Source organism: Alcaligenes pakistanensis (assembly GCF_014652815.1).
In the GTDB taxonomy this organism is placed as follows: Bacteria; Pseudomonadota; Gammaproteobacteria; order Burkholderiales; family Burkholderiaceae_B; genus Alcaligenes; species Alcaligenes pakistanensis.
This window is the reverse complement of sequence record NZ_BMZN01000002.1, coordinates 1-104479: the sequence shown is the minus strand read 5'-3', so window position 1 is coordinate 104479 and position 104479 is coordinate 1. Positions and strand designations below refer to the sequence as shown.

97 protein-coding genes are annotated in these 104479 nt (G+C 57.2%); 53 read left to right on the top strand and 44 right to left on the bottom strand.

All coding sequences use genetic code 11. The features are described 5' to 3' along the window. The first annotated feature begins 468 nt into the window (after positions 1-468). Complete coding sequence (locus IE156_RS05490) at positions 469-705, top strand: hypothetical protein (RefSeq protein ID WP_229841047.1); 237 nt, start codon at positions 469-471, stop codon at positions 703-705. A 348-nt stretch (positions 706-1053) separates the two neighbouring features. On the opposite strand, the gene IE156_RS05485 is transcribed toward IE156_RS05490, so the two are convergent. The 19 genes from IE156_RS05485 to IE156_RS05395 form a co-directional block, all read right to left on the bottom strand. Beyond that, the gene (locus tag IE156_RS05485) at positions 1054-3129 is read right to left on the bottom strand and encodes a UvrD-helicase domain-containing protein (protein WP_189391539.1); all 2076 of its coding nucleotides are present in this window, start codon (positions 3127-3129) and stop codon (positions 1054-1056) included. Positions 3130-3305: 176 nt separating this feature from the next. After that, a complete protein-coding gene (locus IE156_RS05480; protein WP_189391538.1) occupies positions 3306-5399 on the bottom strand; it encodes a primosomal protein N' in 2094 nt (697 codons plus the stop codon). Positions 5400-5683: 284 nt separating this feature from the next. Beyond that, positions 5684-6760, bottom strand: coding sequence for a uroporphyrinogen decarboxylase (gene hemE / locus IE156_RS05475; protein WP_189391537.1), 1077 nt, complete (start codon positions 6758-6760; stop codon positions 5684-5686). A gap of 31 nt (positions 6761-6791) precedes the next feature. Then, positions 6792-7592: a hypothetical protein gene (locus IE156_RS05470; RefSeq protein WP_189391536.1), complete on the bottom strand. Its 801-nt coding sequence runs from the start codon at positions 7590-7592 to the stop codon at positions 6792-6794. A gap of 113 nt (positions 7593-7705) precedes the next feature. Then, positions 7706-8656, bottom strand: coding sequence for a helix-turn-helix domain-containing protein (locus tag IE156_RS05465; protein WP_189391535.1), 951 nt, complete (start codon positions 8654-8656; stop codon positions 7706-7708). 120 nt (positions 8657-8776) lie between these two features. Next, positions 8777-9277, bottom strand: coding sequence for a c-type cytochrome (locus IE156_RS05460; RefSeq protein ID WP_189391534.1), 501 nt, complete (start codon positions 9275-9277; stop codon positions 8777-8779). Between the two features lie 136 nt (positions 9278-9413). After that, positions 9414-9962, bottom strand: a complete 549-nt coding sequence (locus IE156_RS05455; protein WP_021447059.1) for an aralkylamine dehydrogenase light chain — start codon at positions 9960-9962, stop codon at positions 9414-9416. Continuing rightward, positions 9946-10587, bottom strand: coding sequence for a methylamine dehydrogenase accessory protein MauD (gene mauD, locus IE156_RS05450; RefSeq protein ID WP_189391533.1), 642 nt, complete (start codon positions 10585-10587; stop codon positions 9946-9948). Before mauD ends, IE156_RS05455 begins: the two co-directional genes overlap by 17 nt. 9 nt (positions 10588-10596) lie before the next feature. Then, positions 10597-11139, bottom strand: a complete 543-nt coding sequence (locus IE156_RS05445) for a MauE/DoxX family redox-associated membrane protein (RefSeq protein WP_189391532.1) — start codon at positions 11137-11139, stop codon at positions 10597-10599. 1 nt (position 11140) lies between these two features. Beyond that, on the bottom strand, positions 11141-12313 hold the full coding sequence (locus IE156_RS05440; RefSeq protein WP_189391531.1) for an amine dehydrogenase large subunit: 1173 nt from the start codon (positions 12311-12313) through the stop codon (positions 11141-11143). Between the two features lie 31 nt (positions 12314-12344). Beyond that, positions 12345-13217: a transporter gene (locus IE156_RS05435; RefSeq protein WP_189391530.1), complete on the bottom strand. Its 873-nt coding sequence runs from the start codon at positions 13215-13217 to the stop codon at positions 12345-12347. A 331-nt stretch (positions 13218-13548) separates the two neighbouring features. Then, positions 13549-15039, bottom strand: a complete 1491-nt coding sequence (locus IE156_RS05430; RefSeq protein ID WP_189391529.1) for an aldehyde dehydrogenase family protein — start codon at positions 15037-15039, stop codon at positions 13549-13551. A 125-nt stretch (positions 15040-15164) separates the two neighbouring features. Further along, positions 15165-15722 carry a methylated-DNA--[protein]-cysteine S-methyltransferase gene (locus IE156_RS05425; RefSeq protein ID WP_189391528.1) on the bottom strand — a complete coding sequence of 186 codons (558 nt, stop codon included), beginning with the start codon at positions 15720-15722 and terminating at the stop codon, positions 15165-15167. A gap of 321 nt (positions 15723-16043) precedes the next feature. Beyond that, entirely contained in the window at positions 16044-16949 is a 906-nt protein-coding gene (locus tag IE156_RS05420) for a dihydrodipicolinate synthase family protein (protein WP_189391527.1), read from the bottom strand. A 14-nt stretch (positions 16950-16963) separates the two neighbouring features. Continuing rightward, complete coding sequence (locus tag IE156_RS05415) at positions 16964-17632, bottom strand: amino acid ABC transporter permease (protein ID WP_189391526.1); 669 nt, start codon at positions 17630-17632, stop codon at positions 16964-16966. 12 nt (positions 17633-17644) lie between these two features. Next, positions 17645-18316 (bottom strand): amino acid ABC transporter permease, encoded by a 672-nt coding sequence (locus IE156_RS05410; protein ID WP_189391525.1) that lies wholly within the window; start codon positions 18314-18316, stop codon positions 17645-17647. Positions 18317-18324: 8 nt separating this feature from the next. Then, the gene (locus IE156_RS05405; protein WP_308430468.1) at positions 18325-19056 is read right to left on the bottom strand and encodes an amino acid ABC transporter ATP-binding protein; all 732 of its coding nucleotides are present in this window, start codon (positions 19054-19056) and stop codon (positions 18325-18327) included. A gap of 88 nt (positions 19057-19144) precedes the next feature. Then, positions 19145-20104 (bottom strand): substrate-binding periplasmic protein, encoded by a 960-nt coding sequence (locus tag IE156_RS05400; protein ID WP_189391524.1) that lies wholly within the window; start codon positions 20102-20104, stop codon positions 19145-19147. A gap of 249 nt (positions 20105-20353) precedes the next feature. Next, entirely contained in the window at positions 20354-21262 is a 909-nt protein-coding gene (locus IE156_RS05395) for a LysR family transcriptional regulator (protein ID WP_189391523.1), read from the bottom strand. 150 nt (positions 21263-21412) lie between these two features. On the opposite strand from IE156_RS05395, the gene IE156_RS05390 reads away from it, so the two are divergent. From IE156_RS05390 to IE156_RS05350, 9 genes are all read left to right on the top strand, one after another. Next, positions 21413-22426: an ABC transporter substrate-binding protein gene (locus IE156_RS05390; protein ID WP_189391522.1), complete on the top strand. Its 1014-nt coding sequence runs from the start codon at positions 21413-21415 to the stop codon at positions 22424-22426. 66 nt (positions 22427-22492) lie between these two features. Then, positions 22493-23254: an ABC transporter ATP-binding protein gene (locus IE156_RS05385; protein ID WP_189391521.1), complete on the top strand. Its 762-nt coding sequence runs from the start codon at positions 22493-22495 to the stop codon at positions 23252-23254. Further along, positions 23254-24072, top strand: coding sequence for an ABC transporter permease (locus tag IE156_RS05380; RefSeq protein WP_189391520.1), 819 nt, complete (start codon positions 23254-23256; stop codon positions 24070-24072). Before IE156_RS05385 ends, IE156_RS05380 begins: the two co-directional genes overlap by 1 nt. A gap of 2 nt (positions 24073-24074) precedes the next feature. Continuing rightward, on the top strand, positions 24075-25583 hold the full coding sequence (locus IE156_RS05375) for an amidohydrolase family protein (RefSeq protein ID WP_189391519.1): 1509 nt from the start codon (positions 24075-24077) through the stop codon (positions 25581-25583). A gap of 122 nt (positions 25584-25705) precedes the next feature. Continuing rightward, positions 25706-27073: a hydantoin-5-propionate amidohydrolase gene (gene ertD / locus IE156_RS05370; RefSeq protein ID WP_189391518.1), complete on the top strand. Its 1368-nt coding sequence runs from the start codon at positions 25706-25708 to the stop codon at positions 27071-27073. Next, complete coding sequence (ertE, locus tag IE156_RS05365; RefSeq protein WP_189391517.1) at positions 27070-28332, top strand: N-carbamyl-l-glutamate amidohydrolase ErtE; 1263 nt, start codon at positions 27070-27072, stop codon at positions 28330-28332. Before ertD ends, ertE begins: the two co-directional genes overlap by 4 nt. 1 nt (position 28333) lies before the next feature. Next, positions 28334-28972: a flavin reductase family protein gene (locus IE156_RS05360; protein ID WP_189391516.1), complete on the top strand. Its 639-nt coding sequence runs from the start codon at positions 28334-28336 to the stop codon at positions 28970-28972. Positions 28973-28979: 7 nt separating this feature from the next. Next, positions 28980-29645: an aspartate/glutamate racemase family protein gene (locus IE156_RS05355; protein ID WP_189391515.1), complete on the top strand. Its 666-nt coding sequence runs from the start codon at positions 28980-28982 to the stop codon at positions 29643-29645. A 6-nt stretch (positions 29646-29651) separates the two neighbouring features. Further along, positions 29652-30422, top strand: a complete 771-nt coding sequence (locus IE156_RS05350) for a fumarylacetoacetate hydrolase family protein (protein ID WP_189391514.1) — start codon at positions 29652-29654, stop codon at positions 30420-30422. A 135-nt stretch (positions 30423-30557) separates the two neighbouring features. Here IE156_RS05350 and IE156_RS05345 read toward each other — a convergent pair whose 3' ends face one another. From IE156_RS05345 to IE156_RS05335, 3 genes are all read right to left on the bottom strand, one after another. Beyond that, on the bottom strand, positions 30558-30992 hold the full coding sequence (locus IE156_RS05345) for an acetyltransferase (protein ID WP_189391513.1): 435 nt from the start codon (positions 30990-30992) through the stop codon (positions 30558-30560). Positions 30993-31092: 100 nt separating this feature from the next. Beyond that, positions 31093-31692, bottom strand: a complete 600-nt coding sequence (locus tag IE156_RS05340; protein WP_189391512.1) for a GrpB family protein — start codon at positions 31690-31692, stop codon at positions 31093-31095. 142 nt (positions 31693-31834) lie between these two features. Then, positions 31835-32404 carry a TetR/AcrR family transcriptional regulator gene (locus IE156_RS05335; RefSeq protein ID WP_229841046.1) on the bottom strand — a complete coding sequence of 190 codons (570 nt, stop codon included), beginning with the start codon at positions 32402-32404 and terminating at the stop codon, positions 31835-31837. A gap of 77 nt (positions 32405-32481) precedes the next feature. On the opposite strand from IE156_RS05335, the gene IE156_RS05330 reads away from it, so the two are divergent. Further along, positions 32482-33591, top strand: a complete 1110-nt coding sequence (locus IE156_RS05330) for a DUF418 domain-containing protein (protein ID WP_189391510.1) — start codon at positions 32482-32484, stop codon at positions 33589-33591. On the opposite strand, the gene IE156_RS05325 is transcribed toward IE156_RS05330, so the two are convergent. Beyond that, positions 33560-34483 carry a LysR family transcriptional regulator gene (locus IE156_RS05325; protein WP_189391509.1) on the bottom strand — a complete coding sequence of 308 codons (924 nt, stop codon included), beginning with the start codon at positions 34481-34483 and terminating at the stop codon, positions 33560-33562. The genes IE156_RS05330 and IE156_RS05325 overlap by 32 nt on opposite strands. Before the next feature lie 108 nt (positions 34484-34591). On the opposite strand from IE156_RS05325, the gene IE156_RS05320 reads away from it, so the two are divergent. Further along, on the top strand, positions 34592-35434 hold the full coding sequence (locus tag IE156_RS05320) for a branched-chain amino acid aminotransferase (protein ID WP_189391508.1): 843 nt from the start codon (positions 34592-34594) through the stop codon (positions 35432-35434). An 83-nt stretch (positions 35435-35517) separates the two neighbouring features. On the opposite strand, the gene IE156_RS05315 is transcribed toward IE156_RS05320, so the two are convergent. Genes IE156_RS05315 through IE156_RS05300 form a run of 4 tightly spaced genes read right to left on the bottom strand, consistent with a single transcriptional unit; the run spans position 35518 to position 40015 of the window. Beyond that, the gene (locus tag IE156_RS05315) at positions 35518-36438 is read right to left on the bottom strand and encodes a DUF6999 family protein (protein WP_189391507.1); all 921 of its coding nucleotides are present in this window, start codon (positions 36436-36438) and stop codon (positions 35518-35520) included. A gap of 3 nt (positions 36439-36441) precedes the next feature. Beyond that, the gene (locus IE156_RS05310) at positions 36442-38352 is read right to left on the bottom strand and encodes a beta-ketoacyl-ACP synthase III (protein WP_189391506.1); all 1911 of its coding nucleotides are present in this window, start codon (positions 38350-38352) and stop codon (positions 36442-36444) included. Positions 38353-38366: 14 nt separating this feature from the next. Next, positions 38367-39281 (bottom strand): fatty acid desaturase, encoded by a 915-nt coding sequence (locus IE156_RS05305; protein WP_189391505.1) that lies wholly within the window; start codon positions 39279-39281, stop codon positions 38367-38369. After that, positions 39278-40015 (bottom strand): sterol desaturase family protein, encoded by a 738-nt coding sequence (locus IE156_RS05300; RefSeq protein ID WP_189391504.1) that lies wholly within the window; start codon positions 40013-40015, stop codon positions 39278-39280. Before IE156_RS05300 ends, IE156_RS05305 begins: the two co-directional genes overlap by 4 nt. Before the next feature lie 149 nt (positions 40016-40164). On the opposite strand from IE156_RS05300, the gene IE156_RS05295 reads away from it, so the two are divergent. The 3 genes from IE156_RS05295 (at position 40165) to IE156_RS05285 (ending at position 42581) form a co-directional block, all read left to right on the top strand. Further along, complete coding sequence (locus IE156_RS05295; protein ID WP_189391503.1) at positions 40165-40491, top strand: pirin-like C-terminal cupin domain-containing protein; 327 nt, start codon at positions 40165-40167, stop codon at positions 40489-40491. A 120-nt stretch (positions 40492-40611) separates the two neighbouring features. Beyond that, positions 40612-40953 carry a hypothetical protein gene (locus IE156_RS05290; RefSeq protein ID WP_189391502.1) on the top strand — a complete coding sequence of 114 codons (342 nt, stop codon included), beginning with the start codon at positions 40612-40614 and terminating at the stop codon, positions 40951-40953. A 68-nt stretch (positions 40954-41021) separates the two neighbouring features. After that, positions 41022-42581 carry a TerC family protein gene (locus IE156_RS05285; protein WP_189391501.1) on the top strand — a complete coding sequence of 520 codons (1560 nt, stop codon included), beginning with the start codon at positions 41022-41024 and terminating at the stop codon, positions 42579-42581. 195 nt (positions 42582-42776) lie between these two features. Here IE156_RS05285 and IE156_RS05280 read toward each other — a convergent pair whose 3' ends face one another. Beyond that, positions 42777-43751 carry a FecR family protein gene (locus tag IE156_RS05280; RefSeq protein ID WP_189391500.1) on the bottom strand — a complete coding sequence of 325 codons (975 nt, stop codon included), beginning with the start codon at positions 43749-43751 and terminating at the stop codon, positions 42777-42779. Positions 43752-43915: 164 nt separating this feature from the next. Further along, positions 43916-44818: a LysR family transcriptional regulator gene (locus IE156_RS05275; protein WP_189392222.1), complete on the bottom strand. Its 903-nt coding sequence runs from the start codon at positions 44816-44818 to the stop codon at positions 43916-43918. A gap of 89 nt (positions 44819-44907) precedes the next feature. On the opposite strand from IE156_RS05275, the gene IE156_RS05270 reads away from it, so the two are divergent. Further along, on the top strand, positions 44908-45492 hold the full coding sequence (locus IE156_RS05270) for a DMT family transporter (protein ID WP_189391499.1): 585 nt from the start codon (positions 44908-44910) through the stop codon (positions 45490-45492). Between the two features lie 7 nt (positions 45493-45499). Here the strand turns inward: IE156_RS05270 and IE156_RS05265 are convergent, their stop codons facing one another. The 3 genes from IE156_RS05265 to IE156_RS05255 all read right to left on the bottom strand — a co-directional run bounded on the left by IE156_RS05265 (position 45500) and on the right by IE156_RS05255 (position 51094). After that, a complete protein-coding gene (locus IE156_RS05265) occupies positions 45500-46687 on the bottom strand; it encodes a multidrug effflux MFS transporter (protein WP_189391498.1) in 1188 nt (395 codons plus the stop codon). Between the two features lie 182 nt (positions 46688-46869). Then, positions 46870-50073, bottom strand: a complete 3204-nt coding sequence (locus tag IE156_RS18355; protein ID WP_229841039.1) for a helicase-related protein — start codon at positions 50071-50073, stop codon at positions 46870-46872. A gap of 265 nt (positions 50074-50338) precedes the next feature. Then, positions 50339-51094, bottom strand: a complete 756-nt coding sequence (locus IE156_RS05255; RefSeq protein WP_189391497.1) for an alpha/beta hydrolase — start codon at positions 51092-51094, stop codon at positions 50339-50341. Between the two features lie 142 nt (positions 51095-51236). On the opposite strand from IE156_RS05255, the gene IE156_RS05250 reads away from it, so the two are divergent. The 25 genes from IE156_RS05250 (at position 51237) to IE156_RS05130 (ending at position 77969) form a co-directional block, all read left to right on the top strand. Further along, positions 51237-52289: a FecCD family ABC transporter permease gene (locus tag IE156_RS05250; protein WP_189391496.1), complete on the top strand. Its 1053-nt coding sequence runs from the start codon at positions 51237-51239 to the stop codon at positions 52287-52289. Between the two features lie 3 nt (positions 52290-52292). Continuing rightward, positions 52293-53078, top strand: coding sequence for an ABC transporter ATP-binding protein (locus tag IE156_RS05245; RefSeq protein ID WP_189391495.1), 786 nt, complete (start codon positions 52293-52295; stop codon positions 53076-53078). A gap of 13 nt (positions 53079-53091) precedes the next feature. Next, positions 53092-54225, top strand: a complete 1134-nt coding sequence (locus IE156_RS05240; RefSeq protein WP_189391494.1) for an ABC transporter substrate-binding protein — start codon at positions 53092-53094, stop codon at positions 54223-54225. Between the two features lie 6 nt (positions 54226-54231). Then, positions 54232-55011 carry an alpha/beta hydrolase gene (locus IE156_RS05235; RefSeq protein WP_189391493.1) on the top strand — a complete coding sequence of 260 codons (780 nt, stop codon included), beginning with the start codon at positions 54232-54234 and terminating at the stop codon, positions 55009-55011. A gap of 163 nt (positions 55012-55174) precedes the next feature. Then, positions 55175-56257, top strand: a complete 1083-nt coding sequence (locus IE156_RS05230; RefSeq protein ID WP_189391492.1) for an NAD/NADP-dependent octopine/nopaline dehydrogenase family protein — start codon at positions 55175-55177, stop codon at positions 56255-56257. Then, positions 56257-57273: a 3-hydroxybutyryl-CoA dehydrogenase gene (locus IE156_RS05225; RefSeq protein WP_189391491.1), complete on the top strand. Its 1017-nt coding sequence runs from the start codon at positions 56257-56259 to the stop codon at positions 57271-57273. The genes IE156_RS05230 and IE156_RS05225 overlap by 1 nt, the downstream gene beginning before the upstream one ends. Beyond that, positions 57270-58244: an ABC transporter substrate-binding protein gene (locus IE156_RS05220; RefSeq protein ID WP_189391490.1), complete on the top strand. Its 975-nt coding sequence runs from the start codon at positions 57270-57272 to the stop codon at positions 58242-58244. The genes IE156_RS05225 and IE156_RS05220 overlap by 4 nt, the downstream gene beginning before the upstream one ends. Then, the gene (locus IE156_RS05215) at positions 58241-59005 is read left to right on the top strand and encodes an ABC transporter ATP-binding protein (protein WP_189391489.1); all 765 of its coding nucleotides are present in this window, start codon (positions 58241-58243) and stop codon (positions 59003-59005) included. Before IE156_RS05220 ends, IE156_RS05215 begins: the two co-directional genes overlap by 4 nt. Next, positions 59002-59787: an ABC transporter permease gene (locus IE156_RS05210; RefSeq protein WP_189391488.1), complete on the top strand. Its 786-nt coding sequence runs from the start codon at positions 59002-59004 to the stop codon at positions 59785-59787. Before IE156_RS05215 ends, IE156_RS05210 begins: the two co-directional genes overlap by 4 nt. Positions 59788-59791: 4 nt before the next feature. Then, on the top strand, positions 59792-60604 hold the full coding sequence (locus IE156_RS05205) for an ABC transporter permease (RefSeq protein WP_229841038.1): 813 nt from the start codon (positions 59792-59794) through the stop codon (positions 60602-60604). Between the two features lie 128 nt (positions 60605-60732). Continuing rightward, positions 60733-61194 (top strand): MarR family winged helix-turn-helix transcriptional regulator, encoded by a 462-nt coding sequence (locus IE156_RS05200; protein WP_189391487.1) that lies wholly within the window; start codon positions 60733-60735, stop codon positions 61192-61194. A gap of 251 nt (positions 61195-61445) precedes the next feature. Then, positions 61446-62648 carry an ABC transporter substrate-binding protein gene (locus IE156_RS05195; protein WP_229841037.1) on the top strand — a complete coding sequence of 401 codons (1203 nt, stop codon included), beginning with the start codon at positions 61446-61448 and terminating at the stop codon, positions 62646-62648. Further along, positions 62645-63526, top strand: coding sequence for a branched-chain amino acid ABC transporter permease (locus tag IE156_RS05190; RefSeq protein WP_189391486.1), 882 nt, complete (start codon positions 62645-62647; stop codon positions 63524-63526). Before IE156_RS05195 ends, IE156_RS05190 begins: the two co-directional genes overlap by 4 nt. Continuing rightward, the gene (locus IE156_RS05185; RefSeq protein ID WP_189391485.1) at positions 63527-64465 is read left to right on the top strand and encodes a branched-chain amino acid ABC transporter permease; all 939 of its coding nucleotides are present in this window, start codon (positions 63527-63529) and stop codon (positions 64463-64465) included. It begins immediately after the preceding gene. Then, the gene (locus IE156_RS05180) at positions 64462-65220 is read left to right on the top strand and encodes an ABC transporter ATP-binding protein (RefSeq protein WP_189391484.1); all 759 of its coding nucleotides are present in this window, start codon (positions 64462-64464) and stop codon (positions 65218-65220) included. Before IE156_RS05185 ends, IE156_RS05180 begins: the two co-directional genes overlap by 4 nt. Beyond that, entirely contained in the window at positions 65217-65933 is a 717-nt protein-coding gene (locus IE156_RS05175; protein ID WP_189391483.1) for an ABC transporter ATP-binding protein, read from the top strand. The genes IE156_RS05180 and IE156_RS05175 overlap by 4 nt, the downstream gene beginning before the upstream one ends. A 1-nt stretch (position 65934) precedes the next feature. Then, on the top strand, positions 65935-66621 hold the full coding sequence (locus IE156_RS05170; RefSeq protein WP_189391482.1) for a 4'-phosphopantetheinyl transferase family protein: 687 nt from the start codon (positions 65935-65937) through the stop codon (positions 66619-66621). Positions 66622-66662: 41 nt separating this feature from the next. After that, complete coding sequence (locus tag IE156_RS05165) at positions 66663-68303, top strand: (2,3-dihydroxybenzoyl)adenylate synthase (RefSeq protein WP_189391481.1); 1641 nt, start codon at positions 66663-66665, stop codon at positions 68301-68303. Between the two features lie 2 nt (positions 68304-68305). Next, on the top strand, positions 68306-68551 hold the full coding sequence (locus IE156_RS05160; protein ID WP_189391480.1) for a phosphopantetheine-binding protein: 246 nt from the start codon (positions 68306-68308) through the stop codon (positions 68549-68551). A gap of 21 nt (positions 68552-68572) precedes the next feature. After that, positions 68573-72496 (top strand): non-ribosomal peptide synthetase, encoded by a 3924-nt coding sequence (locus tag IE156_RS05155; protein ID WP_189391479.1) that lies wholly within the window; start codon positions 68573-68575, stop codon positions 72494-72496. Positions 72497-72499: 3 nt separating this feature from the next. Next, positions 72500-73750 carry an enterobactin transporter EntS gene (gene entS / locus IE156_RS05150; protein WP_189391478.1) on the top strand — a complete coding sequence of 417 codons (1251 nt, stop codon included), beginning with the start codon at positions 72500-72502 and terminating at the stop codon, positions 73748-73750. Positions 73751-73847: 97 nt separating this feature from the next. Then, on the top strand, positions 73848-75245 hold the full coding sequence (locus IE156_RS05145; RefSeq protein WP_189391477.1) for a YncE family protein: 1398 nt from the start codon (positions 73848-73850) through the stop codon (positions 75243-75245). Positions 75246-75314: 69 nt separating this feature from the next. After that, a complete protein-coding gene (locus IE156_RS05140) occupies positions 75315-76520 on the top strand; it encodes an isochorismate synthase (RefSeq protein ID WP_189391476.1) in 1206 nt (401 codons plus the stop codon). 14 nt (positions 76521-76534) lie between these two features. Then, on the top strand, positions 76535-77173 hold the full coding sequence (locus tag IE156_RS05135; RefSeq protein ID WP_189391475.1) for an isochorismatase family protein: 639 nt from the start codon (positions 76535-76537) through the stop codon (positions 77171-77173). Between the two features lie 13 nt (positions 77174-77186). After that, a complete protein-coding gene (locus IE156_RS05130; RefSeq protein WP_189391474.1) occupies positions 77187-77969 on the top strand; it encodes a 2,3-dihydro-2,3-dihydroxybenzoate dehydrogenase in 783 nt (260 codons plus the stop codon). A 158-nt stretch (positions 77970-78127) separates the two neighbouring features. On the opposite strand, the gene IE156_RS05125 is transcribed toward IE156_RS05130, so the two are convergent. The 7 genes from IE156_RS05125 to apaG form a co-directional block, all read right to left on the bottom strand. Continuing rightward, positions 78128-79705 (bottom strand): alpha/beta hydrolase, encoded by a 1578-nt coding sequence (locus IE156_RS05125; protein WP_189391473.1) that lies wholly within the window; start codon positions 79703-79705, stop codon positions 78128-78130. 109 nt (positions 79706-79814) lie between these two features. Then, entirely contained in the window at positions 79815-81404 is a 1590-nt protein-coding gene (locus tag IE156_RS05120; RefSeq protein ID WP_189391472.1) for a methyl-accepting chemotaxis protein, read from the bottom strand. A 122-nt stretch (positions 81405-81526) separates the two neighbouring features. After that, positions 81527-83146, bottom strand: coding sequence for an EAL domain-containing protein (locus tag IE156_RS05115; RefSeq protein ID WP_189391471.1), 1620 nt, complete (start codon positions 83144-83146; stop codon positions 81527-81529). A gap of 312 nt (positions 83147-83458) precedes the next feature. After that, positions 83459-84187, bottom strand: coding sequence for a DsbC family protein (locus IE156_RS05110; protein ID WP_189391470.1), 729 nt, complete (start codon positions 84185-84187; stop codon positions 83459-83461). 39 nt (positions 84188-84226) lie between these two features. Continuing rightward, a complete protein-coding gene (locus tag IE156_RS05105) occupies positions 84227-85423 on the bottom strand; it encodes an FAD-dependent monooxygenase (protein ID WP_189391469.1) in 1197 nt (398 codons plus the stop codon). After that, positions 85420-86715: a murein transglycosylase A gene (mltA, locus tag IE156_RS05100; protein ID WP_189391468.1), complete on the bottom strand. Its 1296-nt coding sequence runs from the start codon at positions 86713-86715 to the stop codon at positions 85420-85422. The genes IE156_RS05105 and mltA overlap by 4 nt, the downstream gene beginning before the upstream one ends. Before the next feature lie 15 nt (positions 86716-86730). Then, entirely contained in the window at positions 86731-87105 is a 375-nt protein-coding gene (gene apaG / locus IE156_RS05095) for a Co2+/Mg2+ efflux facilitator ApaG/CorD (RefSeq protein WP_189391467.1), read from the bottom strand. A 117-nt stretch (positions 87106-87222) separates the two neighbouring features. Here apaG and rpe point away from each other — a divergent pair, with 117 nt between their 5' ends. After that, positions 87223-87918 (top strand): ribulose-phosphate 3-epimerase, encoded by a 696-nt coding sequence (gene rpe, locus IE156_RS05090; protein WP_189391466.1) that lies wholly within the window; start codon positions 87223-87225, stop codon positions 87916-87918. Positions 87919-87954: 36 nt separating this feature from the next. Here rpe and IE156_RS05085 read toward each other — a convergent pair whose 3' ends face one another. Continuing rightward, positions 87955-89757, bottom strand: coding sequence for a GGDEF domain-containing protein (locus IE156_RS05085; RefSeq protein WP_189391465.1), 1803 nt, complete (start codon positions 89755-89757; stop codon positions 87955-87957). 210 nt (positions 89758-89967) lie between these two features. Here IE156_RS05085 and IE156_RS05080 point away from each other — a divergent pair, with 210 nt between their 5' ends. From IE156_RS05080 to IE156_RS05040, 9 genes are all read left to right on the top strand, one after another. Further along, entirely contained in the window at positions 89968-90648 is a 681-nt protein-coding gene (locus IE156_RS05080; protein WP_189391464.1) for a phosphoglycolate phosphatase, read from the top strand. A 215-nt stretch (positions 90649-90863) separates the two neighbouring features. Then, entirely contained in the window at positions 90864-92384 is a 1521-nt protein-coding gene (gene trpE, locus IE156_RS05075; RefSeq protein ID WP_189391463.1) for an anthranilate synthase component I, read from the top strand. A 38-nt stretch (positions 92385-92422) separates the two neighbouring features. Next, positions 92423-92986: an anthranilate synthase component II gene (locus IE156_RS05070; RefSeq protein WP_189391462.1), complete on the top strand. Its 564-nt coding sequence runs from the start codon at positions 92423-92425 to the stop codon at positions 92984-92986. Positions 92987-92990: 4 nt separating this feature from the next. After that, the gene (trpD, locus tag IE156_RS05065) at positions 92991-94025 is read left to right on the top strand and encodes an anthranilate phosphoribosyltransferase (RefSeq protein WP_189391461.1); all 1035 of its coding nucleotides are present in this window, start codon (positions 92991-92993) and stop codon (positions 94023-94025) included. Then, on the top strand, positions 94022-94822 hold the full coding sequence (gene trpC, locus IE156_RS05060) for an indole-3-glycerol phosphate synthase TrpC (protein ID WP_189391460.1): 801 nt from the start codon (positions 94022-94024) through the stop codon (positions 94820-94822). The genes trpD and trpC overlap by 4 nt, the downstream gene beginning before the upstream one ends. Continuing rightward, positions 94819-95277, top strand: a complete 459-nt coding sequence (locus tag IE156_RS05055) for an HIT family protein (RefSeq protein WP_189391459.1) — start codon at positions 94819-94821, stop codon at positions 95275-95277. The genes trpC and IE156_RS05055 overlap by 4 nt, the downstream gene beginning before the upstream one ends. Before the next feature lie 448 nt (positions 95278-95725). Beyond that, a complete protein-coding gene (locus IE156_RS05050) occupies positions 95726-97552 on the top strand; it encodes a ribonucleoside triphosphate reductase (protein ID WP_229841034.1) in 1827 nt (608 codons plus the stop codon). Positions 97553-97719: 167 nt separating this feature from the next. Then, positions 97720-97902: an anaerobic ribonucleoside-triphosphate reductase gene (gene nrdD / locus IE156_RS05045; protein WP_189391458.1), complete on the top strand. Its 183-nt coding sequence runs from the start codon at positions 97720-97722 to the stop codon at positions 97900-97902. 5 nt (positions 97903-97907) lie between these two features. Beyond that, entirely contained in the window at positions 97908-98660 is a 753-nt protein-coding gene (locus IE156_RS05040; RefSeq protein ID WP_189391457.1) for an anaerobic ribonucleoside-triphosphate reductase activating protein, read from the top strand. Between the two features lie 6 nt (positions 98661-98666). On the opposite strand, the gene ubiT is transcribed toward IE156_RS05040, so the two are convergent. From ubiT to ubiU, 3 genes are read right to left on the bottom strand one after another with little or no spacing between them, the layout of a single operon-like run. Beyond that, the gene (ubiT, locus tag IE156_RS05035) at positions 98667-99161 is read right to left on the bottom strand and encodes a ubiquinone anaerobic biosynthesis accessory factor UbiT (RefSeq protein ID WP_229841033.1); all 495 of its coding nucleotides are present in this window, start codon (positions 99159-99161) and stop codon (positions 98667-98669) included. A gap of 24 nt (positions 99162-99185) precedes the next feature. Continuing rightward, complete coding sequence (gene ubiV, locus IE156_RS05030) at positions 99186-100088, bottom strand: ubiquinone anaerobic biosynthesis protein UbiV (protein ID WP_189391456.1); 903 nt, start codon at positions 100086-100088, stop codon at positions 99186-99188. 18 nt (positions 100089-100106) lie between these two features. Then, positions 100107-101147, bottom strand: a complete 1041-nt coding sequence (gene ubiU, locus IE156_RS05025) for a ubiquinone anaerobic biosynthesis protein UbiU (protein ID WP_189391455.1) — start codon at positions 101145-101147, stop codon at positions 100107-100109. Between the two features lie 171 nt (positions 101148-101318). On the opposite strand from ubiU, the gene IE156_RS05020 reads away from it, so the two are divergent. Both IE156_RS05020 and IE156_RS05015 read left to right on the top strand, forming a co-directional pair. After that, positions 101319-101573, top strand: a complete 255-nt coding sequence (locus IE156_RS05020) for a DUF2249 domain-containing protein (protein ID WP_229841032.1) — start codon at positions 101319-101321, stop codon at positions 101571-101573. A 4-nt stretch (positions 101574-101577) separates the two neighbouring features. Further along, positions 101578-102945, top strand: coding sequence for a hypothetical protein (locus tag IE156_RS05015; RefSeq protein ID WP_189391454.1), 1368 nt, complete (start codon positions 101578-101580; stop codon positions 102943-102945). On the opposite strand, the gene IE156_RS05010 is transcribed toward IE156_RS05015, so the two are convergent. Next, the gene (locus IE156_RS05010) at positions 102884-103654 is read right to left on the bottom strand and encodes a Crp/Fnr family transcriptional regulator (protein WP_229841031.1); all 771 of its coding nucleotides are present in this window, start codon (positions 103652-103654) and stop codon (positions 102884-102886) included. The two genes, IE156_RS05015 and IE156_RS05010, sit on opposite strands and share 62 nt — an antisense overlap. Between the last annotated feature and the right edge of the window lie 825 nt (positions 103655-104479).

Genomic DNA, 104479 nt, shown 5'->3' with positions numbered 1-104479 from the left:
CGTTTCTGTGTGGTCCTGAGGGGGCCGGAGCTGAGCACTTGCCGGTGCTATGCACCGGTTCCCTTGGCAGGTACTCTGAATCGCTCCCACCCCCTCAGGACCACACAGAAACGGCTGGCTTAGTACCGGCAAGGTGACTGCGCTCTAAAACTTTTGGCCCCCTTTTGGGGGTGTTTTTTCCTGCTTTTCTTGGTGGTTTGGAGACTACGGTGTGTTTGTACAGGCTGACCCAACCGCTCCATCTTTCATATTGCCGATGCCCGTCGACCTACGACCTGAAATTGTCTAAAACAGCTGGAACCCAGCGTTTATAAGCCTTTGATTCCTTTTTGCTTTCCCTGAAATCCTAGGGTTTTCCCTTAAAAGCTACAAATACCTCGATGACTAGGGTTTACCCTTGATTAAAGGCTAGGGAAAACCCTATAATGAGGATTCGTAACTTAGACCTTCACCTTAAAGGGAAAGCAAATGTCTACCATGACCACTTACTCGCACTACATTCACTGGAGCGATGCTGTTGAGCGTGGGGTAATGCAGAATGCCCTGGAAAATGGTGAATCCGTGTCTTTAACTGCACTGACCAAAGCAGCGGCCAAGCAAATTTCCAAAGCCGCCAACGTGGTGTTCAAGTACATGGTCGAATTGACCCATGCCTTGAACGAAGCCCGCATCCGTGATTCCCGCATGTCGGCCAGCTACTGGTAAGCCACGCATCACCGTTGTAACGCTCAAGCAAAACACCGCTTGTTGTTGAAAAGCCTGCTGATTTAGCAGGCTTTTGTTTTTTGTGCATTTGTTAACACGGTGCTTTGTGGCTGCTTATCGTATTAATGCACAGCTTATGACGTTGCCTCACTAGGCTTACGTTCCTGATTACTTATCCGTCCCCTATTGCCAAGAGCGGGATGTGTTTCTACGACGGACTCACATCTCTAGCTGTACAGGCATCAGCCGTCCGAGCATAGATAAAGGCCAGCAAAAGCTGGCCTGAAGCACTAAGGGGTTTTAAAGCAGGGGCAAAGTCCCAAATAAGCCTCGGTCTCTGGAAACGAGTTAGGACTTGTTCAACAAATTCTTGAGCATGTCCAAGCGCTGTTTGGGGCTTAAGGCCGCCTGCGCGGGATCTTCCTGGGCACCAGGATCTTCGATCTTCATTTCATCAATAAAGCGGGAACGTTCACGCACCAGGTTCTCGCGTGCGCGTCTGCGCTTTTTACACCAGCTCAATCGCAGGCTGCGTTGGGCTCGGGTAATGCCTACGTACATCAGGCGTCGTTCTTCTTGGATACGTTGCGCCAGAATATCAGCCTCTTTATCCGGGTCGATATCTTCGTCGTCACGCCCGATATGCGGCAGCAAACCTTCTTCCACCCCGACCAAGAACACATGCGGATACTCCAATCCTTTGGAGGCATGCAAGGTAGAGAGTTTGACGGCATCCGGGTCTTCGTCTTCACCGCGCTCCAGCATGGTGATCAATGCAACGCGTTGCACCAGATCGTTCAGACTAAGCTGATCGTCTGCCGCTTTGGATTTCAGCCAGCTAATCAATTCCAGCACGTTTTCCCAGCGACTCTGCGCGGGGCGTTCGTCGAACATATCGTACAGATAGCGTTCGTAGTCGATGGCGCGCAGCAACTCGTCCAGCAGCTCGCTGACGGCCGTGTCATGTCCTTCCTGTTCGCTTTCTACCCGGTCCGCTCTTTGCTGGATACGGCCTATGAACTGCCCAAAGACGCTAAGAGGCTCCAACTGTCGTTCGGCCAGACGATCGGTCAAAGCAATCTGGGAGACGGCAGCGTACAAAGACAGTTTTTGTTCGGCTGCAAACTGGCCCAGCACTTGCAAGGTGGCTTGCCCAATACCACGTCGTGGCGTGGTGGCGGCGCGGATGAAAGCGGGATCATCGTCTTCGTTGGCGACAATCCGCAGGTAAGACAGAATGTCGCGGATCTCGGCCTTGTCAAAGAAACTCTGGCCACCCGAGATGGTGTAGGGAATACGTAAGTTACGCAGTGCCTGCTCAAAAATCCGGGCCTGATGGTTGCCACGATACAGAACCGCAAAGTCGCGCCATTCAGCCTGACGCTCAAAGCGTTCTGCCGACAAACGCATGGCAACGGTATCAGCCTCGTTTTGTTCGTCGTCTGTTACATGCACCTGGATAGGCTCACCAAAACCTAGGTCCGACCAAAGTTTTTTGCCGAACACGACAGGATTATTGCCAATGACATTATTGGCAGCCTGCAAAATCCGTTGAACTGAGCGATAGTTTTGCTCCAGCTTTACGACTTTCAGATCTGGGTAATCGCTGGGTAGCTGCGCCAGGTTTTCTACCGTAGCGCCACGCCACGCGTAAATGGCCTGGTCATCATCGCCTACTACCGTAAACATATTGCGCTGACTGGTCAGGGAACGCACCAGCCGGTACTGACACAGATTGGTGTCCTGATATTCGTCCACCAGCAAATACTGCACCCGCCGCTGCCAACGCTCGCGAACTTCTTCGTTGTCTTCCATCAGCTGGGCAGGCAGACGAATCAAATCGTCAAAGTCCACCGACTGATAGGCGATCAAGGTGGCGGCGTAGTCGCGATAAATACGGGCGGCTTCGATCTGGCTGGGTGAATTGGCAGCACGTTCGGCATCGTCCGGCCCCATCAGGGCATTTTTCCACAGGGAAATTTCTTGCTGGACAGACTTCAGGCGGCCTTTATCGGTCGTGGCCAACAGCTCCTGAATAATCGCCAAGGCATCGTTAGAGTCCAGAATGGAAAAGCGCGGCTTCAAACCGACGTGCTGCGCTTCTTCACGCAACATGCGCAGGCCCAAGGAGTGAAAGGTGCTGACCGTCAGGCCACGCAGCAGCTTGGGGTCTACCAAGGCACGAATTCGCTCGTTCATTTCACGAGCCGCTTTATTGGTAAAAGTCAGCGCCACCACTTGTCGGCCCGTGTATCCGCATTCTCGCAGCAAGTAGGCAATTTTCTGCGTAATAACGCGTGTCTTGCCACTACCCGCCCCGGCCAGCACCAAACAGGGCCCGTCCATATACAACACAGCCTGACGCTGCATGGCGTTCAGGTCGGTGGGGACAGTATGGCCGGGAGTAGTGACGGAGGTGGACATGGTGGAGTCAGTGAGTACTAAACAGGAGAACGGCGTTCAACTCTTAACGTTTTTTATACGGGTACAAGGTGCAGCTGGACAATGATGAGGGTGGTGTCACGCAAACGGCATAGGGACGAGACAAACTAAAGTCAGAGCGACATTACCGCCCCCTAGCTACCTGACCTTTACAGGCCCTAAATTTCGAGAGGATCAACTTCGATCGTAATACGCACTTTATGCTGCTTGGCCAACTGCGCAACTCGCGGCCCCCAATATCGCACAAAAGCCTGTAAAGCTGGGCGATGCGCGCTTTCCAACAGCAACTGAGCTCGCTCGACTTTGGCGACACGCAGAACTCGTAAAGGCACAGGATCGTACAGGAAAACCTGATCCGCACCCGGAAATTCGTTGGGATAGTCCTCGGGCAAACGACGCGCCTCAGTCAACAAACGAATGGCATCAGCCAATTGCGGAGCTTCGGCTGACAAGAGCACTTGATAGGCAAAGGGTGGCAAGCCTACCGATTCGCGTTCGTTCAAGGCGCTTTGGGCAAAGCCTATGTAGTCGTGCTTGATCAGGCTTTGATAGACAGGCTGATCGGGATAGCCTGTCTGGATGATGACATCGGCCCCTTCTGTGTGACGGCCTGCACGGCCAGCCACCTGCATCAGCTGAGCAAACAAACGCTCAGGTGCGCGAAAGTCGTGAGCGAACAGGGTGGCGTCGGCATTCAGAACACCCACCACGCTTAGCCGCGTGAAGTCGTGGCCTTTGGCCACCATCTGGGTACCCACCATGATGTCCACTTCACCCGCATGCACTTGCTCGAAGAGTTGCTGCGCACTGCCTTTCAAGCGCGTGCTGTCTGCATCGATGCGCACCAGACGGGCATTGGGAAGGCGCTCACCAAGAAACTCTTCAATACGTTGCGTACCACGGCCCATGGGCTGCAAATCCTGGTCGCCACAATCTGGGCAGGCATGTGGGACAGGAGCTTGATATCCGCAGTGGTGACACTGCAAATTATGTTTGTAGCCATTTTGCCTATGCAGCACGGTATAGACCGTACAACGCGGGCATTGAGACAGCCAGCCACAAGAGGCGCAATGCAATACAGGAGCGTAACCGCGCCGGTTAATGAAGACTAAAGACTGCTCGCCACGCTCCAGGCAGGCTTCCAAGGCATCCAGCAGTTGAGGGGAAAAACCGGATTCCAAGCGCAAATGGCGGGTATCGACCAGACGCACACGCGGCATGGACACTTCCCGAGCACGTTTGGGCAGACTCAACAAGCTGTAGCGCCCTTGGCGTGCATGGTTCCAGCTTTCCAACGAAGGAGTTGCTGAACCCAGTACCACCGGCACTTTCAGATCGTAGCCACGCCAGACGGCCAGATCCCGAGCGGAATAACGTAGGCCGTCCTGCTGTTTGTAGGAGCTGTCGTGCTCCTCGTCCACGATGATCAGGCCCAGCTCTGGCATGGGCGTAAAAATGGACAGGCGCGTGCCCAACAAAATACGCGCCTGACCGCTGTTGACGCGCAGCCAGGAGCGTAACCGCTCTCCTTCGGACAGACCGCTATGCAGCACGGCCAGCACATCGCCTGGTAACACACGCGCCAGACGGGCCCGCAAGACTTGCTCGAATTGCGGCGTCAGGTTGATTTCGGGAACCATGAACAAAACCTGCCGACCAGCGGCCAGCACTTGCTCCAGTACCCGCATATAGACTTCGGTTTTACCGCTGCCAGTCACCCCATGCAGCAAGAGGCAACTGCCAGGTTTGGCCGCCACAATGCCTTCGACCGCCGCCTGCTGCTCAGCATTCAGAACAGGCAGAACATCGCTATCTACGGGATCGACCTTCTTTTCCTTGCGCTTAGCCATGCGCAATACCGGGCCACCTGCTGAACGCTTGCCCAAATAAGCAGAGGGTTTTCGCAGCGGCCCTGGCAGGGCCGGCATCATGACCTCACCCAACGGACGGTGATAGTAGGTAGACGCAAAGCGCGCCATGCGCAACCAATCGGCAGGAAACGGCGGCAAATCGTCCAGCACCTGCTCAATCGCCTTGACCTGCTCCGGCGGGTACGACGGTTGCTCCGGCAAAGCCACCACCACACCTATCATTTGACGCCGCCCAAACTGCACGATGACGCGCTGCCCCACCAAAACCGGTTCGTGGTGCTGGTAATCAAACACCCCATCCAAAGGGACGTCCAAAGCTACGTGCAACCAGAAAGGTCCGGTGCTTGCCGAAGCAGGAGTGGCGTCAGGAGTGGCGGTCATGGATGGTGTTTCAAAAGGAGCTGGCCGGGTTGAAAGCCTGATAAGTCAAGAGCTTAGAGATCTGTGGATAACTTTGGGGAAAATGTCAGGAACAAAAATAACAAAGAAGCAAGCCCAGATACAATTTAATTTCCAATATCGCTGAACCAAATATAAAACACAACAATATCAAGCAATTAAAACTGGGTATTGAAATTAAATCTTAAATAAAAAAGACTCAAATTCCAGACTATCTGTGTGCATAACTTTGCGCACAAGCTGCAGCAGCCTGCGCGCAAAAGTTATCAAACGCTGTGGTGACGAGGGCTGTAAGAGTGCACTTCATCAACCAGAATGCCCACGGCTTCCGGGTCGGTGAAACGCGAAATACCGTGACCGAAGTTGAATACGTGACCGCCCTGACCCACAGGGCCGAAGTCGTCAATAACACGACGGGCTTCACGACGAATGGCTTCTTCGCCACCGAACATGGTCATGGGGTCCAGATTGCCTTGCAGGGCCAATTTGTCACCGATACGAGCACGTGCACGGGACAGGTTCACTGTCCAGTCCACACCCATGGCATCTGCGCCGCAGCCTGCGATATCTTCCAGCCACATGCCGCCGCCCTTGGTAAAGACGATGACGGGTATACGTTGGCCATCGTGTTCACGGATCAGGCCATCGACCACTTTACGGGTGTAAGCCAGGGAGAATTCCTGGAACAAGGAATCGGACAACACACCGCCCCAGCTATCGAACAGCATCACAGCCTGTGCACCGGCACGGATCTGGGCGTTCAGGTATTCCTGGGTAGTCCGGGCATTGATTTCCAGCATGCGGTGCATCAGGTCTGGACGCTGATACATCATGCTTTTCACCAGACGGTAATCGTCCGAGCCTTGGCCTTCTACCATGTAGCAGGCAATGGTCCAGGGGCTGCCTGCAAAACCGATCAGCGGTACTTTGCCGTCCAGTTCCTTGCGAATCAGCGAGACCGCATCAAACACGTACTGCAGCTTGGACATATCAGGTGCTTCCAAAGCCATGACATCGGCTTCGTTACGCACGGGGCGAGCAAAACGCGGGCCTTCACCAGCCACGAAATCCAGACCCAGGCCCATAGCGTGCGGCACAGTCAGGATGTCGGAGAACAGAATGGCGGCATCCAGATCGAAACGACGCAAGGGCTGCAAAGTAACTTCGCACGCAAATTCAGGGTTCTGGGCCAGTTGCATGAAAGAGCCGGCCTGGGCACGGGTCGCATTGTATTCAGGCAAGTAACGCCCAGCTTGGCGCATCAGCCAGATGGGGGTGTAAGGCACAGGCTCACGCAACAGCGCGCGCAGAAAAACATCGTTTTTTAATTGAGGTAAAGACACGGCAATCCCTATTGAAAAATGCCTGTTAATTTTAACCATCGTGTTCGTCGTCTGGGTTTGACGCGGATCGAAAGCGTGCAGCATCGATATGGTGTTTGCGCATCAGTGCCCAGAAAGCACGCCGGTGCTTTTGCGCGGAGCGGGCCGCCATGGCGATATTGCCGCTATGGCGATCAAGGGCGGCATGGATATAGGCCTGCTCAAAGCGGGCCACAATCCGTCCCTTGGCAACTTTGAAGGATTCCTGGCTACATGCGTAGCGCGAGGCTACTGCAGCGGCATAGGCTTCCAGCGTCGTCCCTTCCTGTTGCAAGATAGTTTGCGACAGGCGCTGCTCCGTGGGGCCGGGGTGCAGGACCAGATCCTGGTTTTCCTGCACCCTATAGTGTATCCGACCCGACAGCCCCGGTTCATTCAATGCGTGGGAAGACGCTTGCAAACGTTGGCGATTGATGCGGGCGCGCAAATCGTCCAGGCATAAAGGCTCGCGGACGTAGTCTGCCAGACCCAATTCCAGCAAATCCGTCAGGGCCGCTGCCTTGATGGCGCGTACCAAACCAAAGATCGGTACGGGCAAGAGCCCCTGAGCCACCGACAGGGCCCGACGCACATTGACCAGGGAGGCGGCTTCGATAGGAATCAGGCAAGCGTCAAAGCGCAGCAAGAGCGCCGCCGAGCGGCGCAAAAAGAGATATTCCTGATCGGCTTGCGAGGCGGGGGGGAGTTGCAAGGCTTGCAGTTGCAGACGCTCGCAGGGCGGGATGATGGCCAGCAAATTCTGGGCCCAACTAGGCTGCGTGTGCAACAGGGCGCAATCGAGGTGTAGACGCATGAGACTGTCCTTGAGAAGCCGGGCAAGCCACACCGGCTGCCCCAATCGAGAGCTTCTAGAATAGAAATCCGACCTGTTTGCGATAAGTCGGAGTTGCGTCTACGTACCTGTACTTAATCGCCGCAAATGCGGCTGCGTCGCCATTCGCTGGGCGACATACCGAAGCGTCGCCGGAAGGCATGACTGAAGACTGCCGCGTCTGAAAAGCCCATTTGCCAGGCCAGTTCGCTGATCTGTCGGCCGGGTTTGCCATCCACCAATAATTGACAGGCACGCTCCAGTCGGGCGGCCATGATGTAGTCAGCGGGGGCCTGGCCGCAGAACTCAAATAGCTTGTAGAGATAGCGGCGCGAAATACGAAACTGCAGCGCCAAAGACTGCGCATTCAAACCGGTATCGCCCAGATGATCCTGCACATATTGCTGGATTTGGAGCAGTTGTCCGCGTCGCACTTCGTCCAAGGCTGATTCGGTCGTTACGGGACGGCCATCAGCCAGACTCAAGGCCATCATGCGGATCACGGTTTGAGACAGCTCATTCAAGGCGGAAGGCGATAAATGCCCTCGTTCCTGCAAACCCAAACGCAGCATGTCCATGGCAATTCGGGCCGGACCCGCGGTGGCCGAGAAGGATCGGGCTACCGCATCGCTTAACCAGGGCAGCCAAGGCAGCAGACGCTCTTCCTCGAACTGCAAAACCAGAAAATGAGATTGATCCTGCACGGACACTTCGTAAGGGCGGGTGGTGTCATAAATGCCCCACTCGCCGGCATTCAAAATGCCGGTCCGATTATCCTGTTCGATCTGGCTGCTGCCGCTGATCTGCAAGGTGACTTTATAAAGCGCCTGCTCCGACTGGCTGGCCAGTGCCTGTGTGCGTCGCACCCGCTGGGCGCTGGTACACAGCTCCATGACATCCACCGAGCCCATGCGATCCGTCGCTGCCCGGTTGGAAAAGCCTCGGAGCGACTCCGGTTGAACCTCCAACGGCACGAAATACGCGCACACCACTTCCTGCCAGGCAGCCAGGCTCTTAAAAGAGGCAGCAGGAGTGCGCAATAACATAGACATTGCCTGAGGAGCCCTTGCGGTCAACGCTATTGATCGGGGGGATGGGAGGGCAGAAACGCCCTCTTTCTTATAGCCCTAAAAAATTCAAGCGTCTACGGTCGTTAACCCGCTGTATCAGCGTTCCATGGAACCATACAGGTAGGGAGCAGGCTCCAAACCCAGCTTGTTCATCTGGACGGTTAGTTCAGTACGCGCTTTGAGCACGTCATCAAAACGGTGACGTCGGGACGCGCCGACCTCGGCAGAGGTAAAGGGCCGATATTCGGGTGTCACTTCCTCGGGGCTGAATTTAGCCACGATCCAGTTCAGCACGCGAGCCAGATCCGCATTATCCAATTGCGACTGCGAGGCACCGGGCACCCGGATCATATAGTCCCGCCCGGCTGGCAAGCGTGTAAACAAGCCAATGGACTGGTTGAAATCGGGAATACCGCGATGCGTCAGGCCCTGGCCGTCGTAGCGATGGCAGCCCGCACATTGCAGCATATAGTCTTTAAAAGCCTGAGAGCTTTGCAGGTAATCGCCCGTTCCGGCCATCTCTTCTTGGGCCTGGGCCCAAGGCGTAAACGCCAGGAGTACGGCGCCCAAACAGGCCAGGCGCAAAGATGTCCACACAGTGATGCCTCCTTAAGTAACCAGACGCCATCCAGGCCATCCGGCACCTTGTTCAACGCCAGGGTCTGTCCGCAGAGCGAAAGAACATGTCGAAACGACAGATCCTTACACCGCCCGGGCAGCCCCGGAGCCTTTTTTAGTTTTTGGCCAAGCCAACCAGCACAGACGTTGTGCAATGGAAGGTGCTGTTCTCATTTGCCATGCACCAGTTCACGTCGTTGTGCAGGAAGAACTCGTAGCCTGGACGTTCACGGGTTTGTGTATTGCACTGGCAGCGACCGCAAGCCGTCTTGCCGCAGCAGTCGTGGTAGCTGATCAGGTAGTCTTTGCCATCGTGCGGGTTGTGGCAGGTGCCAATCCACGAGATGGGCGATGGCGTCGAGCCCGGAGGGCAGGTGGTGGTTGTGCCGCCGCAGCAAGAACACAAGAACCCATCCACCGCGCAGTGACGCCAGTAGTCGCAGGAGTTCACTTCGTCTTCATTCGCCAGATCGGGATTCAGACTGATGTGATCTGCGCCACTGCTGCTGCCGCCTCCACCGGCGGCACGAGCCACAGGCAGTACCGGCAGCACAAAGGCCGAACCGACCATTAATTTGCCCACCGAGCGCAGTACGCTGCGACGCGAGGTCTTGTGGGCGACAGAACGGGAGAGACTCTCCCCAAATTTATCCAGCCAACGCATTGACGTTCTCCTTTCGTGATACCTGCACTTGCTTCATGCCCGAGTCACCGGCCAAATATTCCTGCGCCGACGCAACACCCAGGTCTTTAGCGGTAAACAGGCTTTCCAGCTGTTCACGCGAATTGACCAGACCCTTGCCGCGCACGATACCGTTCTCGTCGATCAACACCGCATAAGGCAGTTTGCTGATCTGAAAGCCCATGCCCAGCTGTGTGGACAACACGTAAGGGAAGCTGTCCAGCTGCGCCTTCTGGTAGAAAGCCAGATGCTCGGGCATCTCACCATCACTGGCCAGCACGATATCAACCCACTGACCCTCCGAACCCTGAATGGATCGCAGAATCGGCAAGAGCTTCTTACACACGGGGCAGGTAGGCGACATGAAAAAGATCAACTGGCTACGGGGGCCAGCCACACCTACGGAAACAGCACGACCACGCAGGTCTTGCAGCTCCATCACCGGGGCAGCGTCACCCACTTGCGGGCCTTTATCCATCGTCAAGGCCCCCATGGGGGCAACCCGTTCGTACAACACGCCAATCTGGCGCGACAGGGCAAGCACAACCAGCACCAGGGCCAGTACGATTACCCACAAAATGACATTGGAAATCATTAAAGCGGTCATTGAGGTCTCCTAAGAATTCTGCATTTTCTGGAATTTAAGATGGAATTCGATCAACTGGTTGGCCGCGTAGTACAGGCCCAGCAAGGCCAAGGTGGCGCCAAAGAAGGTCAAACCATCTATCCAGACCAGTTCACGGGCACTGTTGATGGCCCAGTCACCACTGGCCAGCGCCAGCACGGCCAACAAGGCATTGCGAGCAATCAGCCACCAGGACAAACCACCCGAGGACTCTCCCAGTCCGGAGCAGCCGCAATCGACATCGCGACGGCCACGCAGCAGGTTAATCACAATGCCACTGGTGGCGACCAGCAGCACGCACAGGGCCAAGACAGCCCCCAGCGAACGGCTGGCTGGCCACAGTAGCAAAGGCGCGCTAAGCGCCTCGGCCACCACAAACAGCACACTGAACGGTCGTAATAACACTTCCGGCAACAATCGATACCCGCCGACCGCTGCCTCGAACAGGCTGAAGTGACGCAATTTATCCAGCGCCCCCAGCCCCATCAGCACGGCCAGGCAAGCCAGGCTGGCATAAGTCAGGACCGGGTCCATATCAGAGCCCCCCAACCGGGTGGAACTGAACTTGCAAGGAAGCTTCTGCAGCGCCTTCAATAGTGCGCAGCAACTTGGGTTCAGGCTGGCTGATGTCGTAGACGTTCACATTGCCACCGTCCAATGTCAGCATCAGGTTGCGCTGCTGATCAATAGTCATGGACAAGGCATCACGTCCGGGAACGCGGGCAACGCGCTTTTTAGTCTTGGTATCCATGACCCAGATCTCTGCGGCGGGGAACTTGTGAGTGCCCTCTTTGCCATCGGGGTGCATGAATACGTACATGCGACCACTGGCACGATGCAAGCCCACCAGGTTGTAGCCACCAGGCACCCAGTTCTTGGCCTTGTCCTCATCGCTCAGCAAGGACCAGGGGCCGTCAACCTTGACTTCGTCTCCGCTGAAATCAGCACTGTAGACATTGCCGTAATAGGACACGAAGTGAGCCTTGTCCTTGTCCAGGGCAGGAGCAATAAAGATCGGGTCGTCTTTGACCGAGAACATCTGCTTGCTGCGCGACTGGCTGGCCACTTTGCCGTCCTCGCCCAGGTTGATGGTCAACAAGCCACCATCGCCGCAAATAGTCATGAAGCTGCGTGGGCGATTAGGCTGAGGAATCACGCTCCAGCAACCAGCGGCAGCGGTGACGTCTTCCACATAGTCGCCCTTGGCTACGTCCACGATACCGATGGAGGTCGCAGGCGAGGCGTTTTGCAGCACGATGAATTTGCCGTCAGTCGTCTGACGGAACATGCCATCGTAGTTCAGGCCCTGAACACGCTTGGGTGGCAGAGAAATTTCTTTGTCAAAGGTCAGCTTGTCGGCGTCCCAGACTTCCACCACGTCCGAACGCTTACCGCGGGTGACGCGCTCGTGGTAGGTGGTCATGGTGTAGATTTTCTTGCCGTCGTTGGACAACTGCACATGGCCGTTGAACGCGGTAGGCACCATGCCCAGGAATTTGCCGTTGGTGTAGTCATAGACATGCACGCGGCTTTCAGTCAGGTGGTTGAACACCGAGTCCATGACATAGATACGATTTTCCTGGGGGGCAGACACGCTGTGGCCACCGGTCAAAACCTCAAGCGGCTTGTCCTGGGCTTGCGCTCCACCGGCCAGTACCATCAGCCCCAACATAGCGGCGGCGGTCGTTAATTTAAATTTAGACTTCATTGGATGTCTCTCCTCATGGGCGTCCACGCTGTCAGAACGCATAGGCATAACGGAATTGCAGGCCGCGCATGCGCGGGCCATTCTCGACTTTCAAATCATGGATGTACTGCAATTGCACTTGGTGGGCGTCGGTGAGCTGATGGGTAATTTCAGCCGCCAGTTGGTGGTTGCGTGCCCGCGTCACCGTGGTTTGGCCATTGACCCGCTCGCGCCCGCCAGTTTCATAGCGGTAGCGCAGACCCACATAGGTCTTTTCAGTCAGGTTGGTTGAAACAAGAGCCATCAGGCGAATTGCCGTGTCTTTTTTCAGGGTCTGGCCGTAGTAGTTCTTGTTATTGCCAAAGAACTCGAATTCCGCCACGCCTTCCACAAAGGAGGATTCGCCAAAACCTTTCACAATCGCGAAGTCTTGAATGGTGCTCCAGCGGTTTTTACCCGAGGACACATCCGCGTGCGAGCCGTGGTAACGGCCTGTAGGAGCCGTAATGAAGGGCTCCCAGGCAAACCAGAAACGGTTTTCCGGATCGTTATGCAACCAGACCGCCGCCCCGGCAGTCACGTCACCAATACCCGTCATGCGATCGCGGTCTGCCCCAGGGACGTCCAGCGTGTTGCGAAAACCGGGCACAATCAGCTCGTACTGCACCGTTTTACCGGCCAGTTCACGAAAGTGCATCTGGCGGTAAATCATGCCTTGCACATTAAGTTTGGGACTCTCGCCAATTCGTGAACCCTGATCATAGAAACCGTGCGACTTCAGGCCCATCATGTAGACGGCCAGGATATTGGTACCTACCGGAGCCGGTATCCAATCCCGAGCACTGGGGTCGCCTGCATGGGCAATCCCGACACTAACACCGCTCAAGGCCAAGGCCAGAGCGGTCCGCTGCACTATTGCGTACATTATTTTTGTCTCCTCGAAGAAGGCGCGAACTGTATCGTTATTGTGTTCGCGCCTGTATACCGAACCTGTTCAAGGCCTTTTCATGGTTCCCGCAAGGCGTTACATTGCCGCAATCTAGACGCGTGCCGCCGCTCATGCTCATTGGCCTGGGCAAGGCATGCAACGACGAGTGCGGCAATGTAACGCCTTGCCCGAAGGGTTGCCCCGCAAACACAACGTCTGCTGTGTTGCAAATCCTCGCCGGACGAGCGGACCTGCTGCGGTTTGCGCCTTGCATCCATTGCGTTTGCGGGGCAACGGGAACCATGAAAAGGCCTTGATCAGGTTCTTACTAGGCTGCCGGGTAAGCCATGCAGACCGATTTGGTCTCCAGATAGGCCTCTACCGCGGCGCGCCCGTGTTCCCGACCCAGGCCGGACTGCTTGTAGCCACCAAAGGGCATGCTGGGGTCCAGCATGTTGTGCGTGTTGACCCACACCGTGCCCGCCTTAATACCGGCGGTCAGACGTTGTACGCGGGCCAGGTCCTGACTCCAGACGCTGGCACCCAGGCCAAAGTCTGTATCGTTGGCCAATGCCAGTGCCTGCGCCTCGGTATCAAACGGGGTCGCAACCACGACAGGTCCAAAGATTTCTTCACGCATGATGCGGGCATCGGGTGCCACATCGGCAAACACAGTGGGGCGTACAAAGTAGCCCTGCTCGGGGCGTGCGCCCTCGCCTGCCAACATGCGGCCGCCTTGCTGGCGACCCACATCAATGTAGTTCTGCACGCGCTGCTGGTGGCGTGCCGAGATCAGCGGAGCAATCTGGGTGGACTGCTCAAAACCCGAGCCCAGTGTCATGGAAGAAGCCAAGTCAGCCACGCCCTGCACCACACGCTCGTAAATACCTTTTTGTACAAACAGACGCGAACCGGCGGTACACACCTGTCCCTGGTTAAAGAAGATAGCGTTGGCCGCCCCTTGAATGGCCATGTCCACATCGCAATCGTCCATGATGACAACGGGGGACTTGCCACCCAGCTCCAGGGACATGCGCTTCATATCGTTGATGGCTTGATGACCAATCAGCTTGCCCACCTCTGTGGAACCGGTGAAGGAAATCTTATTGACGCCAGGGTGGGCCGTCAAAGCAGCGCCGGTACTCTCGCCACGGCCTGTAATCACGTTGATCACACCGGCCGGGAAACCAGCTTCCAGAGCCAGTTCAGCCAGGCGAATGGCGGTTAGCGGGGTTTCTTCAGCAGGCTTCAGAACCACGGTGCAACCGGCAGCCATGGCAGGCGCGATCTTCCAGACGGCCATCAGCAGCGGAAAGTTCCAAGGCACGATGGCGCCGACCACACCCACTGGCTCCTGGCGCGTGTACGCGTGGTAATTGATACCGGGAGGAAAGGCGATGGAGGGCGAGAGCAGTTCACCGCTGATCTTGGTGGCCCAACCGGCCATATAACGCAGCCATTGGGCGCTGGCAGCCACTTCCAAGCCGTAGGAGAAGAACAGCAGTTTGCCGTTGTTCAGGGTTTCCAGACGGGCCAGTTCGTCTGCATTGGCTTCAACCAGATCAGCCAAACGCAGCAAGAGACGTTCGCGCTGAGCGGGCAGCATTTTGCCCCATTCGCCCTGCTCCAGAGCCTGACGGGCAGCACGCACAGCAAGGTCTACGCCTTGAGCGCCAGCCTCAGGCTGATGCGCAATCACTTGTCCGGTCGCCGGGTCATAGACGGGAATAGTGGGTCCCTGAGATTGACTGACGGGCTTGCCGTCAATAATCATGTGTTCGCGAATCGCGTTGCGCTCGACTTGTACATCCTGGCCCATAGTCTGTCTCCACACGGAATAGTTGATTCTTAACGAATCCAGTATAGGGACGAGGACCAGCCCAGACTTGTGATTCTGTGCACGAGGGCTTGTTGATTTGGGTACGGAGTGAAGCGTGGACTGCGCTAGAACAAATCCAGTTGGGCGGGCATGCTGAGCTGAAAATCGCCCACACCGGTCAAATGCACACGGCGTTCAAAGTCCAGCAAGCTGGCTTTGCGATGCAGACCGGAGCTAAAGCCGGTCAACATGCCATTGGCACCCTGCACGCGATGGCAAGGCACGATGATGCTGATGGGATTCAGGCCGCAAGCCTGGCCTACGGCGCGAACGGCTTTAGGACGGCCCAGGTGTTCGGCCATTTGGCCGTAAGTCCAGGTCTGGCCATAAGGGATGGTCTGCAAAGCCTGCCAGACCTGTTGCTGAAACTGTGTGCCTTGCAAGCTGAAAGGCAGGTCAAACTGTTGCAGCTTGCCGGCAAAATACGCGTCCAACTGAGTCTGCACGGGTTCGGCCAAAGCAGGTTCGTCGATCAATCCGGCCAGTTGCTCGGGAGTCAGGCCATGCACGGTCTCCTCTTCAAAGTCCAGACGCAGCAAGGCTCCTTGAGCATCGACCAGCACGCGCATCACCCCTAAAGGCGTATCAAAGCAGGCAGTACGCAGCCCGACATAGGCAAACATGGCAATCCCTATCCGAGAGCAGAATGTTCGATCATACTGCGCGGACAAGGGCATTTCAAAAGTGTGCACAAGCCCTGAAAGGATATGGAATCGGGATTGAACAGGTGGGGATTACAAGCGAGCAGTAGGAGACCGTTTCTCTATATTAAGTGGGGCACCGGCCCGGAGCTGCGCCAAGCAAAGAGCCAGGCAGCGGCGAACACAGACGCAACAAGAAAGCACGGCAAAACAATAAAAAAACCGGATAAGTTATTGGAACGCCCAAGTGACTTATCCGGCTACAACAGCAAGTACAGCAAATACTACAAGTACAGCAAGGTTCTATACGGCTTGTACGCCTTGTATCGACAGGTCCAGACCAACACGGCGCACGACAGCCTCAAACTCGTCACGACTGATGTGATCCAGAGCCGTGGCCGGGTCGCGGGTGGCGTCGCAAGCAATGATGCCACGGCGCATATAAGAGTATTTACGCAACGCCAGCGCCACCAGCGGTTGAAACTCGTAGCGAATCAGCGAGCAATAACGGTCAAACACCCGGGCGGCTTCTTCTTGTTCACCCTGGCGATGCAGCGCATAAACTTTCAACAGAATTTCCGGGAAGGAAAAACCGGTGACCACGCCATCGGCACCCCGCTGCAACTCTTCCAGAAAATGCATGCCCCCCAAACCACTCAAGATAGGCAGGGCATCGCCTGTCAAACCACGCACAGCAGTAATTTTCTGACCCACTGGTGGATCTTCAGAGTTCAGAATAGACACGCCCGCCTCGCCTTTCAGGCGCACGGCCAAGGCGGGGCTGATACGAGCAGCAAACAGTTCCGGAAAGTCGTGAATGACGACAGGAAGGCGGATAGCCTGCACGATCTGGCGGTAGTAGGACACCTGCATCTCGTCGTCTGCTCCTGCCAAGGGAGCGACAAAAATCGCATCGGCGCCCAGGTCCTCGGCACTGCGGGCCTGCTCAACTGCGGCGGCTGTACCCAAAGCACGCACGCCCACCCAGACGGGCACCGCACCACGCACCGCCGCCACCACGGTTTCAATGACACGGCGACGCTCAAAGGTACTGAGCTTATGCAACTCGCCCATCACCCCCAAAATTGCCAGCCCGTGAATACCGGCTTCCAGCTGGAAATTCACCAGGCTGACCAGGCTTTGCAAATCCAGCTCGCCACCCGGCTTGAAGGGGGTGGGGCAAATGGAAAAGACACCTTTATTTTTCATAGTTACGCTTAGGCTCAACGAGGAATAACAAATGGCTTTTGCATACGCGAAATAACGCGCACCAAGGGCCAGAGAAGAATGAAGTAAATCAGCGCCGCCGCCACCAGCGGGGTCTGACTGTAGGTCTGCCCCTGCACAATCTGGGCTGAACGCAGCAGCTCGGGCAAGGCGACCGCCGAGGCAATCGAGGTCTGCTTGATGGCCTCCAACGTGTTGCTGGCCAGATCAGGGATCACATTGCGCACACCTTGGGGCACCACCACATAGGCCATAGCCTGACGGGCGTTCAAACCCGTGGAGCGTGCCGCTTCGTTCTGGCCGGGCGAGACCGACTCCAGTCCGGCACGAAAAATCTCCGCAAAGTAGCCGCTGCTGTTCAAGACCAGCGCCAGCACGGTGGCAGAAAACTCATTCAGGGGTACACCCAGGAAGGGCAGACCGTAATAAATGAAGATCAGCAGCACCAAAGGCGGGAAGGCCCGAAAGAAGTCCACATACAAGAGGATCAGCCGGTTCAACCAGCGATGCTGCTGGTAGTGCAGGCAGGCAATCACCAAGCCCAGCAAGGCAGCCAGAGGCACAATGATCACAGCCAGCTTCACCGTCAGCCACAAGCCTTGCATCAGCAAGGGCCAACTGGCCGCAATGATTTCCGGGTTTAGAAAAGTATCGATCAGTTCCATAGCGCATCTCTCCTACGACTTGATCGCGTAGCGCCGTTCGAGCACCCGTGTCAGGTAAACGAAGGGGAAGAAAATCAGGCAGAACAAAATGGCCCCCGCGGTAAAGGCGGTGGGGTTGGCAATATTGGACTGGATATTGCTGGACACATTCAGCAGCTCCGGCACGGCAATCACCGAGCCCAGCGTAGTGCCTTTGGTAATCCCGATCGCGCGGTTGGTCAGCGGTGGAATCGCCAGCCGCACGGCCTGGGGCAGGATGATGGCAAACAGCGTCTGACTAAATCCCATACCGGTCGAGCGCCCGGCTTCCCACTGCCCCGTCGGTACTGAAGCGATACCGGACCAGAAAATCTCTTCGGCAAAGGCAGACAGCACCAGACTCAATGCCAGAACGGTCGCGGGGACGGGATCAATCACAATGCCTACCGAGGGCAAGGCGAAAAAGACCAGCACAATAATGACCAGCTGCGGAATGGCACGGAATACGTCCACATACAGCGTCATCAGAAGATTGACGGGTCGCCAGCCATAGCAGCGCAACACAGCCAGCGCCAGACCCAACAGGGTACCCAGCACCACGGTCATGACGGCCATTTGCAGCGTCACCCAAAAGCCCTGCATGATCTCGGGAAAATGGGGACTGATCAGCGTCCAGTTAAAGAAGTAATAAAGAATCTTCTCCATGGCGGGCCTCAGTGCATGCGGCTCAGAAAATCCTGAATACGCTTGTGACGCGGCTTGCTCAGAATTTCCTCGGGACTGCCCTGATCCAGAATCACGCCCTGGTCCATGAACACGATACGGTCACCCACTTCGCGGGCAAACTGCATTTCGTGCGTGACAATCACCATGGTCATGCCCGCATCGCGGGTACGTTTCATCACGTTCAAGACCTCGCCGACCAGCTCCGGATCCAGGCCCGAGGTAGGCTCGTCAAACAGCATGACTTTGGGTTCCAACGCCAGGGCGCGGGCAATACCCACCCGCTGCTGCTGGCCGCCGGACAACTGGCTGGGGTAGTGCTCCATGCGTTCGGCCAGACCCACTTGGTCCAGGTGCTGGCGGGCCTGTTCTTCGGCCTGTGCCTTGGACACTTTTTTGACCTTGCGCAGCGCCAGCATCACATTACCCAGCGCGGTCATGTGCGGGTACAAGTGGATGCCTTGAAACACCATGCCTATGTTTTGCCGCACCTGATTCAGGTCGGTGCGCGGACAGGTCACATCATTGCCTGCCACCACAATCGTGCCGCTGGTGGGTGTCTCCAAACGGTTGATGCAGCGCAGGCAGGTACTTTTCCCAGAGCCCGAGCCGCCAATCATCACCACGACTTCGCCGGTGTTGACGCTCAGGTCTATGCCTTTAAGAATTTCGGCCTGCCCAAACGATTTGCGCAAGCCCTGGATGCGGACAATTTCACTCATGGTCGCTCCTTAACCGCCTGCCAGTCGGGCAGGCGGGGACCGGCCCCCTACAGGGCCATATAGCTAGAGAAACGGCGCGATAGCGCGTTTACGGACGGGAGCAGTCGGGAGTGTGCTCGGTGGGCTCGTAGCCAGGGAAGTCAGGTACGCCATAGCCAGGGAAAATCACGGTCATGGCCGTACCGGCATTGGGTTCTGTACCGAACCACTTCACATGCAGCTTGGACAAGGCGCCGTCTTGCTTCATGCATTCCAGCACTTCATCAACGCGATTACGCAAAGCGGTGTCGTCCTTGCGAAAGGCAAAGGCGTAGTTGGCCTCGGTCGTCATGTCGTAGACCGGCGCCAAAGCAGGGGTTTGGGTAGCGATATAGCGTGCCAGCGGAGTCTCGGACATATTGGCAAAGGCACGGCCAATGGCCACAGCCTGCACAGCATCCGTGTTTTTGTTGAAACGCTGGATCTTGTAGCCGTATTTTTCCTGATTATCCTGTAGCCAGCGATCCGAGAAGCTGCCGTTATTGACGGCAATGGTCTTGCCCTTCAGGTCTTCCAGCGAATTGACAGTGGCGCCCTTTTTAGCCAGAAAGCTCAGGCCACCGGCCATATAGGGCTCGGCAAACAGCATTTGCTGGGCACGCTCCTGCGTGGTGTTGGTGGGCGCGGCCACCATGTCGTAGCGGCTGGAAAACAGGCCGGCAAAAATAGCGGAAAACGGGGTATCGATCACTTCCGCGCCGTCATAACCCATGCGCTGGGCGACTTCCTGGCTTAGCTCGTTGGAAAAACCGTCCATCTTGCCGTCAGTACCACGCATGAAAAAGGGCACCAGGCCCACATCCGCGGCTACTTTGAACATCTTTCCCTGATTGGGGTTAGCTGCGTGGGCGGACAGGCTCAAGGTCAAGCCCGTTACCACTGCTGCCAACAGCAGGCCTGCTTTATGTCCCAGACGGGCATGTCCCAAACGGGCATGTCCCAAACGAGACGGGGTGTGTTTGCGAGAAATAGCCGCGGCCAACGCGGCGATTGTGTTTACGCCTTTCATAAGGTCTCCTTGCCATCATTTTCTGTTTGTAGTTCTTTAATTCTAGGGGTGGCAAAACCTTGATGTCATATGCTTTTTTATTAACTCTTCATAACACAGGGTTAATCGAATGCCCATATCCCTTATGCGCGGCTGAATCCACGAACACCGCTTGTTTCCTGCCGGCCTCTCCTAAGGGTAAGTCCCCCCTTGGAGAGGCTGCCTAGCGAAGGCGCAGCGTGGAGGATAGTGTATTGATTGGTGAATAACTCAGGCCCAACCGGCGCGCATCCCTCGGGACGCGGTTGAGATCACCACTTCCATAAAGTCGTGGGCCAATTGCGAGACGGGCACCACATTGGAGTGCAGCATGTGCAAGGGCATGGTGGTGCGTGGATTGATGGGGCGTACCACAACATCAGGCCAGACCCGGCCTGCGACGGCCAGTTCATCTACGATAGCAATGCCTGCTCCAGCCTGCACCATGGCACAGGCAATGTGCGTCAAACGCACTTCTACAGCCAGTTGCGGCACACCCGGACGGTTACCAAATAACTGCTGCACCATCTGCCCGTAGGGTGTGTCATTGCCATAGCCAATCAGGTCCAAGCCTTCCAGATCCGTTGCGTCCAGCTCCTGCTTGTCGGCCAGGGGATGACTGGCGGGCAATACAGCCACCAGATGGTTTTCGTAGATGGACTGGGCGTGCAGGCTGGGGTGCGTTAAGGGCACAATCGCCACGCCCACCTCGGCCTGCTGCGTGACTAAAGCCTGAACCAGATCGCTGGAAATCAAGGTGCGCACATACACCTTTACATCCGGGAATGCCTTACGAAAACGGGTGACCGCCATGGGGATCAAGGTCTGCCCCAAGCTGGGGCTGACGGCAATGTGCAAGCTGCCGTGACGCTTTTCGATCAGGTCGGTCGCCACCTCGTTAACCCGCTGCACGCTGTTATGGACTTGCTCCACCTCCTGATAGAGCCGCCGCGCCTCGGGCGTGGGGTACAGCCGGCCCTTGATGCGCTCAAACAGCACCAGGCCTATGCGTGATTCGGTATAGGACAAGAGGCGGCTGATGGCCGGTTGTGACACATTCAGCAGTTGCGCGGCCTTGCTGATCGAACCGGTCAGCATAATGGCGCGAAAGACCTCGATTTGACGAAGATTGAGCAGCATCCCTTAACGTAGCCTTATGTTTCGAGCACAAATAAGCATAAGACATTTTGACTTGCCTATGTTTCAATTTTTTCAAGCTGCCACCCCGGCGCAACTTGCTTGCAACGGGCCCAAAGAGCAGCTTCATAACTACGACACGGAGACAAAATCATGCAAACCCTGCTTGCACGCACCCTGGCGGTGTTGGGCTTGGGACTGGCCGCCGCTGCGCCCACCGCCCACGCTGCCGACAAAGTTCAACTGATGCTGGATTTCATTCCCACCGGCGACTATGCCCCTTACTACTCGGGCATCGCCAACGGGATTTACGAGAAAAACGGCATAGAACTGAAAATCACCCGTGGCACAGGCTCGGGCGATACGGTTCTGAAAGTAGCCGGTGGCGCGGCTGATATTGGCCTAGCCGATATTTCCGCCATCCTGACCTCGCGCCAGAACACCCAAACCCCCATCAAAGCGATTGCTTCCACCTTCTCGCACTCGGCCCATTCCCTGTTTGTGCTGAAAGACTCGGGCATTACCGACTTCTCCGGTCTGGAAGGCAAGAAAATTGCCGTCTCGCCGGGTAATAGCCACAAGCTTTACTTCCCCATGGTGGCCCGTAAAGCCAACACCGATCCCGACAAAATCCAGTGGGTAACAGTGGATGGTTCTTCCATGGCGCCGCTGCTGATTAATGGCAAAGTGGATGCCGCCCCTTTCCTGGCCACCAACTACTACTACCAGAACAAACAGGCCAAACGCTTTGGCAAAGAAATCGTGGTGCTGCCCTTTAGCGACCAGGGTTTCAACATTTACGCCCTGTCCGTATTTGCCACCGAAAAGACGCTGACAGAGCGCTCCGAGATGGTGCAGAACTTCCTGAATGCCACCATCGAAGCCTGGGATGCCGCCCGCAAGGACCCGGACACGGCCTGCCAGGCACACGTCAAAGCCAATCCCGAAATCGATCTGGATGACTGCATGGGCAATCTGAACGCCGTGCTGGACTACATCTACACCGACTTCAGCGCCGAGCACGGAGTGGGCAGCCTGGAAGAAGGCCGCATGAAAACCACCTACGAGGCCGTTGCACAAGCCCAAAGCCTGGACCCAGCCTGGGACTATCACCAAGCCTACGACACCCAGTTCATCGTTAAAGCCAACGGCACCGCTAAACCCTGAGCTGAGTTGATTTTCGCGCGCGCGCAGGCTGGCCCAGGCGGGTCGGCGCGTGCCTAGGAGCGCATTGTGATACGCATTCAAGACGTCAACCTGATCTACGGTCGTAATACCGAACGAGAGACTCAGGCGCTGAAACAAATCAATCTGGATATCCAAGACAACGAAATCATCGCCATCGTCGGCGCCTCGGGCTGTGGGAAATCCACCCTGCTGCGCCTGATTGCTGGCTTGCTGATGCCCACCACCGGCAGCGTCAGCATTGATGATGAAATCGTCGCCCACCCCCGTCAGGACACGGGCATTGTGTTCCAAGCCCCTACCCTGGTGCCGTGGGCCAATATTCTGGACAACACCCTGCTGCCATCCAGCATTATGGGCCGCCTGGACGATCAGGCCCGCAGCCGCGCCACACGCCTGCTGACCACCGCCGGTCTGGGCAGTTTTCTGCATCACCATCCCAAGCAATTGTCGGGCGGTATGCAGCAACGCGTAGCCATTTGCCGCGCCCTGGTTCACAACCCCAAAGTGGTGCTGATGGACGAGCCCTTCGGTGCACTGGACGCGCTGACCCGCGAAACCATGACACTGGAACTGCTGCGCCTGTGGTACGAAGACCCCAAAACCATCGTCTTTGTGACGCACTCCATTTCGGAGGCCGTCATGTTGGGCCACCGCATTGTGGTGATGTCGCCGCGCCCCGGCCAGATTACCGAGATTCTGGATGTGAACCTGCCCCGAGAACGCGACTTTTCCCTGGTGGGCACACCTGAATTCACACGCTGTGCCGCCGCCGTCCGTGAACTTATTTTCCAACACGAGGTGGCTTGATGAGCGAGCACACTCAAACCCTGGCCGTTGCGCCCGTGCGCAAGCGACGCCTGCGTCTGCGCGATTTCAATGAGATTACCGTCCCGGCTCTCACCCTGATTGCCGTGGTCATTCTCTGGGAACTGGCCAGCCGCCTGTTTGATATACCCGAATACCTGGTGCCCGCCCCTTCGCGCATCTGGGCCGATTCCATGCAAATGAAAGAGGCCATGTTGATGCATACGCTGGTGTCCACGCGCACCATCATGCTGGGCTTTTTGCTGTCCATTGTGATCAGCTTCCCGCTGGCCGTGCTGATTACCTATTCGCGCTTTTTCGAACAGGCCATTTACCCGCTGCTGATTCTGACCCAGTCCATCCCCAAGGTGGCCCTGGCTCCGATTCTGGTCATTATTTTTGGCCCCACCGAACTGCCGCGTGTTGTCGTCACCTTTCTGGTCGCCTTTTTCCCGCTGGTGATCTCCATGACGGCTGGCCTTCTGGCCGCCCCACCTGAGTTGATTGAACTGGTCCGTGCCTGCCGTGCCACCCGCTTGCAAGAGTTCTTCCGTATTCGCCTGCCCTTTGCCGTGCCCTTTATTTTCTCCGGCCTGAAAGTGGCCATCACCTTGTCGGTGGTGGGCGCTGTGGTGGGTGAGTTTGTGGCGGCCGACCAAGGTCTGGGCTACTTGATCACAACGTCTACGGCTTTCTTCAAAACGCCGGTTGCCTTTGGTGCCATGGCTATCTTGTCGGTGCTGGGTATTGTGTTCTTCCAGGTGATTTCAGCCGCTGAACGCATCCTGTTCCCTTGGGCAATTAAAGACAATCGGAGCTGATCATGACATCACCTTATACCGTCATCCGTGGGGGCCTGGTACTGGCCCACGCTCATGCCAAGGCCGAGCCTTTAGACATTCTGATCAAGGATGGCGAGATCGTAGCCATGGGCCCACCCGGCCTGCCCGCGCCCGTTGAAGCCACGGTGGTGCAAGCGGATGACCAATTGCTGCATCCCGGTTTAATCAATGCGCACACCCATGGCCACGGCACTTATGCCAAGGCCATGGGGGATCGCTGGTCGCTAGAGCTTTTGCTGACGGCTGGCCCCTGGATTAATGGCGACCGCCATCTGGAAGACAAGTACCTGAGCACCCAGCTAAACGCGGCAGAAATGCTGCTGAAAGGCTGTACCGCCAGCTACGACCTGTACTCCGAAGTTCCCATCCCTACTGCAGAGGGCATGAACGCCGTGGCGCAAGCCTATGTGGATGCGGGTATGCGAGCCACGGTGGCGCCCATGATGGCAGACCTCTCCTTTTACCAATCCGTTCCTGGCCTGATCGAAGCCTTACCAGAAGAATTGCAGAAGTTTGTGGCCCAACTGGCACCGCAGTCTTTCAGAGCCACCCTTTCCGGCCTGACTGACTTTCTGGATAAGCAGCGCAACCCCGACCGCATTCGTTTAGCCTTGGCCCCGACCATCCCCATGTTGTGCTCGGACGAGTTCCTGCAAACCTGCGGAGAAATCAGTGCAGAACGCAATATCGGCCTGCACAGCCACGTAGGCGAATCCTATGTGCAAGCCCTGACCGGCATGAAACGTTATGGCAGCACCATTGTTCAGCATCTGGATAAGCTGGGCCTGATCTCACCCCGCTTCACACTGGCGCACGCCATCTGGCTGGACGAGCGCGATCTGGATATTTTGGCTGAGCGCGGTGCCATGGTGGCCCACAACCCCGGCAGCAATATGCGTTTGGGTAATGGCATTGCCGATGTGAACTCCATGCTGGAACGCGGTATTACCGTGGGCCTGGGCACGGACGGCTCCAACAGTGGCGATAACCAGAATATGTACGAAGCCATGCGTCTGGCCTCCTTCTCGTCCAAGGTGCGTGGCCCCGATACCGAGCGTTGGGTAACAACAGAACAGGCCTTGTACGCCGCCACTGAAGGCAGCGCCCACTGTCTGGGCATGGGCGAGCAACTAGGCCGTCTGGAACCGGGCCGCAAGGCCGATATCGTGTTCCTGGATCTGGCCCATATCAACTGGATTCCCCATAACAACACGGTCAATCAGCTGGTGCATCTGGAAGACGGCCTGGCGCTGCGCCATGTGATGGTCGACGGCCAGTTTGCCGTGCGCGACCGACAGTTAACCCAAGTGAATATGCCGCGCCTGCGCCAGCAGGTAGAGCAGGCCCAGGAACGCATTGCGCGCAATACCCATGACAAGCGTCACATCACGGAAAAGCTGGCCAAAGCCGTAGGTTCTTTCTGTCTTTGCCTGGGCCATGACCGCTACCACGTGCAACGCTGGGCACACCCCAGCCAAGACTTAACATGACGTTATGTTTTACAGATAAATAGGCATACGACATTTATGGTTGGATTTGCTTCAATCATAGAAACAAACACGATTGCGGGCACGCGAGATGCGCGGGTCCGAGCCATCCAAGGAGGAAGATAATGAGTGACTTCGATCTGGTAGTACGAGGAAATATTGTTGAACGCGACCGCATCATCACTGACGGCTGGCTGGCCGTGCGTGAAGGCCGTGTGGCGGCCCGTGGTGTGGGTGCAGCTCCTTCGGCCCGCGAACAAGTCGATGCGCGTGGCATGTGGGTCATGCCCGGTGTGCTGGACGGTCAGGTCCACTCCGGCAGTCAGGCAAACCAGGAAGGTCTGGGTTGGGCTTCGCGTGCAGCGGCGGCCGGTGGTGTCACCACCATGGTTGAAATGCCGTACGACGATCCCGAGCCGGTTGCCTCCCGTCCCCAGCTGGAAGACAAGATTTCCCGCATTGAAAGCGAGTGCCACGTGGACGTGGCCTGCTACGGTACATTGAACGACCAGCACGGTCTGGAAGCCGCCGCTGGCCTGATTGAAGGCGGCGTGTGCGGTTTCAAATTCTCCACTTTTGAAGCCAGCCCTAATCGCTTCCCACGCGTGGAAGAAGACATCCTGATGGAAGCCTTCCGCCTGATCGCCCCCTCTGGTCTGGCCTGCGGTGTGCACAACCAGGATCAGGAGCTGACCCGCAAGAACATCAAGCGCATGGTTGAAGCCGGTGATACAGGCTGGGATGCTTTCTTGCGCGCCCACACGCCTTTGATCGAAAACCTGGCCACCAGCGCTATTTACGAAATTGGTGCCCAGACCGGCGCCCGTGCCCACGCGGTGCACGTGTCCTTGTCGCGCGGTTTTGAAATTTGCAATATGTACCGTCAAGCCGGCCACAAAGCCTCGATTGAAACCTGCGTGCAGTACCTGATGCTGAACCACGAAGAGCACACCCGTCGCTTTGGTGCCAAGACCAAGCATTACCCACCGATCCGCCCCAAGGCGGAAATGGATCTGCTCTGGACTCATATTGCCAACGACGAATGTACCTTTGTGTCCTCCGACCACGTTAGTTGGGGCCTGGAGCGCAAGCAGTTTGATAACGTGTTCCAGAACTCCTCCGGTGGCCCGGGTCTGGAAACCCTGCTGCCCGCCTTCTGGACTGGCTGCGCCGAGCACGGTATTTCCCCCACCATGGTCGTCAAGCAATTGTGCTGGGGCCCTGCCCAACACTTCCTGCTGGAACACCGCAAGGGCACACTGAATGTGGGCGCAGATGCTGACATCGTTATCGTCAAACCTGAAACGTACCGCTTCGATCCCTCCAACAGCCTGTCGGCCGTGACTTGGAGCTCGTTTGAAGACCGTGAATTCCAGGTACGCGTGGAAGCCACTTATGTACGCGGCCAACTGGCCTGGGACGGTAAAACCGTGCGTAACGCAGCGGGCGACGGCCAGTTCATCCGCCCGCACAAGGCAGGCGAACTGTCATGAGCCTGGCCATGCCCTTGTTAAATCAGGAGCGCCTGTGGCGCAGCACCCAGGAGCTGGCCGCGTTCACGCTGCCCGACCAGCCCTGGACGCGCCGTGCCTTCTCCGATCTGTTTCTGCAATCGCGTCAGTGGTTGCTGAAACAGTTCGAGGAAGCGGGCCTGAGCGTACGCTTGGATGCCGCTGGCAACCTGATCGGACGTCGTGAAGGGCGCAAGCCCGGTCTGGCGCCGATTACGACCGGCTCGCATTGCGACACCGTGATGTACGGTGGCCGCTACGACGGCATTATTGGCGTGCTGGCCGGGCTGGAAGTGGCCCGTTGCCTGAACGAGCAGAATATTCAGCTGGACCATCCTTTCGAGGTGGTGGATTTTCTGTCCGAGGAACCCAGCGACTATGGCGTGTCCTGCGTAGGCAGCCGCGCCATGGGTGGTGTGCTGTCTGAAACCATGCTGGCTGAACGCAATCCGCAGGGTGAAACACTGGCACAAGGCATTGCCCGCATCGGTGGCCGCCCAGAGGAACTGCGCCAAGCCCGCCGAGCCCCTGGCGATACCGCTGCTTTTGTCGAGCTGCATATTGAGCAAGGGCCGGTACTGGAATCACGCAATCTGCCTATTGGCGTGGTCAGCAATATTGTGGGCATTTGCCGCCACCGCATCATCGTCACAGGTCGCCCTGACCATGCCGGTACCACACCCATGGACATACGTCGTGATGCCCTGGTCGGTGCCAGCCTGATCATCAGCGAGGTGGACCGCAAGGCACGCCGTGCTTTGGGTGGGCCGGACTATCTGGTGGCCACTATCGGCAACCTGAGCCTGACACCCAATGCGTCCAACGCCGTTCCCGGACGCGTGGAGATGATGGTGGAAGTGCGCAGCGACCGTCAGGAGCTGATGCAGTCCTTTACCGAGGAACTGCTGGCCCAATTGCGCCCCGAAATCGAAACGATGGGCCTGGGTCTGGAAGCCGCCCAAGTCAGCCTGGCCAAGCCCACGGACTGCACGCCTGATGTGATGAGCATCATCGAGCAAGCTGCCAGTGCTTTGGGATACCAGAGCATGGTGATGCCTAGCGGAGCCGGCCACGATGCGGTGTACATGGCGCCCAGCGGCCCTATGGGCATGATCTTTATTCCCTGCTTGAATGGTCGCAGCCATTGTCCCGAAGAATCCATTACCTCCGAGCAATTGCTGGACGGTACGCGGGTTTTGTATCAAACCGTTGTCATGCTGGACCAGAGCCTGGAGAACTGACATGGACTGGTCCTGTGATCAGCTTAGCGAACGCGAACGCTACCGCTTGTTGGTCAACACCGTGTTGCCGCGCCCCATTGCCCTGGTCACAACGAGCGACCAGCAGGGGCGCGTGAACACGGCCCCCTTCAGCTTTTTTAATGTGATGGGTTCTGAACCCGCTGTCATTGCTCTGGGACTGGAAAACGATACGCAATCGGCTGATGGCCTGAAGGACACCACGCGCAACATCCTGGTCACAGGGCAGTTCGTGGTGAACCTGATCAGCGCCAAGATGGCACGGGCCATGAATATCTGCGGCATTGCCTACCCGACCGGGCAGGCCGAGCATCTGCAGGCGGGTCTGGATCTGGCCCCCAGCGTGCAAATACAACCGCCGCGCATTGCCCAGTGTCCGGTGCAGTTTGAATGTCGTCTGCACACCGCGCTGGATATGGGCCCGCTGCGCCACATTGTGATCGGAGAAATCCTGCATCTGCACTGTGACGACGCCATCCTGACACCTGAAGGGCGCATTGACATAGACGCTTACGACCCTATCGGGCGCATGCATGGATCTGACTGGTATGTCGGCCTGCAAGGCCGTTTTCAGTCAGAAAAACTGAGCCACCCAACCGGGCCACAGCCCACCCAACCATAAAAACATCATGAATCGTCGTCCTCATATCTACGTTCTGAACCCCAATTCCAGCCAGATCGTAACGGATGGCCTGGACCGTGCTGTCCAGCCCCTGCGCCTGAGCGATGGCCCGGCCATCTCCTGCCTGCGTCTGCCCGAAGGGCCCGCCGGTGTGCAAAGCCAGACCGATATCGACACCTTGATTCCCCATCTGCGCGCCCAGGCTATGAGCGTGCAAGACGACGCCTCTGCCTATGTGGTGGCCTGCTTTAGCGACCCTGGCCTGTACACCTTGCGCGAAGCGGTGGACGTACCTGTGCTGGGCATTGCCGAAACCGGCGTGCTGACAGCCCTGTCGCTAGGCCAACGTTTTGGAGTGCTATCCATTTTGCAGGCGTCCATTCCGCGCCACCTGCGCTATTTTGGTGCGATGGGCGTCACCGACCGTTTGGCCGCCGATCTGGCCATCAATATGGGTGTGTCGGAGCTGGCTGACGAGAAAAAAGCCCTGCAAGGCCTGACAGAAGTAGGCCTGCGCCTGCGCGATGAACACGGTGCCGATGTGGTGGTGCTGGGTTGTGCCGGTATGGCTAATCAGCGTGATGCGCTGGAACAGGCCTTAGGCATTGCCGTTGTCGAGCCCACGCAAGCAACCGTCGCCGTTGCGTTGGGCCGTTGCTTATTAGGCTGGTAAGTCTGGATGAACGCCCTTTTGCAAGCCAGCTGCTTGGCAACCGCGCAACGGCTGCTACAGGCACGCCAAGAAAATCGTCCCATCGAGGATTGGCCTGAGGCATTGCGCCCCACGTCTTTCGAACAGGCCTATGGGGCCCAGACCCTGCAAATGCAGGCCCTGGGCCCCATAGGAGGCTGGAAAGTTGGCGCAGCCAATACTGTGGCATCACCAACCTGCGCTCCCCTGCCCCAGCGCTTTCGCTATGCCAGCCCGAAGACTCCAGCAGGCGAAGGTTTGTCTTTACGCGGCATAGAGGTTGAAATCGGCCTTATCCTGGGTCAGGACTTGCTCCCAAGCCAAACGCCGTACTCCCTGGAACACATCTGGGGTGCCATCAGCCAGGTCTGCGTAGCAGTAGAAATTGTGGAGTCCCGTTTTGCACGGCGCGACACCGTAGGACGGCTCTCCACACTGGCTGATCTGGCTAGCCACGGTGCGCTGATCCATCCGGCACAAGGCACGGCGGCCCAAGACATGCGACTGCTCGAACCCGAATGGGCTCGAGTACAAGTGGGACAGCAAGCACTGCTGCAAGGCCCCACTCAAAACCCGGCTGGCGAGCTGACACGTCTACTGCTCTGGCTGGCCAATCAAGGTAGCCATCACGGTGGCGGCTTACAACAGGGCCAGGTGATCATTACCGGCATGTGCCTGCCTATGCTGTATGCCGCCCCCGGCGACCGAATTCAGGCCGCCATTCAAGGTATCGGCGAACTGGACTTTATCTGTGCCTAAACGCTTTGCCGGTACTGCGATACAGGCTGGCAAAGCGATATAAAGACCGAATGCCTGCCTTAGAAAAACTCGTCCAGCAGGAAAAGTCATGCTCAAGAACCTTGTCAAAAAACCAATCAAAAAAGGGGGAGTAGATCAGGCTTGATACTGCAAATGAATCAGCGGATAAGGCTTGCCTTGATCGTCGACTGGCGAGCGGCCAATACGCTGGAAGCCCATTTTTTCGTAAAAGCCTACCGCTTGCGCATTCTGCTCGTTCACATCGGTGCTCATGGTGGGGTGCAAGCTCAAACCGTGCCGCACCAAAGCCTTGCCTACGCCCGTGCCCCGGCTGTCCGGGTCCACAAACAGGGCCTGCATATGGCCTTCGTCAATCAACATGAAGGCCAGCGGGTAATCATGCTCGTCCACCGCCAGCCAGAGGCTGGCCTGGGGTAGGAAACCACACACCAGCTCATCAATTTCCTGACGGTCCTGGGCAGATAAAAAATCGTGTGTGGCATCCACGGCCTTGCGCCAGATTTCAACCACACGTTGCCCGTCTTCCGGACACGAATTGCGAATTCTCATGGTGTTCATCCTGTAAGTACAGCAACGTTTATCAGCAAGCCGTCCACGTTCTGTGGGGGGTGAGCTTATGACAAGCAAAGGCCAAAACCACGGCTTTGTCCTAATTCAACAGCCCTTGTGACTGGAAGATTTTTTGATAAACACCCCGAACCACGGCCTGCTTTCTTTGGTTGTAGTCCCGCACATTGTCTGCCCCCTCTTTGGCCTGCATTTTGGCCTGCGCATAACACTGCAAATCATCCGGGTGCGTGCTGAGCCAATCACGGAACAGAATATGGCGGATATGCTCGGGGCAATCCGGCCCAAACACATGCAAGTTCACGCGCGGCCGCTCTTGGCGCAACATGCGATGCTGATACCAGGAGCGCTCACGTATGCTCAGCTCGTAGCCCAAGGTATTCAAGGCAGGGACATAGTTCTCTTCTTGCTCCGGGTCTGCCACCAGTACATCAATATCAATCACAGGTTTGGCAGGCAGCCCTAATACCGCTGTCGAACCCACATGGGCAATAGCCAATGCCTTGTTTCCCAGCGCATGCAAAATTTCCTGGCTCAAACGCTGGTACAGAACAGGCCAGGACGCATCGTAGGCCTGGACCTCGATCGCTTCCGCTTTAGGCTCGCCTGTCACCCAGGGATTCTCGTTGGGATCACCATCCTCGAAAATGGTGATTTTGTTTAGTGCCCATGTAGGCATCATCTTTTTCTCTCTATTCAAACCACTGAATACCGCTAAGACTTTGTTCACAGTCTTTTTTTGCACGGCAAAGCCATCTTCAATCGCGGGACAGATCACTGCGCTTCCCTACCGTGCACGGGCTTCGCAGGCTCGGTATTGCCCCTTAGGATGACCGCGTTTCCAAGGCAAATAAATGCCGCAAATGCTGCTCGGCTTGCTCTGAAGTCAAATCGCTAGAGTCAGTCAACAACATATTGGCCAAGCCGTCGTACAAAGCCGATAAACGCAGTGCAATCCCATAGGGATCAGGAGCCTGCCACAAGCCCTGTTCGGCCCCACTGCTCAGATAAGAGACCAGTTGCTCCAGCATCTTGCTTTGCACCTGCGAGATCACCACGGCCAACGCCGGGTCGGTTTTAGCCAGATCAGTGGCATCAAGCCACAAAAACCAATAGATACGGTTGCTCTGATCAAAGGCAGAGCTCAAGTAGTTTTCCATCAAGGCTTGCGGCCCAAGCTCCGGTGCCGCCCCCACATCCATCAACTGCTCAAAAATCTCGCCCCAGGCTTGGGCCCGCAATTCGGACCAGCGAAAGTAATGGTTCAACAACCCACGGCCCACGCCGGCGCGTTCCGTCACCATGCGCGTAGTGGCCGCCCGCACCCCCACTTCCAGCAAGGTATCGACCGCCGCCTGCCGGATCCGTGTCGCACTGTCTTGTTTTTCACTCATTACCATCTCTCCTATTGACACATTGAGCAACCGCTCAATATTATGGCATTGAACAAGCGCTCAATCAATAAACACCTATGTCCTCATCTTCTCGCAATACCTCTGTCGACCTGATCCGCACCGCTGCCTTAATCGGTATTTGTGTAGTTAACCTGCCTTTTCTGGCAATGACCGACAATATCCCCACACATAGTTCACCCTTTTACGATCAGGCGGCGGCATTCCTGATCGAGTTTTTGTTTCAGGGAAAATTCTTTCTCTTGTTCTCGCTGATTTTTGGCTGGGGCATCGAGATCCAGGCCCGCTCCGCTACCCGTGCCGGGGTCCCTTTAAGCCAGCGTTACTTCCGACGCTTAAGTGGTTTGGCCTTGCTGGGATGTTTGCACGCCATGCTGGTCTTCACCGGCGACATTCTGCTGCTTTACGCCGTCTTGGGCCTGCTGATCTGGCCGCTGCGCAACAGCACGCCCTCTAAACTGGTGAAGATTGCACTGGCAATGGTGCTGGTGGAACTGCTGAGCCTAGCCCTCGTCATGTTCTGGGTCTCGAGCCTTGAAGAACTGGCCCCCGTTTATTCACTGGGCGGTGCATTTTCCGAAGCCACCTTGGCCCGCCTGACTGATTGGCCCGAGACCTTTGGCTTTCTGTTTCTATATCAAGGGCCGCTTGCTTTCGGTGCCATGCTGCTGGGCCTGGCCGCAGCCAAAAGCCGCTTTTTTGAAGCCAATAGCCCAGGCCTGCAAAAACTGGGAAAAGCGATGCCCTGGCTGGTTCTGATTGCGCTGCCCATCAATATCTTTACGGCAGTTACGGCGAACCAAACCGATGTAATGGGACTAATCGGACTATTTAGCGTGTCTATTGGTGCCCCGCTGCTCTCCCTCATTTACCTGTACCTGCTCTTGCGCTGCGCGGCCTGGATTCGCTTGCCCGAGGTTCTGATTGAAGCAGGCCGCAATTCACTGACAGCGTATGTCTGCCAAGGGGTTTGGGCTGGTCTGATCTTTAGCAGCTATGGCCTGGGCCTGTTTGATGCCTTGGGCAATGCGGCGCTGTTGCTGATGGCCGTGGTGCTGGCACTAATCGCCATGACGCTAACGGGCCTGATCGCCCGGCGCTGGGGGCGCGCTCCCCTGGAAGCCGTCTTAAGACGTATTACCTATGGTGCCCAAACAGATCGGAAATAGTCGTACGCAACCACTGCACGCCCTGATCCTGCCGGCTGCGTTCATGCCAATGCACGCGCACATCAAAGCTGGGTAGTGCCAGCGGCGTGGGCACAATGCACAAGGCGGTGGGATTCTGAAAAGACAGGACGGCTATGTTGGGCACAGTCAGCAAATAATTGCTGCTGACAAGAATCTGTTCGGCAGCCAAATAGTGCGGGATGGTCAGACTGATATTGCGGCGCATATCCAGGGCACGCAGGGCATTTTCCACTAGGGAATGCCCGCTACTGGTGGCATCAATGGCCAAATGATCGGCCGCTACAAAGGCATCCAGGTTCAACTCTGTTTTGGCCAAGGGGTGCGCTTTACGCATGGCCGTCACATAACGTTCGTGGCGAAACACGCGTGAATGCACCCGCCCCTTAATCATGGGCAAGGAGCCAATGGCCAGATCAATCTCGCCAGAGCTCAAACCGCTTTCCAGTGCTTCCCAGCCCAGATTCTTGATGACCAAGCGAATACCCGGCGCGTGTTTGGCCACAAAATCATTCAGGCCCGGCAGAAACACCAGTTGGCCAATGTCCGTCATATGAACTTTAAAAACGCGGGTAGACTGAGCAGGATTGAAGCCTTGGGTCTGGGTCAGGGCGATGCCCACCTCTTCCAGCAAGGGCTGCAGCTTTTCGCGCAGGGCAATGGCAATCTGCGTGGGCGCAACGCCGTAGCGCGCCCGCACGAACAAAGGATCGCCCAAAGCCTGCCGCCAACGCTGCACCATCAGAGAAATGGCAGACTGGCTGACCCCCATACGCAGCGCCGCCTGGCTCAGGTTCTGGCACTCACAAATCAGACAGAAAGCGTGTAGCTCAGCCAGCGTCCAGTTATATGTTTTGTAAATATCAGATAGCACGCTGACACCACCTCAAGTCGTTTTTGGCTCTCTATTATGTGTATTGGAAATAGTACAACGACACACCGAATTGCCACTACGTCACAATAAAACTAGGAGGGAAGACCCATGAGTACCAATGAAATCACCTGGTCCAATGGCCAATGGAACAGCACCAGCGCGCCCCTGATTGGCGCTACCGACCATGCTTTCTGGATGGCCACCACCGTCTTTGACGGTGCCCGTTCCATTCAAGGCCATACCCCGGATCTGGATCTGCATTGCGAGCGTCTGAACCGTTCAGCCGTCACCCTGGGCATGGAGCCGGTAATAACGCCCCAGCAGACCGTGGATCTGGTGCGCGAGGGCCTGAAAAAACTGTCCCACACTCAGGACTACTACATCAAACTGCTGTATTTCGCACCCGGCGGCTTCATTCAGCCCGATCCCGCTACCACTCAGCTGGCTATTCATATTTTTGAATCCCCCATGCCGGATGACAGCGGTTTTAGCGCCACGTTCAGCGAGTTTCTGCGCCCTGATCCGGCCATGGCCCCCACCGATGCCAAGGCCTCTTGCCTGTACCCCAACACTCAGCGCATCTTGCGCGATTCCAGCGCACGCGGTTTTGACAATGCCATCGTGCTGGACTCCAAAGGCAAGGTCGCGGAATTTGCAGTAGCCAATCTGTGGATTGTGCGTGATGGCGTGGTGCTGACTCCCGAGCTGAACGGCACCTTCCTGAACGGTATTACCCGCCAACGCGTCATGCAGCTGTTGCGCGACGATGGCCTTGAAGTACGTGAAGCCAGCCTGACGCCACAAGACGTGCTGGATGCGGACGAAGTATTTAGTACTGGCAATTACGGCAAGGTCTTGCACTGCAATCGCATTGACGATCGCCACTATGCTCGTGGCCCGATTGAAACCCGCGCCCACGAGCTCTACATGGCCTACACCGAACGCAACTGATTCAGGGATAGATCACCCTGCCCGCTTAGCTGATCGCCCGCGTCCAGGTCCATGACCCGGACACCTATGCCAACTAGACGGCGCTAAGCCGGGCCGTTATCCAAGCTCACGGTGGGCGCTGACCCACTTTCCTGCTCTGCCTGCGCCAGCTTCATCTGATTTAACAAGCTATGGAGCATCTCTGTCGACAAGCCGTGCAGCACCAAACGGTAGCCTGCTCGCAAGGTAGACATAGGCACCAAGGGATGACCGTTGTTCACCAGAATCAGATGCTCGGGCGCCTGCAAAATTTTGGCTGCATAGATACCGATGGTCTCGTCCAACTGCAAGGAATTGGCCGCACGCCAGAAGTCGTTATCGGTCAGCAACAGCTGATACAGGGGGGTAAACAGTTCGATGGCGCTTTGCAGGTCCATCTTGTTCAGCGGGCCTTGCGGCATATCCTCCAGTGCCAAGGGCACGGGCTGGATCATGGAGAAATCCACCCGTTCCGGCGGGCCGATTTCCTGATTATTATCCCGCAAGGTCTGGTTCAGGCGGATCACGAAATTGAACAGATTCAAATCGTGCTTCACAAAGGTGTGATCATGCAACTCGTCGATGTTCATCGGCGTCAATGGCGTGGTCGGCACCTTGGTGGGCGAGTTGGCGGCGATAAAGGCCAGAACCTGCGAGCCCAGGTGAAAATGGCGCAAAATCAGCCAGTTCGCCTGGGGCGAGACAAAGCGCTTCAAACCCCAGACCAGAATTCGATGCAGCAGACCCGAGTGCGACCACTTGCGCGGCAAGAAGGTTTTGACGATCTGGATCACCACAATCATCAAGCGTGCCAGGGGCCGCAAGAATGGCAGCAGATATTGACGCGAAGAAGAACTGGAGTCAGCCAGCCATGCCTGCTTTACTTCATCAGGCAAGGGCGTGCTGCGATCCAGATACAAGGCCCGCCAAGGGCTGGGGTCCTGGGGATCATGCTCTTTACTTAAAAAATCCGGAATTTTATCCATGATTTAAAACTCTTTCGCGTATTGGAACTGCATCAAGTACAGGGCTGCCGTACGGCGTGCGGTTTCAATAATAATCTGTTCGGCGCGACCTGTTTCATCGCAATCCAGCGCCAGCTCGACCGCCACCAGCCAACGGGCCAGATGATGTTCGTCGTTCATGCCGTGATAGTGCAGGAAACGGTACATATTCGGTTCCAGCGACAGCGAAGATTTCAACAAAGGCAGCAAGGCCGGCACAATGCGTTGGCCCGTGCCTTCAATAATGTAAATCGCACCCAACAAACCAATCGGGTCCTGGCTGGCCGCCAACGCATGCAGATAAGAGTTCAGGGCCTGACCACCAGGGTTACGCGACAACTGCTCGATCTCGGTAGCCGTGCCACCGGCCTGCTGATAGTCCTCGAATAAGATCTTGAAGTCGTCCTGTTCTTCACCGGCGTGCAAGCGAATCAGCTCGGCCAGTGGCGCATAAGTAGGCGACAAGGAGTCGCAGGCTTCGCGCATCCATTTGGCCCCCTCACGCACCTGGGGAATCCAGTCCGCCATCCACTTTTGATAGTCCTGCATGCGCATGGAGCCATCGTGCAAGCTGCGCAGCAAAGGCGTGCGCCAGACTTGGGAGCGGTAATCGTGCCAGATAGGAGCCAGTTGCGTCAGCAGATCGCGCAAGCCTTGCGGGGCGGTAGCCGGGTCATGCGGGGGGGCAATATCCACCTGATCCGTAGAGGCAGAAGCGGACTGTTTGGCCGTTGGGTAGGACAGCGCCGCTGCTGGCGCATCGCAGGCCTCCACTTCCAGCAGCATATAGGCTGTCGTGAAGCGGCCCGACTCGGGCACGTAGCACAGGATTTGCTCGCCGGGCGTCAAGGTCCGGTCGCGCATGAACTCGGCCAACATGATCAGGATGGACGCTGCGCCCGTATTGCCGCGCCAGCGCAGATTGCTGTACCAACGCTCGGCAGGAATGGCCAGCCCGGCCTGTTCCAGCAAATCAGCCACGACGGGAATGAATTTCTCGGACGAGTAATGGCACAGGAAATGGCTGATACGCTCGGGGTCCACCCAGCCGTCACGTACCAGCTTCACGTACTCGTGAATGCCGATATCAAACAGATGTGGCAACAGGCGGATATCCTGGCGCAGAGACAGGGCCCCGGCCTGCTCGGCCTCGGCCCAGGAGTCGTAGTCCAGATGGCTGCGGCTAGACTCGCGCGTCGCCCCTAGCTGCATGCACACGGGGTAATCGCCCGAAAAGGACTTTTGATGAATCCAGCGCAGGCGCAGACGCACACCGGCTTGCGTGGTGGGCAGCACCTGATCTTTATGGCTGAGCAAAGCAGCACCCGCGCCATCGGAAAGCATCCAGCGCAAGAAGTGCGCATCGAAGTCCGCCTGATAGTCTTGCGAGGCAAAGCGCGAGCGGCGGAACAGGCGCGACGGCATTTCACTGGCAACGGCCAGGCCATGGCGGTGCGCACCCAGCTCAATCCCTTGAGCAACGGTTTGCAAGGCGGTGACGCCTGCCGCGCAAATCCCGTGTACGGAATGCACTTCCAGCGGTGGCGCACCCAGCTCGCCCTGAATCGCGTTGGCAAAACCGGGCATCAACAAATCACCACCCGAAGAGCCGCTGGCCAAGAGACCGACCTCGCCCATATCCAGGCCCGCTTGCTCCAGGCAAGCACGTATCGCGTTGGCGGCCATGGTGGTGTTGCTCCAGCGGGTTCCACCATCTTCAGCAATGGCGTAGTAACGCTGCTGAATGCCGTTTTCTGCCAGAATGCGCTGCTTGATGCGCCCCGATATACGGTTCAAAGGCGCAATAAAACGATCCATCTCAGTGTTATCGACCGGCTCGCCGGGCATAAACCACTGGGCCTGATGGATAACAACGTGCTCAAAGGCCACGGGCATAGAAATACTCCTGATTACACAGAATCACGCCGACGCTCGGTCTGGCCCACGGCGTTCAAAGATTGACTGCGGTAACGGGGCATAAACAGGCCCAACACAAAAACACGCAGCATATAAGGCACCAGCCCCCCTTCGTTCAAGGCGTCCGGGGTGCGGGCTCGGTATTCGGTGTCGTGCAGCCGGGTCAACTCAGACCAGTGCGCACGCGAATGTTCATGGTGGGCCACATGCAGGCCGATATTGAACAGCAATGGATTCACCAGCCCCTCGAAATTACGGGCATAGGCCAGTTGCTCACCATGCCGGGCCTGATGGCTGCCATCGGCATGGGCATGTTGCAGGTAATTGGTGGCCAGCAGCCAGTGCAAACCATGCAGCTGCGGCAGGATCACGTACAAAAAACCTTTGACCGGGTCCAACGCCAGAGCCAGCGTCCAGCTTCCCAGCCACAGGCCGTATTGCGCCATGCAATAGGCCCATACACCTGGCCACCGGCGACGCAAACTACCTAACCAACCAAAGATAGAGGGATACAAGGCCGGCGCGGCCTCAAAAGGATGCATCAGCCAGCCCAGCGTATCGTTGGTGTCGCCCCGCCAGAAACGGTAAGTGCGGGCCACGTCTTTTTCACCATGCTTGTAGCGATGGTGGTTGCGCCCATGCGCAGGCCAAAATACACAAGCGGGGTGGCCTTGCACCAGAGTCAGCCAAAAGTCCGTCAGGCGATTGGGCAGGCGGCCCTGCCACATGCGCAAATGATGATGGTTGTGGTTGATCACCCCGACACCCAGCGTCAAAAACAGCAGCAAGCCGTACAGAAGCCAGGAAAAGCCGCCGTGCCACAGAGCAAGGACCAGAACGGGGTAGGCAATCAGGTACAGCAGACTTTGCCAATCTCGCGGCTTACGCAAACGCCACGCTGCACTCATCCCCGCGCCTCTTCGGGGCGGTCCGGCAGGCGGGTACCAAACAGGCGGTCCATAAAGCTGAACTGAAAGCCGTAATTACCGTTGTACTGAGCGTGATGGCGCTGGTGTCGACGGCTGGCCGCCAGCCAGTTGCGGCTGGAGACAGTGGGGAAAAAGTCGTAATTGGAGTGACCGATGCTGTTGAAGAACAGGCTGAACAAGGGCACGGACAGCAAGGACCAGAAGCTGAAATCATGTACCAACATAGGCAGCAGAATCACATTGCCCAGCATGATCGATTCCAGCGGGTGAAAGCTGTAGGTAGAAAACGGTGTCACCACCACAGAGGAGTGATGCGGGCCGTGATAACGGCGCAACCAGCGGGTATGCAAGAGGCGGTGGTTCACCCAGAAATGCACATCATTCCAGATCACCAGGACCAGAATTTCCAGGGCAATGCGTGTCGCGCTGGCATCCGGCGTCAAATGCGCCCAGCCTAGCTGCAAAAAGCCCCAGGGGAAAATCATGCCGGTGCCAAAGATCAGAATGGCCGAACCGGATTGCTTTAACTCTCGGCGCAGTTGGCCCTGGCGCAACGGGCGCGTATCCAAGGGGCGTCCCCAACCCAAGGCCGGGAAAAGCCAATGTGTCAGCGCCAAGGTGCCCAGTGCGAACAGCACATAAATGCCGCCGAAAAACAATAAGCCCACGCCCATTACCTGCCAGACGCTCAAGGCCTGAAAAGCCTGCCCCATTCCGCTCTCTATGTATCAAATTGCGCTCATGCTAGCGCGGGTCGAGTCATTACGTTTGTTAATTTGGTTACTAATTGCAGAGACTTGGCCACCTTAAAAAGGCAACACACTTTTGCGAAAACAGGGACTAATCATATCGGGACTCCCCCATGCACGTTTGGGATGTGCAGATCAAGGCCGGACATACCTTCAGCTTCACCGTGCCCGAAGGCTGGAACACCAACACACTGATTTTGAGCGGCACCGCCTCCTTCAACCGGCAGGCCAAAATAGGTGAAGCCCAAGTCGTGGTTCTGGAGCGGGTGGGCCAGCAGATGTTGGTCCAAGCGGAGAGCGACACACAATTGCTCTTGCTTAGCGGCGAGCCGTTGGAAGAGCCCATCGTCGGATACGGCCCTTTTGTGATGAATACACAACAAGAGGTCAACCAGGCTATTGAGGACTTTAACGAAGGCCGCTTTGGGAAAATGCCCTAAAGCAAACCGGGCAGCATGTCGGCCTACCCGGTTTGCTGTCATTCATGCCCACGGACAGTACCGCTCTGCTTAGCGCCCGCTTACGATATACTGATCCGTCATCGACTTCCCTTAGACACCATGAGACGCTGGTTCGTCGTCGTCTTACTTCTTATCCTCCCTTTCCAGGCGTATAGCTCCCACTTTCACGCTACCGTGCAAGGTGGTCAGTCTGCATTGTTCGTCCAGCAAGACGCCCATGCGACCGAGCTGCGTGTCGAATCTGGAAAGCACCCCTTGCAGCAGCTAAGCGCCATCCTGGCGCAAACGCCCATGCAACAGTACGCCGATCACGCGGATACCCCTTTGCCTTGCCCGGTACAGTCTTGTTGGCTGCATGCCTGGCCTTCGGCGTGTCCGCCTTTTTCCCTGCCAGCTGTTTGCTGCGAATTCGCACCGGAGCACCGCCCGCCGCGCGTCTGATCCCTGGCGCGCTACCCGCCCTGCTCCCGCTTTTTTGCACTTATTTTTCTGTCTAACAGGACAAAATCATGGAATGGCTACTCGATCCCAGCATATGGGTCGGCTTATTAACTCTGGTGGTGCTTGAGATTGTTCTCGGCATCGACAACCTGATCTTTATCGCGATTCTGGCCGATAAACTGCCCCCGCATCAGCGCGACCGTGCTCGCCTGATCGGCCTGTCGCTGGCGCTGATCATGCGCCTGGGTCTGCTGACTATCGTTTCCTGGTTGGTCACCCTGACCACCCCGCTGTTTTCGTTAGGACCGCTAAGTTTTTCAGGCCGCGACCTGATCTTGCTGCTGGGCGGTCTGTTTCTACTGTTTAAAGCTACCAGCGAACTGCACGAACGTCTTGAAGGCAGCGGCCACCACGCCAGCACCAACAAGGCTTACGCCAGCTTTGGCGTGGTCGTGGCGCAAATTGTGGTGCTCGATGCCGTGTTCTCGCTGGACGCGGTCATTACCGCCGTGGGTATGGTGGACGAACTGCCCGTCATGATGACGGCTGTCATCATCTCCATCGGCTTGATGATCTGGGCCTCCAAGCCCCTGACCACCTTTGTGAACAACCACCCTACCGTGGTCGTGCTGTGTTTAAGCTTCTTGCTGATGATTGGTCTGACGCTGACCGCCGAAGGCCTGGGCTTCAAGATCCCCAAAGGCTATCTGTACGCCGCCATTGGTTTCTCCATCCTGATCGAGTTCTTCAACCAGATTGCCCGCCGCAGCTTGCAGCGCTCGCAGTCGCGCCGCCCCTTACGCGACCGTACGGCAGAAGCTGTGCTGCGCATGCTCGGCAACCGTAACAAAGAAGACAAGGACGACAGCCATAACGACGGTCAGCTGGAGCTGGACGAGCAGGGTTTCCGCACCGAGGAACGCAATATGGTCAGCGGTGTTCTCAGCCTGGCTGAACGCCCTATCCGTTCCTTGATGACCCCTCGTCAGGAGATTACCTGGCTGGATATCGATGACTCCACCGAGACCTTGCGCCAGCAATTGCGCTCCACTCCGCACAGCTTCTTGCCAGTGTGTCAGGGCGATCTGGATCAGGTGGTGGGTGTAGCTCGCGCCAAGGACTTGCTGGCGGATCTGGACGACTACCCACAAATACAACTGTGGCCGGACTTGCGTGAACCCATCATCGTGCATGAACACACGGATGTACTCAGTGCCATTGCCATGTTGAAGCAATCCAATGGTCAGTTCGTGCTGGTAACGGATGAGTACGGCGCCATTGAAGGCTTGCTGACCCCTATCGACATCCTGGAAGCCATTGCTGGCGAATTCCCCGACGAGGACGAGCAGGCGGCTATCCAGCAGATTGGCCCTAATCTGTGGCAGGTGGACGGCGGCATAGACTTGTTATTACTGGCCCAGGCGGTCGAAGCAGACGATCTACTTTTGAAAGACAGCAGCTTCAACTCCGTGGCTGGTTTCTTGCTGGAACGTCTGGATTCGCTGCCTACAGTGGGCACAGTAGTCGAGGCAGATGGTCTGCGCTTTGAAGTCACCGAAGTCAGCCAGCGTCGCATCGCGACTGTACACGTCAGCCGCCTACATGCGCCCGAGGAGAGGCAGGACTGAGACGCTAAGGAGCTAAAAAAGCAGGCTTACAGGCTCGCTGGCCAATAGCCAATAGCCAATAGCCACGCAGTATAAAAAACGGCCAAGGTATCACTACCCTGGCCGTTTTTTTATACTTTCTGCTTGTGTTCCTGATGAGCTGCTACCGCTGCGATCAACCCCCAGCGTCATTGGGTCCAGCCCAGCAAGCTATTCTCAAGCACGACTCAATAAGGCGATCCCACCCGGAAAGCGCATTACATCCAGCCCATAAAGCGCCTGCAAAACATCCAAGGCCTCTGGCAGGTTGTCCAGATTAACGGACAAGTTGACCAGAATAGAACCCAGGGAAGCGTCTTTCAAAATCAGATGCCCTGCCCAATAACGATTCAACTCGGCCAGCACCTGTGACAAAGGCTGTTCATGAAAGGCCAAACGGCCCTGACGCCAGGACGGGAAGTCCTCCGCCGCCACAGTCTGCACTGAGCTGATGGCATGGCGTCCATACACCAGTTGCTCGCCAGCCCCCAGCCTGTAGCCCTGACCACCAAAATCCACCTGGGCGCTGCCAGACAGGCAGGTCACCTGCGTTTTGCCCTGCAGGTAACGGATATTGGTACGGCCATTGAAGGTCTGAATAGACCCCCCTCCGGCAAACACCGTACATACCACTGCCGAGCGCTCGGCCTGACGCACCTCGACCTCCCCATCCAGCAAGGCCACGATCCGGCCCAGATGCGTATCGTCACTAACATTCAAACGACTGCGGGTATTCATATCCAGCCAGACATGGTCCAGCAATTGCACCCGTCGCTGCTCGCCCGCGCCGGTGCGGTAGTCGGCACGTAAATCGGCCAGCGAGGGCCATAACTGCAGGGGCGGCTTGACGACCATATACAGGCCTCCGCCCAGGAGCAAACCGCCCAGCAAGGCGCGACGCAAGGGTTGGTGGCCACGTGCTTTGGTCAGCTTGGCTTCACGCAGCCACTCACCACGATCTTGAGGCAGGGCATCCCACTGCTCACGGGCGTGCGCGAAGGCGGAGGCGTGGGCAGGGCTACGCCCACACCAGCGGCGCAGCTCTCGGGCCTGACGCGGGGTCAGCGAGGACGTTTTCAGGCGGCTGACCCAAGCGCGTGCCTCCTTGTGCAAGGTGTCTTCATCCAAATTCAAGGCATTGGCAGGGTTCATCAACAATCAATCTAAAAAGCACTACACAGGGGCTGCAAGTCGCAGTCCAAATCGTTTTTATCCATCCGTTTAAACGGATTAAAGGGGAAATTCAACGGCAAACCTAAATTGTCGGAAACTGCAGGCGGTATCGTCAAGCACTGGCCCGTTATAAAGGGTCAAGCCTAGCTCTGGCAGCAATCCATTAATTGCTGGCGCAACCAGACATGGGCCGGGTCCGCATGCCGTCGACTATGCCAAACTTGCTGAAACAAGACCGAGGGAATGGGCAAAGGTGGCTTGAAAAAAACCAGTTCAGGGTGCTCACGCAAGGGTTCGGCGCTGCGGCTGGAAACCGTCAGAATCAGATCAGTACCCGCCAGCACCTGGGCAGCAGCACTCCAATGCGGCAAAGATAGGGCAATCTGACGCTTCAGTCCCCTTCGATTAAGCACATTATCGACCTCGCTTTCACCACCGGGGCGCATAGAAACCAGCACATGGGGATGCTGCAACCACTCGTCCAGATCCGGCCCGGCAGGCGTAGACAAACTGGCGCGGTCGGCAATACAAATAAGATGCTCTTCAAACAAAGTCTGTGCCTGCAAACCGGCCGGAATGTCAGAGAACACCCCTAAGGCCACATCCAGTTCACCATCGCTTAGCTGCGCCAGCATCGCTTCCCGGCTACCTTGGCTCACTGCCAGATGAATACCGGGAGCCTGTTGCCGCAAGACACGCATCAAGGGCGGCAGCACAATCTGTGCCCCGTAATCGGACATGGCCAAGCGAAACTCACGCTGTTCACTGGCCGGATCAAAACCACCGGCATCCAGCAAGCCGTTCAGCTGCTGCAAAGCCTGCTCCAAAGGGCGTTGCAGTTGCAGGGCCAGAGCTGTGGGCTCCAGCCGTGCTCCCCGCCGTATCAATAAAGGATCGTTGAAAACCTGACGCAGATGCGCCAAGGCATGGCTGACCGCCGGCTGGCTTTTATGCAGTCGGTGGGCCGCACGGGTCACATGCTGTTCGGTCAACAGAGCATGCAGACTAAGCAGCAGGTTTAAATCTATACGTCGCAGTTCATCCATAGAACGAATAATGACTGTGCACACTATTAATTTCAATAAGAACAACGAATAGTGCAAGATAGAGCTTTGATTTCTAGGGAGATACGTTTATGCCCGGTACCGCTTTGTTCAGTATGTTGGTGGCTATATTTGCCGGTTCTGCCGTGCCTTTCCAGGCGGCCAGCAATGCCGTTCTGGGTAAAGTCCTGGGGCATCCTCTGTGGGCAACGCTGGTATCGCTGTGCATCAGTGCCGCCCTGGTTGTGCCAACCTTGTGGCTGATGCGCGCCCCCGCCCCCCTGACAGCGCAATTGGCGCATGCCCCGTGGTGGGTGTGGACGGGTGGTATTGGCGGTGTCATCTATATCAGCGCGGCCCTGATCCTGACCCCCCGTATGGGAGCCGCCAGCTTCATCGTCTGTGTCGTGGCCGGGCAAATGCTCAGTTCCATGCTGATCGACCACTACGGTTTGATGGGGCTGACTCCACGCCCCGTGCATATGGGACGGATTCTAGGTGTGTTGTTGATCTTGGCAGGCATGGGCCTGGTGCAATGGTTTACACCCTCGATGTCCAGCAGTACAGCTGAAAATAAAAACGCCACTGTGGATCACAATGGCGCTCGAAGTAGCAGTCAGAGCGTTGCTCAAAACACGGGTGCTGAGCATAAGGAAAGCAGTCACACCCGGTCTTGATAAAGGCTTAGACCTCAGTCGATTTAGAACGGTGCTGGCTACACCACCAGAAACCCGCCGACAAGGCAGCAGCACACAACATGCCTAATGCCAGCAGCAAACCGCTTTCAAACAGCAACGGTGCTACCACACCGGATACCGTGGCAAACAAAAGCATTTGCCAGGAACTTTGTATCGAAGAGGCCAGGCCACGCATGGTCGGGAAGGTGCCTAAAGTCACCACCGTCATGCCCGGCAGGGCCATGGACATCCCAAAGGCATAGACAAAAATCGGCATGACTGCCCAGGGAACCTCGGCCTGGAACAGCAGGTTGTACAGCGTATTGAATACTGCGCCGCCCAGCATAATGGATAGGCCCAGGCGAATCATGCGAGCCGGGGGCAATTTGTCTGCAAAGCGCGCATTCAGGATGGAACCTCCCAACATACCGCCAATAAAGGGCAGGAACAGCCAGGCGAACGCCGTTTCTGTCAGGCCCAGCACACCAATCACAAAGCTGGCTGCGGAAGAGATATACAAGGCGAAACCCGAAAAAGCACAGGCCACAGCGGAGATCGCCAATACAAAACGGCCATTACGCAACGCACGGGCATAGTTGCCCAGGATGATCATGGGCTTTAAGGGTTGGCGCGAGGCGACCGGCAAGGTTTCAGGCAATTGCCGCCAGCACAGGGCCATCAGCGCAAGGCTTAGCAGCGTCAGCAGCCAGAACACCGAACGCCAGCCTGCATAGGCGCTTAAATAGCCACCGAGCACAGGTGCAATCGCCGGAGCCAGACTGAACACCATAGTGATGTGGGCAAACAAGCGCTGGGCTTCCACGCCCTGCACACAGTCCCGCGCCAGCGCCTGCCCCACGACACGCCCGGCCCCAGCCGAACAGCCTTGCAACATGCGAAAGAACAGCAGCCAGGAAAAGCTGGGGGCTAGCGCCGAGCCCACCGAACCAATCAGAAATAAAATCAGGGAGGCCAGGATAACGGGACGCCGCCCGAAGCTGTCCGACAGCGTGCCCCAGAACAGGCTCATGAAGGCGAAGCCAAACAGGTAAACGCTTAGGGTTTGCTGGACCAGGGACTGGTCTACCAGAAACTCTTCACCAATACGGTGAAACGAAGGCAAATAGGCATCCGTGGCGAACGGCCCCAACATGGCCAAGGCCGCCAACACCAGGGTCAGCTTGCGGTAGTTCATAGATAGCTTTGGAAAACAGGGAGGACGCCAGAATCGGCGCGGGGATAGGGGAATGGTACCCCTTAACCGGACCGTACGGACACTTTCCGTACGGGGGATAATGTATCAAACGATATATAGAAGGTCGAACCAAAACCACTGCACCCTAGCTCGGCCCCGCTCCGTATCCGCTTCCTTACAACTTAAGAACGACGTCCCGGCGATGGCGTGCCATAGGCTTCACGGCTGGTCTGGCCAAAACCGCTTTGATGCAAGAGGCTGCGCTCAATAAAGCGGCTGACCTGAGAGCGCACTTCCGGCAACCACGGCCCTTGATCAAATACTTGCGGAAACTTCATGCTGAGCCAGGCATACAGGCTGATCTGCTTGCTAAGCAATTCTGCATCTTCCAGACGCGAAGGGCTGGCCGATTTCAACCAGGACGGCGCAGGTGGCAAGGCCATGGGACGCTGCGCCACATACGCCGACAAGCAACGCTTGAAGTAATCCAGCTCAGTGTCCTTATCCACTGACACCGGCGCGCAAGCAAAGGTGAACTTCTCGCGCAGCTCCAGCTTCGGTGCCAGACGGTCTACGCAAAAGCCCAGCTCTATAGCGTCTTTCAATCCCGCCGTCTGGAACAAGGGGCTGTCCGAGGCAACTTTCTGCGCAAAATACTGCAGCACGGCACCTACATTGTTATTGTCCAACAAGGCCGACAGTGCCTGTACATGCTCCGGGCTGGGCGCAATGGGCAGACGCAAGTCCACACTGGCAGCATCGGTTTGCAACTGGGTACGCACATGGTTCAAGTCCTGCTTGTCCATGGCCCCTACATAGCCTTTGGGGTACAAGCCATAACGGCCGGCCCGGCCCGCAATCTGACGCACTTCGGTGGCCGTCAGGGCCCGCATGGAGCGACCATCAAACTTGTGGACGGTAGAAAACAGGACGCGACGAATCGGCAGGTTAAGCCCCATACCAATGGCGTCTGTGGCCACCAGTACATCGGCCTCGCCTTGCGAAAATCGCTCGGATTCTGTACGTCGCACTTCAGGGGCCAAGGCTCCGTAAATCGTCGCCACTTTCCAACCTTGGGCACGATAACGGGCGCTTAAGGTCAGCACATCCTTACGCGTAAAGGCCACCACCGCATCGCCTTTGGCAACACCCTGGGCTTCACGCTGACGGTCTTTACGGCCCCGCCAAGGCGCCTCCTGACGCACTTGCTTGCCCGTGGCGCGGGGCGGATCTACCGGATAGGGCATGATCTCTAACGGCGTTTTGCGCTCGGTAAACTCCAGCTCCATGGTCTCTTCCATGGAACGCACCAGACGCTCGCACGGGCGCAGCACCGAGGCATCGCCACATACAAACAAGGTGCGGGCGGGCGCCCCCACCAAAGCAGCAGTCCAGGCCCAACCTCGCTGCTCGTCCTGCAGCATTTGAATCTCGTCCAGGACGGCCACGCGTACTTCCATCGTGGGGTCCATCATCTCCACCGTGCAGGCGGTATGCTGGGCACCGGGCACCATGACACGCTCTTCACCTGTCACCAGATTGCAGGGAATGCCGGCATTCATCAGGCGGTCACGCACTTCCATGGCCAGCAAGCGCAAAGGAGCCAAATAAACCCCGGAACGCGCTTCCATCAAGGCTTCCAAAGCCTCGTGCGTCTTGCCGGAATTGGTCGGCCCCAAGCGGAACACCAGATGACGACGTATGCCACGGGCCAAACTGAAGATTTGCGGGAAGTCGCCCAAACGCATTAAATCTTGCGCGCGCTGTTGCTCCACGCTTTCCAAAATGCGGCGCACCGGCCCATTCAGCAGGCGTTTTTCAAAATCTCCGGCCTCGATTTCCTTTTGCTCAATGCCTTCTTCCAGCGCCATGCGCAAGGCCTTGGCCAGTTCCAGAAAGGAGGCACCATCAATCAAGGGACGCTGGGTCTGCAAAAAAGCATCCAGCGAATCTTCCAGGCGCTGGGATAAACGATTCTGGGCCGCAGTGTTAAACAGCACCGTCACACGGGCGGGCAGTCTGTCCAGCTCCGAGCCCGTACGCGGCAACGACACAGCCGCCTGCATACGCACATTGGCACGCCAATGTTGGCGCTCCCCGGCCACGGCCACATTCACGGCCAGCCACACATCTTTATGCCACCACAGACGCTGCGGGTCTTGCGGGTCTATCTCGTAATCACACTCTTCCTGCTTTTTGATCTGGTTCAGCACCTGCTGCTGACGCCACTGCGTGCGAGCGCGGTCTGCTGCCCGTTGATACTGCGAGCGGTCGCGTGCGCTCAAGCTGCTGGCATGTTGTTCGCGCCACTGCTCAATCTGGTTTTGCTCTATAGCAGCCAGCAGATCGGGATGGTGGGCGACACGATCACGCCCTGCCGCGGCCCCGCCGCGCACTTCCAGCTTGGTGCTGGGTAAACGGCGATCGGCCATCCACAGTTCGTATTCCTGACGAGTAATACCCAGCAAGGCCATGGTTTCTTCCGAGCCTATGCACTCCTGCTCCCAGGCCCAGCGTTGCTGGCGCTGTTCACGTATCCGCTCCTGACGTTGAGCCTGCGCCTGTAACAAGAACTCCTGTTGCTCGGCGTCCAACTTGAGCTCCTGGGTCAGCACGGCAGCGCTAGCATTACGGCCATACACCGTCATAAACCAATGGGCGGGTTCACCGGCCTGCAAGCCCTCGAAGGCCTCCAGCGTGATGCGCTGGGGCTCACACCCTTGTTCCTGCAACCAGGCCGTCAAACGTTCCTGGGCTTGATCAAACTTGCGCTGCTTATCGCCTTGTTCTTTTTGACGCGCTTGTTCGCGCTCTTTTTGAGCCTGTTCCCAACGCTGGGCACGTTGATCGCGGTCGCGCTGTTCGGCCTGCAACTGCCACAGATAGGTCTGTGCCAGGGGCAAGGACTGCCACGCCTCGACCAGGGCCAGCAAACGCGGACTGCGCTCGCCTTCGGGCCAATTTTCGCTTAAGGGCAAAGACTGGGAAGCAATCGCCCCCGCCAATTGGCCCCGTTGTTCAAGCAGTTGCTCGCGCAGGACTTCATAAATATCCGCATCCAGCTTGTCTGCACTCATTTGATACAGCAGACGCAAGGTACGAATGACGACCTCGGGCACCCCTTGGGATTCCAGGCGCTGATCGGCATCCTTCAAACCCAGCTCGGCAGTAATGATCTGATTAAAAAAGGCGGCGTCCTGCGGCAAGCGCCAGGCTTTCAGCCACAGCCGACGTATTCCGGCCCGGTCCTGATAGCGTGCCTTCTTGGCAATCTGACGCGCCACACCTTCCAGACGCGGGTAGTCCAACCATTGGGGATGGAGCAGCAAACCCGCTTGAGTGGGGACGGAAGAATCGGGAACAGACGAAGCGCGACGCGCAACCATAGGGCGGGGACCTGAAATACGGGAAAAAGAGAACAAGAAGGGCAGAAAAGCCGGTTCAAGCAAGCGTGAGCAGCATTATACGGGTCTGCTCCGGGACGTTCAGAGGATACATGTAATCACCGTCTTGCACGTCTTTGAGAGCAAGAAGAAACCGTGCCGGTCTGCCCGAACACGGGGATGAAATAAAGCATCCCGCTCCGTCCAAGGCTATAAACCAGCGGCACCGGCAAGAAACCAGAATGCTCTAACAAGGCCCGCGCTCTAACTAATCAGCCAACCACTCCAAACAGCCTTGCGGCAAAGCGGCCAAACCGGACTGACTGTGATTACAGCCCGGCACGATACGAAAACGTGGTTCACCGCCCTGTTGCCGGGCCAGCGCCTGAGCCAGTTCGCGTGTGCCGTCCACCATACGGCGCTCTTGCAAACGCAGGCGGCGTTGCTCGCGTTTGTCCTCGGGCAGGACTTCTTCTGCCGGGCCCAGACTTTGCTCGTACTCGCCTACAGAAAACTGCACGGGCGTCGTCAATGCGGCGTTGGGAAGAGCTTGGGCCAGCAATCGAGCCAGAAACTCGTCCCCCCACCACACAGAGGGACTGGATACCACAAGCGCATCAAACAATTCCGGCTGCTGATATAAAAGCTGCAAGGCGAACAAGCCACCCAGTGAGTGACCACACAGTAAACGCCGCTGCGGATTCAAGGGAGTCTGTGCGTAAGCCCAGGGCAAGAAAACGTCTTGCATCATCGCCAGAAAGTCCGATGCATGGCCGGCTTCCCCGTTTAGCGCAGGCGTAAAGTCCTGATCGCGCCAGCTCTCCCCGCTATACCCGATGCCCAACACGGCACAGGCTTGTGGAGCCTGCTTTTCACAGGCGGCTAGCACCGCTTCAAATTGCGGTAGATCAAGCACACACACCAATGGCCAGCCCTGGGCTGGCGCAAAAGCATGCGGCCAAGCCAAAGTCAGACGATACTGTCGGCCCAAAGGGGAAAGAAAATCCAGATGTTCAAGCTGCATAAAAGAATCGCGGTAAGGACGCCAAAGCCAAGGTCCTGGTGACACGAAAGCCTGCGCAGTTAAGACTGCTTTTAGTGTTAACAGACCCTAGCCAATGAACTATACTTTCTTTCTATGTAAACGGTTATCATTCAGACACTTAATGTCCACATCTGCTGTTCCGGCCCCCGCGCTGGTCGACTATCAACACATCCTCAGACGTCGCTGGCTCTTGGTCGGTGCCCTGGTCCTCGTGATTCTGGCCTCCATCATGGCCGACTTCATGTTGGGACCTTCGGGTCTTAGCCTGTCAGAACTGAGCCACGCCCTGTTCAACCCCGAGCAGTCCGACCCGACCACGCGTGTCATCGTTTGGGAAATCCGCCTGCCCTATGCCCTGATGGCCATGGCCATTGGTTTGGCGCTGGGCCTGTCGGGTGCAGAAATGCAGACCATTTTGAACAACCCGCTGGCCAGCCCCTTTACCCTGGGGATTTCCTCGGCAGCGGCCTTTGGCGCGTCTTTGGCCATTGTTCTAGACCTGTCCCTTCCCGGCGTTCCACAAGCCTGGACCATTGCCGCCAACGCCTTTGTGTTTGCCCTGCTCTCGGCCTTGCTGCTAGATGCGGTAGCCCGCTGGGGGGCGATGAGCACCGCCAACCTGGTGCTGTTTGGCATTGCGCTGGTGTTCTCCTTTAACGCGCTGGTGTCACTGGTTCAGTTTGTGGCCAGCGCTGAAGCCCTGCAAGGGCTGGTGTTCTGGACCATGGGCAGCCTGTCGCGCTCGTCCTGGGGCAAGGTGGGCATCATGCTGGGGGTCTTTGCACTGATCCTGCCGCTGTCCTTACGCGATACCTGGAAGTTGACCGCGCTACGCCTGGGCGAAGACCGGGCCACCAGCTTCGGTATCAATGTGTCGCGCCTGCGTCTGGTGTCCTTGCTGCGTATCAGCTTGCTGGCGGCGCTGGCCGTGTCCTTTGTGGGCACCATCGGTTTTGTGGGCCTGATTGCCCCGCACATCGCCCGCCGCCTGTTTGGTGAAGACCACCGTTTCTACCTACCCGGCAGTGCCTTGGTAGGGGGGGTGATTCTGTCGCTGGCCTCGATTGCCTCGAAAAACATTGTGCCCGGCATCATCATCCCGGTTGGCATTGTCACCTCGCTGGTGGGCGTGCCCTTCTTCCTGGGCGTTGTGCTGCGACGTCAAATAAAGTGAACCATGCTTGAAGTCCACGATCTCAGCCTGTCCTACGGTAAACGCGTCATTCTCTCCAAGCTGACCATAGAGCCTTTGCAACCCGGTCAGCTAGTGGCCTTGCTGGGTCCCAACGGCAGCGGAAAATCCACCCTGCTCAAGTCTTTGGCGGGGCTGCTCAAGCCCACCACGGGCAAGATTTTGCTGGACGGTCAGGAACTTAGCGGCGTCAGCTTCGAGAAGCGGGCGCAAAAAGTGGTGTACTTGCCCCAGTCCTTGCCGGCCTCGGTTCACTTACGTGTATTTGAATCCGTGCTGGTCGCGGCCAATGCGTCTGCGCCCGGTGGCCATGCCCGCGATGTGGATCACGATCACATCATGCACATTCTGCAGCGCCTGGGCATTGCACACTTGTCTATGCATTACCTGGATCAGCTCTCGGGCGGCCAGAAGCAATTGGTGGGTCTGGCGCAAGCCTTGATCCGCAAGCCTACCTTGCTGCTGCTGGATGAACCCTTATCCGCTCTGGACCTGAACTATCAATTTCATGTGATGGATTTGCTGGCCCAGGAAACCCACGACAATAATCTGATCACCCTGATCGTCCTGCATGATCTGAATGTGGCCCTGCGCCACAGCGACTATGCCCTGATGATTGAAGGCGGTGGCCTGCTGGCACAAGGGGAGCCTGCCAAGGTCATTACCCCCAACTCGCTGGCCCAAGCCTATGGCGTGCGCGCCCGCGTGGAAAGCTGCTCGCAAGGCACCTTGCAAATCATTATCGACGGGCTGCAAGAGCCTGTGCTGTGACCTCGGAGAACCCATGAACATCCTGCGCCACCTGCTGCTGTCGCTGACCTTGCTCTTGCCTTTGGGCGTGCAGGCCCAGCCCATCGAAGTTACCGATGCCATGGGTCGTACCGTAACCCTGCCCGGCCCGGCCAAACGCATTGTGCTGACCCAGGCGCGCCACTTTCCGGTGTTGGCTCTGGTTCACCCCGAACCGGCCAACCTGATTGCAGGCTGGTCAGATGAGTTCAAGACCTCCTTTTCCAACGAATACGAAACCTACTTGAAGCGCTATCCGCAACTGGCCAAGATTCCCGTTGTGGGCCGCCATACGGCAGATACCTTCTCGGTGGAACAGGCTTTGGCCTTGCGCCCCGATCTAGTGGTGCTGACGGCTGCCTTTGCGGGCCTGACACCCGGCCAGGACACACGTGATTCGGCCTTGATCCAGCGTCTGACAGCGGCCAAAGTGCCTGTCATCGTGATCGACTTCTTCGTGAACCCCTTGGAAAACACCGTGCCCAGCCTGCGGGCATTGGGTTATGCCGTGGGTGAACAAAAACGCACCGACGAATTCATCCAGTTTTACGAAGAGCATATGCAAGGCGTGGCCCAGCGACTGGCCGATCTGCCAAAAGCCGACCACCCGCCTGTATTTGTACACGCCCATGCAGGCAGCACCGATTGCTGCAACTCCCCCGGCGCAGGTACCTTCAACGACATGATCAGCTATGCAGGCGGCCACAATATTGGCGCGGACGTTCTGAAAAGCTCTACCGGCAAGCTGAACTTTGAGTACATTCATTCGCGTGCTCCTGTGGTGTATGTAGCCACTGGCACGGGCGCGGGCAAACGTGCCACTTCCGGCGGTCTGCGCATCGGCACAGGCGTGGAGCCGGAACAGGCCCGTGAAAGCCTGCAAGCGATTATTGACGGCAACCGCCTGCAAGCACTGCCTGCGGTGCGTAGTGGCAATAGCCACGGCATCTGGCACGCCTTCAACGATTCGCCCCTGCACATGATCTTTATCGAAGCCTTGGCGGCCTGGATTCACCCGGATCGTTTCCAGGGCGTTTCGGCCTTGAAGACGCTGCAAGAGGTGAACGAGCGCTTTCTGACGGTTCCGATGGAAGGCACCTACATGATTGACCTGAAGCCCGCACCCTAAGCCTTCATGTCCCGCCTGATTCCACTGGAGCTACCGCCTGCGGGCGGCCACCCCCATCACGTACTGCTGCGCCTGCCCGACGGGGAGCCCCAAAAAGGCCCCCTGCCTTTGCTGTGCCTGCTTGATGGTCAGTGGACTTTACCGCTGCTGGAAGAAAGCGGGCACCCGGCTCTGGAACGCTGCGCCATCCTGTCGCTGGGCTACCAGGGCGAGCGCGATCAGATCACCCGTTATCGCGCCCTGGACTACACCCCCCCCGGTCCGGATGGCGGCTTATGGAGCGACCCGCGTGTGCCGCAATGGCAAGCCGGTGGCGCGCCCGCCATGATCGAACAAGTTCGTATGGCCCTGGCTGTGGCACAAAGAATGGAGCCCACGCTGGCCCATTCGCGCATCAGTCTTTACGGTCATTCCTATGCTGGGCTGTTCGTGCTGTATGCACTTAGCCAGCACAGCCTGCCCATCCATCATTACCTGTGTGCCAGCCCCTCTTTGTGGTGGCGCGATCCCCTGATCTGGTCTTTGCTGGAACAGTTGGGCAAGCCGGTACAGGTGGATATTCTGGCTGGTGCATCAGAGGCCTGGTATCCACTTAGCGCTCAGGCGGCGGGCCCCGAAGGCCGTCAAAATGGTGTGCCTACCTTGCCAGCCATGCAAAAACTGCAAGCTCAGCTGCAAGGTCAAGGCATGCAGGCAGAACTACATATTTTGCCTGGAGCTGGCCACGGCCATGTGTTGGCACAAGCCACCCTGCGTGCTCTGGAACTGGCTAACGGCGCGACGTAGACGCGTTTTTCTTAGGCGTATTCTGCGCCGTTTCATTCGATATCCAAGTTTTCCCGCCCTAGGGTAACTCCCCCCATTCATCCTCTTGTTTTAGGCCTCAACATCTTTTAGTCTGTATTTATATGCAAGTGCATAGAAATCAAAAAAGAGATTGGAGACGAATATGAAGGTAGCGGTATTAGGTGGCGGACACGGTTGTTACGCGGCAGCGGCAGACTTGAGCGAACAGGGCCACGAAGTTCGTTTGTGGCGTCGTGATACGGCTCAGCTGCAGCCCTTGCTGGACCGTCCAGTCATGACCCTGAAAGACGAAGCAGGCGAGCGCGACATTCCCATTGCCAAAGTCTGCGCCGATATTGGCGAGGCCATCGCCGGTGCTGATCTGGTACTGATTCCGTCGCCCGCTATTGCCCAGCAAGACATTGCCCGCGTCATGGCTCCCCACCTGACCGACGGCCAGGTCGTGTTCCTGCCCCCAGGCACCTTTGGCTCCTTCATCATGAGCGAAATCGTGCGTGGCACCGGCAACAAAGCTGATGTCAGCTGGGCGGAAACCGGCACCCTGCCCTGGTTGGCCCGCAAGCATGGCGATACCGTCATCAACATCACCACCCGCGCCACCCGCCTGCCTACCGGCGTGTATCCCGCCCGCAATACCGATCACGCACTGGATGTAATTGGCAAGGTATTCCCCAGCGTAGAGCGCTGCGAAGATGCGCTGTCCGGCGCTTTGATGAATGCCGGCCCCATCATCCACCCACCACTGATCATGATGAACGCCGGCCCGCTGGAGCACTTCCCGGCCTGGGACATTCACAATGAAGGCACCCAGCCTTCGGTACGTGCAGTGACCACCCAGCTGGACAATGAGCGCATGCGCATTCGTGAAGCGCTGGGTTACGGTGCCCCGCACTTCCCCCTGTCCGACCACTACGAAAACGACCAGTGGATGTATGGCGACCGCTCCTCGCACTCCAAACTGGTAAAAAGCGGTGACTGGCGCGAGAAGATCGACCTGCACGAACACCGCTACATGCGTGAAGACACCATGCTGGGCCTGGCCTTCTTCGCTTCTGTAGCCGACTGGGCCGGTGTAGATGCCCCCGTCACCAAAGGTTTGCTGGCGATTGCCGGTGCCATCGTGGGTGAAGACCTGCGTCAAGGCCAACGCACACTGGCCAGCCTGGGTCTGGACAAGATGAACCGCGAGCAACTGCAAGAAATGCTGCACGCCGGGAGAGCCTGATGAGTACGCCCGCCCCGATCAAACGTATCGTTGCGGTGGGCGCAGGTCGCATGGGGCGGGGCATTGCCCTGGCCTATGCGCTGCGCGGCCAAGCCGTGACCCTACTGGATTTCAAACCCCGCCAAGCGGCTGATAGCGAACGTCTGGAAGCCGAGATCCGCCAGGAATTACGCGCCACACTGGAGCAATTGGCTGAGCTGGGCATGTTCGCCGCCGAGCAGATCGACGGCTATCTGGCCTGCATCGGCGTCGCCCCTTTACGAGATGCCGCCCACGTGTTGGGACAGGCCGATCTGATTTACGAAGGCGTGCCCGAAACCCTGGCAGCCAAGACCGATGCGTTAGGCCGTATCGGTGAACTGGCTCAGCCCGACGCACTGATCGCCTCGACCACCTCGACCATGCTGGCCTCCGACCTGGCCCCCATGTTGAGCCACCCCGAGCGCTTTTTGAACGCGCACTGGCTGAACCCGGCCTTCCTGATTCCCCTGGTGGAAATCAGCGCCCACCCCGGCACCAGCGAACAGACCTTGAATCGTCTGCAAAGCAATCTGGAATCGATAGGCAAAGTGCCCGTGGTCTGTGGCTGCCACCCCGGTTTCATCGTCCCGCGCCTGCAAACCCTGATCATGAACGAGGCTGCTCGCATGGTTGACGAAGGTGTCGCCAGCGCGGCCGATATTGATAAAGCCACCCGCTACGGCCTGGGCTTCCGCTTTGCCAGCATCGGCGTGCTGGAGTTCATCGACTACGGTGGCAACGACATTCTGTACCACGCCGGGCAATACCTCTCGCAGAATCTGGACCCGGAACGCTACGCCGTGCCCGACATCATTACCCGCTATATGGAAAGTGGCCGCAATGGTCTGCGTAGCGGACAGGGCTTTCACGAATACCCGGCCGACCAGCAACAGGCGTATCGCCGTGATGTGCTGGCCCGCGTGCTGGGAATGCTGGATCACGTCGGCCTGGCCCCTGCCCGCGCCGATCACCTTGCCAAGGAGACACAGGAATGAAAAAAACCGCTGCGTTGCTGTTTGCCCTGATGAGCTGTCACGGTCTGAGCCAGGCTCAGGAAGTCCCCACCCTGCGGGTAGGCTGGACCATCCCGGGCGAGGAAGCTAAGTACCTGATGTCCAAACGCCCCGAGCTGTTCCCGCAACTGGGCAAGAAATATCAAATCCAGTGGACCCAGTTCCAGGGCACCTCGCCCATGGTTCAAGCCATGCGCGCCGGCGTGCTGGACTGCTCCACCATGGCACCTATGTCGCTGGCCAACGGCGCGATAGAAAGCGGCCTGGGGGCCTATATCGTGGCCCAGCATGTGCACTCGGACGATGATCACTTCTCCGTCTATTGGGCGGTGAAGGAAGACAGCCCGATCAAGACAGCCGCTGATCTGAAAGGCAAAGTCATTGGCACCAATGCCTATGGCGCGGGCGTGTACTTCGACATGCTGCTGTGGCTGCGCCAGAACGGCATTGATCCCGATAAAGACGTAAAAATCGTTGAAACCGGCTTCCCGCCTGCGGCTGATGCCATACGCAGTGGCCGTATTGATGCCGGCCCCATGGCCCAGCCCTTTGCCCTGCTGAACGAAAAGAAAGGCGGCTTGCGCAAGCTGTTCTCTCTGTCGGAAGTAGCCAGCCCCTCGGTGCAGATCTTTGAGGCCTGCAGCAAATCCTATAGCGACGCCAACCCCGAAGTGGTGCGCGCCTACGTGCAGGATTTGAAAACCGCCATGGGCATGCTCAGCAAAGACCCCGCGCTGGCCGTGGATGTCACTGCACAAATTACCCGTGCCCCCAAAGACCTGCTGGCCCAATATCTGTTCACGGACAAGGACTTTGCACGCGTCCCAGACATGCAGCCCAATCTGGAGTCCATTCAGGGCACATACGACCGCTATCACAAAGCCGGTTTCTTAAAGCAAGCCTTGAACGTGCAGGACTTTTACCGAGCTGATTTACGGGAGGCGACACCATGATTGAACTGGATGGTGTCGGTAAAACCTTTAACACCCGGCAAGGCCGCAGCCATACGGCTTTGCAAGACATCGCCCTGAGCATTCCGGCAGGGCGCTTTGTGTCTATTCTGGGACCTAGCGGTTGCGGTAAAAGCACCCTGCTCTATATGTTAGGGGGTTTTGAGTCCTGCTCCAGCGGCCAGATCCGCGTCAAGGGCAAGCCCATTATCGGCCCAGGCCCCGACCGGGGCCCGGTATTTCAGGAATATGCTCTGTTTCCCTGGAAAACCGTGCTGGGAAACGTGGCCTACGGCATGCGCGAACAAGGCATGCCCAAAGCCCAGGCCGAACAGCGCGCTATCGAATGGCTGGACAAGGTCAAGCTGGGGCCTTACGCGTCCTTCTATCCACGTGAACTGTCCGGCGGCATGCGTCAGCGTGCAGCCATTGCCCGCACCCTGGCCTATGAGCCGGACATTCTGCTGATGGACGAGCCCTTCGGGGCGCTGGATGCCCATACGCGTGTCACCCTGCAAACGGAACTGCTCAGTTTATGGGAGCAGTTGCGCAACACCGTGGTTTTTGTCACCCACGGGGTGGACGAGGCGGTATTCCTGTCCGATACCGTCATTGTCATGACGGGTTCGCCCGGCCGCATCAAAGAGATTGTGGACATAGACTTGCCACGACCGCGCGTCCGCAGCGAGCTGTTGCGCAATCCGGTCTACCAGGAAACCATCATCCGTCTGGAGCAATCCTTGATGGCGGAGGCCCACCCATGACGCCACAGCACTGGTATGAAAATCGCTGGGCCTCTTTGGTCATGGCGGCCATTCTGGTGCTGCTGGCCTGGGCAGGGCTGGCCCGCTGGGTTGGCCTGGACTCCTTTCCCAGTCCCTGGGCGGCCATGGGAGAGCTACCCGCACTGATCAGCGACCCTATGGCCTGGTCGGCCATCTTGCAATCCGTCGGCCGTATGTTTGCGGGCTATGCCCTGGCCTTGGTCGTGGCCGTGCCGCTGGGGCTGGCCATGGGCCGCAGCCGTCTGGTCTATACCGCCTTCTATCCTTTGGTGGCCCTGGCCTACCCCATGCCCAAAGCGGCCTTGATGCCGATTTTGATGCTGTGGTTTGGTCTGGGGGATTTTTCCAAAATTCTGGTTATCGCGCTGGGCGTGTCCCTGCCTTTGCTCTATCACAGCTATCACGGCGCAACCCGTATCGAACCCAAGCTGATCTGGGTGGCCCAATCCATGGGCATGGGCCCGCTAGGCCGTCTGGGCAAGATCGTGCTGCCGGCCTCCTTGCCGGAAGTTATGATTGGTTGCCGCGTGGGTGTCGTCATGGCCCTGATTGTAATGGTGTCCTCCGAGATGATTGCCCGTCAGGAAGGCATAGGCAATTTACTGTTCACCTCTATGGATATGGCGCAGTACTCCACGGTGTATGCCGTGATCATGCTGCTGGCCGTGCTGGGCATTGCCTTTGATGCGCTGTTTGAGTTCGTGCGCAAACGCTGCACCCACTGGCATGACTCCACCCAGAGCCTGATGGACAAAGGATGACGCTATGACCTCTAAAACCTTAGCTTCATCAGGACAAGCGATGCGTGCTACTGAAACCCGTCCGACCAAGCGTCGGGATCTATCCGGCCTGTCTTTGTGCATCAGCCCGGCCATCCTGCTGATCATCTGGGAACTGTGTACCCGCTCGGGCTGGGTCAGCCCGCAGTTGCTGCCCGCGCCTTCCTCCATCCTCTTGCGGGTGCTGGAGCTGGCCGGCCAGGCAGACTTCTGGCAGAACCTGGGCATTACGGTTTACCGTTTGATTAGCGGCTTGCTGATTGCCTGTGTGGCCGGTGTGGCGCTGGCGCTGATTGCCCAGCTGACGCGCTGGAGCTCTTTTCTGCTGGATGCGTTGATCCGCTTGCTGGCCCCTATCCCCAAGATTGCCCTTTACCCGGCGTTGATTCTGATCATGGGGTTTGAAAGTTCATCGAAAATTGCCTTGGTCGTCTCCGACGCTATTTTCCCTGTGCTGATGGCCAGCTGGGTGGCGGCGCAAACCGTGGATCGCAAGCTGATCTGGTCGGCGCGTGCTGCCGGAACATCGCGCAGTGCCTGCCTGTGGAAAATCATCTTGCCCGCCATCAGTCCGACGGTGCTGGCAGGCGTACGGGTCGCAGGCGTCATTGCCTGCGTGGTGGTGTTTCTGGCCGAGATGATTGCCTCCACTGATGGTCTGGGCCATATGCTGACCGCCGCCGCACGCAGTTACCGCACAATTGATATGTTTGTTCCTTTGGTCTGGATCTGTGTCCTGGGCTTCGCACTGAACCTGACGATTGCCGCTTTGCAGCGCAAAGTGGATCATACGAACTAATTTCAATTAACACTGAACCAGCCACTTGCCCGGTCAACTTGCAGCGCTGACCGGGATTTCGCAGGCTATCTCAATCACCTAGAACGAGTAGCCTGCTTTTTTTTCTGCATCAAGGAAGCCGCTTCACTATGGCCAGCCGTCCTCTGACCGACGCCTATACCGGGCACGATACTTTTATTCCCTATCTGCTCAACCGCAGCACCTCGGCCTTAAATGCTGACTTTCAAACCTTGCTGCGCAGCCATGAACTGACCCTGCTGCATTGGCGCGTTCTGGCTTTTCTGAATGAAACCGATGGCCTGGGTGTCAGCACTTTGGCGCAATACACCGATGTGGATCAAACCACCCTGTCACGCGCCCTGGTGGTGATGGAAAACGCCGGTCACCTGTCCCGCCAGCCCGATCCCCTGGATCAGCGCCGGGTACTAATCCATCTACACGAACAAGGCCGCGAGCATTTTCTGCATGTTCTGCCCGCCGCGCTGGATATCCATCACCGCGCCATTCAAGGCTTTTCAGTGGAAGAATTAACGCAGTTACGCCAGTTTCTGAACCGCATCCGCGCCAATATCAACGGCAACACGCCATAACGCGTTTAGCCACACCATTCCCCCAAAAGCGTCTGCCTGGCCGCTTTCCAGCACCCAGCACCTGCCGGTCTAGCCCCATATCGAGCCCCTCGCCCCTGATAGTCCAACCCTAAAATGGACAATCCAGGGCGATGAGCCTTTATTTACCGGGCGAAAGTCCATAAAATGATAATGATTAACATTTAGTAGTAGCGCCGCTGCCTGAGATGTCTTGCCAGGTACGCTTGGCTTTCTTACGGAAATAAGATCTCGTGACTCTCTCCCCTACCCGTGCTGGACGTCGCCAGCTCTTGCTGGCCGCGGCGGCCAGCCCATTGCTGTTTGGCGTACCCCGCCTGCTTCGTGCCCAAGACGGTCCCCTGAAAATTGCTTTGCTGACATCCCTGTCCGGCCCCTTCGCCTCATTGGGCGAGAGCATGCGTGCCGGTCTGGAGCTGATGCTGCAACAATGCAATTACGAGATGGGCGGACGCAAGGTTCAATTGCTGGTAGAAGACGACCACGGCAAGCCTGACGAAGCCATCCGCAAAGTCCGTAAGCTGATCGAGCGCGACAAGATCGACATCCTGGGCGGCGTCATCAGCGCCAATATTGCTCTGGCCATTCGCGACATCGTGCATGACGCGCAACTGCCTACTTTCATTTCCAATGCCGCTGCCAATGGCCTGGCCCGCGAAGCGGCCAGCCCCTATGTGTTCCGCCCCACCAAAACCAGCTGGATGCTGGGCCATACCGGCGCGTTGTGGACCTTCGAGCATATCGAAAAATCCGGGGGTATCACCCTGGGTTCGGACTACACCGCCGGCCGCGAATACATTGAAGACTTCGCCAACACCTATCAGGAACAAGGCGGCACGCTGGGCGAGCGCATCTGGACACCACTGGGTACGCCCGACTTTGCGCCAATTTTGATGAATCTGGCCGCCAGCAACCCCAAATTCGTCTACACCTTCCTGGCCGGTGCCGACGCAGTGCGTTTCCACCAGCAAATGCAGGACTACCAGTTGCACGGCAAGATTCAGATTGTTGGGCCCGGTGCCTTGTTCGACCAGGAAGACGTCATCACCGCCGTCGGCGATGCCGCTTTGGGTGGCGTCAGCACCTTCCACCAGTCCCCTGGCGCTCCGGCTGCCCAGGACTTTGTGGCCGCTTACCAAGCCAGCCGTGGCCGTTTGCCCGGCGAGGCCAGCACCTCGGGTTACGTCACCGGTCAGGTCATCAAGGCCGGTCTGGATGCCGTCAAGGGCGATCTGTCCAATAAGGCGGCGTTCAAGCAAGCTCTGCTGGACAAGCCTATCAACACCGCTTTTGGCCCCATGGCATTTGACCCGCGTAACAACCAGTCGATTCTGGATATTTACGTCAACCGGGTTGAAAAAGACACACAAGGCCGCCCCTTTAACACCGTGGTTCATACCTACCAGCGTATCCAGGACCCCGGCCCGCGTTCTTGAGCCACACCTTGTCTTACTTTCTGCTCCAAATTCTCAATGCCCTGTCCTTCTCAGCCTTGCTGATGCTGGCAGGGCTTGGGCTGTCTTTAGTGCTCAGCCTGATGAACTTCATCAACCTGACGCACGGCTCTTTTTTCCTGCTGGGCGGCTATATCAGCGTGCAGTGGCTGGCATCCGGCGCACCCTGGTGGCTGGCATTCCCTGCAGCCTTTGCGCTGTGCGGTCTGATGGGCTTGTTGCTGGACCGCTTCCCCTTTCGCCAGTTCTACCAGCGCACCCACTTGATGCAGGTGCTGCTGACCTACGGCCTATCCGTGATTCTGGCGGACTTGATGCGTTGGGGTTTCAGTGCCGACACGCTCTCGCCCATGCTGCCGCAAGTGTTGCGTGGCGGGGTGTGGATCATGGGCCTGCCCTTCCCCACCTACCGCCTATTCCTGATCATCACTGGCCTCACGCTGGCCCTGCTGTTCTGGTTTCTGCTGGATCGCACCCTGTGGGGCGCGGCCATCCGGGCTTGCGTGCAGGACGCCCAAATCGTCGAAACCCTGGGCTTGAACTCGCGCCGCCTGTTCGCCATCGGCATGGCACTAGCCGCCGGTCTGGCCGGTTTGGGTGGAGCGCTGGGGGCGGGCATGCTGTCGGTCTACCCCGGTCTGGATGAAGAAATCCTGTTGCTGGCCCTGTTGGTCGTCGTCATTGGTGGCTTGAACTCGGTACGCGGCACCTTGCTGTGCGCGCTGATCCTGGGCTTTGTCACCACCTTTGCCCGCGTCTGGGTCCCGGCTTTTGCCAATGCAGCCACCCTGGCTGTCATGCTGGCCTTATTGCTTTGCTGGCCCAATGGCCTGAGCAAATCCGCTACGCGTCAGGTTTAAATGAACAAGCTCAACACCTGCCTGCAACGCACTGCGTTTTGGCCTGCTCTGGCCAGCCTGCTCTTGCTCAGCAGCTATTTCTGGGGCGACTCTTTTCTGTGGCGCTTCACCACCGAAGCCTTGCTGATTGGCTGCGCGGTGCTCAGCATCAATTTATTGATAGGCTATGGCGGCCTGGTCTCCTTGGGCCACGGCGCGGTCTTTGGTTTTGCAGCGTATGCAACCTCTATCACCAGCCAATATTGGGGCGCTTCACTGCCGCTGATGCTGCTGGTGGGCATTCTGGCAGGCACCCTGCTATCGATGCTGATGGCGCTGATCAGCCTGCGCAGCTCTGAACTATTTTTTATGGTGGCTACCTTAGTGGCTGGCCAACTGGTGTGGGAATTGGCATTTCGCTGGCGTGATCTGACTGGCGGGGCCGACGGCCTGCGCGGTTTTCCACGCTTGAGCCTGGGCGATCTAGCCCTGAGCGCCCCCTACACCTTGATGATTCTGGCTCTGGTTCTGGCCCTGGTCTGCTGGCTGCTACTGCGCTCCTTTAGCCGTGCCCCGATTGGGCTGGCTTTGACAGGGCTGCGCGACCAGCCCTTGCGCATGGCCGCCCTGGGTTATCAAGCCTGGCGCATTCGCCTCTACACCTTCATGATTGCCGGGGCTGTTGCCGGTGCCGCAGGCGGCCTGTATCCCTTTGCCAATCAATACGTCAGCCCACAACAAGTGCATTGGAGCTTCTCGGCCACGCTCATCATCATGGGTGTGATCGGCGGCATACGCACATGGCGCGGCGCCTTTATCGGTGCGACGTTCTATTTGTTCGCACAGACCTACCTAAGCTCCTACACGGATCGCTGGCAATTACTGGTGGGTTTGATCTTTGTGCTGACGGTCCTGTTCATGCCCAATGGCCTGGCTGATCGCAGAAAGAGGGCCGCATGAGCGTTTTATTAAGCACTCGCGAACTGGCTCTGCATGTGGGCGGCCTGGATATTCTGACTGATGTCAGCCTGGAGCTGCACGCCGGTGAAACCCTGGGTCTAATTGGCCCCAATGGAGCAGGCAAGACCACGCTGTTCAACCTCATCAGCGGTTTGGCCACGCCCTCCAGTGGACAGGTCTTTCTGGAAGGCAAAGACTTGCGCAGTCTGGGCCCGATTGAACGCGCCAAACAAGGCATGGTGCGCAGCTTTCAAACCAGCCGTATTTTCCCCGAACTGACCCTGCTACAGAATCTGGCTCTGGCCGTGCGCATCAAGAAAGACTGCGCTTACCACTGGTGGGGCCGCAAGGCCGCTCGCGCAGCCAGCCAGAAAGCCACAGAAGAACTGCTGGAGCACAGCGCCTTGGCTGGGCGAGGTCATGTGCTGGCACGCTCCCTGTCCTATGGCGAGCAACGGATTCTGGATTTACTGATTGCTCTGGCCCAGCAGCCACGCGTACTCTTGCTAGACGAACCCACTGCTGGCCTGTCCGAGTCCGAATCCCGTGAAGTCATGGCGCTGGTGCATGCCATGCGCGGCCAATGTGCCGTGCTGCTGATCAGTCATGACATTGATATTGTTTTTCAAGAATGTGATCGCATTGCGGTGCTGTCTTCCGGCACCTTGCTGATCTGCGATACACCGGACGCGGTACGCCAGCACAAAGGGGCACGCCAGGCCTATCTGGGCGAACTGGCTTTGGAGACAGCATGAGCACAGCGCTGAAGATCTCAGGCCTGAATGCGCGTTACGACCGGGCCGACATTCTGCTAAACATCTCGCTGGAGATTCCAGCCGGGCAAAGCGTGGCCTTGCTAGGCCGCAATGGCGCTGGGAAAACCAGTCTGCTGCATTGCCTGTTCAATATGGGCCCGCAATGGAGCGGCCAGATACGCGTTCATAGCCAAGATATTGCAGGCTGTCCGACCCACCAGATTGCCCGTTTGGGCATGGCCTTAGTGCCGCAAGGCCGGGGCCGCTTTCCCACTCTGACGGTGCAGGAAAGCCTACGTTTGGCCGGGCTGGCGCGCCGCCCCCATCCGAATGATCGCTGGACACTGGAAGGCATCTACGAAACCATGCCGCGCCTGTACGAGCGCCGTCAGTCCTCTTGCTCTGCGCTAAGCGGTGGCGAGCGGCAGCTGCTGGCATTGGCCCGCGCCCTGTTGACTCAGTCCTCCATCATTGTTTTGGACGAGCCCAGCGAAGGTCTGGCCCCCATGACCATTCAGGACACCTTGCTGCCCCAGCTGCAAAAACTGAACGAGCAAGGTATTACGGTTTTGCTGGCCGAACAAAATCTGAGTCTGGCCCTGCAACTGGCTAATCGCGCCTTGCTGCTGGGGAATGGTCAACTGGTGTACGACGGCCCGGCAGAGCAACTACGCCAGGACGCCGCCCTTTTGCAACGCCATTTGGGGCTTTGACATGCTGGGTCTGTACAGCCTGTCCCTTCCCCTGCCACCGGGTATGGAACTCTGGTTACGAGACCAGATCCCAGACAGCACCTTAGCTGTGATTGCCCGCCGCAGGCGGCAGTCGGACCAGCATTTAAGCCTGCTGGCCCATGGTGCCCTGCGTCATTTTCTGGCTCCCTTGCTGGGCTGTACGCCGCAAGGTGTACCCATCAAGAATCTGGAACACGGCAAGCCCGTATTGGACTTGGACGATACCGATCTGCACTTCAGCCTGTCTCATAGCGGCGAACGCGTACTGCTGGGTATCGCCGATCAAAACCTGGGCGTGGACATTGAAGCCATGCGTCTGCCCGTCAAACCGGGTTTGTTGGAACATTGCAGCGTGGCTTCTGAGCGCACCTGGCTAAAGAGCGATCTGGACTTTTATGCGCTGTGGTGCGGCAAAGAAGCCGCCTTGAAACACGCGGGCACGGGTTTTCATATCCAGCCTCAAGAATTATCCTTGGACGGCCACCCAGATCGTGGATGCACCGTACAATCCCCCCATCCCATCTTGCAAGGTTTGGTGGTGCACAGTCACCGGCCAGCGGAAAACTATGCCGCTGCTGTCTGTCTGAACACTTCCTTTGCTCCCCGGAAAGTCAGCTTTCTAGACAGTATTCAACTGCCTGACGCCAAGCTGACCGACCATGAGTAAATCTGACAAGCCTACTTATTTATGTAATAGTTCTCATTACCATGATGAAATCTATTCCTGTTGAACAAATTTGGCCTGACGCTTTTGCTCAGCGATATCGCGACGCTGGACACTGGCAAGGGGAAACCTTTGGTGCCTTGCTGCGCACGCGCGCGCAACACCATCCGGAACGTGAAGCAGTTATTGGCGGCAAGCAGCGCTGGACCTATGGCGCGCTGGATCAATACGCCAGCCAGATCGCGGCAGGCCTGCTGCAAGCCGGTTTGCGCAAAGGCGATCGTGTCCTGGTACACCTGCCCAATATCCCTGAATTCGTCAGCGTGATCTTTGGCCTGTTCCGTGCCGGTCTCTTGCCCGTGTACGTGTTACCTGCGCACCGCATCACCGAAGTAGAGCACTTTGCCAATAGCGCCGAGGCACGCGCCTATATTGGCGTGGATACGCACGCCGGTTTTGACTACCTGCCCCTGGTGCGCGAGCTGCGTGAACGCTGCCCGCAGGTAGAACAGGTTTACATCGTGGGCGATGCCCAAGAATTCACCTCGCTGGCCCAGTTGCAAAGCAGCGCCGCGAATGTCGATGTGCCCGTGTCGGCCGCCCAGCCTTCCGAAGTGGCTTTCCTGCAGATTTCCGGCGGCAGCACGGGTTTGTCCAAGCTGATTCCCCGCACGCACGACGACTACATCTACACCTTGCGCGAAAGCGCCAAGATTGCGGGCCTGGACGAGAACAGCGTATTCCTGGGTGCTTTGCCCATTGCGCACAACTTCCCCATGAGCTCGCCCGGTTTTCTGGGTGCGCTGTACGTCGGTGCCAAAGTGGTGCTTAGCCCTGCGCCTAGCCCGGACGTGTGCTTTGAGCTGATCGAACGCGAAGGCGTGACCGACACCAGCCTGGTGCCCCCGCTGCTAATGCTGTGGATGGATGCCGCCACCAAAACCAGTGCCAAACTGGACACCCTGCAAGTGATTCAGGTTGGCGGTGCCAAATTAAACTCGGAAGCCGCCAAGCGCGTGCGCCCCACCTTGGGCGTGACCTTGCAACAAGTGTTTGGCATGGCCGAAGGGCTGGTCAACTACACCCGCCTGGACGACCCGGAAGACACCATCATCCATACCCAGGGCCGCCCCATCAGCCCGGACGATGAAATCCTGATCGTGGACGACAACGGCGACCCGGTTGCCCCTGGCGAGACCGGCTACCTGCTGACGCGAGGCCCCTACACCATCCGCGCTTATCACAACAATCCATCGGCCAATGCCCGCTCCTTTACCGAGGACGGCTTTTACCGCACGGGCGACGTGGTACGCATGACGCCTGAAGGCTATTTGATGGTTCAGGGCCGAGCCACCGACCACATCAACCGCGCGGGCGAGAAAATCTCCGCCGAGGAAATTGAAGACCATCTGCTGGCTCACCCGCAGGTCTTTGATGCGGCCGTGGTTTCGGTGCCTGACGAGTTCCTGGGCGAGCGCAGCTGCGCCTTCATCATCCCCAAAGAGGACAAGCCACGCGCCATTGAATTGAAGAAATGGATACGCAGCCGTGGGCTGGCCGACTTCAAAGTGCCGGACCAGATCGTCTTTGTAGACCGTTTCATGGAAACGGCGGCCTTGAAGATCAGCCGCAAAGAACTGCGCGCCCAGCTGCGCGAGCAACTAGAAAACACGACCCAAGACTAATCATGAGTACTGCACTTACCCTAGAACACATGCGGCAAGACATTGCCGCCATGCTGCATGAAGATCCCCAGGACATCCTGGACGACGACAACCTGATCGACCTGGGCCTGGACTCCATGCGTGTCATGACCCTGGCCACCCGTTGGCGTGAAGCGGGCGCGCCCATCGAGTTTTCTGAGATGGCCTCGGTCGTCACCCTGGGCCAGTGGTGGTCGCTGATCGAACGTGCCCAACAAAACGGCCGCTGATTCTTTTACTGCAACACGCTTATGTTTAGCTCTCCTTCCGAACTGCCATTGCGCCCCCTGACCGAAGCACAAGAAGGTCTGTGGTACGCCCAGCGTTTGGACCCGCTCAACCCGATTTTCAATACCGGGCACTGCACGCATATCCATTCGGCGCTGGACACAGCCCTGTTTGCGCAAGCCATCACGCTGACGCTGACCGAGGCCGATGCCCTCACCTTGCGCATGGTGGATACGCCCGACGGCCCTGCCCAGTACCTGCGCCCGCAAGAGCCTATTCAGCTGGAGATTGTTGACCTGTCCGCCCACGCTGACGGTGCCGAACAAGCTCAAACGCTGCTGATGGCCGACCTGCGCACGCCGCTGGACCCGACCCTTGCGCCCTTGGCACGCCATATTCTGTTTGTGCTGGGGCCCAAGCACCACCTTTGGTATCAACGTATCCATCACCTGGCCGCTGACGGCTATGGCATGGCGCTGATCGAGACACGGGTGGTCAAGCTCTACAAAGCCTTGTTGAGCGGTCGTGAAGATCATGGCCATGCGCTGGAATCGTTCACCCTTTTGCAGGATGACGACCAAAGCTATCGGGACAGCGAACGCCGCAGTAAGGACAGGCAATTCTGGCTGGACAACTTAAGCGATGCAGAACCCGCCCAAAGCCTGAGTGAATCTCAGGCTTTAAGCGATCATCATTTCCTGCTGGCACGCAGCACCGTCAAGCCTGAGCTCACAGAGCGCTTGCAAACGCTGGCTCAAAGCGCCGATATCAGCTGGCCGGACATCCTGACAGGTTTGACGGCCGCCTATGTGCGCCGCCACACCCGCCAGGACGAGTGCACGGTTGGCGTGCCCTGGATGGGACGCCTGGGCCATATCAGCGCCCGTATCGTGTCTACCGTCATGAACGTGGCCCCACTGCGTTTGCAAATTGACGAGTCGCTGCCCTTAAACCAGTACCTGATTCAGGTTTCCAAAGCACTGCGCCAAGCCCGCCGTCATGGCCGCTATCGCAGTGAACAACTGCGCCGTGATCTGGGCCTGCTGGGCGGCATGCGTAGGCTGCATGGTCCCATCATCAATGTGTTGCCCTTTGACGCCCCCTACGAACAAGCAGGCCTGGCGGCCAGCCAGACCGTGCTGTGCGCAGGCCCGGTAGAAGACCTGAACTTCACCTTCCGTGCCCAGCCCGATGCGGGCGGCTTGCGTCTGGAAGTGGAAGCCAACCCACGTCTGTACACCGAAGAACACATTCAGACCCATCTGCTGCGTCTGGAACAATTCCTGCTGCGTGCTTTGCAAGCAGACACCTTATCAGTCGTGCCTACGCTGACTGAGGCGGAGCACCATCACTGGATTGAGACCGTTAACCAGACAGCACATCCTGTTCCCGAGACTACGCTGTGGGCCCTGATCCACGCCCAGCTACAAGCCCACCCAGAACAAAGCGGCCTGGAGTTTGAAGGCCAAACACTCAGCTACGCCCAGATCGACGAGCAAACGGCCAATCTGGCCGCGCAGCTGCGTCTGGCAGGCGTGCAGACGGGCGATATTGTGGCCGTCGCCCTGCCCCGTTCGCTGAACTTGGTACTGTCCTTGCTGGCCATCCACCGAGCTGGCGCCGCGTATCTACCTCTGGATCTGGATCAACCCACTGATCGCCTTAACAAGATTCTGGGTGTGGCCCAGCCGCGTTTGCTGGTCGGCCAAGCCGATTGCACCCTGAACGCCACTCTGCTGGTCCCCCAGCCTGAACAGGCCTGCAGCGCAGAAGCCTGGGCAGCCGCCGGACCACACGACCCGTCTTACCTGATCTACACCTCCGGCTCGACCGGTACGCCCAAAGGCGTGCTGCTCAACCACGACGCCATCGTCAACCGTCTGGTGTGGATGCAAACGCATTACGGCATTGCTGCCGGTGACCGCATTCTGCAAAAAACCCCGGCCACCTTTGATGTGTCGGTCTGGGAGTTTTTCCTACCCTTCCTGTCGGGTGCGACCTTGGTCGTAGCCCCCCCACAGGCGCACCGCGACCCGGCCCATATTGCCCGCCTGATGCGCGATCAGCACATCACGGTACTGCACTTTGTGCCCTCCATGCTGTCCGCTTTTCTAGACGAGCCCGCCGCTCGCGGACTGGCACCGCGTCTAGTGTTTTGCAGTGGTGAAGAACTGTCGGCGGCTACCCGCGATCGCTTCCATTCCCTGCTGAACGCCGAGCTGCACAATCTGTACGGCCCCACCGAAGCTGCCGTGGACGTATCCTACTGGCCTGCTTCGCGTGACGATAAATCCCAACCTGTACCCATCGGTTTCCCCGTATGGAACACCGCCCTGTACATTCTGGACGAACAGTTGCAGCCCGTGCCGCCCGGTGTAGCCGGTCATCTGTACCTGGCTGGTCGTCAATTGGCGCAAGGTTACTGGGGCCGCCCGGACCTGACGGCAGAACGCTTTGTGCCCGACCCCTACGCCCTGCATGGCGACCGCATGTACGCCACCGGCGATGTGGCCCGCTGGCGCGACGATGGCGCGGTTATTTTCCTGGGTCGCTCAGATCACCAGATCAAGCTACGCGGTCAACGTATCGAGCTGGGCGAAATTGAAGCCTTACTGGCTCGCCATCCCGAGGTAGCCCACGTTGCCGTTATCGCCCGTGAAGATGTCCCCGGCCAGATGGCGATTGTGACCTATTGGGTACCGCAAGCAGGCAGCCAGTGCACTGACAACACCCTGGCGGCATACGTAGGCGAGCATTTGCCGTCCTATATGGTGCCCAGCGCCTGGATCAGCCTGGACGCATTACCCGTTACCGCCAACGGCAAACTGAACCGCAAGGCTTTGCCTGTACCTGCCCTGCAAGCACGTTCGGCGGGTTTGCCGCTGGAAGGCGCAACCCAACAACAAATCGCCGCCGCTTTCGCCACCGTGCTGGAAAGCAGCGACACGTTTTACGCTGACGACGACTTCTTCGCCCTGGGCGGACATTCCTTGTTGGCTGCCAAGCTGGCTTTGATACTGCGTGAAGCACGCGGCCAAGCCGTCTCGATTGGCACTATTTTTGAATTCCCCACCATTGCCCGTCTGGCCAAGCATCTGGATCAGGCAGGTAGTACAGCTGCCGATGGCTTTGGCCCCATCATCACCTTGCGCCCAGGTCAGAACGAACAGCCTGCGCTATTTGTGATTCACCCGGCTGGTGGCCTGTCCTGGTGCTATGGCGCGCTGGCGCGTCATCTGCCCCCTGGCCGTGCTGTTTATGGTTTGCAAGCCAGTGTGCTGTCTGATCCTTCGCTGGGTCTGGATAGCAGTCTGGATGCGATGGCCAAGGTCTATGTAGACCGTATCGAACACGTGCAGCCCCACGGCCCCTACCATCTGGCAGGCTGGTCAGTGGGCGGCATTATTGCTCAGGCGATGGCCGTCGAACTGCGCCGTCGCGGCCAGCTGGTCGGTATGCTGTCCCTGCTGGACGCTTACCCTAGCGACGCCTGGCGCAACGAACCGGCACCCGAGCCCAATGCCATCTACAAAGCGCTGCTGCATATTGCCGGCCACGACCCGGACAGCTTGCCCGATGTGTCCCTGACCCGGCATGGTGTGGTGGACTTTCTCAAGCGCAGTGCTCACCCGCTGGCGGAGTTGCCCGACACGCGTCTGGACAGCGTGTTCCAGGTGGTGGAAAACAATAACCGTCTGGTGCGTCTGTACGAACATCACACGTATGACGGCTCCATGCTGTACTTCCGCGCTGCTCTGGATCACGCAGGCACGCAATTGCATCCCGACTTGTGGCAGCCCTATGCAGGGCAGTTGGACGTGCATGATATTGCCTCCCTGCACGCTCATTTGACCGGTACTGAAGCCGTGGCCATCATGGCCCCGCTGATGGAATCGGCCATGGCTTTTGCCGAACAGGCACAAGCCCAACCTGAACTCGATGTATAAGCCATGTCTGTAAGACGTTTTTTCCTGGATATTTCACCGCTGATCGAAAGCCGGGCATTCCGCTTTGCCTACTTCGCTCGCGCCGCCACCGTGCTGGTTACCGGCATGCTGATGGTGGCCGCCAGTGTGCAGTTGTATGAGCTGACAAAATCCAGTGTGGCCGTTGCCTTCCTGAACGTGTCCATGGCCACACCGATGGTGCTGGCGCTGATTGTGGGCGGTGTCTTGTCTGACCGCATGGACAGACGCAGCTTGATGGTCTGGTCACGCAGCGTCTACATCATCAGCGTGGTGCTGTTCCTGATCAATACCTTGCTGCCCAACCCACAGGTCTGGCTGATCTACGTGGCTGCCGCTATTGGTGGTGCTGCGGGCGGAATTAGCGTCCCGGCGATGATGTCAGCCACCCCTGCCCTGGTGGGGCGCGACAAGCTGGCCGCTGCCGCTGCCCTGTCCGGTTTGGCGATGCAGTTGGGCGGCATCATTGGCCCCGCACTGGCTGGCGTGCTGATCGCCGGCCCCGGCCTGGTTTTTTGCTACGTCATTGTGCTGTGCGGTGTCATCGTCACCCCCTTGCTGCTGCGTGCCCTGCCTCCGCTGCCTCCCCAAGCCGGTAAACAAGCGCAGAAAAACGCCTTCCAATCCCTGCGCGATGGTCTGGCCTTTGTCGCCAGCCACCCCTTGCTACGTGCCTTGTTGCTGATCGATCTGGCCGCCTTGATTCTGGCGACGCCTTTGGCCCTGATGCCCGAGTGGGGCGACACCATTTTAAAAATGGGCGCCACCGCCACCGGCTATCTGTATGCCGCCCCTGCCGTAGGCGCAACACTGGCCGCACTATCCAGTGGCTGGTGCCGCCAAGTCTCCCGTCCCGGTGCCGCCATTGTGCTTGCCGTGCTGATCTGGGGTTTGGCTGTCGCCGCCTTGTCCTTGCAACCCACCTTGTGGTGGGCCCTGATTTGCCTAGCCATCATGGGTGCGGCCGATACCATTTCCAAAATCATGCGCATGGCGCTGGTTCAACATCACACCCCGGACTACCTACTGGGCCGCGTCTCCAGCCTGTGGATGACGCAGTATTCCCTGGGCCAAGCTCTGGGCAATATGCAGATGGGCTATTTGTCCCGCCTGCTCAGCCCAGCCGTGGCCGTCGCCGTGGGTGGTTTGGCCTGTGCGGCTGTGGCGGGTGGTTTCGGAATTTTCAATCAAGGCCTGCGTTCGGCCCGTAAACAGGATGGTCCTCCTCATGCCTGACATCTCGATTTTGTTCTACCCACGCCTGTTGCACGCCTGTAGAAAGATCTCCTACATGGACCATCTTGTCGACCGAACCTTTATTTAGGATTAAAAGATGCTAATCAATGTCAATTGCATTCGCCGTACCCCTGCAGCCTTGCTGCGTAAGGCCGGCCTGAGCGCAGCCGTCCTGTCCTTGTCCCTGGCCAATGCCTTTGCTGCCCCCGCCTTTGACCAGCCTGATGCTGACTTTCGCGGTTCCTTGAATGCCGCTGGCGTGGTCTATGCAGGCGCCGAAGCCCAGCTGGCAGGCCGTGGTTTCGCCCCCGGTCAGGAAGTCATCTTGCTGCAAAACGGCCATACGCTGACTCCTACCGCCCTGGTCGCCGATAAAGAAGGCAATCTGAGCACCACCGTTGCCATCCCAGCTGACGCTGCTGTCGGTGTGCACCCCGTGGTCATGCAGGTCAGCAAGCCTTCGACCGCCGGTGTCTTCAACCTGAAGGTTTCCCCTAAAGTTGAACTGAGCGGCCAAGACAAGTTCGAGCTGCAATCCCAGCACCTGGTGCCCGGCTTGTACCAAAGCGCTTACAGTCCAAAGAACAAAGTGCTGTTCGTGACCTCCGCCGTGGGCCGCCCACCCGTCAAGCAATCCCAGCTGGTCAAAGTTAACGCCCAAACCTTGGCTGTTGAAGCCAGCGTGACGCCTGCTGCCCAGAAAGGCCGTGATGATGGTCAGGTTCAAGCCGTTTACGGTGTGGACGTGGACGACAAGCAAGGCAATGTCTGGGTCTCCAACACCCGCAGCAGCTCCATCGCTGTTTACAGCCAGAAAGACCTGAAACTGGTCAAACAGTTTGAAGACGGCGTCGTCAGCCACCCACGTGATGTGGTTGTGGACGAAAAGACCAACCGTGTTTACGTGTCCTCGCCCGGCGCTGAAACCCTGGCCGTGTTCGATGCGAAAAAGCTGACCCAGCTTGACTCTATTGAGCTGCAATCCAAGACCCGCAACAAGCCCGGCAGCATGAGCCTGATCCTGGACGCAGAAAAGGACCGCCTGTACACGGTCAGCGCCAGCACCAATGAGCTGATCATTGTGGATCTGAAAAACGGCAATGCCCAAACCGTGTTCCCCATTCCTGGCGCACGTGGGCTGGCTGGCGTTTCGGTAGACAGCAAAAATGATCAAGTCTATGTAGCCGCCCAAGGCAGCGACAACCTGCTGATCATCAACGCCAAAGACGGTGCTATTCAGCACGACATCAAAATCGGCGCGGGTGCTTTGAACGTGGTCTTTGATCCCAAGACATCCCTGGCTTACGTCGCTTCGCGCGGTGCAGGCACAGTGACCGTCGTGAACGGTAAAGGCGAAATCGTTGCCAACCTGGACGGCGGCAGCTACGCCAACCACGTCTCGCTGGATGGCGAAGGCAATGCCTACCTGGTCAACAAGTCCAAAGGTAAGGACGACCAGACAGCTGACCGCATCACGCGTATTCACCTGAAGTAAGCCGCCCGACGCGCCCCTGCCATCAAAAGGGGCGCGGCTGGCAAAACCCTTGCCCCACAAAGGACTCCTATGACTAGCCGTATCGACGACCAAGTCCGCCATGCCACCATTGAAGAATGGTTAAAGCAATATCAGGCCGACAGCAGCGTATTTGCCTCTCCCACCATCAGTTTGATGGCACACGGCACGGCATTGGAGCGGCATACCCATAATGCCCAAGGACAATTGCTGACGGATGCCCAAACCTTGCTGGTACAAGCAGCTCAGCAAGGTCTGGACGCCCCCTTGTTACTGGGTATCATCCCCTTTAACCCCGCTCGTGAAGCCTATTTGCGCGTCCCCAAAGAATACCGGCGCGATCCCGTCTTGCTGCGCCCGGTCCAGCGCCCCCCGCTGGCCAAATCCGGCAATACCATTGCCAACCAGAGCCTGCTGCCCGACGGCGAAGGCTACGAAGACAGCGTCAGCCGCATTCTGGCAACAATGCGCGAACAGAACATCTCCAAAACCGTGATGGCCCGCACCGTCACCATCACGCTGAACGAAGCCCTGGATCGTCAGACTGTGTTGAGCAATATGCTCCACAGCAATCCCGCTGGTTATACCTACGCCCTGCCCTTGCCGGGCGGCAATCCGCAAGATCCGGACCTGTTCTTTGGTGCCAGCCCCGAACTGCTGGTACGCCGTCAGGGCGATCTGGTCACCGTGAACCCCTTGGCGGGCACAGCCCCGCGCTTTGCCGACCCGCAACGCGATCAGGCCAGTGCCGAAGGTTTGATGGCCTCCAGCAAAGACCTGCGTGAACATGCGTATGTCATCCAAGACGTAGTGCGCATCCTGTCCCAGTTCTGCGACTCCCTGGACGTACCCGACGGCCCCAGCCTGACCAGCACCGCCAACTTGTGGCACTTGTCCACCCGAATCAGCGGCCGCCTGCGCGACGCGTCAGTCACCTCTCTGGAGCTGGCTCTGGCCATGCACCCGACACCGGCGGTGTGCGGCCTGCCCACCCAGCCCGCCATGCAGGCCATCGAGGCCACCGAAGCCTTCGATCGCGGCTACTTTGCCGGTGCCATAGGCTGGAACGACCACGAAGGCAACGGCGAGTGGGCGGTGGCAATTCGTTGCGGCCATTACACCCAACAAGGCCTGACCTTATCGGCTGGCGCAGGCATTGTGGACGGCTCCGTCCCTGCCCTGGAGCGCCAGGAAACCGGCAATAAACTCATGACCCTGATCAACTCATTGGGTCTGGCACAGAACATAACACTTTAACGGAGACACGACGTATGACCATTCACGCGCTGCCCAGCTACGAGCTGCCTCAAACCCCCGTAGCCAACCGCGTCAACTGGCGCCCCCAGGCAAATCGTGCCGCCCTGCTCATTCACGACATGCAGACCTACTTTCTGCAGAAATACGATATGAACCAGGCTCCTATCCCCATGCTGATCGAACGCATCGCCGCCCTGCGTGCGACTTGCCAAAAGCTGGGCATCCCTGTGTTCTACACCGCCCAGCCCACCGAGCAACCCAAAGAAGACCGCGCCCTGCTGAACGACTTCTGGGGCCCTGGCCTGACTGCAACAGAATTTCATGAGCAGCAAGCCGTCGTGCCCGAACTGGCACCGGCCGACACTGACATCATGCTGACCAAATGGCGCTACAGCGCCTTCCAACGCTCGGATCTACGTGAACAATTGCGCGAACTGGGCCGCGACCAGTTGATCATCACCGGCGTCTACGCCCACATCGGCTGCATGACCACCGCACTGGAAGCCTTCATGCAAGACGTGCAACCCTTCCTGGCTATCGACGGCGTGGCCGACTTCTCGCTGGAAGAACACCACCAGGCCATCCGCCATGTCTCGCAACGCTGCGGCGTCAGCCTGACCTGCGCCGAGATCCAGGACAGCCTGCAAGCCTGAACAGGACACACACATGAACACACAAGAATTTGCCGATGAATGCATCGCCGTCACGGGCGCAGCCCGTGGCATCGGCGCGGCCGTCACCCGACTACTGCTGGAACGTGGCGCACGCGTCATCGCCCTGGACCTGGACGTAGAAGGCCTGACCCAGCTGAGCCAGTCCAGCTACAGTGACCGCGTCTCCTGCCACCTGGTTGACATCAGCCAATCAGACGCCGTAGACCAGGCCCTGGCCCAAGGCCAGGAAAAACTGGGCCCAATCCAGCGCTTGGCCTGTGTAGCGGGCGTCCTCCAAATGGGACGCATCACCGAGTTGAGCAACGAACAATGGGACCGCACCTTCGCCATCAACACCACCGGCGTCTTTAACGTCTGCCGCAACGTGGCCAAAGGCATGATTGAGCGCAAACAAGGCGCCATCGTCAACGTTAGTTCCAACTCCGCAGCCACCCCCCGCATCGCCATGGGAGCCTACGCCGCCTCCAAAGCCGCCGTCACCCAACTAAGCCGCTGCCTGGGACTAGAATTGGCCCCGCACGGCATCCGGGTGAACATCATCTCCCCCGGCTCCACCGACACCCCCATGCAACAAGCCATGTGGGCACAAGGCAGCTCACGCGAAACCGTCATCGCAGGTTCCGGCGAAAACTACCGCCTGGGCATCCCCTTGCAGAAAATCGCCACGCCCGAAGAAATTGCAGAGGCCGTCCTGTTCCTGCTGTCAGACCGCGCCAGCCACATCACCCTGTCCGACCTGCGAGTCGACGGCGGCGCCACACTGGACCAAGGCTAAACAAAATAGCCAAGCACAAAAAAGGGCGGAATCTCCGCCCTTTTTTATCGCCCTACCGAAAGACTCCGGACAAAAGCATACGCACATCCCTTACAGCACCGCCTGAGCCTGCCCCGATCTGAACAGCGCCCCTGGTCCAGCCACCTGAACCCGCAGCACTACTTGTTTTCTTGAGCAGGAGCTTCAACCTGCTCAATCCCAAACAAATACTCCAGCCCCAAGGCCAAAGCATCCCGCCAAGCCACAAAATCATGTGCTGTAGCACTTTCCACATAGCGCACGTCATATCCCCGCGCCCTAAGCACATCATCCAGATGTCGATTCGCCTGCACCAGACTGACATCCCGACTCGACCCTGAAGACTCAAACACCCCGGCGCTCATATAAACCTTCACCGGCACAGCAGGCGAATCCGCCATCTGACGCGTCAACCACTGCCCACGGGCATCACCAGCCGGCGCCCACCAGAACGAGCCCGACATACTCAAGACATTGCCAAACAAGCGAGGCAAACGCCAAGCCGCATTCATAGCGGCCAAACCACCATAACTAGAGCCACCGATCGCCGTCTTATCCGCCGCCGACTGTACACCCTGAGCATTCAACCAAGGCATCAGCTCCTTATCCAGAAACTTGATATAAGCCTCGTTAGGCGGCAACTCACGCGCCCGCTCCGCCATACCCGGATTGTCCACCAACACCAACCACATAGGCGCAACCCGCCCCTGGGCAATCAAGGTATCCAACATAGCAGGAGCCCGCGCCAAATCCTTATAGTCGCGGCCATCAAACAAAATCAAAGTGTGATCAATATCCTGCGCCCGAGTACCAGCAGGTTGATAAATCTGAACCTGCCGCTCCACCCCAAGGGCCTCGCTGGGCAAACGCTCCGTGCGCCACTGCCCCTGACCCAATTGCTGCGGCTCCAAAGCCACCGCCTCGGCCGGAGCCTGCGTCAAACGCAACACCGAATCGCCATCAAAAAAATCTGTGCTGTTTTCCGGCAAAGCCTGGCTACTAAGAGGATCACGCTGTAAAGCAGCCCGCAACACCTCACGCGCCAAATCTGGCCCCACATAAGGCACATCCGGTGCCATGCGATACGTGAACCGGGCATCGCGCGGCAAATCGTAAGTGATATACCAAATATCCGACTCACCCAAACGATGCATGCGATCGCTATACGTAAACGGCCCGCCATGCAGACGAACCTCCTGCTGGGCACCACGCCACACAAACGTGACACGATCATGCGTGTTGCTGTAGCGCTCCACCAAAGGAGAACCCACCCGCTGCACATAATCCCAGAAGCCACGAGACGGCTCGCCAGCCCGCAAGCGCATGCTCCACTGACGGATCACATCGCCTTGTAAAGGCTCGGCCTGAGCGGGCGTTTGAGGAGCAGTAAGCGATTTAACCTGCCACTGATACTCGCCCTGACCCAACACACGCAAACGATACTCACCGGCCGTGCTAGCAATAAAACCAAAAGGGCTACCGCGCTCCGGAGTATCCGCCCAGTGACGAATCACTTTGCCGTCCGGGCCGAACAACTCCAGAGTCACATCACCACTGTGCTGCCAGGTGCCTTGCACCAGCTCATTGTGCTGCAAGCTCAGTATTCGTTCATGATGTTCGTGCGCCTGAACTTCACCTTGAGCCGAGGGCAGCGTTGCCGCCCATGCCGACCCAACCATTCCCACCATCAATACAGCTGCAACAGGTGCGCGCAACATACATCCTCCTAAATGCCGGTTTGCCGCAGGACAAGCCCAGTACCAAGAAGCAGTATACGATCAAAAATAATCGGTGCACCCCTTGGCTGGCGCGAGGCAGCGCCTTTTATCAAACGAGACGGAAGGCTTGAATCAAACGATCCAGCTCTTGCACCTGCTCCTGCAATTCGCTGGACGTGTGCGCCACCTGACCGACCATCTCCGCATTTTGCTGCGTGGCCGAATCCAGCTGCCCCACCGCCACGTTGATCTGCTCAATACCAATCGTCTGCTCACGGGTCGAGGCGGCAATCTCGTGAACAATGGTCATCACTTGCGCGCTGCCCGTCACCATCTCGTCAATAACCTCACCCACCTGTCCCATCAACTGCACACCTTCGCGGGTGCTGCTGGAGGACGCTTCCACCAATTGAGCAATCTCCTGGGCAGAAGCCGTGGTGCGCTGTGCCAAGGCTCGCACCTCGCCCGCCACCACGGCAAAGCCACGCCCTTGCTCACCAGCTCGCGCGGCTTCCACCGCCGCATTCAAGGCCAGAATATTGGTCTGGAACGCAATCGAGTTAATAACTGTCGTAATGTCCGCCACCTTGCCGCTGGTATCGCGAATCGCGCCCATGCGGTCCACCAGCTCGCTGACCATCTGCCCCCCATGCTGCGCCGTTTTCTGCACTTGGCTGGACACTTCCTCGGCCCGCATGGCGTTCTCTTCGCTCATGCGCACCGTGCCTGTCATCTCTTCCATAGCCGACGCGGTTTCCTGCAGCGCAGCGGCCTGCTGCGTCGTGCGGCTGGACAGCTCCAGATTGCCCACGGATAACTGCGAGGCATCATCAGCAATCACACCACTGCTGTGCTGCAAGGTGCGCATCACCTCACTTAACTTCAAGCGCATTTGCTCGATCGATGCCATCACACTGTTATCAGGAATCGAGCGCAAAGAATGGGCGACGCGTAAATCGCCATTGGCAATAGCCTGAGCGGTTTCGTGCAGGATCTTGGGCTCAGCACCCAGCTCGGCAATAATCTGGCGCGCCAGAAATACCGTGACGGCCGAGACCAGCGCCACGATCAACAAAAACACCACCGAGGAACTAAGCAGATTGCTAAAGAAACGTGCCTGAATATTGTCGATATATACGCCCGAGGTCAGCACCCAGTCCCACTGAGTCACCCCTTTACCAAAGGCCAGCTTGGGGGCGTTGTTCTTGTCGCTCAGCTTGGGCCAGTGATATTCCAGAAACCCCTCGCCGCCGTTACGGCCAATGCGACTCATCTCGGCAAAAGGATAGACCCCATTGCTGTCGACCACTGCGCTGACATCCTGGCCATCCAGCTCCGGTCGGCTGGGATTCATGATGGACACGACATCGGTAGATAAAACCGACACATAGCCTTCCTGCCCAAAACGAATACTGGCAATGCGTTGCAAAGCCTGTTTTTGTGCGTCGTCCTTGCTCAACACGCCTTTGCTGACCAGTTGCTGGTAGTCCTGCGTGATGTTCACCGCAATATTGACGATGTGCTGCAAGCTGTTTTTCCGCTCATCCATCTGCGCCTGATAGAGCTGATAGTTCACAAACGTAAATACCGCCACTAAGGCCATCAGACACAAGATCAATGGCAACCACAACTTTTGCTTCAAGCCCAAACGCATCATATTCCCCGAGCAACGCAGAAAAGACAGGTCCCAGATACGCAAAAACCGACCGCATCCACGCGGTCGGCCTGCAAGAAGGCCCCATCGAACAAGCTGGGTAACGGCCTTGGGCTTGAATTACTTAATTAAAGTTACATATAGAGACGATTGGATGCTAAGGCGGCTTATAGAACGCTACCGCTCAAACGTCGGGTAGCCTCATTGCCTTGGCCGAAAGAAGGTTCGCTACTGGCTAAGGTCAGCAAAAATCCATCTTCGGACATCAACTCCGAAGTCAGGCGGCCCTGGTAATGCCCCAGTTCCAGATTCAGTGCCAGATCACGCTGCTCCAGGGTGTCCACCCCTTTAATCACTAGTTCAAAGCCCTGCTCAGTCAACAAATGGCAGGCGGTCTCCAGCAAAGCCCTGAAGGTCGGTTCACGACAGGCGCGGTGAATGACCTCGGCCTCCAGCTTGACGCCACTAATAGGCCAGCCGCGCAGGCGATTGAGCTTATTGTTTTCAATGTTCGTGCTGGTCAGCCAGACCTGAATCTCATGGTCTTTCAGATACTGCAAAGCCTGGATCAATTCTGGTGTGCCTTCCAGTTCCTCGTCGCTGAACAGGTCCAGCTCCAGGCAACAAGGCTGCAACTCAAACTGGCGCAATAAGCTAGGCAGACGCTTATGAATAGGCATCAGCATATCGACCGGCAATTTCAGACCAATATGGCTGGCACGCAAGGAATACTCCTGCCACCAACGACGCACATCCACCAGCAAGGTGCGCAACATCCACTCGCACAAAGCCTGACGGTGAATAGCGTCCGGCATATAGCTCAAAACCACATCTGAAGACAGGCGCAGGCCCGTGGGCGCAGTCCAGAATACCTGGGCATCAACACCACTGTATTGGCCCGTACTAGTTGCTACCCGCAATTGATACGAAAAGGACAAGGCTTCGCTGGCTTGTGGGTCCAGCACATCCAATGTTTCCAGCGCACTCAATAGCTCCAGCGGGGTGGGCTGAACCGATTCAGGTTCGTCACGGGGCGTGTAGAACTCCATGACTTCAGAGTCTTGCGGCTCCAGCTGAGCCATCAACTTGCCGGTAAAGGTATAACCCCAACCGTGCACCGACTTGATGGGCAGGGCAACGCCCGCCTGACTGGCCTTGCGGCGCAAACGACTAATTAAAGAGTCCACGGCACGGCTGTCGCTGGCCGCCAGACCTTTGTCTCGCATCAAATCCTCACGGCTGAAACGAGCATCGGTATGCCGGACAAATGCATCCATCAACTGGCGTTCGCTATGAGTCAGCTCCAAGCCCACACCATTGGGCGCAACCAAGGTCCACCCTTTATCGCGCAAGGTCCATTCCTGCAGGCCGCTGTGGTCCTGCGGCTGCTCTTGCATCCCAGGGACCTCAGCAACCATGGCATAGACATTGCGACGGCGTACAGCATGGCACCAAGCCATCAGCTCGGGGGCTTGGATATCCAGGGACAGGCAGGCATCGGCACCGGTGAGCAAAAGCTGCACGCGGGCACTGGCCGTCAAGCCAGACTGCATTGCCACAATGCCCAAAGAGCCAAAATCATTGCGCAGCTTGGCCACCATCAAGGGGACATAGCCCGGCTCGACAGGGAACAGCAACAAATCCACCTGTGTTTGCCGCGCTTCGGCTACCCGGTCCAAAGACCTTATAACGCTTGTCTTGGTACCGAAAACCCGCAATTGCTCCTGCCAGTGGTGCAAGCCCTCGCCTTCTTCCAAAACAACCAACACGCCACGAGCATGTTCCATAAGCGCCTACTATTTAATTATTGTCGACCGCGCCTGGGACCCAACGTAGCCCGACAATACTATTTTTATCAATAGTTAGAATTATCACTTCAAGAATACGGAGCACAAAGTAAAGAATGGTCAAATGTGGCGTTTGAAATTTTTTGTCTTCAAAATAACACTGGCCTTACTCTCTGCTGGTTCTTGGGTTTATTTTCTAATCGCATTCTCATTAAAAGCACATCCCATAAATAATTATAGATTTCATAACACTCAGACGTAAAAAAACCCGCTCGAAAGCGGGTTGTCCTACATCAAGACAGGCCGGGATACCTACTGGGCTGCGGCTTCCAGGCGGGATTGCAGCTGGGCAGCAGGCAACCAACCATCAGCACGACTACCGTCGGCAAAGTAAATAGCGGGCGTGCCTTGAATACGCAATTTCTGGCCTACAGCCAGTAATTGATCCAAAGGATGTTCACACGATGCCTTCTCAGGCCGGGTGCCGCCCCCCATCCAGTCGCTCAAGGTTTTGGCGGGGTTTTGGGCACACCAGATATCCTCGGCTTTGCGGCGGCTATCGGGGCCCAGGATGGGAAACATCAGGCTATAAACCGTAACATTGTCGATTTCCTGCAAAGTTGTATGAAGACGTTTGCAATAACCGCAGTTCGGATCTTCAAAAACAACCAGTCGACGGCTACCGTCGCCTTTTACCAACTTAATCGCCTTATCCAGGGGCAGATCATCCAGCGAAACACGATTGAGCTCCTGCATGCGCTGTTCGGTCAGGTCCACACGGCTTTTGCTGTCCAGCAACGAGCCCTGCAGCACAAAACTGGCCTGGGGATCGGTGTACAGCAAGGTGCCACCTACCTCCACTTCCAGCAAGTTGGCAAATGGGGTGGCGCGAATGCCATCCACCGTCACGCCTGGGAAGGCGGCTTCAAAGGCCTGGCGCGTAGGCTCAAAACGCGGGTCCGCTTTGGGGCTGGCTGCCTGAGCCAGACCACACAGCGACAAGAGCGCCAGAGCCAATACAGAACGAAGGTGCAACATCATGACTTACTTCCTTTGCTAATCGACAAGACTCTAGCGGCCTCAAAACAAGAGAGAATCCGGACTGAATCCGGCAGCGTGCGCAATCAGGCGGCGCTTAACCCAGGGCAGGCGGTCGACCACCTGCATACCGGCATTGCGCAGCATGGAAACGGGAGCGCCCGGAGCGGCAAACAAACGATACAAGCCATCGGTTGCGGCACGCATGGCAGCAATAGGCTCGGCACGGGCCCGTTTATAACGATTAAGCACACGCATATCGCCGACCGAGTAATGGGCACCACGCTCGGACAAGACCTTAATCAAGGCTTCGATATCACCCAGGCCCAAATTCAAACCCTGGCCGGCCAAAGGATGGACACGATGCGCGGCATCACCCACCAAAGCGACACCCGGCGACACCAGGCCGCTGCGCTCAAAGGTCAAGGGAAAGCCGTGTACAGAGCTGCGCAGACTCAATTGGCCCAAACGGCCATTAGAGAGAGAGAACAGGCTGTTTTGCAGGTACTGGGCCTGCTCCTCTGCCGCCATCGCCAATACCTTATCGGCCTGGGCTTGCGGCACGGACCAGACCATAGACACTTGTGGCTTGCCATCGACATCCGGCATAGGCAACAAGGCCAGAATCGAATCACCCGTAAACCATTGCAAAGCCACTTGTTGGTGCGGCCGTTCCACATGGAAGTGGGCGACCAAACCGGCATCGCCGTATTCACGCGCCTGGTGTTCAATCCCTGCGGCAGTGCGCAGAGCCGAGCGGGCCCCGTCTGCACCAACAAACAAGTCGGCACTAATGCGCTTGTTCCCCGCGGTAACAATGGTATTGCCTTCCAGACGCTCGAATCGGTCTTCAATCCATGGCACACCAAAAACCTGCAAGGCCTGGTACAGGGCCTGCTCCATCTGGCCGGACTCTACAATCCAGGCCAGATAATCCTGCGCGTCCTGCCAGGCATGTAGATTCACGCAACCGCCGCCATCACCATGAACCTCCATGGCTTGTACGGGCGAAATCCGCTGTGGTGACATTAAATTCCAGGCCCCCAGCTGCGCCAAAAAGCGCTGGCTGGCTACCGATACGGCATACACACGCGGGTGATACTGGCCAGTTGCCAACTCCATCGGCTTATAGGCGGGGGACAGAATGCTGACCTCAAACCCGGCCTTGCGTAAACCCAGGGCGCTGGCCATACCAGCCAAGGCCCCGCCACACACCACAATACGTTCGTTGTTCTTCATCGTGCGCTCGGTGCTCCTGCCTGACGTGGCCACAGCAGCCACATTTGGCCTTGCTGCTTCATGCGTCCTGCCTGTGCTCCTGCTTGGTCACCCGTGCCCCAGTACAAGTCGGTACGCGCAGCACCTTTAATGGCCGCACCCGTGTCCTGAGCAAATACCAGGCGCTGCAAAGGCTGATTCGTCGCTGGCTGCGAGGTCGCCAAATACACAGGCGTGCCCAGCGGCACATAAGTGGGGTCAATCGCAACGGAGCGCAGGCCAATCAAAGGAATGCCATAAGCGCCCTTGGGGCCCAGGTCCTGATCCACAATCGCCTCTTCGCGGAAGAAGACCATGGCAGTATTCACATTCATCATTTCCTGAACGCGATGCGGATTGCGCTTGGCCCAGGCCTTGATGTTTTGCATGGAGGTTTGTGCCAAGGGCATCTCTCCCTGCTTGGCCAACCACTGGCCTACCGAGGCGTAAGGACGACCATTATGGTCGGCATAAGCCAGTCGTACCGCGCTGCCATCAGGCAGGATGGCGCGGCCAGAGCCTTGAATCTGCAAGAAGAAACCCTCTACCGGGTCTTCGGCATACACAATTGCCGGGGGCTGACGCTCTGGCTTGGCCATGATCTGCTCACGGGAATCGTAAGGCACCACGCGCTTGCCCTGCTGCTTGCCACGGATACGCTTGCCAGCCAGCTCGGGATACAGGCTGCCCAGATCAATGGTCAGCAAATCGTCCGGGGCGGCAAACAGCGGCCATTGATAGCCGGCGCTACGCGTGCGCGAGGCTTTAAGCAGTGGCTCGTAATAGCCAGTGACGGTGTTTTGAGCCACCGCGCCATCGCCTGTCAGCAAGCGCCAGGGTTGCAGTTGCTGCTGCAGGAAATTGCGTACCGCCGCTGTATCTTTGGTCTCGGCATTCAAGCCCGCTGCCGCTGCAGCCTGACACACGGGTTGCCAGGCACGTGGATTGGCACGCGCCGGCATCGCCAGCGAACCACTGACCGGACGCATCAAGCCCTTGCAGTTATTGATAAAGCCTTTCCAGACATGATCCAGGGAGTCAGCCTGCCAGCCCGGCAAGGTGGACCAGTTCACGGCCTGATAACGGCCTGCCAGCGCACGCGCCGGAGTTTCCGGCAGGGCCGACAAGGAAGGGACACGCAAAGCTTGCAGGGCTATATCGGGGCCACTGTCTGCTGCACCTGGAGCCGTTGACGAAGAACTCTGATCCACGGGAGTGGTGGAACAGGCACTCAATGCCAGCAGTACGGCTGGCACGCAATAAATTATCTTCATGGCTGGGTTTGGCCCTTAGTGCAAGGTACGGGGAGGGGAAAGGATGAATTCCTGAATGGCGACCTCAAAGGGCACACCATTTTCACCAACACATTGATAGCTGCCGCGCATCGTGCCAAACGGCGTATTCAGGGGACAGCCACTGGTGTACTCAAAGGTTTCACCTGGAGCCAGCACCGGCTGTTGCCCGACGATGCCCAGGCCGCGCACTTCCTGAACCTGCTGATTGTCGTCCGTGATGATCCAGTGACGACTGATAATTTGGGCCGTCTGCTCTCCATTGTTGGTAATCCGAACGGTGTAGGCAAAAACGTATTGATTGCTATCGGGTTCAGATTGCTCAGGCAGGTACTGGGGCGTTATCTGCACCTCAATATCGTCAGGCTTCATAATGGATTCCAGGTTACGGCTGTACAAATACGGGGCGCTGCACGCGACCCCGCTTGAAACTATAATGATGACATATGGTCACGATTTTCGTGATGTCTAATCTTTACGGCACCTATTATGTCCCAAGCCAGCTCCACACGTATCGCTCCCAGCATTTTATCGGCCGATTTCGCCCGGCTGGGCGAAGAAGTCCGCAATGTCATCGCCGCCGGAGCCGACTGGGTTCACTGCGACGTCATGGACAATCACTTCGTACCTAACCTGACATTCGGCCCCATGGTCTGTGCCGCGCTGCGCCCGCACACCACCGCCCCGATCGACGTGCACCTGATGGTTGAACCTGTCGATGCCCTGATCCCTGAATTTGCCAAGGCCGGTGCCAACTACATCAGTTTTCACCCCGAAGCCTCGCGCCACGTGGATCGCACCTTGTCGCTGATCCGTGACCACGGCTGTAAGGCCGGCCTGGTGTTCAACCCGGCCACCCCGCTGGACTGGATGGATCACGTGATGGACAAGCTGGACCTGGTTTTGCTGATGTCGGTGAACCCCGGCTTTGGGGGACAGGCTTTTATTCCCAGCGCGCTGGATAAACTGCGTCAGGCCCGCGCCCGTATCGACGCCTGGACAGCACAAGGCGGCCAGCCCATCCTGCTGCAAATAGACGGTGGCGTCAAAGTGGATAATATCGGCGCCATTCGTGCCGCCGGGGCTGACACCTTTGTAGCTGGCTCGGCTATTTTCGGTCAGCCCGACTACGCGCAAGTCATCAGCGATATGCGCGCCCAGATTGCGCAGGCCGAGCAAGCCTAAGCACCCGGGGCCCAGGCCTGCCTGCCGGCAGGCCTACTACTGCAATACCCTGCTGCGGCTATAGCTGCCCTGCCGCACCGGATTATCCGGACGACGGCGCTCCACAAACAAAGCATTGCCCTGCACCCGCTTGGCCTGCGCTTTTGCAGAGCTGGCCAGTTCCGCAATCAAAGAGCCCGAATACAATTCGGGCTCATCCACGGTGACCACGCCTAAAGACAGACTCACTAGTGGGTGAAAAACCAGCACACCTTGACGGTTCTCGGCCAGATAGCCGCCCGCTTGGCGATGTTCCAGGCGATACAGGGACTCCAATTCTATCGCCAGCTCATCCAGGATTCCCTGGCAGCGCTCGGCCCAATCCGGGCTAGTGAACACCAGAATAAAATCGTCGCCCCCAACATGGCCAACAAAGTCCATGCGTGCCACCGCATGGCGGGTAAAGAGTTCAGCCATCGAACGCAGCAGCTCATCGCCTTTGCGATAGCCATACAAGTCGTTATAGGGCTTGAAGTGATCCAGATCGGCGTAGCACACCGCAAAATTCTGGCGATTGCTCAGCAAGCCGTCGATATGTTCATCAATCGGCACATTGCCCGGCAACTGCGTCAATGGGTTGGCATAACGCGCCGTCATGATTTGAATCTGCGTAATCTCGCGCATCAGCTCCACACTGGAGCCCAAACCCAAATACTCGCCCGCCCCGGTAATGATGAAACCATCGCTCAAGGCATCGCCCGCCCCTTGAGTCATCAAGGTTCCCAGCTCCAGCAGGCTGGTATCGCAATCCACAATCAGGGGTGGGGTTTCAATAAAGAGGGAACAAGGCTTATTGCCGTAGAGTTCCCGGTGATATGGCCGGGCCAACTGATCGTACAACTGGCTGCGACGCAAAATGCCCGTGGGCCTGCCGTCTCGCAACAAGGCCACCGCGCTTAGATCCGGGTGGCTTTGAAACAGTTCATACACACGATTAGTGGGGGTGTTATCGGGGACGGCCGGTGCCGCACGCAACAGACGCCGCACACTCATGGGATCACGGCCTTGAGCCTGCCGCTGCACCCGCGCCTGCGAGGGCCCGAACAAGGCCGCCTGCGCGGGTTCCAACTGAATGGGGGGGTTAGGTTGGGGACGGCACAATAAATACCCTTGGCCACAGGCCACTCCCAAGTACCGCAAGGTGCGCAATTCGGCACTGGTTTCAATGCCTTCAGCAATCACAATGGAGTGGGCGTGGCTGGCAATATCACAGATGGATCGCACCAATTGCTGCTTGAGCACATCGGTATCAATATCGCGCACAAAGTATTTGTCGATCTTGACGTATTCAGGCCGCAACTCTGACCACAAACGCAGCGAGGCATAACCTTCGCCCAGATCATCAATCGCAAACTGCAAGCCTTCTTGGCGGTATAGCTCAATGGCCTGGTTCAGATAGTCAAAACTATCAGTGCGTTCGGATTCAGTCAGCTCAACCACGACCCGGCGCCAATCGATGCCTTCGAGCTGCGGCATGCCCGCACGCGGCTCAATACGAGCCGAGGGCAGCAGCCGCATCACCACATCGGGGCTGGAGTTCAAAAACAGTTTGCCCGCTAAACCCTGTCGGTTAAAACTGCCGATCAAGGTGTGACAACACAGCTCTTCCAGATCCCATAGGCGTCCGCACTGTCTGGCAGCGTCAAACAAGGCCAATGGCGAATAAAAGCTGGTGTCTTTAGGCCCCCGGATCAAACCCTCGTAACCCAGAATAAACCCCGATTTCAAGTCGACAATCGGCTGAAAGACTGGCGTAACTTGTTTTTCTACGAGAATCTGATGAAATGTATCGAGCATCATACTTCCGCTCCTAGGGCCTTTCTGAACGGATAATCGAAAGCCAATCTTGTGACAAAATGCGGTTTGCTCACTAAATTGATAAGCCCGCACGCAGTAAGGAGCATTACCATGATGAATCAAACGAAATTAAAACCGGATGTCCCAGAAACTTTTTCTGCTCGACATTAACAGGAATTCGACAATATTTTGTCACAAGTTCGCTACAAAAAGATGAATATTTTCTCTGTACTGTTTGATTTGGACGGCACACTGCTCGATACCATTCCGGATCTGGCCTCTGCCTGTAATGCCATGCGCATCGATCTAGGCCTGCCCGCCCTTCCAGAGGCACGCATTGCCACCTTTGTGGGCAAAGGCTCGGAGAATCTGGTGCAGCGCGCCTTGACTGACCTGCCCAATCCTCCCGCGGACTACTCCCAGGCGTTGGAATCATTTTATTACCATTACCAATTATGTAATGGGCAACATAGCCGCCTCTATCCCGGTGTACTGGAAGGATTGAACGACTTCCAAAGCCAGGGACTGCGCTTGGCGGTCGTCACCAACAAGCCCGAACAATTCGCCCGCCCTCTTTTGGAAAAAACGGGCCTGGCGCATTATTTTGAGCTGATTGTGGGGGGTGATACCTGCCCGCGCAAAAAACCCGACCCCATGCCTTTTGTCTACGCGTGCGAGCAAATGGAACTGTCTCCCAGCCAGGCTCTGGTCATTGGCGATTCAATGAATGATGCCCAGGCCGCCCGCGCAGCCCAAATCCCGGTTCTGTTGGTTCCTTACGGCTACAACGAAGGTAGGGATGTGCAAAGCCTGGATTCCGATGGTATAGTTGCCTCTATTGCTGACGCGGCCACTTGGCTGCGCGCTAAACGCGACACACTATCTACGTCATAATATTCATGTCTACTCGCACTTACGCATCCACCACCTACGGCGCTTATTGGCGCTGGTGGCGTTCGTGTATCGGGTAGATATAACCTTGAAGTCTGGCGTCCCTGCAAAGTAGTACACAGCGGACCGCCTCCAGGAAAATAAGCCCGGTAATCACAACGACCGGGCTTTTTTTGTTTCTGTCCGGCTCGTCGTACCCACTGACCCTCGAGATCCCAATGACAGAAATAGAATTCAATGCCCTAGCAGCAGAAGGCTTTAACCGCATTCCCCTGATTGCGGAAACCTATGCCGACCTGGATACGCCCCTGTCGATTTATCTGAAATTGGCGCACAACGGCCCTGAAGGTGGCCGTTACAGCTGCCTGATGGAATCGGTTGTGGGCGGCGAGCAGTTCGGTCGCTACTCCTTTATTGGCCTGCCTGCCCGTACCGTGATCCGTAGCTACGGCCGTCACACCACCGTGCTGCAAGATGGCAAGACGGTTGAAACCGCCGAAGGCGATCCACTGGACTTCATCGAGCAATTCCAAGCCCGTTTCAAAGTAGCCCTACGCCCCGGCATGCCTCGTTTTGCAGGCGGTCTGGCTGGTTACTTTGGCTACGACACCGTGCGCCACATCGAGCCTTCCCTAGGCATGAACCGCAAACCCTTCCCGGCTGACCAGGAAGAGGGCGTACCCGACATCATGCTGCTGCAAATTGATGAGCTGGTCATTGTGGACAATCTGGCCGGCCGCACCTACCTGCTGGTCTACGCCGATCCGGCCCAGCCCGAAGCGTACGTACAAGCCAAGCGCCGCCTGAAAGACCTGCGCGAAAAACTGCGCTCGCCGGTCGTGATCCCCTACGCCTACGCCAGCATGCAGACCGAATGCGAGCGCGACTTCGACAAAGAGGATTACCTGAAAGCCGTCGCCCGCGCCAAAGAGTACATTGCCGCCGGCGATCTGATGCAGGTGCAAGTGGGCCAGGTCATCACCAAGCCCTTCCGCGACTCGCCCCTGTCCCTGTACCGCGCCCTGCGTTCCTTGAACCCATCGCCTTACATGTACTTCTGGAATTTCGAGGATTTCCAGGTTGTGGGGGCCTCGCCAGAAATTCTGGTCCGCCAGGAAGAGCACCGTCAGGACGGCCGTAATCAGGAACGCATCACCATTCGCCCCCTGGCCGGTACCCGCAAACGCGGCGCGACCCCTGAGGCGGATGCTGCCCTGGCTGCCGAACTGAAGTCCGACCCCAAAGAACGCGCTGAACACCTGATGCTGATTGATCTGGCCCGTAACGACATTGGCCGCATCGCTAAAACAGGCACTGTGCAGGTTACAGACACCATGGCCATCGAGCGCTACTCGCATGTCCAGCATCTGGTCTCCAATGTCTGCGGGGAACTGCAAGACGGCATGAGCCAGATGGACGTGCTGCGCGCCTCCTTCCCGGCTGGCACCTTGACCGGCGCCCCCAAGGTACGCGCCATGGAAGTGATTGATGAGCTGGAGCCCGTGCGCCGTGGCGTTTACGGTGGTGCTGCCGGCTACCTGAGCTACTCGGGTGAAATGGATCTGGCCATTGCCATCCGCACTGGCGTCATTAAAGACGGCATGCTGTATGTACAGGCTGCCGCCGGAATTGTGGCCGACTCCGACCCCGAAAAAGAATGGCAAGAGACCGAAGCCAAGGCACGCGCAGTTATCCGCGCTGCCGAACAAGTGCAATTCGGTCTGGACGAGCCCATCTAATCGCCTGACTGCCATCCTTTTTTTGCCGGAGTATTCCCATGCTGTTCATGCTCGATAACTATGACTCCTTCACCTACAACCTGGTCCAGTACTTCGGAGAACTGGGCCAGGAGGTAGTGGTACGCCGCAACGATCAAGTCACGCTTGAAGAGATCGAAGCTCTGAATCCCAGCCATCTGTGCGTCTCGCCAGGCCCTAAATCCCCAGCGGATGCCGGGCTGTCCGTTGCACTAATCCAGCACTTTGCGGGCAAGCTGCCGATTCTGGGTGTTTGCCTGGGCCATCAAGCAATCGGGCATGCCTTTGGGGCGCGCATTATCCGTGCGCAACAAATCATGCATGGGAAAGTCTCGCCCATTACTCACCAAGGCACGGACGTATTCAGCTGCTTGCCTTCACCCTTTAACGTCACCCGCTACCACTCTCTGGCCATCGAGCGCGACAGCCTGCCCGACTGCCTGGAAGTGACCGCGCAAACCGAAGACGGCGAGATCATGGGGATACGACACCGCGAACTGCCCGTCTACGGCGTGCAGTTTCACCCCGAATCGGTGCTGAGCGAGCATGGCCACGCCTTACTGAAGAACTTTCTGGATCTTTAATATCATGAACACCATCACTCCTACCGAAGCACTGGTGCGCTGTATCGAACACCGGGAAATCTTCCACGATGAAATGCTGCATCTGATGCGCATGCTGATGCGTGGCGAAATGTCGCCCCAAATCGCAGCCGCCTTGCTGATGGGCCTGCGTGTCAAAAAAGAGAGCGTGGGCGAGATCTCCGCCGCTGCCCAGGTGATGCGCGAATTTGCCACGCCTGTCATCACCCCTAATCCCGACGAACTGCTGGATATGTGCGGCACGGGCGGCGACGGCTCCAATACCTTTAATATTTCCACTGCAGCCATGTTTGTGGCCGCCTCAGTCGGCGTGAAAGTGGCCAAACACGGCAACCGCAGTGCCTCCTCGTCATCCGGCAGTGCCGATGTACTGGAAGCGCTGGGGGTCAACCTGATCTTCTCGCCTGAACAAGTGGCGCAAAGCATTGCCGAAACCAATATCGGCTTTATGTTTGCCCCAGCTCACCACGGAGCTATGAAAAACGTCGCCGCTGTCCGCAAAGAGCTGGGTGTGCGTACTATTTTCAATATTCTGGGCCCACTGACTAACCCGGCCGGTGCCACCAACCAGCTGATGGGCGTATTCCACGCTGATTTGGTTGGTATTCAGGTCCGTGTGATGCAACGTCTGGGTGCCAAGCACGTGCTGATCGTACATGGCAAAGACGGTATGGACGAAGCCTCCTTGGGCGCGGCGACTCTGGTGGGTGAACTGAAAGACGGTCAGGTACGTGAATACGAAATTCACCCCGAAGATTTTGGCATGGCCATGACCTCAAACCGCAGCATCCGCGTGACCAGCCGTGAAGAATCGGCCCAGATGATTATGGAAGCTCTCGATAACCAAGAGGGTACGGCTCGTGATATCGTGGGCCTCAATGCTGGTTTGGCCATCTATGCTGCCAACCACGCCGACTCCATTGAACAAGGCCTGCGCATGGCTTTCGAAGCCATTGCCAATGGCGCTGCCCGCGAAAAACTCGAACAATTCCGCGCTTATACAAGGAAGTTAAATCCATGAACGACATTCTGGCCAAGATCCTCGACACCAAAAGAGCTGAAGTCGTCACCGCCCGCCAACTGCGCAGCGAGTCCGATCTGCTGCGCGAAGCGAAGAACCGGAACGACCTGCGCGGCTTTGCCAGCGCAATTGAAGACAAGATTGCTCAAGGTAAACCCGCCATTATTGCGGAAGTTAAAAAAGCCTCCCCGTCCAAGGGCGTGATTCGTGCCGACTTCAACCCGACCGAAATTGCCTCCAGCTACGCCGCACACGGTGCAGCATGCTTGTCCGTGCTAACGGATATTCAGTATTTCCAGGGTTCCTACGACCACCTGCGTCAGGCCCGTGCCGTTTGCGCACTGCCTGTGCTGCGCAAAGATTTCATCATCGACCCCTACCAGATCATCCATGCCCGTGCCATGGGTGCCGACTGCATCTTGCTGATCGTTGCCGCCCTGGAGCAGGATCAACTGATGGAATACGAAGAGATGGCCCACGAACTGGGCATGGACGTACTGGTCGAAGTACACGATCGCGCCGAGCTGGATATCGCCCTGCAGATGCAAACCAGCCTGCTGGGCATCAATAACCGCAATTTGCGCACCTTTGAAACCAGCACCCAGAACACCCTGGATCTGCTGCCCTTCATTCCAAGCGAAAAACGTGTGGTCACAGAAAGCGGCATTCATACCCTGGAAGACGTAGCCCTGATGCGCGAGCATCAAGTCCAGGCCTTCTTGGTGGGTGAGGCATTCATGCGTGAACCTGATCCCGGCGTCGCACTACAAAATCTGTTTTTTGGTCAGCCCGCATGAGCCCAAGCGCTTGCCCCTTGTGCGCCTTAAAACCCGGTCAATTACTGTGGTCGGGCGTGGGGATTCAGGTGCTGGCCGTTACGGACAGCCCTTTTCCCGGCTACACGCGGGTCATCTGGCAAGATCATGTGGCTGAAATGACCGATCTATCCGACGAGCAACGGCAACACCTCATGGCTGCCGTCTATCTTGTGGAGCAAACCCAGCGCGAACAGTTGGGTACTGCCAAGATCAACCTGGCCCAATTCGGAAACCAAGTGCCGCATCTGCACTGGCATATCATCCCCCGCTGGAAAGATGATCCTTTCTTTCCAGACACGGCCTGGTCGCCTGCGCCCGAGCGCACTGCGAAACAGCAGCAAAGCTGGTCCTCCCACGAAGAGCGCCTGCGTGAACAGCTCAGTGACTATCAGCAAGCACTGCGTACGGCGCTACAAGCACGGTTCATCCACTAAACCGGCTATTCAAGAAATACCCGCTGGCCCGTAAAAAGTCAGCGGTGTATTGATGCGCCCCCAAGAAAGATGCGGTGCACACTCACTGACAAGCACACCGCTTATCGCCGAAGCACGCTGATACGGTATCCCCCCCGCAAAAGAGCCTGCTCTAGCTCTATGTACGCGCCCCCTCCCATCTAAAAACAGCTTGCTTGCACAGCATCACCATAAGCTCCCTCTTTACGCCTGAGCACACGACCTTCGCGCTTCCACAAGCCCTCCAAAACAAAGCGATACGGCTCACCAGCGCCCTAGGGCTTCCCCCAGCAAGACCATCGAATGTATGGCTCTGAACACGGAATTAACCTAGATCAAGCCTAAGCCACAATCGTCTAGCCTCACCGAAAACCACAATATATAGTGTCGTTAATCCTAAAAAACACTATATATAGGTTTTTGTGAAAAAATGGCTACTCAGGAAAACACACCACGTCCGGCTGCTCAGTTAGATATCATTCGCTCCATCGCCGAATATCTGGACCGCCAGGACTGGCGCGTACAGGCCAATGCCAACCAGGGCTATTCCTTGGGTGGATTGATTCTAAACAGCTCGGGCAAGATGATTGCCAACTATTGGCTCAGCCATGTTTACCCCGAAGCAATCGGCCAGGCACACCGGCAAGCCGACTTTCACATTCACGACCTGGACATGCTGTCTGGCTACTGCGCGGGCTGGTCCTTGCGCACCTTCTTGAACGAGGGGCTGAACGGGGTACCCGGAAAAATCGAATCCGGCCCGCCCCAACACCTGAGCAGTGCCGTCGGCCAAGTCGTCAATTTTTTAGGCACTTTACAAAACGAATGGGCAGGTGCTCAAGCCTTCAGTTCCTTTGATACCTATATGGCGCCCTACGTCCGCAAAGACGCCTTGAACTACGAGCAAGTGCGCCAATGCATGCAGGAACTGATCTACAACCTGAATGTGCCTTCGCGCTGGGGCACGCAAACGCCCTTCACTAATCTGACTTTCGACTGGGTCTGCCCCGAAGATTTACGCCAGCAAGTGCCGCAAATCGGCGGCAAGGAAATGCCCTTTTTCTACGGCGACCTGCAAATCGAGATGGACATGATCAACCGTGCCTATATCGAGATCATGAGCGAGGGCGATGCGCGCGGGCGCGCCTTTACCTTTCCCATCCCCACCTACAACATCACCCGCGATTTTGACTGGCACAGCGCCAATGCCGAGCGCCTGTTTACCATGACGGCCAAATATGGCCTGCCCTACTTTCAGAACTTCATTAACTCTGAACTAGAGCCCAATATGATTCGCTCCATGTGCTGCCGCCTGCAACTGGATTTGCGCGAACTGCTCAAGCGCGGCAATGGCCTGTTTGGTTCCGCTGAACAAACCGGCTCCTTGGGCGTCGTCACCTTGAACTGTGCACGTCTGGGCTATTTATACCGAGGCGACGAAGAGGGTTTATTTGCGCGCTTGGACGAACTGCTGGAAATGGGCCGTGACAGTCTGGAAATCAAACGCAAAGTCATACAACAGCACATGGACCAGGGCTTGTTTCCCTATACGCGCCGTTACCTGGGCACCTTGCGTAATCACTTTTCCACGTTGGGAGTGAACGGCATCAACGAAATGATCCGTAACTTCACCGAAGATAAACAAAACCTGTGCACACCGTGGGGCCACCGCTTTGCATTGCGCTTGCTAGACCACATTCGCGAACGCATGGTGGAGTTTCAGGAAAACACCGGCCATCTGTACAACCTGGAAGCCACGCCTGCCGAAGGCACGACCTACCGCTTTGCTAAAGAAGATCGCGCCCGCTGGCCCGATATTCTGCAAGCCGGTACCGAAAAAATGCCCTATTACACCAACTCCTCGCAACTGCCTGTTGGCTTTACCGAAGATCCTTTTGAAGCCTTGGAACGGCAAGACGAGCTGCAAGGCAAATACACCGGCGGCACAGTACTACATCTGTACATGACGGAATCACTCTCCAGCGCCGATGCCTGCCGCAATCTGGTGCAACGAGCCTTGAACCGTTTTTCCTTACCCTACATCACTGTCACACCCACGTTCTCTATCTGCCCCAAGCATGGCTATCTGTCTGGAAAACATGAATTCTGCCCGCATTGCGATAGCGATCTCCTGGCCCGTAAGCAGGCGGCTCAATCTGATGCCGAGGCACAAGCGGAGCATCATGACAAAGCAGGCCACGCTCCAGCCCCTAAGCAAACCACAGGGCCTATTCAAACACAGGCTCCTATTCATTGATCAGGCTGCCTCAAACTGCCAGCTCGCCAATTAAGACTCTTGAACCTGACTGCGGCCCACCTGCTCGCAGCCATTACTTGACCCGCGCCCCCAAGCGCACACTGCCAGTCATCTCGAGCGCGCCCTCTCAACACTGATTGGCAGATTTTTTCTTAAGGGAGTTTTTTATGAACACCAACACCATCACTCTGAACGATTCCGAACGCCAACCTTGCGAAATCTGGACCCGTGTCATGGGCTACCACCGTCCCCTGTCCTCGTTCAATATTGGCAAGCAAGGCGAATTCCACGAACGGCGCTACTTCACCGAAGCCAGCGCGTCTCTGAACAGCACAGTACAAAACCCTTAAACACCATGAGTCACGCCACGCGCCATCTCTATCCAGCCACCAACCATTCCCACAAAGTGGCATTAAAAGTGGGCGGCTGCGCGCCTTTTTCGGCCACAGATTACCCCGGCCAATTAGCCGCCGTAATCTTTGTGCAGGGCTGCCCCTGGCGCTGTGGCTACTGCCATAATCCCCATTTACAAGAGCGCAGCCCAAACAGCGCCATTGATTGGACTGCCTTGCTGGACTTTTTGAATCGACGAGTAGGCCTGCTCGATGCTGTGGTCTTTAGCGGCGGCGAACCCACACTGGACCCCGCACTAGGCGCAGCCATACGGGCTGTACGCAGATTAGGCTTCAAAATCGGTTTGCACACAGCCGGGACACACCCGGCCAGATTGCTGGAGGTTTTACCTTGGGTGGACTGGATAGGTTTGGACATCAAGGCCGAGTTCAGCCATTACGACGCTATTACCCAGCGCACCAATAGTGCTGCTGCTCCCTTACGCAGTTTGCAGCTACTGCTAAACGAAGACGTCTTGTTCGAATGTCGCAGCACCCTGCACCCTCAGCTGCATAGCCCTGCTTCCGTCCAAGCCTTGGGGCAACATTTACACAAGCTAGGCGTCAAGCGTTATGCCGTGCAGATTTTCCGCACGCAAGGTTGTAGTGATGACTTCCTAAACAAGACTGGGCAGGCATTACAGGCCTACCCAGGAGAAGATGTTCTGCAAAACCTACAAGGGCTATTCCCGCATTTTGAAGTGCGGCGCTCTTAAAAGTTTTTATGAGGAAGCAGGCGAGCGAATCGGACGGCGCAGCACGTCCTGCAAGGCGGCCCGTCCCTGTTTGAGCACCGCGCGCGGATGCAAAATATCAGGATCAAGCGCATCCAGGGTGTTCTTCACCATCAGCCCTAACTCCGTATCCCCTTCAATAGACAGACGCCGATTAAAGAACAAGGTGTCCGGATCCTCCTGCCGTTGCAGCAGCTGATAAAAAGCCCATAGGTCTGCCTTCAAAATCAGATCAGGGCTTTGTGCACTGGCGGACAAGGGATAAAAAGCGCCTTGGCGCCACGTGTAATCAAAGGCCAAGCCTGCATCCGCCACCTGTATACGCAAAGCCCGTCCTTCCAAGCGCTCCGCAATATCAGTCGGTAAATGCGGACGCATCAACACATTTAAACCCGTACAAAACAGCCGCGAACCTGGCCAGGGCGGCAAGCGGCTTAACACACCCGCTACCGCGGCAGGCAAACGAGGGGAAGTGCTAGTCATTTCATTCACACCTAAATCCATCCCTTAAAAACGTTCGGCAAGCGGCGAAACCCATTCCAAACCGGGTCGACCATGCCAGAAGCCATTGCACGCTTTGGCCGGCAGCAAGGGTACCAAATCGCCATGTGCATCTTTGGCCTGAATACGTCCCTGCGCCACCTCGTTAAACAGATGTACTACGGTCTCCATATTTTGGGACTGAGGACTCAAACGCAGCATATCGACACCCAGCTCACGCAAGTCCTGTATTTGCTCCAACAGGGTATAGACCCAGGCAGATTGAGTCTGGATACCATTGATGGTCAAAAAACCTTGGCCTTCACGGGTTTCCAGCAAGAGGCCATCGGGGTAGTCCATACACACGTACTGGCAATTATCCTTGGGCAAATTGCGATTACGAGCCGCAAAACAGCGCGCCGAAAAAGCCAGAGGCAAACGCCCAAAGGCAAAGACCTCTGTTTCCAAACCGGCAGGTCTGTCCTGCTGCAACTGCGCCAAGCCGGTCCGGCCCATTTCCAGTGGCATCACCCAGCGCACTGCGCCTTGGGACGCAATCAGATCCAGTACCGGCCCGTTATAAATATTCAAAAAAGGGCCGGCGACAAAGTCCCGTCCCTGCATCAAACGTACTGCCCCCATATCATTGGCTTCAACTAGATATTCGGCCTGCTCGGTCACTTTGCGTAGCGTATTGACGTCCCGCCCCGACTCCAGCAAAACTTGGCTAGACAAAACAGGCACCTTACCTGCCTGGGCCAGCATCTGGGCGATATCCAGCCAATCATCCAGTCGTAGCTCATGGCGGCGCGAACACACGGTTTCACCCAAATAAACGGTATCCACCGGCCAATCGCAGGCCGACTCATAAAACTGCATGGTGGCAACCCGTGACCAGTAGTACTGCAAGGGGCCTAAGGATAATTTCATGTTTGAGCCTCCCATGCTCTACTTCCAGGGCCGTGAATAGGCACCCAGCGTATGTTGCTGCCCTTCGGCCAATTTGTTCAAAGCACCCATCCAAGCCGGATGGACCGAATAACGAGCTTGCGTGGACTTGGCCAGATCAATGGCCTGACGCCAGACTTGAGTCACCTGCGCCACATAAGCCGGGCTGCGCTGTCGGCCTTCAATCTTGATAGCGCTGACGCCCGCCGCCAACAACTGTGGCAACAAGGACAAGGTATTCAGACTGGTAGGCTCTTCCAGGGCGTAATAATTTTCGCCTGCCACATCAAAACGCCCTTTGCACAGAGTGGGATAGGCCGCGTTTTCGCCATCCTGATAGCGATCGATCAGCACGCCATTCAAGCGCGATTCCAGGCCTTGCTCGGTTTGCTCCCAACGCACATGCCCAGCGGGCGAACAGACACCATGCGTATTGGGGGATTCGCCGGTAGCATACGAGGACAAGGCACACCGGCCCTCAACCATCACACATAAACTGCCAAAACCAAAGACTTCGACTTGGACAGGGACTTGCTCACAGACCTGCTCGACCTGTGTCAGTGACAAAACGCGCGGCAATACCACGCGCTGAACGCCAAAATTCTCGTAGTAATACTTGATGGCTTCCGGATTAGTAGCCGACCCCTGTACTGATAAATGCAGGCGCAGATTCGGATGCTGCTGACTGGCATACGCCATCAAACCCGGATCAGCCACGATGACAGCATCCACGTTGGCCTCAGCCGCCCGATCAATCGCATCGCGCCATTGTTGCCAGGCATTAGGTTGGGGATAGGTATTAAGTGCCAACAAAATCTTGCGGCCTCGTTGATGCGCGTAATCAATACCTTGTGCGATCGCCTTCGCATCAAAATTAAGCCCGGCAAAGTTCCGGGCATTGGTGGCATCACGAAAACCTAGATAGACACTATCGGCCCCGTTATCAATAGCCGCTTTCAAAGCAGGCAAGCTACCGGCTGGGCAGACCAGTTCCAGTTGCGGGTTCTCGGACGCGGCTAAGGCCGTGGACGCTGTATTCATGACACTCCCCGATCAGCAATCTGGCCAGGGCTGAACCTGGCTCGACAAGACCACCACTATGCCTGCTCTGAAACTAAGGGGCCTTAACGCATATCAAATTCTTCCCACCTCCTGACCGACGGCAAATAAGTCCCACTTTGCCTGCTCCATGAGGCCCCGGAATGGTCCACAATGCCTGCCAAGCCTTTCGTGCTGGAGCCTTTGATGTCGCCCACTGAGATCACGCTGGATACCCGCGGCCTGTCCGCGCCCGAGCCTATGGAGCATTGCCTGGACGCATTGGCCGGGCTGGGTTCCGCACAAGCCTTGATCATGTGGCTGGATAGAGAGCCCTTCCCTTTGTATGAAATCCTGCGCCGCAGTGGTTTCAACTATCAGGGCTCCATGCAAGAAAACGGCTTTCAGCTCATCATCCGCAGGAATTAAGTCTATGCAACGCGCTTTATCGCTGGATCAATCTCCATCCCTGTCATTGACCCTTCCCCTATTTGCGAACGTGCCATTTTTCGGGCTATTGGCCGCCATACTGGCGCTCTATAGTGGTCCCGAGCTATTCAATTCCCGCTGGCATCCCGCGACCTTAGCGCTGACTCATGCCTGGACTTTGGGTATTGTGGGCAGTGCCATGTTTGCATCGCTGGCTCATATTCTGGCGGTGGCCTGTAATGTACGCATTCAGATTCCTCGCAGCAGAGCGCTGACTTTCTGGGGGCTATTTAGTGTCGGCACTTTGCTGCTGATTACTGGCTTTATTAGCTGGCAAAGCTGGGCCTATCAGTTAGCCGCTCTATGCTTAGGCCTTGCTCTGGGCGCTTATATCATCACCATGGCCTTCGCTTTATGGCGGTCTCGACGCGACGTATTTCGGGGTGCCAAAGAGATTGTTGCTCCCATACGCCTGGCACTGCTGGGCCTGCTGCTGACTGTATCAACAGGGCTGATCATGTTGATCGCCTTGGCAAGTGAACAGAACCTGCCCAACCTAGTGAGCCTACACATAATGATGGGACTGGCCGCCTGGGCAGGACTTTTGCTGATGGCCATGTCCTTTCAGTTAGTGCCGATCTTCCAGGTCACCGAGCTATACCCCGCTCCTTTGGTGCGCTGGTTACCTTGGGGAGTTACCGCCTTGTTGATCGCACAATGGGCATTGGCCTTTCTACCGGGCCCGTGGCTACCCGTTCGTGACCTGGTCAGCTACCTGATCTTTTTGGCTTACGGCTTATGGGCTATTGTCAGCTGGGTGCGGATTTGGAAACGAAAACGGCCCACAGCCGCAACCAGTACTTTATTTTGGTACAGCTCCTTAAGCAGCCTTTTAGCCTGTATTGTCTTGAACTTCTGGGCCAACTCCCCTTCTGCGCCAAATGCCGACCTGGCCATAGGCGTCTTGCTTATTATGGGAGCCTTGGGTTCCGTAGTCTGTGGAATGATGTATACCATCGTCCCCTTCCTGCTCTGGCGCGAGGCCCAAGAGCACGTCAGTATGGACGCTGACAATACCGAACACACTCGCGCACTCTTGCGCTTGATCCCCAAGACAGCCCATTACATGCCTACCTTTATCGCACGAGCACATTGGGCCTTGCATAGCTTGAGCATTCTTGTCTGGACAGCGGCCAGCCTAGGGATAGCATTTTTTGCCTGGATAGCAGCCCCTGTACTACTTTTGTCTTTTGCCACACTTGCCTGGAATCTATGGACAGCCTGGCAGCGCTATCGCCAAAGTCTGCATGCTATGCGCGTGTATCAGGCAGAGCACCATATTGACGCAAAGCAGCACTGTCCAGAATCGTAAAATTACGGCGCTGAACACGAATCAGATCCCGGTCAATCAAGTCACGTAAGGTACGCGACAAATGTTCCGGGGTCAGATTCAGACGCGAGGCAATCACCGACTTGCCTACATCTATCCTAAACGGTGTGCCTTCCTCACCGGGCCATTCCTGCAACAGATAACTGACCAACCGCTGCACACCATTTTGCAGGGTGTAGGCCTCCAGCTCGCCCATCAAACGATAAAGCCGCTCACTTAAACCCGCTAACATCAGGCGGGCTACGTCACTGCCTTTTTCCAACTGCTCCATCAAGGCATCTCGGCTGATATGCAGAAGCAAGGAATCCACCAAAGTCTGAGCCGTCACAATATAGTTACGGCCCATAAACATCAGCGCCTCTCCGAACCCCTCTCCAGGGCCTACCAGGCGCACTACTCGCTCCAGCCCTGAAGACGACACAAACACCAACTTCACCCGGCCATACACCAACATGTGGAAACCCAAACAAGGGTCACCGCTGTGGAATAGCGTCGTCCCGCGCAAGGCGTGGACCTCTTGAGTGCCTTTGGCAATCGGTTCAAGCTGCTCTGCAGGCAACTCCTTGAATATAGGTAAATGAGCCAGCTGAGCCTGAATACGTTTCCAACGCCCAGGCCCTTCACCAGCCACTAGCCGTGAATCCGCCAAACCATCATTGCTTGCCTGCTCGGCAATGTCTTGAGCCACCATTTTCATTCCCTGAAAGCAAACAAAACCAGCCCTAGACTGACACACTACTTTCCGTCTTGCGCACATTAGCTCGGCACCTGATTGATGCAAGTCAAACAGTTAAATAAGCGCCTTATGGGGAAGGTAAAAAGACAGTCAAAACTGATAGTTCAACATGACTTAGGAACAGATCCAAGCAAGAAGCGGTCAAATTTGACCATGTTAGAGGTAGGGAATAAGGAGAGGATGAGTCATGAAACGACTCAAATTTGAAATAGCAGCGCTAGGCATTAGAGGTCATATTTTGATCTCTAATGCCTGACTGAGCAGGCTGTTATATAGATGAGGCCAAAGAAGCAAGGCTGAGCATGTCAACCAGCTTAGATTGAGATGTGCGTCTACCCATCCCGAACTTTGTGGCGCAGTGCTACTGGAAAAGCTACTGAGGCGAAGGCTGTCAGCACTTAAGGTACCGGAGGTTAGAAGTTCTAAGAAGAAATAAGGAAGAAGCAGAGAGGGGTGGCACAGAGTGCGAAGGGACAATCTCGGCCTGATGCCTAAATCAGCAGCCTTGTCTAAGCCGCTCAAGCACGTCATCGACAGACAGACAGACAGACAGACAGACAGACAGACGAGGAAATAGACTCAGAGAGGTATGCAGTACGGGCCAGTCACCCCGAGCGAAGTAGAAACAGCCTCTTGCCCTTACCCCGGTTTACGCCGCCTATTTTTGCGGCATAAAAAACAAAACCCCCACAAGCAATGCTTGCGGGGGTTTTGAGGAATAAGAGCTTGACGATGACCTACTTTCACAGACGTCCGTCCACTATCATCGGCGCAAAGGCG

Coding starts and splice junctions, on each gene's coding strand:
- ubiU (WP_189391455.1), bottom strand. CDS start 101,147: ATGAATACAGCGTCCACGGCCTTAGCCGCGTCCGAGAACCCGCAACTG.
- IE156_RS05455 (WP_021447059.1), bottom strand. CDS start 9,962: ATGCGTTGGCTGGATAAATTTGGGGAGAGTCTCTCCCGTTCTGTCGCC.
- trpC (WP_189391460.1), top strand. CDS start 94,022: ATGAACGACATTCTGGCCAAGATCCTCGACACCAAAAGAGCTGAAGTC.
- IE156_RS05245 (WP_189391495.1), top strand. CDS start 52,293: ATGCTTGAAGTCCACGATCTCAGCCTGTCCTACGGTAAACGCGTCATT.
- IE156_RS05020 (WP_229841032.1), top strand. CDS start 101,319: ATGCCTGCCAAGCCTTTCGTGCTGGAGCCTTTGATGTCGCCCACTGAG.
- IE156_RS05480 (WP_189391538.1), bottom strand. CDS start 5,399: ATGACCGCCACTCCTGACGCCACTCCTGCTTCGGCAAGCACCGGACCT.
- IE156_RS05275 (WP_189392222.1), bottom strand. CDS start 44,818: ATGGATGAACTGCGACGTATAGATTTAAACCTGCTGCTTAGTCTGCAT.
- IE156_RS05205 (WP_229841038.1), top strand. CDS start 59,792: ATGACCTCTAAAACCTTAGCTTCATCAGGACAAGCGATGCGTGCTACT.
- IE156_RS05180 (WP_189391484.1), top strand. CDS start 64,462: ATGAGCGTTTTATTAAGCACTCGCGAACTGGCTCTGCATGTGGGCGGC.
- IE156_RS05395 (WP_189391523.1), bottom strand. CDS start 21,262: ATGCTGCTCAATCTTCGTCAAATCGAGGTCTTTCGCGCCATTATGCTG.
- ubiV (WP_189391456.1), bottom strand. CDS start 100,088: ATGAAATTATCCTTAGGCCCCTTGCAGTACTACTGGTCACGGGTTGCC.
- IE156_RS05305 (WP_189391505.1), bottom strand. CDS start 39,281: ATGAGTGCAGCGTGGCGTTTGCGTAAGCCGCGAGATTGGCAAAGTCTG.
- IE156_RS05330 (WP_189391510.1), top strand. CDS start 32,482: ATGTCCTCATCTTCTCGCAATACCTCTGTCGACCTGATCCGCACCGCT.
- IE156_RS05320 (WP_189391508.1), top strand. CDS start 34,592: ATGAGTACCAATGAAATCACCTGGTCCAATGGCCAATGGAACAGCACC.
- IE156_RS05135 (WP_189391475.1), top strand. CDS start 76,535: ATGACCATTCACGCGCTGCCCAGCTACGAGCTGCCTCAAACCCCCGTA.
- IE156_RS05225 (WP_189391491.1), top strand. CDS start 56,257: ATGAGTACGCCCGCCCCGATCAAACGTATCGTTGCGGTGGGCGCAGGT.
- IE156_RS05220 (WP_189391490.1), top strand. CDS start 57,270: ATGAAAAAAACCGCTGCGTTGCTGTTTGCCCTGATGAGCTGTCACGGT.
- IE156_RS05270 (WP_189391499.1), top strand. CDS start 44,908: ATGCCCGGTACCGCTTTGTTCAGTATGTTGGTGGCTATATTTGCCGGT.
- IE156_RS05215 (WP_189391489.1), top strand. CDS start 58,241: ATGATTGAACTGGATGGTGTCGGTAAAACCTTTAACACCCGGCAAGGC.
- IE156_RS05130 (WP_189391474.1), top strand. CDS start 77,187: ATGAACACACAAGAATTTGCCGATGAATGCATCGCCGTCACGGGCGCA.
- IE156_RS05410 (WP_189391525.1), bottom strand. CDS start 18,316: ATGGAGAAGATTCTTTATTACTTCTTTAACTGGACGCTGATCAGTCCC.
- nrdD (WP_189391458.1), top strand. CDS start 97,720: ATGAACACCAACACCATCACTCTGAACGATTCCGAACGCCAACCTTGC.
- IE156_RS05470 (WP_189391536.1), bottom strand. CDS start 7,592: ATGCGTCTACACCTCGATTGCGCCCTGTTGCACACGCAGCCTAGTTGG.
- IE156_RS05280 (WP_189391500.1), bottom strand. CDS start 43,751: ATGAACCCTGCCAATGCCTTGAATTTGGATGAAGACACCTTGCACAAG.
- IE156_RS05235 (WP_189391493.1), top strand. CDS start 54,232: ATGTCCCGCCTGATTCCACTGGAGCTACCGCCTGCGGGCGGCCACCCC.
- IE156_RS05055 (WP_189391459.1), top strand. CDS start 94,819: ATGAGCCCAAGCGCTTGCCCCTTGTGCGCCTTAAAACCCGGTCAATTA.
- IE156_RS05010 (WP_229841031.1), bottom strand. CDS start 103,654: ATGGTGGCTCAAGACATTGCCGAGCAGGCAAGCAATGATGGTTTGGCG.
- IE156_RS05435 (WP_189391530.1), bottom strand. CDS start 13,217: ATGTACGCAATAGTGCAGCGGACCGCTCTGGCCTTGGCCTTGAGCGGT.
- IE156_RS05085 (WP_189391465.1), bottom strand. CDS start 89,757: ATGATGCTCGATACATTTCATCAGATTCTCGTAGAAAAACAAGTTACG.
- IE156_RS05285 (WP_189391501.1), top strand. CDS start 41,022: ATGGAATGGCTACTCGATCCCAGCATATGGGTCGGCTTATTAACTCTG.
- IE156_RS05350 (WP_189391514.1), top strand. CDS start 29,652: ATGAACGCCCTTTTGCAAGCCAGCTGCTTGGCAACCGCGCAACGGCTG.
- trpD (WP_189391461.1), top strand. CDS start 92,991: ATGAACACCATCACTCCTACCGAAGCACTGGTGCGCTGTATCGAACAC.
- IE156_RS05080 (WP_189391464.1), top strand. CDS start 89,968: ATGAATATTTTCTCTGTACTGTTTGATTTGGACGGCACACTGCTCGAT.
- ertD (WP_189391518.1), top strand. CDS start 25,706: ATGAGTGACTTCGATCTGGTAGTACGAGGAAATATTGTTGAACGCGAC.
- IE156_RS05240 (WP_189391494.1), top strand. CDS start 53,092: ATGAACATCCTGCGCCACCTGCTGCTGTCGCTGACCTTGCTCTTGCCT.
- IE156_RS05295 (WP_189391503.1), top strand. CDS start 40,165: ATGCACGTTTGGGATGTGCAGATCAAGGCCGGACATACCTTCAGCTTC.
- IE156_RS05430 (WP_189391529.1), bottom strand. CDS start 15,039: ATGGGCCAGGATGTACAAGTCGAGCGCAACGCGATTCGCGAACACATG.
- IE156_RS05170 (WP_189391482.1), top strand. CDS start 65,935: ATGCTGGGTCTGTACAGCCTGTCCCTTCCCCTGCCACCGGGTATGGAA.
- IE156_RS05200 (WP_189391487.1), top strand. CDS start 60,733: ATGGCCAGCCGTCCTCTGACCGACGCCTATACCGGGCACGATACTTTT.
- IE156_RS05160 (WP_189391480.1), top strand. CDS start 68,306: ATGAGTACTGCACTTACCCTAGAACACATGCGGCAAGACATTGCCGCC.
- IE156_RS05355 (WP_189391515.1), top strand. CDS start 28,980: ATGAATCGTCGTCCTCATATCTACGTTCTGAACCCCAATTCCAGCCAG.
- IE156_RS05315 (WP_189391507.1), bottom strand. CDS start 36,438: ATGGATAAAATTCCGGATTTTTTAAGTAAAGAGCATGATCCCCAGGAC.
- IE156_RS05230 (WP_189391492.1), top strand. CDS start 55,175: ATGAAGGTAGCGGTATTAGGTGGCGGACACGGTTGTTACGCGGCAGCG.
- IE156_RS05175 (WP_189391483.1), top strand. CDS start 65,217: ATGAGCACAGCGCTGAAGATCTCAGGCCTGAATGCGCGTTACGACCGG.
- IE156_RS05210 (WP_189391488.1), top strand. CDS start 59,002: ATGACGCCACAGCACTGGTATGAAAATCGCTGGGCCTCTTTGGTCATG.
- IE156_RS05165 (WP_189391481.1), top strand. CDS start 66,663: ATGATGAAATCTATTCCTGTTGAACAAATTTGGCCTGACGCTTTTGCT.
- IE156_RS05485 (WP_189391539.1), bottom strand. CDS start 3,129: ATGTCCACCTCCGTCACTACTCCCGGCCATACTGTCCCCACCGACCTG.
- IE156_RS05250 (WP_189391496.1), top strand. CDS start 51,237: ATGTCCACATCTGCTGTTCCGGCCCCCGCGCTGGTCGACTATCAACAC.
- IE156_RS05070 (WP_189391462.1), top strand. CDS start 92,423: ATGCTGTTCATGCTCGATAACTATGACTCCTTCACCTACAACCTGGTC.
- IE156_RS05390 (WP_189391522.1), top strand. CDS start 21,413: ATGCAAACCCTGCTTGCACGCACCCTGGCGGTGTTGGGCTTGGGACTG.
- IE156_RS05265 (WP_189391498.1), bottom strand. CDS start 46,687: ATGAACTACCGCAAGCTGACCCTGGTGTTGGCGGCCTTGGCCATGTTG.
- IE156_RS05015 (WP_189391454.1), top strand. CDS start 101,578: ATGCAACGCGCTTTATCGCTGGATCAATCTCCATCCCTGTCATTGACC.
- IE156_RS05145 (WP_189391477.1), top strand. CDS start 73,848: ATGCTAATCAATGTCAATTGCATTCGCCGTACCCCTGCAGCCTTGCTG.
- mauD (WP_189391533.1), bottom strand. CDS start 10,587: ATGACCGCTTTAATGATTTCCAATGTCATTTTGTGGGTAATCGTACTG.
- IE156_RS05105 (WP_189391469.1), bottom strand. CDS start 85,423: ATGAAGAACAACGAACGTATTGTGGTGTGTGGCGGGGCCTTGGCTGGT.
- IE156_RS05300 (WP_189391504.1), bottom strand. CDS start 40,015: ATGGGGCAGGCTTTTCAGGCCTTGAGCGTCTGGCAGGTAATGGGCGTG.
- IE156_RS05415 (WP_189391526.1), bottom strand. CDS start 17,632: ATGGAACTGATCGATACTTTTCTAAACCCGGAAATCATTGCGGCCAGT.
- IE156_RS05290 (WP_189391502.1), top strand. CDS start 40,612: ATGAGACGCTGGTTCGTCGTCGTCTTACTTCTTATCCTCCCTTTCCAG.
- IE156_RS05380 (WP_189391520.1), top strand. CDS start 23,254: ATGAGCGAGCACACTCAAACCCTGGCCGTTGCGCCCGTGCGCAAGCGA.
- IE156_RS05445 (WP_189391532.1), bottom strand. CDS start 11,139: ATGGACCCGGTCCTGACTTATGCCAGCCTGGCTTGCCTGGCCGTGCTG.
- mltA (WP_189391468.1), bottom strand. CDS start 86,715: ATGAAGATAATTTATTGCGTGCCAGCCGTACTGCTGGCATTGAGTGCC.
- IE156_RS05115 (WP_189391471.1), bottom strand. CDS start 83,146: ATGGAACATGCTCGTGGCGTGTTGGTTGTTTTGGAAGAAGGCGAGGGC.
- IE156_RS05405 (WP_308430468.1), bottom strand. CDS start 19,056: ATGAGTGAAATTGTCCGCATCCAGGGCTTGCGCAAATCGTTTGGGCAG.
- IE156_RS05420 (WP_189391527.1), bottom strand. CDS start 16,949: ATGAAAAATAAAGGTGTCTTTTCCATTTGCCCCACCCCCTTCAAGCCG.
- ubiT (WP_229841033.1), bottom strand. CDS start 99,161: ATGACTAGCACTTCCCCTCGTTTGCCTGCCGCGGTAGCGGGTGTGTTA.
- IE156_RS05490 (WP_229841047.1), top strand. CDS start 469: ATGTCTACCATGACCACTTACTCGCACTACATTCACTGGAGCGATGCT.
- IE156_RS18355 (WP_229841039.1), bottom strand. CDS start 50,073: ATGGTTGCGCGTCGCGCTTCGTCTGTTCCCGATTCTTCCGTCCCCACT.
- IE156_RS05340 (WP_189391512.1), bottom strand. CDS start 31,692: ATGATGCCTACATGGGCACTAAACAAAATCACCATTTTCGAGGATGGT.
- IE156_RS05465 (WP_189391535.1), bottom strand. CDS start 8,656: ATGTTATTGCGCACTCCTGCTGCCTCTTTTAAGAGCCTGGCTGCCTGG.
- IE156_RS05375 (WP_189391519.1), top strand. CDS start 24,075: ATGACATCACCTTATACCGTCATCCGTGGGGGCCTGGTACTGGCCCAC.
- IE156_RS05310 (WP_189391506.1), bottom strand. CDS start 38,352: ATGCCCGTGGCCTTTGAGCACGTTGTTATCCATCAGGCCCAGTGGTTT.
- entS (WP_189391478.1), top strand. CDS start 72,500: ATGTCTGTAAGACGTTTTTTCCTGGATATTTCACCGCTGATCGAAAGC.
- ertE (WP_189391517.1), top strand. CDS start 27,070: ATGAGCCTGGCCATGCCCTTGTTAAATCAGGAGCGCCTGTGGCGCAGC.
- IE156_RS05425 (WP_189391528.1), bottom strand. CDS start 15,722: ATGTTTGCCTATGTCGGGCTGCGTACTGCCTGCTTTGATACGCCTTTA.
- IE156_RS05360 (WP_189391516.1), top strand. CDS start 28,334: ATGGACTGGTCCTGTGATCAGCTTAGCGAACGCGAACGCTACCGCTTG.
- IE156_RS05400 (WP_189391524.1), bottom strand. CDS start 20,104: ATGAAAGGCGTAAACACAATCGCCGCGTTGGCCGCGGCTATTTCTCGC.
- IE156_RS05040 (WP_189391457.1), top strand. CDS start 97,908: ATGAGTCACGCCACGCGCCATCTCTATCCAGCCACCAACCATTCCCAC.
- rpe (WP_189391466.1), top strand. CDS start 87,223: ATGTCCCAAGCCAGCTCCACACGTATCGCTCCCAGCATTTTATCGGCC.
- IE156_RS05110 (WP_189391470.1), bottom strand. CDS start 84,187: ATGATGTTGCACCTTCGTTCTGTATTGGCTCTGGCGCTCTTGTCGCTG.
- IE156_RS05335 (WP_229841046.1), bottom strand. CDS start 32,404: ATGAGTGAAAAACAAGACAGTGCGACACGGATCCGGCAGGCGGCGGTC.
- IE156_RS05255 (WP_189391497.1), bottom strand. CDS start 51,094: ATGCAGCTTGAACATCTGGATTTTCTTTCCCCTTTGGGCCGACAGTAT.
- IE156_RS05440 (WP_189391531.1), bottom strand. CDS start 12,313: ATGAAGTCTAAATTTAAATTAACGACCGCCGCCGCTATGTTGGGGCTG.
- trpE (WP_189391463.1), top strand. CDS start 90,864: ATGACAGAAATAGAATTCAATGCCCTAGCAGCAGAAGGCTTTAACCGC.
- IE156_RS05140 (WP_189391476.1), top strand. CDS start 75,315: ATGACTAGCCGTATCGACGACCAAGTCCGCCATGCCACCATTGAAGAA.
- IE156_RS05185 (WP_189391485.1), top strand. CDS start 63,527: ATGAACAAGCTCAACACCTGCCTGCAACGCACTGCGTTTTGGCCTGCT.
- IE156_RS05050 (WP_229841034.1), top strand. CDS start 95,726: ATGGCTACTCAGGAAAACACACCACGTCCGGCTGCTCAGTTAGATATC.
- IE156_RS05155 (WP_189391479.1), top strand. CDS start 68,573: ATGTTTAGCTCTCCTTCCGAACTGCCATTGCGCCCCCTGACCGAAGCA.
- IE156_RS05345 (WP_189391513.1), bottom strand. CDS start 30,992: ATGAGAATTCGCAATTCGTGTCCGGAAGACGGGCAACGTGTGGTTGAA.
- IE156_RS05125 (WP_189391473.1), bottom strand. CDS start 79,705: ATGTTGCGCGCACCTGTTGCAGCTGTATTGATGGTGGGAATGGTTGGG.
- apaG (WP_189391467.1), bottom strand. CDS start 87,105: ATGAAGCCTGACGATATTGAGGTGCAGATAACGCCCCAGTACCTGCCT.